At 47.1% G+C, this 115343-nt stretch carries 84 protein-coding genes and 1 other annotated feature (1 of these 85 running past the window's edge); of the genes, 16 read left to right on the top strand and 68 right to left on the bottom strand.

The window, feature by feature from the left end:
- From PAEAM_RS06450 to PAEAM_RS06430, 5 genes are all read right to left on the bottom strand, one after another.
- A protein-coding gene (locus PAEAM_RS06450; protein WP_100527029.1) for an AAA family ATPase crosses the window boundary here: on the bottom strand, positions 1–2688 show its 5' portion. The gene continues 732 nt to the left of window position 1, outside the view; only the first 2688 of its 3420 coding nucleotides appear in the window; it begins with the start codon at positions 2686–2688; its stop codon lies off the left edge, out of view.
- Positions 2685–3869, bottom strand: coding sequence for an exonuclease SbcCD subunit D (locus PAEAM_RS06445; RefSeq protein ID WP_100527028.1), 1185 nt, complete (start codon positions 3867–3869; stop codon positions 2685–2687). Before PAEAM_RS06445 ends, PAEAM_RS06450 begins: the two co-directional genes overlap by 4 nt.
- Positions 3870–3922: 53 nt before the next feature.
- The gene (addA, locus tag PAEAM_RS06440) at positions 3923–8350 is read right to left on the bottom strand and encodes a helicase-exonuclease AddAB subunit AddA (protein WP_100527027.1); all 4428 of its coding nucleotides are present in this window, start codon (positions 8348–8350) and stop codon (positions 3923–3925) included.
- Positions 8347–11850, bottom strand: coding sequence for a helicase-exonuclease AddAB subunit AddB (gene addB, locus PAEAM_RS06435; protein ID WP_100527026.1), 3504 nt, complete (start codon positions 11848–11850; stop codon positions 8347–8349). The genes addA and addB overlap by 4 nt, the downstream gene beginning before the upstream one ends.
- Positions 11851–12049: 199 nt before the next feature.
- Positions 12050–13426, bottom strand: coding sequence for a class I SAM-dependent rRNA methyltransferase (locus tag PAEAM_RS06430; protein ID WP_100527025.1), 1377 nt, complete (start codon positions 13424–13426; stop codon positions 12050–12052).
- Positions 13427–14125: 699 nt separating this feature from the next.
- Here PAEAM_RS06430 and PAEAM_RS06425 point away from each other — a divergent pair.
- The gene (locus PAEAM_RS06425; protein ID WP_076250688.1) at positions 14126–15127 is read left to right on the top strand and encodes a Na/Pi cotransporter family protein; all 1002 of its coding nucleotides are present in this window, start codon (positions 14126–14128) and stop codon (positions 15125–15127) included.
- A gap of 57 nt (positions 15128–15184) precedes the next feature.
- On the opposite strand, the gene PAEAM_RS06420 is transcribed toward PAEAM_RS06425, so the two are convergent.
- The 18 genes from PAEAM_RS06420 to gpr all read right to left on the bottom strand — a co-directional run bounded on the left by PAEAM_RS06420 (position 15185) and on the right by gpr (position 33227).
- Positions 15185–15619, bottom strand: coding sequence for an NUDIX hydrolase (locus PAEAM_RS06420; protein ID WP_036615070.1), 435 nt, complete (start codon positions 15617–15619; stop codon positions 15185–15187).
- Between the two features lie 113 nt (positions 15620–15732).
- Positions 15733–17079, bottom strand: a complete 1347-nt coding sequence (gene mtaB, locus PAEAM_RS06415) for a tRNA (N(6)-L-threonylcarbamoyladenosine(37)-C(2))-methylthiotransferase MtaB (RefSeq protein WP_047843791.1) — start codon at positions 17077–17079, stop codon at positions 15733–15735.
- A 2-nt stretch (positions 17080–17081) separates the two neighbouring features.
- Positions 17082–17846 (bottom strand): RsmE family RNA methyltransferase, encoded by a 765-nt coding sequence (locus PAEAM_RS06410; RefSeq protein ID WP_100527024.1) that lies wholly within the window; start codon positions 17844–17846, stop codon positions 17082–17084.
- Between the two features lie 137 nt (positions 17847–17983).
- Positions 17984–18664, bottom strand: a complete 681-nt coding sequence (locus PAEAM_RS06405; RefSeq protein ID WP_100527023.1) for a site-2 protease family protein — start codon at positions 18662–18664, stop codon at positions 17984–17986.
- Between the two features lie 3 nt (positions 18665–18667).
- Positions 18668–19633, bottom strand: a complete 966-nt coding sequence (gene prmA / locus PAEAM_RS06400) for a 50S ribosomal protein L11 methyltransferase (protein WP_076250681.1) — start codon at positions 19631–19633, stop codon at positions 18668–18670.
- A gap of 190 nt (positions 19634–19823) precedes the next feature.
- Complete coding sequence (locus PAEAM_RS06395) at positions 19824–20216, bottom strand: hypothetical protein (protein ID WP_076318852.1); 393 nt, start codon at positions 20214–20216, stop codon at positions 19824–19826.
- Positions 20209–20388: a YfhD family protein gene (locus PAEAM_RS06390; protein WP_017687220.1), complete on the bottom strand. Its 180-nt coding sequence runs from the start codon at positions 20386–20388 to the stop codon at positions 20209–20211. Before PAEAM_RS06390 ends, PAEAM_RS06395 begins: the two co-directional genes overlap by 8 nt.
- A 258-nt stretch (positions 20389–20646) precedes the next feature.
- Positions 20647–21015, bottom strand: a complete 369-nt coding sequence (locus tag PAEAM_RS06385) for a hypothetical protein (protein ID WP_017687219.1) — start codon at positions 21013–21015, stop codon at positions 20647–20649.
- Positions 21016–21257: 242 nt separating this feature from the next.
- Positions 21258–22382, bottom strand: coding sequence for a molecular chaperone DnaJ (gene dnaJ / locus PAEAM_RS06380; protein ID WP_036615086.1), 1125 nt, complete (start codon positions 22380–22382; stop codon positions 21258–21260).
- A gap of 129 nt (positions 22383–22511) precedes the next feature.
- On the bottom strand, positions 22512–24356 hold the full coding sequence (gene dnaK, locus PAEAM_RS06375; protein WP_047843796.1) for a molecular chaperone DnaK: 1845 nt from the start codon (positions 24354–24356) through the stop codon (positions 22512–22514).
- Between the two features lie 161 nt (positions 24357–24517).
- Positions 24518–25081, bottom strand: a complete 564-nt coding sequence (gene grpE / locus PAEAM_RS06370) for a nucleotide exchange factor GrpE (RefSeq protein ID WP_036668567.1) — start codon at positions 25079–25081, stop codon at positions 24518–24520.
- A 44-nt stretch (positions 25082–25125) separates the two neighbouring features.
- Entirely contained in the window at positions 25126–26157 is a 1032-nt protein-coding gene (hrcA, locus tag PAEAM_RS06365) for a heat-inducible transcriptional repressor HrcA (RefSeq protein WP_036615092.1), read from the bottom strand.
- A gap of 254 nt (positions 26158–26411) precedes the next feature.
- The gene (locus tag PAEAM_RS06360) at positions 26412–26882 is read right to left on the bottom strand and encodes an N-acetyltransferase (protein ID WP_017687214.1); all 471 of its coding nucleotides are present in this window, start codon (positions 26880–26882) and stop codon (positions 26412–26414) included.
- A gap of 118 nt (positions 26883–27000) precedes the next feature.
- On the bottom strand, positions 27001–28185 hold the full coding sequence (hemW, locus tag PAEAM_RS06355) for a radical SAM family heme chaperone HemW (protein WP_100527022.1): 1185 nt from the start codon (positions 28183–28185) through the stop codon (positions 27001–27003).
- A 222-nt stretch (positions 28186–28407) separates the two neighbouring features.
- Complete coding sequence (gene lepA, locus PAEAM_RS06350) at positions 28408–30222, bottom strand: translation elongation factor 4 (protein ID WP_036615097.1); 1815 nt, start codon at positions 30220–30222, stop codon at positions 28408–28410.
- 145 nt (positions 30223–30367) lie between these two features.
- Positions 30368–30727 (bottom strand): DUF3679 domain-containing protein, encoded by a 360-nt coding sequence (locus tag PAEAM_RS06345; protein WP_100527021.1) that lies wholly within the window; start codon positions 30725–30727, stop codon positions 30368–30370.
- Positions 30728–30782: 55 nt separating this feature from the next.
- The gene (locus tag PAEAM_RS06340) at positions 30783–32078 is read right to left on the bottom strand and encodes a stage II sporulation protein P (protein ID WP_100527020.1); all 1296 of its coding nucleotides are present in this window, start codon (positions 32076–32078) and stop codon (positions 30783–30785) included.
- A 147-nt stretch (positions 32079–32225) separates the two neighbouring features.
- Positions 32226–33227 carry a GPR endopeptidase gene (gene gpr / locus PAEAM_RS06335; protein WP_036615103.1) on the bottom strand — a complete coding sequence of 334 codons (1002 nt, stop codon included), beginning with the start codon at positions 33225–33227 and terminating at the stop codon, positions 32226–32228.
- Between the two features lie 175 nt (positions 33228–33402).
- Between gpr and rpsT the strand changes: the two genes are divergently transcribed.
- Entirely contained in the window at positions 33403–33675 is a 273-nt protein-coding gene (gene rpsT / locus PAEAM_RS06330) for a 30S ribosomal protein S20 (protein ID WP_024628504.1), read from the top strand.
- A 188-nt stretch (positions 33676–33863) separates the two neighbouring features.
- Here rpsT and holA read toward each other — a convergent pair whose 3' ends face one another.
- The 3 genes from holA to PAEAM_RS06315 form a co-directional block, all read right to left on the bottom strand.
- Positions 33864–34880 (bottom strand): DNA polymerase III subunit delta, encoded by a 1017-nt coding sequence (gene holA, locus PAEAM_RS06325; RefSeq protein ID WP_036668560.1) that lies wholly within the window; start codon positions 34878–34880, stop codon positions 33864–33866.
- A gap of 256 nt (positions 34881–35136) precedes the next feature.
- Positions 35137–36420 carry a zf-HC2 domain-containing protein gene (locus PAEAM_RS06320; RefSeq protein WP_100527019.1) on the bottom strand — a complete coding sequence of 428 codons (1284 nt, stop codon included), beginning with the start codon at positions 36418–36420 and terminating at the stop codon, positions 35137–35139.
- Positions 36417–36965 carry an RNA polymerase sigma factor gene (locus tag PAEAM_RS06315; protein ID WP_017687205.1) on the bottom strand — a complete coding sequence of 183 codons (549 nt, stop codon included), beginning with the start codon at positions 36963–36965 and terminating at the stop codon, positions 36417–36419. Before PAEAM_RS06315 ends, PAEAM_RS06320 begins: the two co-directional genes overlap by 4 nt.
- Before the next feature lie 351 nt (positions 36966–37316).
- Between PAEAM_RS06315 and PAEAM_RS06310 the strand changes: the two genes are divergently transcribed.
- Entirely contained in the window at positions 37317–37619 is a 303-nt protein-coding gene (locus PAEAM_RS06310) for a hypothetical protein (protein ID WP_076211684.1), read from the top strand.
- 136 nt (positions 37620–37755) lie between these two features.
- On the opposite strand, the gene PAEAM_RS06305 is transcribed toward PAEAM_RS06310, so the two are convergent.
- The gene (locus PAEAM_RS06305; RefSeq protein WP_100527018.1) at positions 37756–39768 is read right to left on the bottom strand and encodes a copper amine oxidase N-terminal domain-containing protein; all 2013 of its coding nucleotides are present in this window, start codon (positions 39766–39768) and stop codon (positions 37756–37758) included.
- 724 nt (positions 39769–40492) lie between these two features.
- Between PAEAM_RS06305 and PAEAM_RS06295 the strand changes: the two genes are divergently transcribed.
- Positions 40493–40945, top strand: a complete 453-nt coding sequence (locus PAEAM_RS06295) for a hypothetical protein (RefSeq protein WP_100527016.1) — start codon at positions 40493–40495, stop codon at positions 40943–40945.
- A 15-nt stretch (positions 40946–40960) separates the two neighbouring features.
- Here PAEAM_RS06295 and PAEAM_RS06290 read toward each other — a convergent pair whose 3' ends face one another.
- The 3 genes from PAEAM_RS06290 to PAEAM_RS06280 form a co-directional block, all read right to left on the bottom strand.
- A complete protein-coding gene (locus PAEAM_RS06290; protein ID WP_100527015.1) occupies positions 40961–43831 on the bottom strand; it encodes a ComEC/Rec2 family competence protein in 2871 nt (956 codons plus the stop codon).
- Positions 43832–43933: 102 nt separating this feature from the next.
- Positions 43934–44452, bottom strand: coding sequence for a deoxycytidylate deaminase (locus tag PAEAM_RS06285; protein ID WP_017687196.1), 519 nt, complete (start codon positions 44450–44452; stop codon positions 43934–43936).
- A 39-nt stretch (positions 44453–44491) separates the two neighbouring features.
- Entirely contained in the window at positions 44492–45127 is a 636-nt protein-coding gene (locus PAEAM_RS06280) for a ComEA family DNA-binding protein (protein ID WP_165789847.1), read from the bottom strand.
- Between the two features lie 185 nt (positions 45128–45312).
- Here PAEAM_RS06280 and comER point away from each other — a divergent pair, with 185 nt between their 5' ends.
- Positions 45313–46158 carry a late competence protein ComER gene (gene comER, locus PAEAM_RS06275; protein WP_036615122.1) on the top strand — a complete coding sequence of 282 codons (846 nt, stop codon included), beginning with the start codon at positions 45313–45315 and terminating at the stop codon, positions 46156–46158.
- Here comER and leuS read toward each other — a convergent pair.
- The 17 genes from leuS to spoVAC all read right to left on the bottom strand — a co-directional run bounded on the left by leuS (position 46139) and on the right by spoVAC (position 63654).
- Positions 46139–48583, bottom strand: a complete 2445-nt coding sequence (gene leuS / locus PAEAM_RS06270) for a leucine--tRNA ligase (protein WP_036668549.1) — start codon at positions 48581–48583, stop codon at positions 46139–46141. The genes comER and leuS overlap by 20 nt on opposite strands.
- A gap of 78 nt (positions 48584–48661) precedes the next feature.
- Positions 48662–48931: a binding site (T-box leader), on the bottom strand.
- Positions 48932–49043: 112 nt separating this feature from the next.
- A complete protein-coding gene (locus PAEAM_RS06265; RefSeq protein ID WP_100527013.1) occupies positions 49044–50000 on the bottom strand; it encodes a phosphotransferase family protein in 957 nt (318 codons plus the stop codon).
- A 222-nt stretch (positions 50001–50222) separates the two neighbouring features.
- Positions 50223–50993: a class I SAM-dependent DNA methyltransferase gene (locus PAEAM_RS06260; protein ID WP_076254435.1), complete on the bottom strand. Its 771-nt coding sequence runs from the start codon at positions 50991–50993 to the stop codon at positions 50223–50225.
- A 319-nt stretch (positions 50994–51312) separates the two neighbouring features.
- A complete protein-coding gene (locus PAEAM_RS06255; RefSeq protein WP_100527012.1) occupies positions 51313–52218 on the bottom strand; it encodes a CvfB family protein in 906 nt (301 codons plus the stop codon).
- Entirely contained in the window at positions 52215–52562 is a 348-nt protein-coding gene (gene rsfS / locus PAEAM_RS06250; RefSeq protein WP_036615136.1) for a ribosome silencing factor, read from the bottom strand. Before rsfS ends, PAEAM_RS06255 begins: the two co-directional genes overlap by 4 nt.
- A 200-nt stretch (positions 52563–52762) precedes the next feature.
- Positions 52763–53329 (bottom strand): bis(5'-nucleosyl)-tetraphosphatase (symmetrical) YqeK, encoded by a 567-nt coding sequence (yqeK, locus tag PAEAM_RS06245; RefSeq protein WP_100527011.1) that lies wholly within the window; start codon positions 53327–53329, stop codon positions 52763–52765.
- Entirely contained in the window at positions 53313–53903 is a 591-nt protein-coding gene (locus tag PAEAM_RS06240; RefSeq protein ID WP_074095918.1) for a nicotinate-nucleotide adenylyltransferase, read from the bottom strand. The genes yqeK and PAEAM_RS06240 overlap by 17 nt, the downstream gene beginning before the upstream one ends.
- A 15-nt stretch (positions 53904–53918) precedes the next feature.
- Positions 53919–54212 carry a ribosome assembly RNA-binding protein YhbY gene (yhbY, locus tag PAEAM_RS06235; protein WP_017687186.1) on the bottom strand — a complete coding sequence of 98 codons (294 nt, stop codon included), beginning with the start codon at positions 54210–54212 and terminating at the stop codon, positions 53919–53921.
- Positions 54213–54481: 269 nt separating this feature from the next.
- On the bottom strand, positions 54482–55351 hold the full coding sequence (aroE, locus tag PAEAM_RS06230) for a shikimate dehydrogenase (protein WP_100527010.1): 870 nt from the start codon (positions 55349–55351) through the stop codon (positions 54482–54484).
- Between the two features lie 42 nt (positions 55352–55393).
- Positions 55394–56521, bottom strand: coding sequence for a ribosome biogenesis GTPase YqeH (gene yqeH / locus PAEAM_RS06225; protein WP_017687184.1), 1128 nt, complete (start codon positions 56519–56521; stop codon positions 55394–55396).
- Positions 56518–57045 carry a YqeG family HAD IIIA-type phosphatase gene (locus PAEAM_RS06220; protein ID WP_100527009.1) on the bottom strand — a complete coding sequence of 176 codons (528 nt, stop codon included), beginning with the start codon at positions 57043–57045 and terminating at the stop codon, positions 56518–56520. The genes yqeH and PAEAM_RS06220 overlap by 4 nt, the downstream gene beginning before the upstream one ends.
- A gap of 110 nt (positions 57046–57155) precedes the next feature.
- Complete coding sequence (locus PAEAM_RS06215) at positions 57156–59369, bottom strand: DUF4129 domain-containing transglutaminase family protein (RefSeq protein ID WP_100527008.1); 2214 nt, start codon at positions 59367–59369, stop codon at positions 57156–57158.
- Positions 59366–60550 carry a DUF58 domain-containing protein gene (locus PAEAM_RS06210; protein WP_243391315.1) on the bottom strand — a complete coding sequence of 395 codons (1185 nt, stop codon included), beginning with the start codon at positions 60548–60550 and terminating at the stop codon, positions 59366–59368. Before PAEAM_RS06210 ends, PAEAM_RS06215 begins: the two co-directional genes overlap by 4 nt.
- A 66-nt stretch (positions 60551–60616) precedes the next feature.
- Entirely contained in the window at positions 60617–61573 is a 957-nt protein-coding gene (locus tag PAEAM_RS06205; RefSeq protein ID WP_036615157.1) for an AAA family ATPase, read from the bottom strand.
- A 208-nt stretch (positions 61574–61781) separates the two neighbouring features.
- On the bottom strand, positions 61782–62132 hold the full coding sequence (spoVAE, locus tag PAEAM_RS06200; protein WP_036615159.1) for a stage V sporulation protein AE: 351 nt from the start codon (positions 62130–62132) through the stop codon (positions 61782–61784).
- 5 nt (positions 62133–62137) lie between these two features.
- The gene (gene spoVAD, locus PAEAM_RS06195; RefSeq protein ID WP_100527007.1) at positions 62138–63154 is read right to left on the bottom strand and encodes a stage V sporulation protein AD; all 1017 of its coding nucleotides are present in this window, start codon (positions 63152–63154) and stop codon (positions 62138–62140) included.
- Positions 63151–63654, bottom strand: a complete 504-nt coding sequence (spoVAC, locus tag PAEAM_RS06190) for a stage V sporulation protein AC (protein ID WP_370739100.1) — start codon at positions 63652–63654, stop codon at positions 63151–63153. Before spoVAC ends, spoVAD begins: the two co-directional genes overlap by 4 nt.
- 648 nt (positions 63655–64302) lie before the next feature.
- Here spoVAC and PAEAM_RS06185 point away from each other — a divergent pair.
- Together PAEAM_RS06185 and PAEAM_RS06180 are read left to right on the top strand one after the other, a co-directional pair.
- Entirely contained in the window at positions 64303–65376 is a 1074-nt protein-coding gene (locus PAEAM_RS06185) for a M42 family metallopeptidase (protein ID WP_100527006.1), read from the top strand.
- Positions 65377–65555: 179 nt separating this feature from the next.
- On the top strand, positions 65556–65879 hold the full coding sequence (locus PAEAM_RS06180) for a hypothetical protein (RefSeq protein ID WP_074095924.1): 324 nt from the start codon (positions 65556–65558) through the stop codon (positions 65877–65879).
- A gap of 226 nt (positions 65880–66105) precedes the next feature.
- Here PAEAM_RS06180 and PAEAM_RS06175 read toward each other — a convergent pair whose 3' ends face one another.
- Complete coding sequence (locus PAEAM_RS06175; protein WP_100527005.1) at positions 66106–66813, bottom strand: metal-dependent hydrolase; 708 nt, start codon at positions 66811–66813, stop codon at positions 66106–66108.
- Between the two features lie 275 nt (positions 66814–67088).
- On the opposite strand from PAEAM_RS06175, the gene nirB reads away from it, so the two are divergent.
- The 4 genes from nirB to PAEAM_RS06155 all read left to right on the top strand — a co-directional run bounded on the left by nirB (position 67089) and on the right by PAEAM_RS06155 (position 71647).
- Positions 67089–69518 carry a nitrite reductase large subunit NirB gene (gene nirB, locus PAEAM_RS06170; RefSeq protein WP_100527004.1) on the top strand — a complete coding sequence of 810 codons (2430 nt, stop codon included), beginning with the start codon at positions 67089–67091 and terminating at the stop codon, positions 69516–69518.
- 55 nt (positions 69519–69573) lie between these two features.
- A complete protein-coding gene (nirD, locus tag PAEAM_RS06165) occupies positions 69574–69900 on the top strand; it encodes a nitrite reductase small subunit NirD (RefSeq protein ID WP_100527003.1) in 327 nt (108 codons plus the stop codon).
- Between the two features lie 49 nt (positions 69901–69949).
- A complete protein-coding gene (locus tag PAEAM_RS06160; protein WP_100527002.1) occupies positions 69950–70732 on the top strand; it encodes a formate/nitrite transporter family protein in 783 nt (260 codons plus the stop codon).
- A gap of 285 nt (positions 70733–71017) precedes the next feature.
- Positions 71018–71647, top strand: coding sequence for a YfbR-like 5'-deoxynucleotidase (locus tag PAEAM_RS06155; RefSeq protein ID WP_091028327.1), 630 nt, complete (start codon positions 71018–71020; stop codon positions 71645–71647).
- Here PAEAM_RS06155 and PAEAM_RS06150 read toward each other — a convergent pair whose 3' ends face one another.
- Complete coding sequence (locus PAEAM_RS06150) at positions 71648–72457, bottom strand: response regulator transcription factor (RefSeq protein WP_036668535.1); 810 nt, start codon at positions 72455–72457, stop codon at positions 71648–71650.
- On the bottom strand, positions 72441–74348 hold the full coding sequence (locus PAEAM_RS06145) for a cache domain-containing sensor histidine kinase (RefSeq protein WP_243391281.1): 1908 nt from the start codon (positions 74346–74348) through the stop codon (positions 72441–72443). Before PAEAM_RS06145 ends, PAEAM_RS06150 begins: the two co-directional genes overlap by 17 nt.
- A gap of 168 nt (positions 74349–74516) precedes the next feature.
- Here PAEAM_RS06145 and PAEAM_RS06140 point away from each other — a divergent pair, with 168 nt between their 5' ends.
- From PAEAM_RS06140 to PAEAM_RS06130, 3 genes are all read left to right on the top strand, one after another.
- Positions 74517–75821, top strand: a complete 1305-nt coding sequence (locus tag PAEAM_RS06140; protein ID WP_243391280.1) for an ABC transporter substrate-binding protein — start codon at positions 74517–74519, stop codon at positions 75819–75821.
- A 100-nt stretch (positions 75822–75921) separates the two neighbouring features.
- Positions 75922–76794, top strand: a complete 873-nt coding sequence (locus PAEAM_RS06135) for a carbohydrate ABC transporter permease (protein ID WP_017687164.1) — start codon at positions 75922–75924, stop codon at positions 76792–76794.
- A 1-nt stretch (position 76795) separates the two neighbouring features.
- Positions 76796–77620: a carbohydrate ABC transporter permease gene (locus PAEAM_RS06130; RefSeq protein WP_100527000.1), complete on the top strand. Its 825-nt coding sequence runs from the start codon at positions 76796–76798 to the stop codon at positions 77618–77620.
- A 162-nt stretch (positions 77621–77782) separates the two neighbouring features.
- Here PAEAM_RS06130 and PAEAM_RS06125 read toward each other — a convergent pair whose 3' ends face one another.
- From PAEAM_RS06125 to PAEAM_RS06050, 16 genes are all read right to left on the bottom strand, one after another.
- Positions 77783–79111, bottom strand: coding sequence for an MFS transporter (locus tag PAEAM_RS06125; protein ID WP_074095940.1), 1329 nt, complete (start codon positions 79109–79111; stop codon positions 77783–77785).
- Between the two features lie 20 nt (positions 79112–79131).
- Positions 79132–79767 (bottom strand): TetR/AcrR family transcriptional regulator, encoded by a 636-nt coding sequence (locus tag PAEAM_RS06120; protein ID WP_036615194.1) that lies wholly within the window; start codon positions 79765–79767, stop codon positions 79132–79134.
- A gap of 60 nt (positions 79768–79827) precedes the next feature.
- Positions 79828–80595: an ABC transporter ATP-binding protein gene (locus tag PAEAM_RS06115; RefSeq protein ID WP_047843824.1), complete on the bottom strand. Its 768-nt coding sequence runs from the start codon at positions 80593–80595 to the stop codon at positions 79828–79830.
- 12 nt (positions 80596–80607) lie between these two features.
- Positions 80608–82941: an ABC transporter permease gene (locus tag PAEAM_RS06110; RefSeq protein ID WP_076214241.1), complete on the bottom strand. Its 2334-nt coding sequence runs from the start codon at positions 82939–82941 to the stop codon at positions 80608–80610.
- A 35-nt stretch (positions 82942–82976) separates the two neighbouring features.
- Positions 82977–83717 carry a thioesterase II family protein gene (locus tag PAEAM_RS06105; RefSeq protein WP_036615200.1) on the bottom strand — a complete coding sequence of 247 codons (741 nt, stop codon included), beginning with the start codon at positions 83715–83717 and terminating at the stop codon, positions 82977–82979.
- A 25-nt stretch (positions 83718–83742) separates the two neighbouring features.
- Entirely contained in the window at positions 83743–84627 is an 885-nt protein-coding gene (locus PAEAM_RS32110; protein ID WP_017687157.1) for a hypothetical protein, read from the bottom strand.
- Positions 84624–84887, bottom strand: coding sequence for an acyl carrier protein (locus tag PAEAM_RS06095; RefSeq protein WP_017687156.1), 264 nt, complete (start codon positions 84885–84887; stop codon positions 84624–84626). Before PAEAM_RS06095 ends, PAEAM_RS32110 begins: the two co-directional genes overlap by 4 nt.
- Before the next feature lie 15 nt (positions 84888–84902).
- Positions 84903–85952 carry an HAD-IIIC family phosphatase gene (locus PAEAM_RS06090; RefSeq protein WP_100527632.1) on the bottom strand — a complete coding sequence of 350 codons (1050 nt, stop codon included), beginning with the start codon at positions 85950–85952 and terminating at the stop codon, positions 84903–84905.
- A gap of 19 nt (positions 85953–85971) precedes the next feature.
- Positions 85972–86823: a 3-hydroxyacyl-CoA dehydrogenase family protein gene (locus tag PAEAM_RS06085; protein WP_100526999.1), complete on the bottom strand. Its 852-nt coding sequence runs from the start codon at positions 86821–86823 to the stop codon at positions 85972–85974.
- A 28-nt stretch (positions 86824–86851) separates the two neighbouring features.
- Positions 86852–88171, bottom strand: a complete 1320-nt coding sequence (locus PAEAM_RS06080; RefSeq protein ID WP_100526998.1) for an aspartate aminotransferase family protein — start codon at positions 88169–88171, stop codon at positions 86852–86854.
- The gene (locus tag PAEAM_RS06075; protein ID WP_100526997.1) at positions 88168–89148 is read right to left on the bottom strand and encodes an ACP S-malonyltransferase; all 981 of its coding nucleotides are present in this window, start codon (positions 89146–89148) and stop codon (positions 88168–88170) included. Before PAEAM_RS06075 ends, PAEAM_RS06080 begins: the two co-directional genes overlap by 4 nt.
- Positions 89145–90296, bottom strand: a complete 1152-nt coding sequence (locus PAEAM_RS06070) for an acyl-CoA dehydrogenase family protein (protein WP_100526996.1) — start codon at positions 90294–90296, stop codon at positions 89145–89147. Before PAEAM_RS06070 ends, PAEAM_RS06075 begins: the two co-directional genes overlap by 4 nt.
- Complete coding sequence (locus PAEAM_RS06065) at positions 90293–90550, bottom strand: acyl carrier protein (RefSeq protein WP_036668520.1); 258 nt, start codon at positions 90548–90550, stop codon at positions 90293–90295. Before PAEAM_RS06065 ends, PAEAM_RS06070 begins: the two co-directional genes overlap by 4 nt.
- Positions 90547–94746, bottom strand: a complete 4200-nt coding sequence (locus tag PAEAM_RS06060; RefSeq protein ID WP_165789846.1) for a beta-ketoacyl synthase N-terminal-like domain-containing protein — start codon at positions 94744–94746, stop codon at positions 90547–90549. Before PAEAM_RS06060 ends, PAEAM_RS06065 begins: the two co-directional genes overlap by 4 nt.
- A complete protein-coding gene (locus PAEAM_RS06055; protein WP_100526994.1) occupies positions 94736–111526 on the bottom strand; it encodes a hybrid non-ribosomal peptide synthetase/type I polyketide synthase in 16791 nt (5596 codons plus the stop codon). The genes PAEAM_RS06060 and PAEAM_RS06055 overlap by 11 nt, the downstream gene beginning before the upstream one ends.
- A 63-nt stretch (positions 111527–111589) precedes the next feature.
- Complete coding sequence (locus tag PAEAM_RS06050; protein ID WP_026080959.1) at positions 111590–112066, bottom strand: DUF6790 family protein; 477 nt, start codon at positions 112064–112066, stop codon at positions 111590–111592.
- A gap of 423 nt (positions 112067–112489) precedes the next feature.
- Between PAEAM_RS06050 and PAEAM_RS06045 the strand changes: the two genes are divergently transcribed.
- Positions 112490–112915: an Rrf2 family transcriptional regulator gene (locus PAEAM_RS06045; RefSeq protein WP_036668516.1), complete on the top strand. Its 426-nt coding sequence runs from the start codon at positions 112490–112492 to the stop codon at positions 112913–112915.
- 110 nt (positions 112916–113025) lie between these two features.
- The gene (locus tag PAEAM_RS06040; RefSeq protein ID WP_100526993.1) at positions 113026–113883 is read left to right on the top strand and encodes an SDR family oxidoreductase; all 858 of its coding nucleotides are present in this window, start codon (positions 113026–113028) and stop codon (positions 113881–113883) included.
- Between the two features lie 83 nt (positions 113884–113966).
- Here PAEAM_RS06040 and PAEAM_RS06035 read toward each other — a convergent pair whose 3' ends face one another.
- Both PAEAM_RS06035 and imm48 read right to left on the bottom strand, forming a co-directional pair.
- Positions 113967–114521 carry an RNA 2'-phosphotransferase gene (locus PAEAM_RS06035; protein WP_207765554.1) on the bottom strand — a complete coding sequence of 185 codons (555 nt, stop codon included), beginning with the start codon at positions 114519–114521 and terminating at the stop codon, positions 113967–113969.
- A gap of 13 nt (positions 114522–114534) precedes the next feature.
- The gene (gene imm48 / locus PAEAM_RS06030; RefSeq protein WP_053061631.1) at positions 114535–114975 is read right to left on the bottom strand and encodes an Imm48 family immunity protein; all 441 of its coding nucleotides are present in this window, start codon (positions 114973–114975) and stop codon (positions 114535–114537) included.
- Positions 114976–115343: the final 368 nt, after the last annotated feature.

Raw genomic sequence — 115343 nt, 5'->3', positions numbered from 1 at the left:
ACGCTCACGTTCACGGTGCTGCTGGATCTCCCCTGCCAGTCGCTCTGCTTCCTGTGAAGGAATTGCCGCGGATACAACAGCATCATCCGAGTCAAACGGAGATTGTTCCAGCAATTGCTTCCACCGTTCCTGTGCCTGTTGCAGGTGTTCTGTGGCCGAGGCGGCTGCCTGTTGAGCCATAACGTCTTTTTTAGCTGATTCCTGCTTCAGCGTGTCCGCTTCTTTGAAGCGTTGTACCGAGTCCGAAGCTGTTTTCCGCAGTCCATCCAGACGAGCCTGAGCCGCAGTAATCAGATCTTCTACCCGTTGCTCCCCAACCCACTGGCGCAAGCGTTCTTCCTTCTCGGCCAGCTGTTTGCTATTGCCCTGCCACTCCGTTTGCCACTGAATCAGTTGTTTGTCCAATTCCACCAGCTTCTGCTGGAGAGATTGAATGATTTGGTCTTTTTCCTCAAGGAACGTCACGCTTTTGTTCAGACGTTCCTTGATGTCTTCGGCGCGCGCATCGCGCTCCTGCATCGCCTGATAGAGGGCCTTGGCCTCCTCCTGAGCGATGCCCGGCAGTTCCGCGGCCCAGCGGCTCTGCAAGGCATCCGCTGCGGCCTCGCTCTCGGCCAGCTTGCGCTCCGCCTGGGCGAGCCCGGCACGGCCGGCCTCTTGCGCAGCTGCCGCTTCCATGCGGCGCTGCTGCGCGCCTACAGCCGCCTGCTGCAAAGCGGCGGCTTCGGCCTGGAGCGGCGCTGCTGCGGCAGCCAGCGCCTGCGCGGCTTCGCGCAGCGCAGCGGCACGCGATGCCCAGCCTGCCGGGGAGCGCCCGTGCTGGGGCGACCCGGCGGGCTCGGGCTCCGCTGCCGCAGGCGCGGCCTCGGCTGCGGCAGGAGCTTCGCCGGCCGCAGCGCCAAGCTGCGTCAGCAGGCTGCGACGTTCGTGCAGCTGCTGGCGCAGCCCAAAGCGCAGCTCCTGCAGCTCCGCGTGCAGGCTGCGCAGCAGTTCCAGGTCCGCGTCGCCTGCGTGCGGACCTTCTCCCGGCGGCGCAGCCGGGAGCGGGTGATGCGGCGAGCCGCACACCGGGCATGGCTCGCCGTCACGAAGCTCGGCGCGCAAAGCGGAGGACAGCCGGTGCAGCTCCTGCTCACGCATCGTGCCACGCAGCTGTTCCTCCGCAAGGGCCAGCAGGCTTTGTTCGCGGCTAATATCCTGCTCACAGGCAAGCAAGGCCTCAAGACCTGCTGACGCCTGTTCTACCAGATGCTGACGCTGATCACTCAGGCGTTTTTCTTCCTCAGCCGCCGCCTTCAGCTTGTCGGCTCCCTGTTCTGCCGATTGCTTATAGGCTTGCATGTCAGCTTTATTTTGCTGCAACTGCTCCGCGGCAGTATCCACACGATGTTTCAGTTCTAGCGCAGCTTGAAGTTGCCTGCGTTCCTCTGACTTCACTTCATTTGGCTTGAGGCTCTCCTGTAGTTCCTCTCGCCGTTTGCGTCCGCGCTGTTGCAGTTCCTTTTCTTTCTCAAGCTGCTGTCCCAGCGCAGTCTGTTCGCTCTGCCCCTGTTCCAGCAACTGCGCGAGGCGCGAGCAATCGGCTTGAAGTCCGTCCCGTTCACGTTGCAGCTCTTTCGCTTGTTCGAGTTGCTCCAGGCGCAGCAAAAGTTTCGGTTCTTCCTCAGTCATTTGCTTACGTGCCGTCTCAGCCTTCTCCGCTTCCTGAACAGCCAGACGCTCATGTTCCAGTGCTTGCTGATGAACTGTCTCGGCGGCATCCTGCCGCTGCTTCTGTGTAGCTGTGGCATCTCGAACCGTCTGCAACGCAGGAAGTATTGCATCTGCCACAACGGATTGTTTCAGCCGTTGTTCGCCTGCCTCTATCTGTGGTTCCAGTTCTTTCAGCTTCTGCTGTTCATCCGCCCGTGCCTGCCGTTCGTTACTTAACTCACGAATTTTGCCCAGTTGTTCAGCTTTCTTCACAGCTTCATCCAGCGCTTTGCGGGACAATTCAGACTGCTGAACAGCGGTTTGAAGAAGCCGTTTCGTTTCTTCCAACGTCTCCTTACTGGCATTGCCCAGTCCCTGTTGCTCCGCAGCAAGAGATTGGTGAACCATATCATTATCCTTGATCCGCCGACTTAATTTGATGGCCAACTGGTCCCCATACTTCTCCAGATGGAATAATCGTTGCAGCATCTGGCGACGTTCACTGCCTTTGAGTGACAAAAACTCGGCAAACTTTCCTTGCGGAAGCACCACTGCCCGTGTAAAATCATCCATCTTTAAACCGATCACATCTTCGACACAGCGATTCACATCTGCTAATTTGTCGGCAAGTACCTGTTCTTCGCCATTAACCGTCTCTATGAATTTGCTGATCGTGTTACTCACCGAAACTTCATTATTTCGTTTGAAACGTCGCTCTACCCGGAACCTCCGAGTGCCTTCCGCCGACATCAGTTCAAATGTAAAAGCAACCGACAACGAATCCTCTGCATGATTCATAATGCCCTGCGTACCGTTCACCGCGCGTTCAACTTTTCCGTACATGGCGAGTGTGATGGCATCAAGCAAAGAAGATTTACCACTGCCCGTTGGACCGAAAATACCGAATAGCCCCGTTTCCGTCAGCACGGTAAAATCAATCTCCTGCATCTCCCGATAACTTTGCAGTCCGGCAACTTTTAATAGAATTGGCTTCATCTTTCCTCGACCTCCTCACGCACACCCGGCTCGTCTTCATCCACAAGTTCCAGGAAAAGCTGTACTAGGCTGTCTTCCGGCTGTGCACCACCGGTCTGACGCTGATAGAATTTACGGAACAGTTCATGTACAGGTAGCTCGGATCGTTGCTCCAAAAGTCCTGCTGCAGCCATCTCGGGATACACGGGGCGTATGTGAATGATACCTTCATGTGATTTTCGCAGCTGCTGAATCTCCTTCAGGGACATTGCCTCGTCCAGCCACACTTCCATGTCGATAAAAGCCTGCGGATCACGTCCCTCGTCCAGCCAGCGATATACTTCTGCCAGACCACCCCGCGCCTGCCAACGCACAAGTGGACGCCCGGACGTTAACAAAACTTCTTCTACCTTTGCAGCTCCACCCGGTGCCAGATCAACCATCGTGACAGACTTGCTTTGCCCCGCTTCCGAGAAGCTGTAGGCCAGAGGAGAACCGCTATATCGAATCACACCGTCTCCTTTGACAGCCTGTGCACGATGAAGATGCCCGAGCGCTGTGTATTGCGCACCAGTCGATAAAGATGAAGGGTCCACCGTGTAGGCCCCACCGATCTGAATCGGACGTTCCGAATCACTCTCAAGTCCGCCAAGCACATAGATATGGCTCATGGCCAAGTTCACGGTATCCGGGCGAAAAGAAGCAGCCAGACGCTGCATTAACATACCCACCCGTTGACTGTATGCCTGACGAAGCACATTTTCGTCCCCATCCGTGGTCAGCAATTCATTCAATCTCGCTTCAGAAGGATAAGGTAATGCGGCAATCTGTGCAATTTCTCCGGTTCGCTTTGCATGGATGGTCACCGCTTCTGAAGTAGGCATCCCTACGAGTGTAATGCCCTGCCTGTTCACAAGTGGAGTTACAGAAGCTACGCGTTCTGGCTGATCATGATTCCCTGCAATCACCACAAGAGGTCTTCCATGCTCCGTCAGACGCGCTGCCGCTTCATAAAAAAGTTGTTCCGCCGCTGCGGGAGGATTCACCGAATCATACACATCTCCGGCCATCAATATGGCATCCGCCTGTTGCTCATCAGCGACCCTGACGAGTTCATCAACGAAATCTTCCTGTTCACGCAGTCGGCTTCGTCCTTCCAGCGTTTTTCCCAAATGCCAGTCCCCTGTATGCAAAATACGCATCGTCCGTTCCACCCCTCTGCCATGTGATATCCATGGTTTTAAATTCCGATCTTTTACAATTTCACTGCATGTCCACCATCAAAAAAGTACAGCCATTTCCGGTCAACTTTCCGACCCAATATATCTTCAATGGCCCGTCCATACAGATCTAGCTGGAAGCGATAATTTTTGGTGAGTTCATCCAAACCACCACGATGCTCCAATACCCGATCCGTCTTGTAATCAAGCAAGACAAGCTCGCCGTCCACCTCATACAGACAATCGATAATCCCCTGTACAAGCACGGTTTCATTTTCAATCGTTGCCTGCATTTTGCTATCTTCATTTATTATCTGCATATCTGAGTTCGCCGCCCGTTCATGTAGCCATTCCACAGGGGACTGATGTGCCGGAAGTCCATACACAAACGGAATCTCCCGTTTCACCCACGCTGCACGCAATAATTCTTTCCCTGGTTCTGTATTGAAAAATCCGGCCAGTTCTTCAGGTTCGATAGCCGCAGCATGATGGGGCAGCAAAATCTGAAGCTTAATCAATCGCTCAATTGTCTGTTCAATAAGTTGTGAATCAACAGATGATCCATCTATAGGAAGATGCTGCATCAACGTATGATACACGTTCCCCCGTTCTGCCCCTGTCAACTGCGTTGCCTCCATGAATTTGGGACGACGCAGGTGCAGTTTGAAAGACGTACCTGCAGATCCCGCATCCGAAACGTTCACCGTACCGTTTAAATCTGTCCATGATCCAGTCTCACGCTCGTTAGATCCATCGGATACGCCACGTAGTACATGGCCTGCTTCATCTTTGGTGTAATTGATTCCTGGGTTGTTGTGAGCCAATAATTTCTCGGACTGTTCTCCCAGTTCCTCCATCACCTCTACGGACTGGATATCCTGCATCGCAAGTAACGTTTTCAACTCCGTGACAGATGTACTGGCTGCTACTTGAGTTGCTGCTTCATAGGGGTACGTCCATGAGAGCCGTTGATCAACCTCGTTGATCAGCCGTGTCTCCTCTTGTTGAAAAGCTACTGTATCTGCACCTTCATCTTCAATGTTTTGGTTAGCCGTATCTTGTACAATCTTCGTCAGCTCTTCTAAAGTTGAGGATGTAACCAACTTCACAGGCTGAACGGCTTTTAGCGCAGCAATTCTTTCTTTCCGCACCTCAGTCATCCCGTCTTCTTCTCCGAGTGTCTGATCCACTACATGGTCACGGGATACCTGATCGGCGGAAATAATAGAGACCGCCCATCGTGATTGATCATCTGCAAGACAGGCTGAGAACGAATCATTGCTTCCAGCAAGTTCACGCAGCACACCCGCATCTGGATGTCTCATTAGGGATGGCCCAATCCAGTCCAGGTAACTCCGTCCTGCAGCCAGCAGATAGTCTGGCAATGCCAGTTCAGGACTATCCTTGACCTGAGACCACGCCAGTGCTTTTTTCGATGCATCTTTTACGGTACCTAGCAGAATCATTTTCTCTTTGGGACGAGTCAACGCAACATACAGTACACGCATCTCTTCAGCAAGCAGTTCAAATTGCGCCCGACGACGAATCGCCAGATTGGCTAATGTAGGATAAGCTACTCGGTTCTCACGATCCACAAACCTCGGGCCAAATCCCAGTTCCTTATGCATTAGAAACGGTGCGTTCAAGTCTTGCTGATTAAACATCTTGGATATGCCACCGACAAAGACAATTGGAAACTCCAAACCCTTACTCCGGTGAATCGTCATGATACGTACGGCGTTGTCCTGCTCACCAGAACTACTTGCTACAGTCCCGAGGTCTCCCCCGTTTTCCCGCAGTCTGGAAACATAGGTCAGGAAACGGAACAAGCCGCGATTCGCAGTTGATTCCTCATATTGTCGTGCGCGGTCGTACAATGCCTTAAGATTACTTTGACGTTGCAGCCCTCCTGGAAGACCACCAACCCAGTCCAAATAACCGGTTTCCCGATACATACGCCAGATCAGTTCACTTAGACTACCTTGTCTTGCCTCAAGTCTCCACTGCTCCAATTGACGCATAAAACGAATTAACTTTTGCTGTAATTCCGAGCCTGAGATCTCCGTTATGCCCAAATCCTCACTTGCATGTCCCGCAACACCAGCATCTTGCATTCCATCTGTATGCAATGTATGCACATCGGATTCATAGACATCATCCAGGATCTCTGCCTCGACTGAAGCTGCTGTCTCCCGCTGTCCCTGTTCCATCTCTGCCCAGGCTTCCGGCCATTGCAACTGGACCATTTTGGAATCAGGATGATTATCCTGCCGGGATTGTTGTACGGCATTAGTGGAGGAATCGCTCCAATTTCCCGCAGCCGATATAACCGCATCATAGAATGATTGTCTTTTGTCACCAAGCCGAATCTGTGCCAATTCCTCTTCATCCAGTCCAACAATCGGGGAACGAAGCACGGAAGCGAGCGGAATATCCTGTCTTGGATTATCAACAAGCTGAAGCAGAGACATCATGATTTCCACTTCTGTAGCCTGAAAATAACCCTTGCTCTGTTCTCCTCCAGCAGGAATTCCCTGCTGTCTGAATTCCTCAATCATGAGCGGAGCCCACATCAAGGTTGAACGCAGCAAGATGACCATATCACCGTAACGTGCCGGGCGCATCGTTTGCAGAGCTTTGTCATATACATGAAGGGCAGGTTTGTCCGTGTCTCCAACCATCTCCCGAATACGCCTTGCGATTGCCCTCGCTTCCAACTGGGCTGTTTCAAGTTCGGCACTCTCCAGTTCTGCAGAGACCGATGCATCCCCATTCTCATCCGTACTCTCTGTCAGATCAGGACCACCACCCTGACGATCGATCAGCATGAGTTCAGGTGTATACGCCTCATCGCCAAGCGTCTCTGACGGGAAGGTAGCCCCATATGCCAGTTGAGCTCGTTCATCGTAAGCAATCTCTGCCACACCTTCGTTCATGAGTTGCCGGAATATCATATTGACCGAATGCACGACTTCTGCTCGACTACGAAAATTCCGCGCAAGATCAATACGTTGACCTGTACGATGCAGACGTTCTTCCACCATTCCATCCTCATTTGTGCTCGCTCCATACTGGCGATACTTGTTCATAAATAGACCTGGCTCAGCCAACCTGAAACGGTAGATACTCTGTTTGACATCACCGACCATGAATCGGTTACCCGGGTTTTCTCTGGAGATCAGTTTCACGATATCTTCCTGAACCGTATTGGTATCCTGATATTCATCAAGCAACACTTCATCGAATCGCGAACGGTACTCCATGGCCGCATCGGAAGGCATCGACAGTTCAGGCGTTGAATCCTCATGTCGCAAAATGTGAAGACAGTAATGCTCCAGATCACTGAAGTCAACTTGCCCACGTTCCTGTTTAGCCTGTCGATAACGTTCTCCAAATGTACTAACCAACCTCGACAACTCCTGCATGAGTGGTGCCGCTTGCTCCAACTCCTGCCAGAACGCAAACGCACTTCTTCCGAACAATGAACCTTTCAGGTCGGTAACTGCCTTTTTCGCGGCCTCACGGAGTTCCTTCACCTGATCCTGTAAAGCCGGGTCCGTTTGATCCTTTTTGCAGGGTTTCAATTTGCCAAATGTAGCGGGTTGAAACACTTCAGGCAACCTTTCCCATGGCATAACCTGGGCCGCAGACAACAGTTCTTCTACCATCACCAGGTCTTCTTTTAACGTATCTGCATAAGGTGCCGGACCTTCAGGCTGCATGGAAATATGAATGCCTTGACGGAGCAATCCTGCTGCACCACTCAAAGCAAGAGCCGCATCACGCAAAATACTCTGAACCCATGCTGAATGTCCAAGTGCCTCTACACTTTCCACCTGAAAAGCAGACGCCATCTCTGAGAGCCAATGATCCGGCCAGGAATGACTGCGGGAGAAATCATACAAACGTTGCACCAGTCGATGCATCGCATCATCGTTTCGTTCTCCACTGAACCAGTCTACTAATTCGCGGAATGTACTCCCTTCATCTTCTTCGCCATACTTTTCCTCAAATAGTTCTTCAAGCAGTTCCTGCCGCATGATTTCCGCTTCATTTTCATTCAGGATACGGAAAGCCGGGTTCAACGGAATTTGCTGATAATAACGGCGAATGACTTCCATACAGAATGAATGCAGCGTTGTAATAGATGCCCGTCCAAGCAGCGACAGCTGCTTACGCAGATGCTCTTCTCCAGGCTGTTCTTCCAGCGCACGTTCCAACGCTTCCCGAATCCGTTGTTTCATCTCGGCGGCGGCCGCTTTGGTAAACGTAGCTACAAGCAAACGATCCACACTGAATCCTTGGGAGGGATCTGCGATCTTGCGAATAATTCGTTCAACCAGTACGGCTGTCTTGCCTGATCCCGCCGCTGCGGCAACCAGAATGTCTTCTCCACTTTCCGAGATGGCACTCCACTGGTCATCACTCCAGAAGCTTCCTTCCGGTTTTGGCATATTCGTCATGATGTTTCCCCTCCCTTGGTGTGAGATAACATATCCCAGATTTGCTGTTTGCCCGGTTTGGACAACAGGTTATACTCATTTCCTTCTATATTCTCATCAAACTGACAAACAGGCTTATACGGACAGAACGTGCACGCCACTTCCTGCTGAATACGATAAGGCTCAATGGCCACATCCCCATCCGTAATTCGGGTACCAATCTCACGGATATTACTGCGAACCGAAGCAAGCAGCGTATCCCATTGCTCTGGCGTAGCTACAGCGGCGCTGCTATAAAAGCTTCCGTCCGCCTTAAGGGCAACTGGAATAATTGCTGAATACCCCTTATCCAGGGTGTTGTCCATTTGAGCGATTGCGTCCCGATCCGCCAGCAGCAAACCTTTCATTTTGAACCGTTTCAGCAGTTCTTGTCCTGCCTGCTCTGATGTCATGCCGTTTGCGGATTGCAACAGCGGGTTATGCACATGGAAATACAACGTTCCTCCCGGCATCGCCGTTTCCCCAAGCCATTCTTCGGCAGCACTAAGCAGCACCTCCAGATAGGTGAGCATCTGTAATGACAGACCATAGTAAACTTCATGTAACTTGAGGTCCGTTTGGCTTGATTTATAGTCAATGACACGTAAGAGCAGACCATTCTCTCCTTCTGCCACATCCACACGGTCAATCCGACCCACGATCTCCATCACACAGCCGTTTTCCAGTTCAAAACGTAATGGCGGCAGTGTTTTATCCGGTCCAAAATCAAGCTCCAGCCCAATCGGTTCAAAACTTCCACGTCTGGACTGTTCACCAAGAATAACCGATGCCCGGCTAACAATGTCCTTCAATTTGCGGAAAATATAACCGTATCGCTTGGTGCTTAGCAAAATCTCCCCTTGCAGCTGTGGTGCAATCTGCTCCACCGTTTGCTCGGCTTCCTGACGGCATTGGTCTGGAGTCAAACTGCCCCAACTACGATTTTCTTCACGCAACCGCATAGCCAGCTGGCTTAGTGCAGCATGAAACAGCTGTCCGATATCAGGAGCCTGAAGGCGATACAATTGCCGTTCTTTGAGGCGCAGCCCATGCGAAGCAAAATGGGAGAACGGACAAGCTACGAAACGCTCCATTCGCGAGACACTCGTCCTCACCTCTGTACCATACAGTCTGCGACTGGTAGCTGTACGTAGTGGTAATGCCCGATTACGATAAAAGATCGATCCCATCAACCGCTCCAGCTGAGGTCTGCTTGTCTCCCGAGATACATGCCAATTGTAGACCGCCCACCACATTTCAGGGATGTCTTCTCCGCGGCGCCATCTGCGCAATTGTCCAATGAGCGTAGACAGACTCTGTCCTGGATGGGTGACATAGGACCAATGTGCTTCTTCCGAGTTCGCAACCGGCGGTTGAGCGAGCAATGGCTGTTCTTGTAGACCAAACATTTTCCGTACATGGCGGACAATCTCGGAAGGAAGCAGTGTTTTCCCCTCATCATCAGCAACAGGGTAACTCAGCCATAACTGGCTGCTTGCCGCTGTAAGTGCCGTATAGATCAGAAAACGTTCATCCAGCATCTGCCTTGTTGCACCTGGTCCAAGCGCCACGCCTCTTTCCGTCAGTAACGCTCTCTCCAGTTCGGTTAATACGCCATCATCCTGAGGTACAGCGGGTAATTCACCATCAACGGCGCCAAGGATAAATACGTATTTGATGTCCTGAAGGCGTGTACGGTCCATAGAACCCATCAATACCTGATCAAGTGCTGGTGGTACCAGACCCAGCTTCAGTTCCGTCAATCCGGTCTCAATCATCCCGGCAAACAGCGTGATATCCAGCCGTTCATTCCCCATCATATCGACCATCTGATCCAATAAATCCAGCACAGCTCCCCACATCTGCCGATGTTCTCTCGACCGTTCGGGGTCACCTTGTGCCTTAGCTTCAGCAGACATATTCTCCAGCTTCCATGCGATCTCAGCATCTTCCAGCAGTCTGTATAGTGCCTCACACTGGGCTTTGGCTGTCTTTGCCTTTTTCATTCGTTTCTCAAAAGCACCCAAGGAATCTGTAATGACCGTTCGGCAGCTCTCCATTAAAGAAAGCATCTGGTCCCGTCCTCGACTACGGCCATCCTGACCGTTGTCTTCCAGCGACAGGCTTGGTACATACTTCCATGGTTTGCCGTCAGTCCAGCGGTACCCGTGAATACCACAAGCCAGTACATAATTCTCAAGCTGGTCCATATCTTCACGAGTGATGGAACCATCACGCGGAAGCAGCAAATCCGTTTTGACACAGCGAAATACATCCTCGTAGCGCCAGTGGCGCCGAACAATATCCAGTGCGGAACGGATAAACTCAGATAATGGATGATGAAGTTCATTTCTTCTGCGGTCCAGAAAGACGGGTACGTCATAATCCCTGAATAACGGTTCAGCTATATCAGCGTAGGTATCCAACTGCCGGACAAGTACCGCCATGTCCCGATAACGCGCACCTTCGTTTTGTGCCAAGCGCCGCATCTCACGCAGTGCTCCCTCCATCTCAGCTCGTCGGTTCTCCGCTGCAACCAGTCGGATTCCGGAATCAAGGCCTTCACTTTTCCAACGAATTCGCCGGTCGAAACCAGCCTCCAGATGAGCAAGTCCCGGACGATCCTTGTATCTCGGTGGAATCTCCGAATCTAGCACGGTTATATCGCTCGTTACACCCAGTTCGTCAGCCATTCCTTTCAGGCGCGCATAGGCACTTGCCGTAGGATAAAACAGTTCCAGTTCTCCAGGCAGTGCGCCATGATCATAAGGACGATCCAATGTCAGTGCAATCGTCACGGAAGAGGACTGCAACATCAGCCGACCAATCACACTCATCTCCTGTGGCGTGAATCCCTGAAAACCATCAATCCAGATCTGGGCATCCTGCAGCAATGCACTTTCCGACAAACGATCTGTCAGCTCGGTCAACGTGTCTTCATCATCAATATATAAATTGGTCAGTTCCTGTTCATAGTCACGATATATCAGATTCAAGTCATGCAACTTGTCCTCCAGAATCGGCGAAGTGGATGAGCTATTCCCTCCAGACAGCCCATCTTCCAGCATTGATGGATCAACTTCATAACGTTTAAATTCACTATATAAGTCATTTAATTCGCCTATAAAACCCAGCTGGCTGCCGGATGCACCAAACAGCTTCAATTCTTCCTTACGGCGCTGGATGACCTTGTAGAGCAGCATCTTTTTGCCTTCGGCTCCGATCGGAATACGAGCAGAACCACCTGCTTCTTGCATTACACGATAGGCTAAACGGCGAAAGCCGAGCACTTCTGCACGCATGGTACCTTTAATTGCTCCAGAAGACACCAATGCCTGCTCTGTTCGAAAAGAGCTCTGTTCGGGAACGAGCAAAATTAAAGGTGTACCTTGCGGTTCTTGTTGAAGCAGGGATGTAATTTCCCGGGTAATCAGCGAGCTTTTGCCGCTGCCTGCCCGGCCAATAACAAAACGAACGGACATGTCTAATCCTCCAAACCACACGTACAAGATTTTAATTCCCAGTATAACATATCTGACTTGGTTCGGAACATACGTTTGCCACTATCCGGTAAAACCGGAGATCATCTCCGTTAACACAGCAAAACAGCAAAAAGCCCGCAGCTATCACACTGTGGACTTTTGACTTGATCTATATTTGATTGGAACGAAAATCATACGATTAATTCTTTTTACTGCGCACTTCGAAAATAGCAAATTTCAGGTAATGTCCTTCATCCACGCCCAAAATTTGTGGGTGATCCTTACCGGCTGCTTTCCAGTCGATCAAACGAAGCACTTTGCCTGCATCTTCCGCTGCATCGGCAATCGTATCCAGGAAGAGGTCTGGACGCATGTGATACGAACAGCTGGCTGTTACCAAATATCCACCCTCATTGACCAGTTTCATTCCTTGCAGATTGATATCTTTATAACCGCGACATGCACCTTTAACTGCTGATTTCGTTTTGGCAAATGCAGGAGGATCAAGGATGACCACATCAAATGTTTTACCGCCAGCTGCAAGCGCTTTGGATGTATCCACTTTCTGTTCGCCTGCACGCGCACGTGCAGTACGTTCATCCAGCCCCTTCACTTGTTCACGCAAGTACTGGAATGCATCAGCAACTACGAATTCGACCCGGTCGGTGAAAGCGTTCAGCTCCACATTTGTTCGTGCACTCTCAATGGCGTGCTCCGAAATATCAAGACATGTCACTTTTTTGGCTCCATACTTACAGGCATTCAACGTAAAGCTGCCCGTGTGTGAGAAGCACTCCAGTACGGTAGCACCATCCCAATAAGGGAATGTAACTACCTTACCGCTTTTATTCACAGGCAAGAGCTGCTCCGTGCCATCCTGCTCGGTCGTTTGAAGTGTGATTCCTCTCTTGTAGCCCCAACCCTTCATGAGCGGTTCGATGGCTGCACGATTCTCACGTTGGTCGAAGAAGTAACCTGTCTTCTGCCCTTCCACGATATCCACTTTAATGAGTAGTCCATTCTCTGTAACTGTGACATGCCGTGGGCACTCTCCATACAGCGGACCTTTGGTCTGCTCCAAACCTTCCAGTTCACGAATCGAGACATCACTGCGCTCATATATGCCTTCCGGCTGCATTACTTCAATGAGTGCCTGTACGATGGCTTCACGGCAACGATCCATGCCAAGTGTAAGCAACTGTACAACGAGGATGCTACCGAAACGGTCAACGATCAATCCTGGTAGAAAATCAGCTTCTCCGTAAACGAGCCGGTATGCCTCGCCATCCTGTATAAAACGTTCCCGATGACGCAAACAATCGCGGAAACGAGCTGCAAAAAACGCGGTGTCCATCTGTTCGGACTCCAGAGGTTGATACGCTACAACTCTTACAGTGATTTGAGATGCGGGATTGTAATATCCTGTCGCCAGATAGCGACCTTGATGATTCAATACATTGACCAGATCTCCCGGTTCCGGGTTTCCGTCAACAGAGGCAATTTCATTGTTAAATATCCATGGATGTGCATGTTCAAGCCGCTTTTTGCGACTGCGTTCGAGTGTAACTGATGGCAAGGTAGATCCACTTCCTTTAATTTAATAGTTCAAAAGATAGGTTTGGTGCGGCGCGCAGGTGGCGTTCCGGGTTCGAATCGATCTTCCGATCGCTGTTGTCTCCAGATTTTTTTGATTCCCTTTTTTAAAGGGAAAATCCGGAGACAAAGGCGCACGCTTCGCTTCTTCAGATTCGATTTCGTCCCCTCCACTACGCTTGCACGAATCACCGTATCTTTCGAATTGGGGTGCGGCAATTAGGTGACGTTCCGGTTACGAATCGATCTTCTGATCGCTGTTGTCTCCAGATTTTTTTGATTCCCTTTTTTAAAAGGAAAATCCGGAGACAAAGGCGCACGCTTCGCTTCTTCAGATTCGATTTCGTCCCCTCCACTACGCTTGCACGAATCACCGTATCTTTCGAATTGGGGTGCGGCAATTAGGTGACGTTCCGGGTTCGAATCGATCTTCCGATCGCTGTTGTCTCCAGATTTTTTTGATTCCCTTTTTAAAGGGAAAATCCGGAGACAAAGGCGCACGCTTCGCTTCTTCAGATTCGATTTCGTCTTCTTCGCTACATTTGCACGAATCTCTGTATCTTTTGAATTGAGGGGCGGGTAATTTAGGTCGCTTCCCTCTGAATTCCTTTAGGCTTGTCATGGTTGTCTTTTCTTACTCATAGGATGAGTTAAGGAACCGGACGGAAGGAATGATATTTCTATGTTTAGAGATGTTATATTGCCCTTACTCTATGGGCTTATTATCTTTTTTGGTGGCATGAAGCTGATGGAAACGGCCTTGCAACGCATGGCAGGGCCCATGTTGGCAGATTGGCTCAATCGTGCCACCTCTGCTCCATGGAAAGGCATGGCCTTCAGTGCAGGTGCAACGGCCCTGTTACAGAGCAGTACTGCGGTCACCGTACTCACCATTGGACTGGCTAATGCCAGATTAATTACCTATGGACGAACACTTGGCATCATCCTCGGCACCAACATCGGGACATGCCTGACGACGGAGCTGGTGGGACTGCAGATCGGACGTGCTTCCCTACCACTACTCGTCCTGTCGCTAACGGGCTGGGCCATGTTTGTTGTTCTTGGTGAACGCAATCTGGCCGCTCCTGAACGCACGCGTCAGACTCTGTTTAACATCCAGTACAGTTTCCTCGCAGCTGCCGGATTTGCACTTGTTATGACAGGCATTCAGGTGATGCAATCCATTGCCTTACCCTTGCGGAGCATGGGCGTATTTCAATGGTTTCTCGACCGCTCGGCCGATAGCTTGTGGTGGGGCTTCCTGGCAGGTGCCTGTCTGACAGCGCTCATTCACAGCAGCGCAGCTGTCATTAGCATGGCGATTACGCTGGCAGCCACAGGGGTATTGCCTGTGGAGATCGGCATCGCCATTGTGATCGGGTCCAATGTGGGGACCTGCATCACCGCTGTGATTGCTGCCGCGGGTGGAGCATCCGCAGGCAAATTTGTCGCAGCCTCCCATGTTGTATTAAACATTGCGGGAGCGCTGCTGTTTATGCCGCTGATCGGCCAGCTGCATGCAGCTTCGGCCTGGCTGTCAGCGGACAACGGGGCACAGATTGCACATGCCCAGACCCTTTTTAACATCACCAGTTCACTGCTTGCTTTGCCATTTTGTTACTTGCCAATCTGGCACAAAAAACCACCGGTCCACGCCCCCGCGGCGAAGTCACCCGTGGCTTGATGATCTGCCTATCCAGACCCACAGAGCTCGCGGCTAACTGACTCGAACAATAGTGCGTTATACGTTAATGCCTAACTTGTTCAGGGCTACACGCAAGATATCATCGTTATTATCATATCCGCTCTGCTGCTGTAAGGACCATGCTTCTTCCGGAGCATACCAATCCACACCCTTGATTTCTTCAATCTGAGGCTGTAGATCACCACTCTCGGCTTCAACGAGATAATAATGAACTTCCTTGTCCACCGGGCCAAAGTCTGCATGTTGGTACGTGTAAGCAATGATATCAACCGGCTCTACAATGCGGCCCACCATACCTGTCTCTTCCAAAATCTCGCGCAGTGCCGTCTGTTCAATTGTTTCTCCATCTTCCATTTTGCCCTTGGCGAGAGTTGTTTTACCATAACGATCTACGATAAGCTGAATTTGAAGACGTCCGTCTTCCCCTGTTCTATAAACAACTCCGCCTGCTGAAATTTCTTTTTTGTTCATCGTGCTCTCCCCCATCAACTTCGATATCTTTATCTTATTTTTTGCAAAAGAAGGACCTCATCTCCCCGGGTAAGCTCCCCAAGGAAATGAAATCCTTGTTTCTGACGCCTCGATTACATCGCGGCGGACTTAAGATTCTCTTCCAACACACGTACCAGCGTAGCCTGACTCTCGTTGACGCCGGCTTCAACCACTTTGACTCGGCACACTTTACCGACCATATCCATCGTTCCGTCAAAGACCAGTTGAATGTAGTTGTCGCTATAACCATGCAGCTTGCCACTTCCCTCGCGGCCTTTGGCTTCACCTTCGGGAATAACATCCAGTACCTGTCCGACAAACTGCTCAGCGTACTCCAGCTGCATCTGTTCAGACAAGTCAATCAGTTCATGCACACGTGCATTTTTGACTTCTTCGTCCACCTGATCTTCCATTCGTGCTGCTGGTGTACCCGTACGCTTGGAATAAGGGAATACATGCATTTCGGAAAAACCGATCTTCCGCATCAACTCATAGCCATTACGGTACATCTCATCCGTCTCACCTGGAAATCCAACAATGATGTCTGTTGTAATCGCTACATCCGGCATTGCTTCCCGAATGCGAAGCATCTTGTTGTAAAACTCTTCCGTCGTATATTTACGACGCATGCGTTTTAACACCGTATCATCACCCGCTTGCAGCGGAATATGGAAGTGACGAACAAGTTTGTCCGAACGTTTGATCACGTCGAGCATACGGTCGTCGATCTGGCTGGCTTCAATCGAGCTGATTCGAATACGCTCCAAACCCTCTACCTTATCCAAATCCCACAGCAGATCGGTCAGATCATAGTTCTCCATGTCATCGCCATACCCACCTGTATGAATACCAGTCAGAACAATCTCCTTGTATCCGGCGTGTACGAGTTGATGCGCCTGTTGAATAATGCTGTTCGCCTCACGACTGCGTGAGAGACCACGAGACCACGGAATAATGCAGAACGTGCAAAAGTTATTGCATCCATCCTGAATCTTCAGGAATGCGCGGGTACGGTCAGCAAAATCCGGTACGTCCATTTCTTCAAACACACGGGTTTTCATAATATTACGCACCGCATTAACCGGCTGACGGGACTCCTGAATTTCATTAACATATGGCAAAATCTTGTCACGGTCCTGTGTGCCGATAACCAGATCCACCCCTGGGATGTCCAGAATCTCTGCCGGAGAAGTCTGCGCGTAGCAGCCTGTAACGGCCACAATCGCCTCCGGGTTGCGCCGAATGGCACGACGAATAATTTGACGGCTCTTTTTGTCGCCGGTATTGGTTACTGTACAAGTATTAATCAAGTATACATCCGCTGTCTGTTCATCAAAGTCCACTTGATCGTAACCTTCGTTTTTGAACAATTGCCAAATCGCCTCTGTATCATAGAAATTAACTTTGCAGCCTAAGGTGTAAAACGCCACGGATGGCATAATTACATTCCTCCCATTTCTCCGGATTCATATAGCACGCAAGTTAGTGCTGCCATTCCAGCTGTCTCAGCACGCAAAATGCGTTTGCCCAGTCCAACAGATATAGCACCTGCCTGATCAGCCTCTGCCGTCTCCTTCTCAGAAAATCCACCTTCCGGTCCAACCACGATTAAAACTTCTGCACTTGCATCAGGTGCAAGCTGCTCTATAAACGGCTTCAATGCATCTCTCAGCTGTTTACCATTTTCTTTCTCATAACAATAACATACCAGGCTATAGCCCTCAAAAGAAGATAACAGCCCTTTCCAGGAAAGCGGCTGCTCAACGGATGGAATGCGATTCCGGTGACTCTGTTCGGCAGCTTCCTTGGCAATTTTCCGCCACCGCTCCAACCGTTTGCCTTCTTTCTTGGCATCATATTGCACAATCGTACGTTCTGATAGGAAGGGTACAAATGATACCGCCCCAATCTCAGTACATCTCTGGATGACTGTTTCCATCTTGTCACCCTTGGGCAAACTCTGTGCCACGGTTACACGAATCCGTGCTTCATGGTCCATCTCGAGAGGTTCCACAATATTGGCTGTCACTTGGCCAACTTCAATGCTCTCAATTTCCACGAGTGCTTCTCTGGAGTTTCCGTCACTGACAATCAGTTTATCTCCAGGTTTACCACGCATGACCTTGCCAATATGGCGTGCATCATCACCTGTGATAATCACAGCGTGTTCATTAAACTGTTCTACAGATACAAAATATCGCTGCATTAGTCAATCCACCCATTCTGTCCTGTTATGACTGGAATTCACCCCGCCTGATGACAGGCGTGAATCCAATCGCCACAGATGATCATACAACTTTTACGTGTTTCTGACCAGTATTCCGGTCCATAAACAATGCGCTTTTAGCGATATAATTCGATAATCACCTTTGCTAGATCCACATACATCGTTTGCGCAAACTCATACAAAGGTTGAATCGTCACATTTTGCAACGGAGGTATAACAAGAATCAATAGGAAGATAAAAACAGACCATTGCTCCACCCCTTGCAGCTTGCGGCTGATTGAAGGTGGCAGTAGATCCTCTAGAATCCGATAACCATCCAGTGGTGGCAACGGAATCAAGTTAAACAGGAACAGGAAAAAGTTGGTTAAGTTAAAGATAGCGAAAAACGTCGTGATTGCTGTGAGCAGACGCTCATTATCAATGCCGCCGAGAGCTCCCGAACCAACCAGTGAAGCATAGATGATTGTACCGATGATCGCGAGCAAAAGATTGCTCAGAGGCCCTGCTGCAGATACGATGATGCCCATCAATCTAGGTTTGTCGAAGTTAGCCCGATTAACGGGAACTGGACGTGCCCAACCAAAGCCGGCAATAATGAGCAGCAACACACCTAACAAGTCAAAGTGTACAACCGGATTCAGCGTGACCCGACCCAACAGCTTCGCTGTTGGATCACCAAATTTGTTAGCAAAATACGCATGCGAGAATTCATGCACCGTAAATGCGATCAGAATGGTCAGCAGGAAAAACGGAAGCTGATCGATCGGATAACGAAAGAACGAATTCCAAAAGTCCATACTTTACCCCTTTCTGGCTACAAACGCCAGCCAATCCTCATCACGGTGGATCGCACTCACTTCAAACCCCGAGGCTACAAGTGCATCATGCACAACCTGCTCTTTGTTCTTCCAAATGCCGGATACAATATAGGTGCCACCAGACTCAAGCGCATTATAGACATCGTCTACGAACAACAAAATGATCTCAGCCAGAATGTTCGCCACGACAACCTTAACCGGCAGTTGTACACCAAGTGCAGGGTCCTGACTCCCAAGGACGGACAACAGATCACTCTCTTTAACCGTAATTTGTTGCTCCAGCCCATTCAGTTCCACATTCTCCCTGGCACTAATTACGGCAACTGGATCAAGATCGAGCGCCAGTACATGTTTTGCCCCAAGTTTTATCGCTCCAATAGCCAAAATACCAGAGCCTGTACCTACGTCAATAACTTCCTCGCCGCCCTGAATAACCGTTTCCAGTGTGCGCAAGCAGAGGGAGGTCGTTGGGTGGGTTCCTGTACCAAAAGCCATGCCTGGATCAAGCTCAATAATTTTCTCATCTGGACTTTCAGGCGTATACTCTTCCCACGTTGGCTTGATCGTCAAACGTTCCGATACACGTACCGGCTTGAAATATTGTTTCCAGGCTGTTGCCCAGTCATCTTCATCCACTGTACGCGTCTCATAACGAACCTCACCTGTATCAATTCCGAATTCGGAGAGTTCCTCAACTCTCGGATTAACTTCAGACTGTAGTGCAACCATGTCCGTACCTTCGGAGAAGTACCCTTTGATGACTGCAAAGCCTTCCGGAATATCATTCAAAGGAACGTCGTATAACTCACCATATGTCGTGTCCCGTTTTTTATTTAAAGTACCGGACTCTTCAATCGAAACCCCTCCAGCACCCGCTTCATGTAAAAAATTAGAAATCATCTCCACAGCTTCTTCTGTGGTATGTATTGTTAGTTCATGCCATAACATACTTGGTTTTTCCTCCTCATTATTCAAACATCCCAACTATTGTACTACACAAGCTAGCCGGAGCACAAAGCCGCACCAGTAAAAGAAAAACAAAACAGGATATCCGCAGCCTGACTGCTCGAATATCCTGTCATCTATTCATACATATCTGTTTCATTTACTTCAGCATTTTGCATAATTCGAATCTCAGTTAGCAAAAACGCCCACCATTCTGCGTGATCATCTCTGCGGCTTGCGGGAGCGAATCGTTGGATACGGACACGGTCAGCAAAATTTCTTGTTTTAGCCTGTTGGCCGAGTCCTCTTTGGGTGTATCATACACCTGACCATTGGACAACATTTCCGTTTCATCACTAATCAAGGCAAGTACATTCAGTTCGCCACTAAATCCTCCGACGACGGCCGTAGGAGAATTATCGGAGCCCGTAACATCGTTTGAGCCCAATGTGGATGCTTCATTGCCAAGGCTCTCGATGCTTAATTGGTTCGGGTGCAGCAATTCCAGGGCTCTCCGTGCAGACTCGGCCTCAGTCCAGCTTGTAAAAACAGCTTCGAGGGTCACTGCCGAGCGATCTTCAGTCATGAAGCTCCCGTCCCTGTCTTCGATCAGCCGCTTCACTGCGGCGTAGTGCTTCGATATCTTCATGATCCGCAGCTTCAGCGCTGAATTCCACGTCCTCATTTTTTGCGGATTGCATACGTTTCATCTTTTCCGTTTTCGTTAAGATCTTGCCTGGACGTTCATGTTCTGCCATTGTAATGCTCCTCCTTCAAATTAAAATGAACTAATATTTGTTACACTGTAAGACTCCGATTGTAGCCCCATCCTCCGATCGCTGTTATCCCCAGATTCCTTCAACTCCCTCCTTAAAGGGAGAAATCCGGGGATAGCGTATGCTTCCGAAGTAGCTTTCTTGCGAAAGCTTTTAGGCGAACGCTTCGCTTCTTCAGATTGGTTCTACACTCTCCGTTAAAGTGTAATTATCTGTCCATCTTATATACATTTCCTGAAACTAGATCATTCCACCGGCTTGTTCGATTATGGACATGGCGCGGTGATGTACCGATTCATCTACGATGACCGTTAGTAATACATCTCTTCCTGTAGGTCCACCCTGTCCACCATCACTCATGCCGCTTGCAGAAGGGTCCGCCGCAGCCATGATTCCAGCACTGGCATTTGTTTGCATCGAATCGGGCACCCATGATGAAAAACTGCCGGAAACGCCCGGCTTGTAGGAAGCCCCGCTTGGTCCTACACCCGCATATCGGCTGAATCGATTAATCGACAGGTCCTCCACTCGCAATGCCTCCAGTTTTTTGGCTGCCCCTTGAGCCTGCTCCGGGCTGTGAAAGTACGCCAAAATATTTTTCTCGGTCATCCGCTTCACCTGCTTCCCTAATTTCTCGCATATCAGCTATGCATATCATTCTCGCCATGCTATCTTTCCGCAAGTTCGCTCAGAATATACCGAAATGCTCCCACAAATTGCTGTCGTGCTTCGTAGCATAAATCCATGGATTTTTCGAAAACCACTCAATCAGTAAAAAAAGGCGTACAAAAAAAGGACACCCTGCGGTAAAAACCGTTGTGGTGTCCTTTTGAACTTACTTTATTTTATTCTCAGTCGCCGCGGAAGGCGCGTTTCACTCTATCAAAGAAAGATTGTTCATGCTCATGTGTTTGCTCTCCATCCAGCGAAGCAATTTGGCGAAGCAGATCCTTCTGCTCGTCATTCAGCTTACTAGGTGTGACCACAACCACTTTCACATGTTGATCCCCTTGCCCCATACCGCGCAGGCGTGGTACACCTTTGCCTTTGAGTCGGAAATACGTTCCCGTTTGTGTACCAGCTGGTACTTTCAACTTCACTTTCTCGGTCAACGTTGGGATCTCAACTTCATCTCCCAGAGCTGCCTGAGCAAAGGTAAGTGGGATTTCGCAATAAATATCGTCGCCTTCACGCTCGAAGAAATCATGTGATTTCACGCGAATGACAATATACAGATCTCCCGCTGGTCCGCCACGCAGGCCTCCCTCGCCTTCACCTGTCATACGCAGTTGCGCGCCATCATCTACACCCGCTGGAATGCGGACATGGATTTTGCGTTGCTTGCGAACTTTACCGCTACCACTGCACGTTGTACATTTTTCTTTGATAATTTGGCCCGAACCGCTACAGTTCGAACATGCACGACGATTAACCATACGACCAAACGGTGTATTTTGCACGACTTCCTGCTGACCGCTACCTTGGCAGACCGAGCAGGTTTCCGGTTTCGTTCCAGGTTTGGCACCTGAGCCATGACAGGTATCACAGCCTTCGGTACGCGGAATCGTAATATCGGTTTCTTTACCGAATACAGCTTCCTTGAACTCAATTGTCATCGTGTACTGCAGATCATTCCCCCGTTGCGGAGCATTTGGATCACGTCGTCCACCGCCACCGCCGCCAAAGAACATGTCGAAGATGTCGCCAAATCCGCCGCCGCCAAAATCACCGCCACCACCGAATCCACCTTGATTCGGATCGACATGACCATATTGATCATATTGTGCACGCTTCTGACCGTCACTCACTACGTCGTAAGCTTCTTTAACTTCTTTAAATTTAGCTTCCGCATCAGCAGCCTTGTTTACGTCAGGGTGATACTGACGGGCAAGCTTACGGTAAGCCTTTTTAATCTCATCGTCGTTAGCCGTTTTACTAACGCCAAGCACCTCATAATAATCACGCTTTTCAGCCACTCTTCCACCCCCATATCATTCACCATATCGCACATCGTGACAAAAGGAAAGCCAAAGCGCGGGAGCCCCGGCTATGACTTTCCCTCTAATTCGAACGTCACCGATGTTTAATTCGCGTAGAACTACGAATTAGTTTTGTTTTTTATCTTCATCCACAACTTCGTAATCAGCGTCTACGACGTTGTCACGTTTAGCAGAACCTTGTTGTTCTTCAGCACCTTGTGCTTCTTGCTCTTGCGCCTGAGCTTGCTCATACAGTTTCACGGACAGTTGTTGAACGATCTCTGTCAGTTCTTCTGTAGCAGCTTTGATATCTTCCAGGTTGTCGGAAGCCAGAACGCCTTGCAGTTTTTCTTTGGCAGCATTTGCTTTTTCAACTTCGCCAGCATCTGCTTTTTCGCCAAGATCTTTGATCGTTTTGTCAACAGAGTAGATCAATTGATCTGCACTGTTTTTCGCTTCAACGAGTTCTCTGCGTTTTTTATCTTCTTCAGCGTGCAACTCAGCATCTTTCATCATTTGCTCAACTTCAGCATCGCTCAAACCGCTGGAAGAAGTGATTGTGATTTTTTGAGTTTTGTTCGTACCTTTATCTGTTGCAGATACGTTAACGATACCGTTGGCATCAATATCGAAGCTGACTTCGATCTGTGGAACGCCACGTGGAGCTGGTGGAATATCACCCAACATGAAACGTCCAAGCGATTTGTTACCCGCTGCCATCTCACGCTCACCTTGCAGAACATGAATCTCAACGCTTGGTTGATTGTCTGCATACGTGGAGAACACTTGAGATTTGCTTGTAGGGATCGTAGTGTTACGCTCGATCATTTTAGTGAATACGCCACCCGCTGTTTCGATACCCAGGGACAATGGCGTTACGTCGAGCAATACAACGTCTTTCACGTCACCTGTCAGTACGCCCGCTTGTACAGCAGCACCCAAAGCTACAACTTCATCCGGGTTAACGCCTTTGTGTGGCTCTTTACCCGTCAGTTTTTTGATTGCTTCTTGTACTGCTGGAATACGTGTCGAACCACCAACCAATACGATCTTGTCGATATCGTTAGGCGTCATACCCGCATCACTCAATGCACGACGAGTTGGTTCAAGCGTACGCTCAACCAGACCTTCAGAGATTTCTTCAAATTTCGCACGGCTCAGGTTCAACTCCAAATGCTGAGGAACGCCATCAGCAACTGTGATGAACGGCAAGGAGATCGTTGTAGTCAATACGCCGGAAAGTTCTTTTTTCGCTTTTTCCGCTGCATCTTTCAAACGTTGAACCGCTGCTTTATCTTTACTCAAGTCAATGCCTTGATCTTTTTTGAATTCACTTACGAGGTAATCAATGATCACTTGGTCAAAGTCATCCCCGCCTAGTTTGTTGTCCCCGCTAGTTGCTTTAACTTCGAAGAAGCCATCACCCAGTTCAAGAATGGATACGTCGAACGTACCGCCACCCAGGTCATATACGAGGATCGTTTGGTCTTCGGATTTCTCCATACCGTATGCCAAAGCTGCTGCTGTTGGCTCGTTGACGATACGCAGAACTTCCAAACCTGCAATTTTACCCGCATCTTTAGTCGCTTGGCGCTGACTGTCATTGAAGTAAGCTGGTACAGTGATAACTGCTTGAGTTACCGTTTGACCCAGATAAGCTTCAGCATCGGATTTCAATTTTTGCAGAATGATTGCAGAGATCTCTTGTGCGGAGTAGTCTTTGCTATCGATTGTTTCCTTGTGGGAAGTACCCATGTGACGTTTGATCGACATGATGGTACGATCCGGATTGGTGATGGCTTGACGTTTTGCTGTTTCACCAACAACGCGCTCTCCATCCTTTTTGAAACCAACTACGGATGGAGTTGTACGTGCGCCCTCCGGATTTGGAATTACGACAGCCTCGCCGCCTTCCATTACTGCTACGCATGAGTTTGTTGTTCCTAAGTCAATACCAATTACTTTGCTCATCCGAAAATTTCCTCCCTCAACAATTTAAAATGAATGGGTCTGATCTGACCCTTATTTAGATGTTCATGTTGCTAATCGTGCTCTATGTGTACAAACCTTTATATTAAACTTCGCCCACATTGTTCAACCATGGAGCCGACTCATTCCTTCCTATAAGGAATTTATGAGCTGACTTTAACCATAGCTGGACGAAGCACTTTATCTTTCAGCATGTAGCCTTTTTGGACTTCCTCAACAACGATACCTTCTTCGTACTCGTCGCTCTCCACTTGCATAATGGCTTGGTGGAATTCAGGATTGAACGGTTGTCCTACCGATTCCATAGCCGTCAGACCTTCATTATTCATCACGGTTTCCAATTGACGGAAAATCATTTGGATACCCTTGGAGAAAGATTCGACCTCTGCTCCTTCCGGTACAGTAGCCATGGCGCGCTCGAAGTTATCAATAACCGGTACCAGTTCGGTGACCAGCTTCATCGAAGCGTATTTAGCCAATTCTTCTTTTTCCTTCTGCGTACGACGACGGAAGTTATCAAAATCAGCCTGTGCACGGACATAACGCTGTTGTTGCTCCTCAGCTTCTGCCTTCAGACGTGCAAGCTCATCCTGCTCCTGACCAGCCATCTCTTCAGCTTGTGCTTCTGCAGCGCCAGCTTCATTAATAGGCTCCTGCTCAGTTGCTGTTACCTCTTGTTCTTCTGTAAATGATTGCTCCTCTTTCAAGATGTTCACCTCCTTATACGAATGAAATGGTTCATTCCCGAATCTTATTTGAAACGATGTGTTAGCATCGCCGTCAAGTCACGGGATAGTGTATTTAAAATATGAATGACACGTGCATAATCCATCCGCGTGGGTCCTAGAATACCGATCGACCCCAAAGCCTCACCGTCCAATGAATAGGAGGCTGTGATCAGGCTGCAGTTGGCAAAGGCTTCATGATCATTCTCAGTGCCGATTCGCACTTGAATACCAGATCCACCCGGCACGGGCATCATCAATTTCATGAGTGTTGGTGTCTCTTCCAGCAGGTCAAGAATATCTTTTACCTTTTCGATATCTTTAAACTCCGGTTGAGTCAACATATTGGTGGCACCACTGAGGAACAGACGATTATCATGTTCATTGTCAAAGGCACTGTTGAGCACCTGCATAACTTCCTCATAACGTGTAATATGCCGTTCCATCTCTTGCCCAAGTTCGGTATAAAGACGGGATTTCAATTTGTAGATTGGTACGCCAACAAGTTTGGTATTTAACAAGCGAACCACATTTTCCATCTCAGCTACCGAGATTTCTGGTGGAATCTGAACCGTCTTGTTCTCCACTTGACCTGTATTGGTCACGATAATTGCCACAGCTTCACTCTCGTTCAACGGAAGCAATTGGAAGTGACGTAAGGACGTATGGAATACTTCCGGTCCAAGCAGGATCGAAGTATAATTCGTCATATGTGACAAAATATTGGATGCATGCTGAATAACTTGTTCCATGACGTTCAATTTTTCAGCGAAGAACGACTTGAGATCATCCAATTCCTGAGGCTCCACCTGATTCCAAGGGACCAAATGATCGACATAATATCGATAGCCTTTATGGGATGGAATTCGTCCTGCCGATGTATGCGGCTGTTCCAGGAAACCCATATCTTCAAGGTCCGCCATTTCATTACGGATCGTCGCCGGACTGTATCCAACATCTCCCCTTTTGGAAATGCTCCGGGACCCTACGGGCTCAGCTGAACGGATATAGTCATCCACTATAGCGTTCAGAATCATTCGTTGACGCTCTGTTAACATGGTGAGTATCCCTCCTTCTGACTGTACTGTCCCATGTCGTTAGCACTCCGGTTAGATGAGTGCTAAGCGGTAATACAAAAATACCAAACTGACGTGAACATTGTCAAGTGAGTTTGATGAGTGGGCTCATCTATTTATAGTATAGACCAATGTCGACGAGTCCTAACAACTTTATTGAACATACTTTGAAGTAAAAAAGGACTGCATGTAGGGCAGAGGCTGACTCGGCTCGATTCATGCAGTCCATTCAGTTGTTATGCTGAAACGTTAAGCTCTTTTAATACCGCGATCTCATCGCAACAATCCTGCTTGCTGCAATGAACACAGTCGGTCCATACTTTCTCAGGGAAAATCTCTTTTTCCACTACGGCAAAGCCGTTTTTGAGGAAGAAGGATACTTCATATGTCAACGCCATAACCTTAGGAATCTGTTGTTTCTCCGCTTCTTCTACCAGTCGGTCCAGCAATCGGGAGCCAATACCGAGCCCTTTGTGTCCTTCCGAGATACCGAGTGATCTGACTTCCACCAAATCATTCCCCAGACGACAAAGCGATCCGCAACCCACCACTTCACCATCAACTTCGGCTACAACAAAGTGCTCCAGCTGTCGGTGCAGTATTTCCCGTGATCGCGGAAGCATGATCCCACGCTCTGCATAGCCCTTAATCATTTCATACAGTGGTTCAACATCTTCCGGCACGGCTTTTCTGCATATTACCGACATCCTGCTCTCCTCCTATTACCAAGCTTTCCAGAGGAAAGCTGACTTCGTAGTTGTTAAATTAACACGCTCTGTAAAATCAATATGAATAAATATACAACAAAGCGTATACAATTTCAAGCTACGAATTCAGCGATATGGACCCGATAAACTCCGCAAAAACGTCATTTCCGAACAGGATACCCTGCTCGCTCAGTCGGAAGCCGTCTGCCGTCCGCTCAAGCAACTTTGCATTCAACATTTTGCCCAAAGGCTTCGCAAACACTTCTTCCATAGACTCTCCGAACTGTTCGCTAAACCGAGAGGCCGAAGCTCCCTCCAACATTCTCAGTCCAACCATCAGATAATCTTCCATGGCCTCCGGGCGAGCAATCTCAAAATGATCCAGACGAGGCAGCCCTGCTCGTGAAGCTTCAACATAAGGATTTATACCTTTAATATTCATATGCCGTTCGCGGCCCACATATCCATGTGCACCTGCACCCAGACCGTAGTAGTCCTCATTACGCCAGTAGGTAATATTGTGACGACTCTCAAAGCCCGGCTTGGCAAAGTTGCTGATCTCGTATTGTCCATAGCCTGCTTCTTTCATACGTCTCATTAATAGAAGGTACATCTCCAGCTCATCATCTTCATGAGGAAGTGGCAACTGGTTCTTCTGATACAGGGTATGGAAAAGTGTATTCTCTTCCACTTTCAGGCTGTAGATGGAGTAATGCGGCAGATCCAGTTCCAGCGCCTTGTCGATACTCTCATTCAACATTTCAACAGTCTGGTTTGGCAAACCAAACATCAGGTCAATGGACAGGTTATTCAAGCCCGCTTTACGAGCATTCTCCAAACTGCGGTATACATCATCCGTATTATGAATACGGCCAATGCCTGTCAGCAGATCATTCTGAAAAGCCTGCACGCCAAAGCTGACACGGTTGACGCCGCCTTCTTTCATCGCAGCGAGTTTCTCCGCATCCGTTGTTCCCGGGTTGGCTTCCATCGAAAATTCAATATCGTCCGCCCAATTTGGGAAATACGTCTTCACGGAACGAAGAAATACGGCCATCTCATCCGGTTTCAGAGCTGTTGGCGTACCCCCACCTACAAATATGGTCTTGATCTCACCCGGTGGATTGGCCTTAACTGTATGTTCCATCTCCCGTTCCAGCGCTTCGAGATATTGCATCACGGGCTGATCTTTCAGAACGTAAGAGTTAAAGTCGCAATAAAAACATTTATTCGTGCAAAAGGGAATGTGAAGATACACCGCTTGGGGCGCACCTGTCTTCCGGCTGTGTGCTGCCAATGTCATGGCAAGTCCCCCTCTATTTGAAAAAAGGAAAGCCATCCGGCTTCCCTTTCAGCTTAGTTATTTAATATTCTGTGTTGTAACCATGTTTGCAAGCAAACGTCCTACAATTCAATTTCGATACACACACTCTGTGATGTACCCGAGACAAAATATCGTTTATCCTTTCATACACAAATTATTGATGTACCAAAAGGATTCACGTGACGTTTGCAAGCAAACGTCCTAGTCATCAATTTTCAGTACCGCCATGAATGCCTCTTGTGGCACCTCAACGTTACCAACCTGCTTCATCCGCTTCTTACCTTCCTTCTGCTTCTCAAGCAGTTTCCGTTTCCGCGAGATGTCACCACCATAACACTTGGCAAGTACGTTTTTACGCATTGCTTTTACCGTCTCACGAGCAACGACCTTGGTACCTACAGATGCCTGAATTGGCACCTCGAACATTTGCCGTGGAATCAGCTCGCGCAGTTTCTCACAGACAATGCGTCCGCGATTATAGGCACGATCACGGTGAACGATGAAGGACAGAGCATCCACCTGTTCGCCATTGAGTACAATATCCATTTTTGCCAGATTGGACTGACGGTAACCGGACAGCTCATAATCCAGAGATGCATATCCTTTGGTACCGGATTTCAACTGGTCGAAGAAGTCATATACAATCTCGGACAACGGAATCTCATAGGTAATGGTAACCCGGGTTGTGTCCAGATATTCCATATTTACATATTCACCGCGTTTAGTCTGACACAGCTCCATAATGGTACCTACATAATCATTCGGTACGATAATATCTGCCTTGACGTATGGTTCCTCGACGTAATCAATCCGTCCCACCTCAGGATAGTTGGATGGGTTGTCGATTTTCATCACTTCACCATTCGTTAAGGTAACGTGATAGATTACACTTGGTGCCGTTGTGATCAACGGAATGTTAAACTCCCGCTCGATCCGCTCCTGGATAACGTCCATGTGAAGCAGTCCAAGGAATCCGCAACGGAATCCAAAACCGAGAGCACTGGATGTTTCCGGTTCAAAGCTCAGAGACGCATCGTTCAACTGCAATTTCTCCAACGCTTCACGCAGATCAACATAGTCCGATGTTTCGATCGGATAGAGACCACAATACACCATTGGGTTAATTTTACGATAACCCGGCAAAGGTTCCGGTGTTGGATTTTTGGCATCCGTTACCGTATCCCCGACTTGTGTATCGCCAACATGCCGGATACCTGCAACGATAAATCCAACATCCCCGACGTTCAGCTCGTCCACGATGGTCATCCGAGGTTTGAACGCTCCAACTTCAATGACTTCAAATGATTTTCCTGTTGCCATCATTTTGATTTTGGAACCGGATTTGATTTTGCCGTCAACAACACGCACATATACGATTACACCTTTGTACGGGTCATAGTGCGAGTCAAAAATCAGCGCTTTCAAAGGCTGGTCAGGATCACCAGTTGGTGCTGGAACACTTTTCACCACTTGTTCCAAAATTTCTTTGATTCCGATTCCTGATTTGGCCGAAGCCAAAACCGCATTACTTGTGTCCAAACCAATAACATCTTCCACTTCCTGCTTCACCCGTTCAGGATCAGCGCTCGGAAGGTCAATTTTGTTGATAACCGGTAAAATTTCAAGATTGTTATCCAATGCCAGATACACGTTGGCAAGTGTTTGGGCTTCAATTCCCTGAGCCGCATCCACAACCAGCAGAGCACCTTCACATGCAGCAAGACTGCGTGATACTTCATACGTGAAGTCTACGTGTCCCGGTGTGTCAATCAGATTCAATAAATACTCTTCACCATCATCCGCTTTGTAAGTCAAGGCTACTGCTTGTAGCTTGATCGTTATTCCACGTTCACGTTCAAGGTCCATTTTATCCAGAACTTGTTCCTGCATTTCACGTGAAGTGAGCGCACCTGTGTGCTCCAAGATCCGGTCCGCAAGTGTTGATTTGCCGTGATCTATATGTGCAATAATAGAAAAGTTACGAATTTTACGTTGTCTTGCCCGAATGTCAGTCATTCCTTACCCCCAGAAACAGCCTAGTGTCAATCACTTCATTATAACAGTTGAAGCACAGTGCATCAATCCCGTGATGTCTCAACTTTATAATAAAGTGTCATCATGCACTCCCAGAGGTTATATTGTACCTTAAAATTATAGTATTTTATTCAGCAACGCCGCTAAAAAGAGAGACCACCCATTTGATTCCACTGTGTGAGAGATTTTGCAGTAGTCCAGCCGTTTTGTCTGCCAACACATCAACCGGAGCCTTATTTTGATCTGCCCCAAGCACTTGGCTTGGTGACTGAACAGGTACAAATGGTGGTTCTTTGATTTCCTTTTGGACAGGTGCAGTCGGAACAGATTCGGTCACCGATGAAGTTGGCTCTGTTGTCACAGCGGTTGACGTGCCGTCTGATGAATTACCCATATGAAAGTTGCTGCCAGCCAACTGCATTCCAAACAGCACACCCAGCAACATTAATACAGCGATGGATAACAGTCTTTTACCGAATCTGGACATATGCTTTGCCTCCTGTCACTCTCTACTATTTTGTGCTTCATACCATATATAGTCCCTATCCACCCTGTGATGACGTTTCTGCACTGGCTTTGTCCACCTTCTGATCTTCCCAATACACTTGGGCAATCATGTCTGCTAGAATCTTCGATGTCCGTTGGAGCTCAGCTCCTGTGTTGTCGATGCCGCCAATCTCGATCAAAATGCTGTTGGGTGAAAGGGTTTGGTTATACTCTCCATTGTTGGCTCCTCCCCCATCTTTGCCCCACACACCACGGGATACCCCAGGATACTTGGCTTCCAGTTTCTTATGAATTTTAGCTGCAAAGGCTTCATTTTGCCGCCAATTCGGATTTTCATGTCCAATAATGAAATACACTTTGGCGTAGCCCAAGTCATTAATAGTGGTTGTTGTTTTGCCATGACGCTGTGAATCGCGATGAATGTCTATGAGATACGTCAGATCATCATTTTGGGAGAGTGCCGCTTTTACCGTTTGACGGGAGTATTTATAAGAATAGTTCCAGTTGTAGTCCTTAACTTTAGTGGGGTAATCATCCTTGGCGTGTTCTACGCCGATTCCCAGCTTCTCCAGACTGTCTGAGAGGTAGGTTCCCACTTGAAATACATTGCCTGTTGATTTGCCTGATGATGGATTATCACTTTTCGTACCTAGCAGTGGGTTGTAGCCTTCCCGTGGATGGGAATGATAGATAAGAATTGACTTTTTGCCTGTTGTCGGTGAGCCTGAATTGTCTTTCTCACCATTCTTCGCTGGGGGATCCTCTTTACCTTCTCCATCTCCAGGCTCACTCGACTCAGGTGGATCCGTATTGTCCTGACCTGGTGGAACATGCAGCTCACTACCGGGTTTCCCTCCACCTGCGGAAGCCGTATCCGTAAGACCGGGACCGGGCTGATAATCTTCGGGAGCCTCGGCTTTTTCGTTACCAGATCCAGGACGGAGCAGAACAGGTTGGTTGGAACCCATGCCCGGCATTTCTCTCGCAATCAGGCTCTTTGGATCTTGAGGATTTACATTCGTTAGTAATTGGAAAACAAATGAGGTGAGATTTTCACCGGATATAGCAGAAGTCTGTTCCTTCTGGGTGAGATGGGGCATCTCCATACCGAGCATATCGACGAAAAAGCGGCTTGATACGGCACTCGCAAATCCTTTCATGGAAGAAACGGGTGAATTATTCAAGCGTTTCTCTGCCATCCCCCCCAGACCCAGTACGACAAAAAACAAGGCAGATATGATCATAAGCAACAACAACGTACGGCCCATGGCCAGCACGTGCAGACATCTTTTTTTCCACTTCCCAATATTCCAGGCCAATATCTTGTTCATTCTGCTGTCTCCTTCCCTGCTGGACAACTCTTATACTTCAACTCTATGAGCCCGCCCAATTTGATAGAACAGGAAAATGAAAGATTCCAAAAACAAAAAAAAAGAAAGTCCGATAGATTCGGACCTTCTTCTCAGCAGTTTTAAGTTTTAATGTGTATAGGCCGCTACGTTATCTGGATTCACAGCATCATGGAGTGCCGCGTTAAGTCCTGTAGCAATAACATTGGCAATTCCCTCAATAAACTCATCGATTTCCTTTGGGGTAACAATGAGGTCATGACCTAGTGGCTCCAGTACCTCTTTCACCAGACTCAAGCGATCTTGCTCACCAATGTCGTCCAGCATACCCATGATCTGTTTGGTCTGATCCGTTTCCTGGCGGAAGTGTGAGCGCATCATCTCAATCACATTGTTCACAATGGTGGACGCATAACATACGGTTGGTACTCCGATGGCGATGCAAGGCACACCTAATATTTCACGGGTCAGGCCACGCCGTTTGTTCCCAATACCGGACCCCGGATGAATACCAATGTCCGCTACCTGAATCGTTGTATTTACACGTTCCAAGGAACGAGAGGCCAGGGCATCAATCGCAATAATGGCATCCGGCTTGGTCCGGTCTACAATCCCCTGTACGATGTCACTGGATTCAATGCCCGTTGTACCTAACACGCCGGGAGCAATCGCGCTGACTTCCCGATACCCTGGCGCAACCTGATCAGGCACCAATTCGAAATACTGACGCGTCACCATCAGATTTTCCACAACAAGTGGACCAAGTGAATCCGGGGTGACATTTAAGTTGCCCAAGCCAACAATCAAGACTTTGGATGTTTTGTTAATTCCGGCCTTAACCATAAAATCTTCCATTTCACGTGTGAACTCGGCTGCAACTCGCTCCTGTAACTCGGTATCACCATTCCGTAGTGAAGGTACTTCCAAGGTGACATAGTGACCTTTCACCCGACCAATAGCCGTGGCTGCTTCTTCAGTCAGGACATCAATACGTGTAATCGTAATTCCCTCTTTTTTCTCTACATCTTCCTGTAGTCCGGGAATCGTCTGTTTCTGTCCACCTTGCGCCATTTCCTTGGAGTCGATCGCCAAATCGGTACGAACTGTATAGTTTTGCAAATCCAGTGTCATTCTGTCCCTGCCTCCCTTACCGCATTTGAGCATATTGTGTGGGAAAAAGGGTTTCTTTATACAGCATGTCGAACATCGTAGGAATATCTGTTGCATTTTACATGCTAGCGTGATAGAATATTTTAAGTTGTGAAACGTTTGTATTCATGCAAATGCCTTACAGGAGGTGAATGTAATGCCAAACATCAAATCCGCTGTTAAACGCGTAAAAACGAGCGACAAGCGCCGCGCACTCAACGCTTCCCAGAAGTCTGCACTCCGTACAGCTGTTAAAGCTGCTGATGCTGCTCTGGTAAGTAACGAAGTTGATACTGCAAAAGCTGCGATTCAAGCTGCTTCCAAAAAGCTGGACAAGGCTGTAACTAAAGGTCTGGTTCATAAAAATGCTGCAGCACGCAAAAAGTCTCGCTTGGCGAAAAAACTGAACGCTCTTTCCGCACAAGCGTAAGAAGCGTTACTTATACGATCCAATGGAAAAATCCTGAACAGCATAGGCTTTCAGGATTTTTTAGTATCTGATTCGATAAGTATAAGACAAAGATAAAGCGACCTTTATTCCGATGATTTAACGATCATGGAGCAAAGGTCGCTTTGTTTGTTATTCACACTAGTAATCTATTACGTTTACTTATCCATTCATGCACCAAGTCTCAATAAGAACAGCTCCAGACCAAGCACTTTATCCACCGCTCCTGTTTTCATCTGGTAATCCAGTTCGCTGAGGTGACTCAAAATCATTCTCAGACGTTCCGGCTGAAATTTACGGGCTTGCTCACCTGCAATCTTAACAGCATACGGATGCAGACCTAGCTGACTGGCAATCTGCTGCTGGGAGTAACTTTGTTGTCCCAACTCTTTCACCTGAATCATGATCCGAAATTGACGTGCGATTAAAGCCGCAATTTTAATCGGTTCTTCCCGCTGCTTCAGCAACTCATAGAAAAGAGCCAACGCTTTCTCCAGTCGCAAATTAGCGAGTTCCTCCACTAGCGAGAATACATTCTGCTCTGTACTACGGGCAACCAGTGACTCGATATCAGCACGTTTGATTGTCCCCCCATTACCCGCAAACAAACATAACTTGTCTACTTCAGCAGACAGGGTCTGAAGACCTGTTCCGGCATAGCTGATCAACGTTTCCGCCGCTCCCGTCTCCAAGGAAACATCCCGCTGCTTCGCAAGTTTCACTATCCAATTCAATAACTCTTCTCCACTGAGTGGAGCAAAAGCAAGAACTACTGCCTGTTTCTTGACAGCTTTCACCAGTTTCTTACGCTCATCCAGCTTATCCCCTTGGGCCAGGAAAACAATCGTACTGTAATCTGCCGGATTTTCCATATATGTAAGCAGACGATCAACCTGATGTTCAATCTTGGATTCTTTACCTGCGGTAAACAGGCTCGCATCCCTTACAATAATTAATTTGCGTGGAACCAGAAAAGGTACGGTCTCTGCTTCTTCAATAACAACCTCCACAGCCGTTTCAGACAAATCATATGGAATAATCGCAAAATCACGATGTTCTTCTTCAATAACCTGTTCTTTTAACATATCCGTAAATTGCTGTATCTGGTACTTCTCCGTTCCGTACAGCACATAGATCGGTGCCGTTTCTCCATTACGTATTGCCTTTGTTGCACTTTTTACATCCATTCACGGCGCCTCCTTATCCCTCTTATCCTACCAGAAAAAACGCAAGACAACAAAGGGACCTTACATCCAGTTATGGATGAAGGTCCCCTGTCCTACATCTATATAAACGCTGACACCAGCAGTTCTAGAAAAAGCCGGGGCGCGGTCATACGACGTCAGTTGTTTGAACTGAGATAGGACGTTTTGTTACTTACACTATATGCTTGTCATACTGAAAATGTTCTTTCGTTTAGAGGAGCGCACTCCCCATTTTTAATTATTTCGCAGGAGCTCCACCTGAAACAGCAGGTACATTAAACGAGTTCTTTGCCGTTGTTCCGTCCTTGTCCGTTTCGTAATTAAATAGGGTACCATCCTTCGACCAACTCGCTGACTTCAGTGTCCCCTCTATACTGCGTTGTTCAACCAAATTTAGAACATCCGGTTCGCTCACAGGTTTGGAGTATATGCTGATTTGATCACCAATAAGCATAACTATATAAGAGCCGTCAGGTGATTTCCATTCTTTTGGTGCTGCTGTTGTAGCCATTCCCTGATCCGGTCCTGCTGCGAATCCTTTGTTTCCTCCAGAAGCGTCTGCACCTGCACTGGAATCAGGTACAGTGTTACCTTCAACCGGAGCATCTTCAGTCATATTAGGTGTTGTATCCTGAGAAGTGAAGGATTGCGCATCTCCATTTTCTGTTTCTGTTACTCCATTCTCTTCCCCATCTGCAGAAGATTTAGGAGAATCTCCTGATCCCTGAATTCTCTGCTCAGAATCTTGGTTCTGAGCCGGATTCTTCTGATTATCGGTCGAAGGAGTTCTGGACGAATTATCCTGCGGTCCTTTATTCGGAGCAGGCGTTGATTCAGTAGCCGGTTGTTGAGGTGTAGGATCTGACTGAACTTCAGGCTCCTGTACCTCATCTCCACCGTTCTCTTCAGGCATTGTTTCTACGTCTTGGTTATCTGGTTTAGTTGGTGAATCATTCGATTGACCCACAAACACATCGTTGCTGCTTGGTTGGGACGAAGTGGCAGGATCATAATTTTCAATATTCTTGCTTAATGGATTCTCGTCCACATTGCCGCTCTCTTGAGAAGCTCCAGAGCTCATCAGCATGGAATCGGCATTCTCAATCTGTTCAGGCGGATTTCCCCAGATGGCGAATCCCAATATAACTGCCGCAGCCGCTGCACCCATGGACATACGTCCTGCCATCGAGTTAAGCCATTTTTGCTTCGTTTTCCGCTCACTTGAACGTTGTAAATTCTCAAATGTAGCGGGGACAGGATTCATTTCCTGTATGGTGCTACTCTGTTCCTTCCGCGCTTCGTCAATGGCATCAAGCTGTGGCATAATCGCATCAACCAGACTAAATTTCGGGCTTACTTGCGGCAATTCTTCCAGTTCTCTGGAAAGAGCTCTGAGTAAACTAAAATTCTCGGCGCACTCCGGACACTTTGCCACATGCTGTAGCATCTGCGCGGTTTCCGCCTCGCCCAGATCATGATCCAGATAGCGGTGCATCCATTCCACCACCTCTTCGCATTTCATCCTGTCACACCACCTTTCTGATATTCCTGTAGTAGATTCTGTAATTGCTGCCTGGCTCTAAATAAATAAGATTTCACCGTATTCAACGGAAGATCGAGACAATCCGCAATTTCATTGTAGGATAAGTCCTGCAAATATCTTAGAACAATAACGGTACGATGATGCTCGGGAAGCTTGTTGATCGCATCCTGAATGTCCTGGGCCACATATGTAGACATGACCTCGTACTCCACATCCTGATTATCCTGAAAAACCATGTCATGTTCATCAATGGAGACAGACGGTTTGGTTCTTCTGAATTTATCAATACAGATGTTCGTGACGATGCGTTGTACCCATGTTTTGAATTGGGCCTTTTCTTCGTATGAATTGATTTTGGTGTAAATTCGGATCAACGCTTCCTGAGCAGCATCCAAAGCGTCCTGTTCATTATTTAGAATGTAATATGCGGTCCGATAGACATGTTGTTCAATCTCCCGCAATAGGGTAATTAGAGCGTCGCGATCGCCCGATTGAGCGGCTCTGATGAGTTCCGGCTCTACCACAAAGGATCCCCCTCTCCCTGCAACCTTACAGACGTGATCATCAATAAAATTGTTGCAAAGTTAAGTATTTTTTTAATTTGCCATAACAAAATAACGGCGTATGTATTAGGGCCGCTGAAATCTTCTCTTAGAATAACAGAAATTGCATAACGAGTCACCAAACGTATCCAAAAGGGATTCCATTACTTACACGACTCAATTCAAATGCAATGGCATACATTATAGATAAGCACTTTTTTGGTTCCTAAAATAAAAAAAGTCGAAATTTGTCCAAATTTAAGCTGATTTTAATGCAATTTTCATGAAAATAGTGTATTGTAAATTTACATTCATAAACACGAGGTGATGAGCATGCCAGCTCTTGCGAAAATTCAAGCTTTAAAAGAACAAATGCCCAAAGAATACCAAAGTATTTCCCACTTTGTGGAACATGCATTGGACTCCATTGATACTCTGGTAGAGGAACATCGGAAGTACGTAGCTGCACAGGCATTGTACGGCGATAAAATCGTTGGATCGGAAGAACGCTTGTACAGAGAAACCGTACTTGATGTCAGAGCACAGCTGTTGATGACTCTTGAGAAAACGGTAGAAGATCTGTTGCACAAGGGTGACAAACATTGGAACAAACACTTTAAGGATGGCGTGGAGTAGTTCTTATATTTCTTCTACACTTTGAAAAAATGGCCCGTTTTCCGATATTCTCCCTCCTGGAGTGTAACGGAAAGCGGGCTTTTTTTGTGCTGTGCTGTAACTTGCAATCAATTGAAGTGATTAATTGGTATATTTATCAGTAAATCGCCATCAGTTTGCCATTGAGAAACCCTAAAGCTCTTATGCCTGCGGAGCTGGCATACACCCAAACCTCGATTTTGCCTTTTGAACTCGTTTCATACGTAATGCTCGATGGATCTCCCCAAGCAAGGCGCACCTGAGTTATGTTCATTCCTAAAGCTACTTCTCCAGCAATGATTTTATTCCAAGTGGACTTGGACCAATTGTATTTCTTATACGGATCAGAAGAGAAGAATTGGTTGGAATCCGCAAGCATCTCCGTCACACTGGAAGGTGCACCTCCTGCGTAGGCAGAAACGGTTTTTCCTTTTGCATTACGGAAGATAATAGAGTAACTTCGATCACCGTATTTAATCTTTTCAATTTTGATATCTGATATGGTCACTTTACTGAAACGTTGCCCTAAACTCGTATCACTGTTGATCCAGTAGGACTTGCCAATGAAGCGAGCAAGATTTCCCAACTCTTTTTTCTTGATCAGTGCAAGTGTATCCTTCGATTCCACCAGAATAGAAGAATTTCCAACCAGCACCTTGGCCTGCTTTAGCTCAGCATCCCATCGAACCTGAATACCCGCAGCCTGTCTTAACAAGTCCGCAGGAAATACAGTTTGCCCTCCAATGGTTTGTACTTTCCCTTTCAACTTCAGCTCTTTGTTGTTTAATCGCGCAACAGCACTTCCTTTTTGCAAAGTAATACTGTCAACTCCAAATTGAATTTCAAAAGATGAGCCTTTCACATCAATTTTGGCTCCCAATGTTTTGAACACCGACTGTACTGGCAAGTATACATTTCCATCCAACAATGTGGCGCCTGTTAACTTTTGCTGTGAATCAACGTTCAGTTGAAGACTTGAGGCCAAATCACCTATCTTCAAAGTCACTTTGGTTGTTCCCATGCCCGTAACCTTCAGTTTGCCTCCTGCCTGAATCTGTGCAACTTGGGGCTGCTCCACTATAATTTCTTCAGGCAATGGCGCACGCTTGTTTTTGAAACCATTACTATAATTCTCCTGAACAGCAAGCGTGATCGTATCCCCAATATTAGCTTCCTTGGAAGATGCCGTAAGTGTCACTTGATTTAACGCGGGAGCTGATAGAGAAGTTAACTTTCCATTATCATATGTAACCCACGATCCATCCTGTAACTGTGCATATAGTTCATCCAGATTAGGCGCATACACCATCCGCGATACGTTACTTAAACCCGGCAGTTGCTCGCCCTTATATTTGGCAGTTCGATCGTAGCTCCAGACGCTTCCATCCTGTTTCACCGTGAGCAGCTTATGCGTACTCCCCCACCAAATCAAAGATTGCACATTATTCGCAACCGTGATGTAGTCATCCTCATACAGCATACTTACGATCACTACCGAGCCATCATCTTTTAACACTGCTGCGTAAACACCATTCGTTGCAATTGCTTTACCATCAGGTACATTTCCAGCTTTACGTATTTTGTTGTATTTGTCATAATATATATCTCCTGATGAAGATAATGCGCTATAAGAAGAATCGCTTCCAAAACTATAAGAATCCGCATCGATAATCGATTCCAAAACCTTAGCCTGATCATCAAAATTATAAAGATTCCCATCCTGAAGCTGAACCCATCCATGGCCATATACCTTAATCACACCATTGAATTGTTTCGTTACTGGTATATGCGCATTGTCCTTATTCCACCGAATCACTTGGCCATCAGCAGTCCAACCAAAGATGAAATAATCGTCTGATTTTGAAATACCAATCAGCTTCCGATTTTGTGTCCATACTCCACTTGTGATCCCTTTAGACCAAAGTGTACCATCGTCCAGCAAATAATTATTTCGGTCAAGAACTGAAGTGATGGAGTTTCCCGATCCAGATGATGCAAAAGCGGAGGACTGTCCTGCAATGAAGCTGATAACCAAAACTCCAATCCACAACGCTATTATCTTCCCGACCCTTTTCACTTTAGACTTCTTAGTTGCATTGGTGTTACTTTGTGTCATTTCTACAAGTTCCATTTTCTTGATCCCCTCATTATTATGTATAGTGCTACGATCCCTAAGTATCTCTATCCCTCCTCTAAGGTGGGCCTAACTATTATTCGGTAAAAATAACCATAATCCTGCAACAAAAATCATATAACATTAATCAAATCCATAACTAAAAATATATTTTTACATATATACAACAAACCAAATACAAATGATTGCATTTAATAATCTAAAATAGAAAACATATTAAAACGAAATAGAGCGTGCAACCGTAACAAACTTCTAAATGGATATGCGGGAGACTAAAATGAATCTAAAAATATTTTTCATATACTTCCTGGGATTCTTTCTACTCAGTAGTGTGTTATTCATTGCATTTAATATGATAATTTGGCATAAAAGTTGGGATCAAATTGATCATATACTAAACTTCTTCAGCGCAACTATAATTAGCTTGCCGATTAGTATCTCAAAAGCAAGAGAGTGAGAGTCGTTCCTCCCTAGTCAACTATACTAACTGACAACCAAACTATCCTCATAACGCATAACGATTGAAATGTGTTATTATCATGAAATTCAAAAAGAAGTCGTTCGCAGCGGAACGACTTTTTTCTGTTATTGGTTAACCAAATACTACTTTTTCAATGTCCCTCACTCATACTTTCTCAGCCTGTGTGTGCTAAAATATAGTAACTTCCTAAGTCTATCAGTTGTTGAATATAGTTATTCAAGATGGAGGTTAATGCTCATAATGACAAAATCCCATAGAATCAATAGGCCGCGCGGAAAAATAGTTGCAGCTGTATTAACTGCAGTGTTCATTTCACTTGCAATGGGGATATATCACTATGTCCCTATAGATGAAAGATTAGAGAATACTTACTATTATTCATTCGGGTATAAATTTGCAGTTGGATTATTGATTAACCTCGCTATTTTACTTTTCTTACTTACGCCCCTTTCTATATTGGTGGATGGATTACTTTTATACAGAAAAAAAGATAATACGTATATGAGATTGCTCGTTGCTATTGCCGCATATGGTCTATTAGGCTCCATAGGTGGGATCATCTACTCGATATTTACACGTAACTTCAATACTTTTTCTGCTCAAACTATCCACATTGTTGTATGTTCTCTTGTCTTTTTAACCTTCCAGTTGGTATTAAATCGGAGTTTTCTTCACTCATCTTCACACCGATAAATAGATTGCGTGCCGTCACTCAACCCCGACCAACTTGTACCGAATATCAATCTCCCCATCTTTGACCCTCATCTGGACCTCACCCATCTGATCTGTCCGATAAATATCCGACCCGGTAGCCTCCAGACGTTCCATCACTCCCGGATTGGGATGCCCATATGTATTGTTAACTCCTGCAGATATCACAGCGGTTTTGGCGTTCCAGTATTGGAGCCAGGCTTCGGTGGATGACGTTTTACTCCCATGATGAGCGACCTTTAGAACATCAATGGAGACAGATGCTGAAGCATCTTTTGAATCAACCTGCAACGGTCGTGTAAGTACCCTTTGTACAAAGCCCTCTGTAACTCCAATATCTGCACCTTTCTGTTCAAACTGGGCAGCCAACGAGCCATCCTGAATCATATAGAGCAGGTCCTGCTCGGCTGCTGCATCCATATCTCCGGTGAACAACATGGAAGCCCCGGCCATTTCCAGCAAAAAGACAACGGAATCATGATTCTGATGTTCAGATACAGGCAAACTGCCCGATACATTCACATCCATATGTGCCAGATCCGGAGCTATAAAATGTAAACTTGTCTGCTTATCAGCCTTGTAGGACATGCCCTGCTGAATGGCGTACAAAGGAATTTTCCGTTCCATGGCCGTGTCCAGCAACTTATCAAAGTTATCCTTACCGCTGGTCGTTCCATTAAACATGAAACGTTTAACCGGAATCTGTTCCAGCACAGCCTGTAGTCCTCCGGCATGATCCTGGTCAGCATGTGTGACAATGACAGCATCCAGTTGATGGATGCCTCTTTTTTTCAATAAAGGAACAACCACCTTGGCACCTACCTCATACGGATCACGTCTTGTTTTCCACGATTGTTCGGTGTTCCCAAAACTAACCGTTCCCCCGCCATCCACCAGGATGTGTTTGCCTTCCGGGGTTGTAATCAATGTGCTGTCTCCCTGACCAATATCCAAAAACTGCACGATGCCGGTTCCAGCAGGCTTGGGAGTCTGATATGCCCACCACAATCCAGCAATAAAGCTGATAGCGAGCAACCCGCACAACCATTGCTGAGCTTTACTCATTCGTTCACTTGAATAATAACCTGCACCTCGTGCGGTAAATGCACTTGTATATTCCGGCCAGGCAATACTGGCTCCTAATGTCGTTAATGAAGTTTCTTTTCCATCTACGCGGCGGTTCTTACCTTGATCCTGTAACACGGTAGACATCGAAGAGCGAATGCCCATATTCGCCATTGAAACTGAAGGTTGTCGCCTCACAAGAGGTGCCGTCTCTTCCTCAATAAACGTTGTTTCTCGCTGCTCACCATTGCCACGATGCAACAGGTAGAGTAAGGCATACAACACAGCATAATAGGCGGCAATCCATAACAAGGGGGGTGTTGCCCAGATCAACACAAAACCTGGCAGGCTGTTCATCCACTCCACGCTTACAAACGTCAGTTGATTCAGTTGCATCGCAATCCATGCGAGAGGTTTCGCCAAGGGAACCCATATGAATGACAATAACATGGCGACCGTCCCCAGAGGTAATACAATCGCACTAATCAAAGAAACCAGCAGAAAGTTAGCTACAAATGAGAGTAGTGAGAACTGGTTGAAATACAAAATGGTTACTGGGAACGAAATCAGCTGAGCGGTCACGGTAACGGATGCTGTTGCAGCCAGAGATTTCGGCCAGCCGCTGAACAGCCGGTTAATCAATGGCATGTAGATCATCAAACCTGCGGTCACGAGAAAGGATAACTGGAAGCTCACGCTTAGCAAAAAGTACGGGTCCCACCACATCATCAGCAACGCTGCTGCACTGATCATCTGAAGACCGTCTCTGGCGAGACCACGACGTGCCATATACAACCCAATCATGGACATAATTCCTGCCCGAATCACTGAAGGTGAACCTCCGGATAACAGTACATAAGCTGGTACCAGGATCAGAACAATCGTGAGTGCCGTCTCTCTGGTAAGCCTTAGCCAAGATAGAATGAGAAGCAACGAAGCAACATATACAGCGACATGGGTTCCGGAGATTGCCAGGATATGCGTTAGACCGAGTTGTGAAAACTGACCATAGGTACCTGGATCGATATCAGTAGCCATCCCGATAATAAGCCCCTTCATATATCCTGCATGAGGCTCAGGAAATAACTGCTCAACCGCCGAGCCCAACTTATGCCTCGTCCAATCCGTCCAACGTAGTACGTTATATTGTCCAAGTCCCTCAGGAGCAACTGCTGCTACCGAACTGGCTCCCTTCACTTTGAACAACCAGTGGATATGCAGGGTGCGCAAGTAACTGCGATAATCAAATCCGCCAAAGTTCCTGGCTTCACCAGGAAGGACAAAAGAACCATTAAGCGTAATCAAATCGCCCCTCTTCCAGCCCGCTGCTACCTGTTGTTCTTCTTCCTCCAACAGTCTGACTTGTACCATCAATTGTTCATCTATTTTGAATGCAGATGATGCTGTCAGATCTGCATCTGCTGACGAATCCGATGTTGCCAATATTGAAGACATCTGAATCTTAAAGTCAGCCCGATCTCCATCAATACGTACATCTGACACAAGCTCACCCTGAATTTCAGCTGACCATCCGTCCAACTCATGAGCAGCGATATGCATGGTCTCCGACAGACTACTATGATTGCGTGCTTCATTCCACTCCCAATGTGCAGCGCCTCCAATAAAGGCAGCGAGTAAAAATAAAACAGACCATCCACGCACATCCATAAAACGAAGTAATAGAGGCAAACATGCCAGAGCTCCAATTAACCCCCAGATTAACGTCCAGCCTGTTAACGCGCAAGCTATCCCGCTCCCGCACAACCAACAAATCGTAAAACTTAATAATGGTCTGCCTTTCATTTCTACCCCTCCTTCATTTCACCCGTTGAACGCAGAAAAACCCCCGGAAAGCCAATTCAGGCTTGCCGGAGGTTCTCCCTCAAGTATTCGATCATATTTACATTAATTGCTCACGGTCATCATCGTTTCCCGCGGGGGCTGGTAATTCTCCAGCCTGCGGAACGTTATGCCCTTCTGTTCCATCATATTTGTAACCTTGCCGGTATCTTTAGGATAAGAACGATGAAACACGATTTCTGTAATCCCGCTATTCGCCAGCATATTGGCACATGTCCAGCACGGTTCGTCGGTCACATACACGGACGAGCCTTCGCGGTCGATTCGATCTGTGAATAAAAGCAAATTTTGCTCCGCATGAATTGTGCGAATGCATCGTTGCTTTTTCACCATTTCTTCTTGCCCATCGGTCACGACCAACTCATACTCTTCCGATATCATGCAACCTGCTTCAGAACAATCCGGGACGCCGGTGGGCGCACCATTATAGGCTGTTCCCAGCAGTTTCTTTCCCTGAACAAGAACGGCACCCACATGACGGCGCGAACAGCGGGAACGGGTGGAAACCATATACGCGATGTCCATAAAATACGTATCCCAGTCCTTGCGTACCTCTGTACTCATGCTGCTTTCCTCCCGCTTAATACAATTTATATTTTAATTTTACCGGATCTGCACATACGGCGCCATCTTCTCCAGCATCTTCATCCCGATTCCTTTGACCTTTGTCAGATCACTGACTTTTGCAAAAGGACCATGTGCATTCCGATAGTCCACAATAGCTTGAGCTTTCTTCTCCCCAATTCCGGGAAGCTCGATAAGCTTGGAGACAGGAGCGGTATTCACATCAATCTTGCCATTGTCGCTAGCTTCCTCACGAACTACAGGTGGATTACTGCTTGATGCCGTCTCGGAGGTAACCGAAGGATCAGAATTCGTCCCCTGTGTAACTGGTTCAATCGAATTTGAGGTGTCCGGTGGATTATTATTCGTCTGACTTGTAGTTTGAACAACTGAATCACCTTCAACCCTAACGCTCACAAGCTCTTTAGACTCTTCTGCCTTAGCCTCATTCCCAGTCTGCATCCCACTTGCATCCGCTCCCGAAGATACTCCTGTATTGCCCTGAACCGAAGTAGCCGACTGTACAGCAGGGAGTTCCTGCTCTATCGTCGGCTTCTCGGTGCCGAGCTGCAAGGGTTCCCAGCCACTAGGTGGTTGTTCACTTTTGCCCGACCATAATATAAGTATACTTCCAACCACCGCAGCAGCAATGGTCATCCCTTTGTTCCATCTCATTCTTCCACACCTCTCCCTGAATTCAAAATCATTCATTTCGAACACGGGCGGTGCTTCCGAACCGTTGAACTTTCCTGATGAAACAAGTTGTGCATTTTTCATGTCATGTGAAACAGGTCCTCACGCATAGAATAGAGGGAATGAACTGCGCCAGTACCGTAAAGCATGAAAGGAGGCCTGAAACAATGAAGGTTGGATTTATCGGAACCGGCAGCATGGGCAGCCTGCTAATCTATGCCCTGATCCAATCGGGTGCACTTGAGCCCCGGCAGATCGCGGCCAGCAATCGAACCCCGTCCAAAGTACGTCAGTTATCCCTCCGTTACCCCGGTCTGCATGAATCCCAGAGCAATCGGGAAACGGTGATCCGAAGTAATATCATCTTCCTGTGCGTGAAGCCGCTTGAATTCAAACATGTTATTGACGACATCCTGCCTGTCGTGAATCCCAATCATATAATTGTCTCGATCACCAGTCCCGTGCAGCTGCGACATCTGGAATCTTCACTTCCTTGCAAAGTCTCCAAGGTAATTCCCAGCGTCACACACCAAGTCGGCAGTGGAGCATCCCTCTGCATACATGGCGAACGAATGACCAGTGAAGACCGCGCTGTGTTGGAAAGTCTGCTCAGTCATATAGGCAGGCCGTACCAAGTGGATGAAGCCTGTACACGAATTACATCCGACTTCTCCAGCTGCGGACCTGCATTCATATCGTTCTTTTTGGAACAGTGGATCGAAAGTGCAGTGAAGCTGACTGGCATCAAAAGGGCAGATGCCTGCGCTCTGGCTGGCGAAATGCTCCTGGGAACAGGCAAGTTGCTCACCGAAGGAGGATACACCCCGCAAGAGCTTCAGGCTCGTGTCGCTGTACCTGGCGGTATTACCGCTCAGGCACTTGCACTGCTGAAGGTTAGTCTTGACGGCGTTTTCGACAGCCTAATCCACACGACACATGACAAATATGATGAAGATTTGTTAAAGCTGGATGAACTATTCCGAGCCGGTGAGATTAACCGGCAACAATATTAACGAGTTTGCCTGGAACGGCAATGACCTTGCGAATGGTCTTGCCTTCCAGCGCCTGCTTAACAGGTGCCAGCTCCATCGTAAAGTCCTGCATACCCTGTGCATCCAGATCCTTCGCGATTGTAGCACGAGTTACAATTTTACCATTTACCTGAACAACGATTTCTACTTCCGCATCCACTGTCATGGACTCATCATATTCAGGCCAAGCCACGTAAGAGATTCCACCTTCATGACCCAAACGGCTCCACAGTTCCTCTGCCATATGTGGTGCCAGTGGTGACAACAGCTGCACAAATTTCTCCATCGCTTCACGAGGCAGTGTGTCCGCTTTGTATGCATCGTTGATGAAAATCATCAGCTGGCTGATGGATGTGTTGAAGCGCAGATGTTCCAGATCTTCCGTAACCTTTTTAATCGTTTTGTGGGCAGTCCGTTTGAACTCATCCGTTCCACCGTCCACCGTAATCTTGTCATTGATGGCTCCTGTGTCTTCGTTAATGAAGAGACGCCATACACGTGACAGGAAGCGGTGCATGCCTTCAACCCCGTTTGCATTCCACGGTTTTGTCGCTTCCAATGGTCCCATGAACATCTCGTACAGACGCAATGTATCTGCACCGAATTCATTCACGATTTCATCCGGGTTAATGACATTACCACGAGATTTACTCATTTTCTCATTATTGGTACCCAGGATCATACCTTGGTTGACCAGTTTGTGGAAAGGCTCTTTGGTCTCCACAACACCCAGATCATACAGCACTTTGTGCCAGAAACGAGCGTACAGCAAGTGAAGTACGGCGTGCTCTGCTCCGCCAATGTACAGATCAACTGGCAGCCACTGCTGCTGTTTCTCCTTGGAGATCAGTTCCTTGTCATTGCGCGGATCGATAAAGCGCAGGTAATACCAGCAGCTACCCGCCCATTGTGGCATGGTATTGGTCTCGCGACGTGCCTTCATTCCCGTTTCCGGATCTACCGTATTCACCCACTCCGTAACATTCGCCAGTGGTGATTCTCCTGTACCCGAAGGTTTGATCTGGTCGATATCAGGCAGCAGCAGTGGAAGTTGATCCTCAGGTACTGTCTTCATCGTTCCGTCTTCCAGATGCAGAATCGGGATTGGCTCACCCCAGTAACGCTGACGGCTGAACAGCCAATCGCGCAGACGATAGGTCACTTTCCCTTGTCCTTTACCGTTCTCTTCCAACCAAGCAATCATCTTGGCAACCGCTTCTTCATTATTCAGTCCGTTCAAGAAATCGGAATTCACATGTGCGCCATCACCCGAATATGCCTCTTGTGTAACGTCTCCACCTTGAATAACCTCGATGATATCCAGACCGAACTGCTTCGCAAATTCCCAGTCACGCGCATCATGACCCGGAACTGCCATAACCGCACCTGTGCCGTAACCTGCAAGAACGTAATCAGCAATCCAGATCGGCAGTTTTGCACCATTAACAGGGTTGATTGCATAAGCGCCAGTGAATACACCTGTTTTGTCTTTGGCCAAATCTGTACGTTCCAGATCACTCTTACGAGAAGCCTGCTCCTGATAAGCCTGAATAGCTTCACGTTGGTCATCGGTTGTAATTGCTTCTACCAATTCATGTTCTGGAGCAAGTACTGCAAAGCTCGCACCGAACAATGTGTCCGCACGGGTAGTGAACACCTTGATAACTTCCTCGCGACCCTCAATGGCAAATACAACTTCCGCACCTGTTGATTTACCGATCCAGTTGCGCTGCATATCCTTGATGCTTTCAGACCAATCCAGCTCTTCCAGGTCTTCCAACAGACGCTCTGCATACTCGGTAATTCTCAGAACCCATTGACGCATCGGTTTGCGTACAACCGGATGTCCACCACGTTCACTCTTGCCATCAATAACCTCTTCATTAGCAAGTACCGTTCCAAGGGCTTCACACCAGTTAACTGCAACTTCATCCACATAAGCCAAGCCTTTATTGTACAGCTGAATAAAGATCCATTGTGTCCATTTATAGTATTCAGGATCCGTTGTGCTGATCTCACGATCCCAGTCATAGGAGAAACCAAGCGATTTGATCTGGCGACGGAAATTGTCAATATTACGGAATGTAATATCTCGTGGATGTTCACCTGTATCCAGTGCATGCTGCTCAGCAGGCAGACCGAAAGCATCCCAACCCATTGGGTGCAATACGTTGTAACCGCGCATACGTTTGTAACGGGAAACGATATCCGTTGCCGTATATCCTTCCGGGTGACCTACGTGCAGACCTGAACCGGATGGATAAGGGAACATATCCAGTGCATAAAATTTCGGTTTAGCAGGGTCCTCACCCGTTTTAAACGTTTTATTTGCATCCCAATATTGCTGCCAACTTTTTTCCATGACTTGTGGCTGATAGCCGTGTTTCGGCTGGTTATTCTCACTCATCTATTGTTCCTCCTTCAGGTTATTCACTTTAGCTTTAATTGCAACAAAAAAACCTCAGCATCCCGTAGCGTTTGCAGCGCTAGGGACGAGAGGTTGAATTCCCGTGGTACCACCCTAGTTAGTGGACGAACGTGCTTCGTCATCCACTCCCTTTGGACCTGTAACGGCGGTTAACCGATGCGGATTTCCATTCCTGAACCCAAGCTTTATACAAGCGGGTTAAACAGAATGGTGTAATCACCGCATTTCTCCAAGGCGAGTTCGCAAATCACTGTCAACCGGCTTGCACCAACCGCCGGCTCTCTGTTATGTACAGGAATTACTACTGATCCTTATCATCGAAATATGTATACAATATCGGGACCATTATATAAAAAAGCAAGCCCAAAGTCAATATTACACGTTATAATGACCCTTTTAAGTCACACGGTTCGTACCGTTCAATAATACTCGTTGCTGTTCAGGATAACCGAAAACGCTCAATGCCTTCCTCCAGATTATGAATGGTCCAATTCACATGTTCCTGATTATCATATTGACGATAAGCGCACTCAATGCGCAGCACGAGATCAAAGTACAAGTCATAGAGACTTCTTCTTTTCAGCTCACTTTCAGTCGTAATCTCATGCCCATACCCTTTCACAAAACCAGGCGTATAGTTAAAATGACTGAAATAATGCTCCATCAGAGGATCTGCCCACAGTGAACGTTCAAAATCAATAATCGCTGTGATTCGACCCGCGTCCACTAGTACATTGCCATCCCACAGATCCCAACTGATAAGCACAGGTTCTTTGACATCGTCCAGCACATCCGATTTTTCTTCAATCAGGCGTCTCAATTCAGGGTAATCGATCGAAAATGTAATCCCGGCTTCTTCCCCGTCGGTAAGAATGTCATCCATCAGATTCATAAATGCATCTTTCCATGTGGAATATCGCTGTTTTTGCTCCGAGAAATATCCAAACTGCTCGCCCTTGATTTCATTAATTCGACGATTGTACCGACCGAGCTGGTGTTCAATGGCCTCCTGCTCTTCCGCAGAATATTGATCCTTGACCTGATTATAGGGCGCTCCAGACATGTACTCCATGATAAAATAACGTGCTGAAGCCATAGTTAACGAATCATCATAAGCCAACACTTGGGGTAGGGGAACATCCTGTAGCTCCGTAATGAGGCGTAGTACCTCAACTTCGGCAATCATGAGATCCTGTTCACAGCGCATCAGATTTGTCGAAGCTGACGGTGCAATTTTGAGTACCACTCGCTGTGCGTCACTCAGTGTAATGAGATATGCATGATTGGCCCAGCCATCCACCATTTCCTTGTAGTCCTGTATACTTGCAGAGAAATGCTGCTCTATTATGGCATTCAACTGTTCTGACGTAAGTCTTGTTTTATATGTACTTTCCATTTCTACACCTCACATTGACAATTGATTTATTTTCTCAGAAAACGCTTTCTATCCGACTATTATCACCTTCTTTACTTTAACTGGCAATACTTTTTGTCACGTCGTTATGTCTTTTCTTGCATTCCTCTACCCTATTTAAGACTATTGCTATTCATTCTCCATAAAAAAATCAAACAAAAAACTGCCCTCATGCACCATAAGGACAGTTCTCATTATTCGCTCTTACTTCACAGCCACGTAGAACAAGCGCTGTGCGCTGTCTCCAGCTTCTTTCCATTCAAAATCCGCATATACCTTCACGTCTCTAAAACCTGCCTTGGACAACTCAAGCTTCATCCAGTCCGGGTTATATGCACGCTGGACATGAACTTCTTCAAACCGCTGATACATATCCTTGCTACCATCATCCACACGCGAAAAAATACTGAGATGATGTTCGATCTCACAGCGATCCTGATCCAGATCACATGTCCAAATATACGACACGGAGCGCTCATCCAGTACAAAAGGCTGCTCTTCATCATAACGAATAAGGGTATTGGGATGATGCACATCAAACAGGAACGTTCCATCAGGCTTCAGCATCTCGTATGTCCGCTGGAATGTTCGAACGACATCTTCTTGTTCAAGCAAATAATTGACGCAATCACAGAAAGATATCACCGAATCCACAGGTTCCGGAACTCGCCATTCCCGCATATCCTGCTGCACCCAACGGACACTGCCCTCACGATACAAGCGATGACCCTGAGGCGTAGCCTCCATCTTGCTGCGTGCAACCGACAGCATATCTGATGAGAGGTCAATGCCTGTAACTTCGAAACCGGAGTTCACGAGCGGGATCGTAATGGAGCCCGTTCCACAGCCAAGTTCAGCGACACTTTTGGGCATTCCATGCTTTTCCCATGCTGTTCTTGCAAACCTTATCCAGTCCGGATAAGGCATATCTTCCATTAATTCATCATACACATAGGCAAATTTCCGGTAAGACATGTCAGGCACCGCACTTTCAATTTCATTTTCGAATTGATCTATATAAGTTGAACCAAAGAATATTTACACTGGACACTCCAATGACAGAACAACCTTCCGATCGCTGTTATCCCCAGATTTTTTTTATTCCTTTTATAAAGGTTTAAATCCGGGGATAAAGGCGAACGCTCCGCTTCTTCAGGTTCTTTCTGTCCTCTCCGTTTCGTGTAAATGTTTAGTTCAATTTATATAACAAAAGAAAAAGCAGGGGCATCCGGTGTTTACCCAGCCTATCCCTGCCTTATCCGAGTTCCATATTACATCTATTTAATCAGGAAGATTACTTGTTTTCACTTTGATCCGCAGGAGCTGATTCGGACAGATACGTCCAGCTTTCCTTTTGGACCACCAATCCGTCTTTCATCAATTTGCCCAAGGCACGCTTGAAGGCAGACTTACTGATGCCAAAGCGTTGCTTGATGATATCCGGCGGAGTTGCATCCGAGTATGGCATGCCACCCATAGGGCGTTCTTTCATGAAAGCGAGCAGCTTGTCTGCATCTTCGTTACGTCCAACTTGTTTGAGTTGAGTCATGGCCAGATTCACACGTCCGTCTTCACGTACCAGTGTCACCCGACATTTAACTTTCTCACCAAGACGCAGCATATGACTACGTTCGGATGAATGAATCATACCAATCGCGCCAAAGCCCAGTACGCCGCCCTCTACAAGTACAAAAGTACCCATCTGCAGTGGCTTGTATACCGTCGCTTCAACCCACTCGTTTAACCATGAAGTTGGCGCATGGAAAGACAATGGTGAAAGCTCACGTTCCCCGGCCAATTTGGCACGCAGACGTCCTTGCTTGTCATGTTCCATGATTACAAAGACTTCATCCCCCACTTGAGGACGCAGTTCTTCCAGTTCAGGCAATTCACGAATAGGAAGCAGCAATTGCCGTCCAAGGCCCATTTCCAGGAAACAGCCCAGTCGTGGGTGAACATCAGCCACAACCAGTCGTGCCATTTCTCCAAGCATGAGATAAGGCTTTTTCATCGTTACGGCCAGACGATCTTCTGTATCAAAGAATACAAATACCTCTAGCATCTCACCAATTTTAATATCCCGTGTTAACTCGGTGTAGTGAAGCAGTACATCTTCCGATCCTGTCGTCAAAAAGAAGCCAAACGGAGACACTTCACGTGAAACCGGCAAAGAGACGACTGTTCCAGCAATCAAACTCATACAGTTTCCACCACTTTGGCATCAGACCATAGTCGTTCAATGTTGTAGTATTCACGCTCGTCGCGGTGGAAGATATGAACAACAACATCGCCCATGTCCATCAATACCCAACGTGCGGAATCCATACCTTCGATACCTTTGATCGTCGCTCCGGCTGCATGAGCCTGTTTGCGAATTTCAGTGGCAATGGCTTGTACCTGTGTATCGGAATTCCCGTGACAAATAACAAAATAATCTGCCACCAGAGAAACATTAATTAGATCCAACGCTACAATATTGGATGCCTTTTTGTCGTCAGCGGCAGCAACCGCCATATTCATAAGTTCTTTCGATGATACTGTCATGAACCAACCTCCATAATCTATAATTGTGTGTTCAAAAAGATCAGTTTTCAGTACCGAGAAGATGGAATAAAGCTAGAAATGGAGTAGCGGAGCGTAGGCAAACTACGTGAGCAACGGACATTTCAGCTGAATTTCATCTTCGATGCTGATGATGCCGCTAGGCATCCTTCGTAATCAAAAGTGGACTTTTTGAACAACCTCTATAATTGTGCAATTAAGTCATTCCGCGACAGCATAGTCAAAGGATAAATGACACGTCGCTGCGAGATCAGCAAGCTGATCGTCGAATCGAATCCGGCAATTAAACCTTCCTCCAGACTACGTTCAGCCTGTTCGCGAATGTGATCCACTCCCGGGAAATCTCGTCCCGGTTCAATGTAATCGGCAAGACATACCACTTTGTCCAGCAGGCTCATGCCCACTCGACCCGAGGTATGCCACCGGATGGCATTAATAACTTCGGAATCTTCCACACCGTAATCACGCTTGGCTACAAAAGCACCGACTTCGGAATGCCAGAGCTGCTTGTCATGCTGCAGAAGTTCCTGGTTTAATCCGTTATCACGGATGACCGCTTCCATCTCCGCTACGGGCCAGTACTTCGCCACATCATGCAATATCGCTGCCAGATCTGCCTTCACAGAATCAGCACCGTATTTTTCAGCCAACATCACTGCCGATTCCATTACACCCCGTGTATGCTTCCAGCGTTTTTCCGGCATTTGTCCGGATACTGCTTGAATCAGTTCATCACGGCTTAGTGCCATATAAACCGCTCCTTACAATGTATTGGTGCACTTCATCAGGAATCATGAAGCGTACCGAATGTCCTTTTGCCAGACGTCTGCGTACGGCTGTCGATGAAATATCGACCAAGGGCATCTCGGCCAGCAGGACCCGATCCTGTAACTCGTCTGGTAAATCATCCAGATGTAACTGGAAGCCCGGCCGACCAACTCCGATAAAGGTTAAGCGTTCTGCAAGCTCTTCAATCTGCTCCCATTTGGGAAGATAGTTCACCATATCCGCCCCGATAATGAAATAAAATTCATGTTCAGGATGGCGACGCCACAGTTCCTTCATCGTATCGATGGTATAAGACACTCCGCCAAGTTCCATCTCGATACCCAGCACCTCATATTGCTGCACGCCCTTCACAGCCGCTTCCGTCATATCGAGACGTTGCTGTCCCGAAGCTCCGGCTCCGCGTTTGTGAGGTGGAACATGGGAAGGCATGAACCAGATCTCATCCAGTGCATGTGAATCCCTTGCCGCTTCAGCTGCCAGGAGGTGTCCCATGTGGATCGGATCAAACGTACCACCCATGATACCGATCTTCACCCGCGTCACGCTCCCTTATCTAGGTAGTTCGATTTGTTTGTTATCGCGAGATTCTTTGTACAGGATGATTGTGTTACCGATGAGTTGTACAAGCTCACTTCCCGTTTCACGGGCAACTTCTTCTGCCATCTCTTTTCTGTCCTCGTCATTGTTGTTCAACACTTGCACTTTCATCAATTCGCGCTTCTCAATCGCATCTTCGATGTGACGGAACAGGTGCTCGTTAGTTCCACCTTTACCAATCTGAAATACAGGGGTCAGGTGATGTGCCTGTGACCGTAAAAAGCGCTTTTGTTTACCGTTTAACATGAATACTCCATACTCCTTATGTTGAGCAGGCCCTGATCGACAGCGCAAAAACTGTCCGGACCTGACCATTCAATTATTATTTTTCAATGGTGAAAATGATCACTGAGTACACAAGGTGACTCCGATTGCAGTACCATCTTCCGATCGCTGTTATCCCCAGATTTTTCTGATCCCTTTTCACAAAGGGAAAATCCGGTGATAAATGCGACCACTTCGTTTCTTCAGATTGGTTCTGCACTCGTTGTCTGCCTGTACTCTTAATATCATTTTCACACTTCAAAACTGTTTAGTACAGCACGTCTCATCGTTTCCACAGGAGCGGGAATGCCGAGCCAATGTTCAAAGGCCACTGCGCCCTGGTATACAAACATACCCAGACCACCGTGCACCGTGCATCCTCGCATCCGCGACTCTCGAAGCAGACGGGTCTCCAGCGGATTGTAGATCAGATCACTCACCGCTGCTCCTTCACGGATCAGTGCAGGATCAACTGGTACGTCATCAACATGAGGATGCATTCCGGCAGCCGTTGTGTTAATCACGATATCAGCCGTAGCCAGTACCGTTGCAGCGTCTTCCATGCCACTACCCAAGATTTCTCCCAAGCCATGACCCCGCAAATCCGAAGCAAGTGCAATAGCCCTGTCCGCTGTACGGTTCAGAATGTGGATCCGTTCAGGCTTCTCCAGTGCAAGTGCATATATGACACCTCTCGCTGCTCCACCTGCTCCTAGTACAGCAATACGTTTACCCGCAAGCTCAGGCACAGCCTCTTCCTTCAGCGATCGGACATAACCAATACCATCGGTATTGTACCCTGTCAGTGTTCCACCTTCATTAACGATGGTATTCACCGCACCAATCAGGCGAGCACTTTCATCGATCACATCCAGATACTGCATCACCTGCTCTTTGTGCGGGATGGTGACATTAACACCACGATAGCCCAGTGCCACAATTCCGCGAACTGCCGCTTCCAGTTGTTCCGGATGAACATGCAGTGGCATATACATTCCATTCACTCCTGCAGCCTGCAGAGCCGCATTGTGCATTGCCGGAGACTTGGAGTGAGCAATAGGATCACCCATAACACCAAGCAACACGGGAAGTGAAGAGTTGAATTTGTTCTGCTCAGACATAGGTCCGCCTCCGATCCATCTGATGTACAGCTTCTGAGTTTACTAGATCAAGGATGGGCGGATCTGTACACGAATGCCTTTTGGAGCATGAACAGCAACAAGCGCTCCAATATCGCCATTAACCTTAATCCAGCCCAAGCCAGAGATGAATACATCGGATTGACTGCCACGTTTGATGCGGAATTCATGTCTGGTCCATTCAGCCATCTCTGCTGCATCCTCACGGGTTGGCGGAGACAACAATTCTCCCAGATGGTCGCGGTACAGATCATCTGCACGCTCCAGCTTCGTCCGGTGAATGTCAAGCGCAGTGCTGATAAAACAAGTGAACGACTGGCGATCACCTTCCACAAAGTCAAATCGAGCCATGCCGCCAAAGAACAGCGTCTGACCGGAATTCAACTGATACACAGCCGGTTTAAGCGGTTTTTCCGGCATGATGGCAGCGAGATCCTTACGTGAAACAATCTCGCTGAAACGCCATGGATACACGATTCCAGGCGTATCAATGATATATTTTCCATCATCCAACGGAATGTTCACCATATCCAGCGTTGTTCCCGGATAACGGGATGTGGTCAGTTCCTGCTCTAGATCGCTGTAATCACGGATCAGACGGTTAATCAGTGTGGATTTACCCACATTGGTACCGCCAACCACGTACACGTCACGATCTTCGCGATACGTTCCCACAAGCTCAAGCAGTCGGTCGAAGCCCTGATTTTGCTTTGCACTGCACAAGACTACATCCACGGTACGCAAACCCTGTTCTTTGGCTTGCTTCTGAACCCAGTTGCGAACCTTGTTCCAGTTGGTAACTTTCGGAAGCAAGTCCGTTTTGTTCACAGCAAGCAATACCGGATTGTTGCCTACAAAACGTTGCAGACCGGAGATAATACTTCCATCAAAGTCAAACAAATCAACGATATGGATGACAAGTGCATCCTTATCCCCGATTTTGCTAAGCAGCGCCAGGAATTCGTCCTGATCCACCGTAACGGATGATGACTCATTGTAGTTTTTGATGCGGAAACAGCGCTGGCATATAACCGGTTCACGATCCAATGCCTTCTCGGGGATAAACCCTGGTAATTCCGAATTTTCTGTTTGCAGATGCACGCCGCATCCGCTGCACCTTACGGCAAGATTGCCGTTATGCGGTTCTGTCATTTCTTCTTTTCCTCCTCAAGCCATAAGCCTTTCTTGCGTAAACTCGTTAGAGCAATCCGTTCCACGCGTCGATTGAAGCGGGTCATAAATCCTTCGTCCCCAATGGAGATTGGCAGTACCAGAACGGTATATAACCCCATTCGGTTCCCTCCATAAACGTCCGTAAGCATCTGATCGCCTACTACAATCGTGTTTTCAGGAGATAACTCCATCATTTTCATTGCTCTACGAAACGGTACATTCGATGGTTTGCGTGCACTATGCACAAACTGGATATCCAGCGGGGTCGCAAACAGGGATACACGATTCAAATTGTTATTGGACACAATCATCAGCTTGAAACCTGCCTCTTTCACACGTGCAAACCATTCAATCAGTTCGGGCGTAGCGTCAGGGGCTTTGGCTCCAACGAGTGTGTTATCCAGATCAGTTATAATTCCACGGTAGCCTTGAGCGTACAGCTCTTCCAGATTAATGTCAAAAACCGTGTCTACACGCAGCTTGGGCATTAACATTTTAAACAAAGAAGTCACCTCAGTTTCATACGACACACTATATCACAAATCCGTCTTTCCTGAAAATGCATACAGCGCCTGATGGCATAGGAAAAAAGGAAAAACGGGACGGGCAACAACTATGCCCGTTCCGCTTTCAGTTCCTTCCGCAGCTTCAAGGCGGTCTGATAGACGCCCTTCCAGTCGTCGGCAGTTACGGACGCCGGACTGTAACGAGTCTGTTCAAACTTCGTGAGAAGCTCATGCAATGTTGCTTCTGCAGCAGGTTTTGCCTGGCTCCAGCGGGCTACCGATTCACGAAGTGTCTCGTCTCCGCTCCGGGTCAACCCTTTGCGTTTCACATACTGAATCCAACGCTCGGTCTCTGCCACTACCTTCTGTTCAGGGGTGAGCGGTCCACCTGTCCGTAGACGAAGCAGGAAGAATCGCATGGAGAAACGATTACGCCAGAACATATAGGCTACCCACAATACAATAATGGCTCCTGCAGCCCAGATAACAAAAGTCGGGATGGCAGACGATGTCTGCTCAGGTGCAGGGGTCTGCTCTTCCTCTTGTACCGGCTCCTCTTCTGGCTCTTCTTCTGGCTCATCTACAGGCTGTACATCAGGCTGTTCCGTCAGCAGCGGCATATCAAAGCCCGGCGTTGCTTCAACAGGAATCCATCCATACTCACCAAAATAAACCTCTGCCCAAGAGTGTGCATCTGCATTCGTAACGGTGTAGGTCGTCTCAATCTCCGCGCCAGGTTGACGTGGAGCCTGCATGTCCGAATTCAGGGACAGTTGTCCAGGCGCATAACCTTTAACCCACCTTGCAGGAATGCCCTCCGAGCGCGCCATCATCACCAGCGCAGTCGAGAAGTAATCACAGTAGCCTTCCATAATATCGAACAGGAAACCTTCCACAAAGTCGCCGCTTACTTTTCGAGATAAATCCGGATTGTTCGTGTATTCAAAATTAGTTTGTAAATAGTTTTGCAGTAATGCCACTTTTTCATACGGAGTATTCGCAGATGCCGTTATCTCGGCTGCCAGATTCGACACCCGGTCAGGGAAACGGGATGGTAACTGCAAGTACATATCATCTGCCGGATTACTGTTATACAGATCTTCAAATGACTTTGTACGAAGCTCATCTTCCACAATCACAGGGGCTTCCGATACGATAGTATATGTCTTGGGATACTGTGGTTGCTGACGGTCTGTCACCACATGCAGTTCAGCCTGTTCGGCATTCCACAACATCCGATCCGTTCTGTCTTCACCATTAATCGAGCTAACTTCCGAGATTGAATAAGCACCAAAGAGAATCGGATAGACATTATCATTCAGCATCGTTACGTTCTGAGTCACTTGTTTGGTATTCACATTACCGGATTCTTGGTTCTCGAGAGGCTGTCCGGCTTCAACATTCTCTGTCGCACCCCGTCCACGGTCATCCCAGCCTGTACCTGTATACTCTGCACGTGTCTCACCACGCCAGTAACTGCGCTCATTGGTGGTGACAGACATAACAGGGGTATAGTCGAAGTTGAATCCTCCACCAAGCTGATTGTCTTCCCTGCTGTATCCCGATTCGGTAGCCGCGGGAATATCAAGGTTTCCGTTACCAGCCTGACTTGTGGAAGTTCCGGTATAGTTACGCCACGCCGTATATGGGTCCGTCAAGGTAGGTGGAATCTCCGGCATATTGACGCTGGCTACAATAATCAAAGAAAAGATAATGGCAATATTGGCCAGGACTTTATAAGGATAACGGATGATTCGTTTCCAACCTTGTGGATACTGTAGCTGATAGTTACGGAAATGCTGGCATACGAGCCATCCCATCCCCGCAAACATCACCCAGGCGATTTCAATCCAGAGTGGAATCTGGGTGAAAGAATCGAGAATCCCCATCGAAATGATGTTGACTCCCAGAAAAACAAGAATGCGACGTGTTGTGGTCACGAGTCGAAGCGCAGCTTCAAGCATCACCCATGCACACAGGGAGAACCAGATGTACGGCGTCATGTGTAATATGAATTGCTCCGCTCGGTCCGTTAAAGAGCCATAAGGGATGTATACCGTATAATCAATCAGCGTTTTATGCAAAATGTAACCAACAACGACCGCCTTGATGATCGCCCGATAGATCGTTTTGAAGGGCAGAATGACCTCCAGCACACTGACCGCTGCAAGTGTCCATAACACCAGAGAAGTTGTCTCCGTGTACCACGATTCCTGCGTAAATGAAATCCACTGCATTCCAATCAGGAAAATCCAGAGCAATGACGCTGCATGATACCAGGATCGTTTGCCTGTAATACTTTCATTTCCTTTTGAACTCATACAGTACCTCCCCCCATCACCGTTGGAAGCTCCTGCAAATGAGAAACAGTGAATGACCTCGTGCCTCTACCACGCAACATGGCATTCCACTCGGCACTCCGGCGAGATTCACTGGTATCGATCAGAATATGACATGGAGTCATGCCCCGCGTATCGGCCCAGCGCAACAGTTCCATTATTTTTTCATCCTTCTGGGGAGAAATCACAACAAAGTAAGCTCCCTGAGGCAGTTGACGTGCGATTCTTTCCACGCCGGGCAACAGATGGGTATCCTGACCGTTATATTGAATATCCACCAGATGATGCATCATCTTCTGTCGTTCCATCAGACTTTCACTGGGGGCCATGAAGGATGTCTGGTCTGACAATGTCAACAACCCCATCCCCATTCGTTCCCTGACACCATACTCCAGCAGAGAGGCAGCCGTGGAAACGGCAATTTCGAATGCATCCCCATGTTCATAACTTGATGCCAGCGCATCCAAAACCAGAACGGTTTTGGGCACAGACTCATGTTCAAACTCCTTGGACTTCCAGTTCCCTGTCTTTGCCGTTGCATTCCAGTGAATGCGGGAAAGTCGATCTCCGTATACGTAGTCACGTACACCATTGATCTGAGTGGTCTCTCTCCGTGAACGGGTTAACGCCGTCTGAGGACCGGATAAACGTGATTTGCGGTCGTAAAGCTGCCAATATGGAATAAATACCGTTCTTGGCAGTACGCGAAACTCACCTTTGGCCTTAAACTTTCCTCGATGTTCAATCAGTCCAAATATGTCCTCGCTGGCACATTCCGTTTCTGAAAAAACATACTTCCCCCGCTCAAGTGGCGGCGTCTGAAATGACAGCTCCCCATTACCTCGCATATTGGGAATCAAACTTTCCTTGAACGACCACGATTCTCCGTTATGCCGATGCAGCATTTCACGCACAACAACATAGGGAAGCGGGAGGAATCCCGGAATCGTCAGACTCAGCTGTACTTGAACCTGGTCACCCGCATGCAGCAATTCTTCGTGGTCTGGACCAGAAGATAACCTACGAACTCCCTGAGCACGTCTTACCCCGCTAAATCCAGCAATGGCAAGGTACACACAGAGCAGGGTCACCATCGACAGCAGCATAAGGGATGTCTTCCCGCCCTGAAACAAAACATAAGCCAGACAGCACATCCACACCATTGCGATGCTCCATATGCGTGGGTGGCGTAACCCTCTATTGACTGTTCTCAAAAGCGGCTTCATGAACTATTGCCCCATGGAGACGGGCACGCGTACTTGCTGGAGTACGGCATTCAAAACGGCCTCGGAACTCATACTGTCCAGTCTCGATTCAGGACGAAGCACAATACGATGAGAGATCACATAAGGGGCCATCGTTTTCACATCATCCGGAAGCACATAATCACGTTCCTGCAAGAAAGCAAAGGCTTTTACGGCCATCATGAACGATATGGCTGCCCGTGGGCTGGCACCCAGCAATACAGATGGGTGGGAGCGGGTTTGACGAACAACATCCAGCAAATAGTCCATAACCGGATCACCGATAAAGACCTCTTTAATCTCCTGCTGAATTGCCGAGATCTGGTCCATATGAGTCACGGATTCAAGGCGATCTACAGGCTGACCGAGTTGATGCTGTTTCAATAGGATTTTCTCAATTTCCTTATCGGGATAACCCAGACTTATTTTCAACATAAACCGGTCGAGTTGTGCTTCCGGCAAAGTATACGTACCTTCAAAATCAATCGGATTCTGAGTTGCACAGAGCATGAATGGATGTGGCAGATCATACGTATCGCCATCAACGGTTACGCTGCGCTCCTCCATCACTTCGAGCAGAGCCGATTGGGTTTTTGTTGTGGCCCGGTTAATCTCATCAGCTAGCAAAATGTTGGTCATAACAGGACCTGGCCGGAAATAAAAACGCTCATCCTTCGGATGGAACACAGATACGCCCGTAATATCACTAGGTAAAATATCAGGATTACATTGAATACGCCGGTACTCACCACGCATGGATTTCGATAATGCCTTGATTAACTGCGTTTTGCCAGTTCCCGGTACGTCTTCAATCAGAACGTGCCCGCCTGCAAGCAAAGCTGTAAGTAAAAGTTGAATTTCAAAGGATTTCCCCATAATGCAGGATTCCAGATTAGAACGAACTGCGGATATGATTTGGATCGACTCTTTGCGCACAGGCATGTGGTCTAACCTCCTAAAAAAGCATACAGATTTCCTTTTATTGTACATGATCCAGAGTCACGAGTACACTCGAAGGAACTCACAATTTGTTTCCAGCCCGTCAGATTCACCGCAGTTCACGCATGAATACGACAAAAAAGCCCCGGATAAAAGTTATCCGGAGCCTCTGCTGAATCGCAATATGTTCAAGTAGATTTCTCATTCTATGTTAGCCTTTTGGTCTAACGACCAATGCCGCGAGAAAAGAAAAGATGATCGCTGACGATATTCCCGCAGCAGTCAGATCGAAAATCCCTGTAATCACACCCAGCCATCCCTCTTTTTCCAACTCCGTCAATGCCCCGTGCACCAAGGAATTACCGAAACTTGTGATGGGGATGGTAGCACCCGCACCTGCAAATTTAACCAAGGGGTCATACACGCCAAATGCATCCGCAAGCGCACCTGTCACAACAAGTGTACTCATGGTATGAGCTGGGGTCAGTTTAACCCCATCCATTAGAAGCTGTCCGATAACACAGATTAAACCGCCAACAATAAATGCCCACAAGAACTGCATTACCTTTATCCCTCCTTTTCTATGGCTACGGCATGTGCAATACAAGGAATACTTTCACCCTGCTGGTACGAAATCGGAGATAACAGCGCCCCGGTAGCAACAACGAGCACCCGTTTAAGATCACCCTTCTGCATCCGGTTCAAAATATGACCATAGGTGACGGTGGCAGAACATCCGCAGCCACTTCCCCCGGCAACCACATAAGGCTGTTTCTCCCGATCATAGATCATCAGGCCGCAGTCATTAAAAACTGTCTGTTCCATGGGAATGCCTTCTTTTTGCAAAAGCTCTTTCGTAATTGGCAGACCGACGGAAGCCAGATCCCCGGTCACAATGAGATCATAATAGCCGGGTTCCAATCCCGTATCCCTGAAATGAGAGATTATAGTGTCGGCTGCTGCTGGCGCCATGGCTGAACCCATATTAAAGGGATCTTTGATACCCAAATCCATAATGCGTCCAATGGTGGCTTTGGTAACAACGGGACCATCACCCGTACGGGAGACCACACCACACCCTGCTCCTGTGACGGTATATTGCGCATAAGGCGGCTTTTGGGAGCCATACTCCGTCGGATACCGAAATTGTTTCTCCACCGTACAGTTGTGGCTCACCGTTCCTGCAAGGACATAATCGCCAGCTCCGGAGTCAACAATCATGGACGCTAACGCTAACGTTTCCATGGAAGTAGAACAGGCCCCGAAGACACCCAGGTAAGGCACACCCAGTTTTCGCGCTGAAAAGGAACTGCTGATAATCTGGTTCATCAGATCTCCACCAACAAAAAAGTGAAGCTCTTCCTTGGTGATATTTGCATTTATCAAAGCCAGTTGGGAGGCCTGTTCGAGCAGTTTGCGTTCTCCCTTTTCCCACGTTTTCTCGCCGATCTCGAGGTTGTCGTAGACATAATCGAAATCAGATGACAATGGACCCTCGCCTTCTTCTGGTCCTACAACTGCGGATTTACCGATGATCCGCGGACGATTCTCAAACTGCCATGTCTGGCGACCCAATCGTTTCACAGGTGCCCACCTCCAAATCCCAAAAAGGCGTAAACAATCCCTACGACAAATGCTGCCACGACACCAAACACGATAACGGAACCAGCAAGTTTAAACATGTTGGCCCCTACACCGAGCACCAGTCCTTCAGCCCGATGTTCCAATGCAGCAGAACACATGGAATTGGCAAATCCGGTAACCGGCACAGCCGTTCCCGCTCCTGCCCATTGAGCCATTTTATCGTAAACGCCGAGACACGTTAGAATAACCGATATGAGAATCATGACCGCCACCGTAGGACTGGAAGCTTCCTTCGATGTCATGTCGAAACCGGCCATAAAAGCCTCTTGAATGGCCTGTCCAATCAAACAGACGGTACCCCCAACCAGAAATGCTTTGAGGCAATTTTTCAGGATTGGACGAGGCGGCTCATGTTTTTTTGCGACTTTTTTGTACTCCTTTTCATCCATGGACAGGGACGATGATTTTTTTTCGCTTCCGGATGTAGATTGAGCTGGCAAGTTACAAGACCTCCTCTATGTGAAAATGGTTCAAAGCTACGGCTGAATGCCAATGTGTGTAATCCTATATTCATTGTTTGTTAATAATCGGAAGGTTATGTATCCGGCGACAGACAGCATATGTTTCCAACAAGATTATGTTGTGAAAGCAAGATGGGAATACGCCGGATCTGAGGACTTTTAGATACGTCTATAAATAAAGAAGAACAATCACGAGCAAGATAAAAAGAACGATAAACAGTACTTTTTCCGTGCCTTCTTCTGGAGGCTTCATTGGATATTTAGCTCCTTCCTGTAAACAGACAAACAAATATTGAAATAAAGAACTTCACAAAATGATGACATCTCCTCCATATATTCATATTCATTGAAGTGGCATCAGGACTGCGACTACAGCGGATAGAGTCATGAAACTTGGACACGGTAAGCGCCCAAAATATGCCTTAAATACGTGACATAAACATGGACAATCACTTGCGCAAGGTTCATACTGTAATGTGACCAGTGGTTAAATAACAAGTCCTCAGCATATTAAAGTGCATGTTCAAAAAGATAAAAGACTTTTTGAACTACATCTTAAAAGGACAACAGGCGGGTAGCCGTTCTACTGTGACCTGAAATACATACCAACAGAGGAGTTGTTGACACATGAATGAAAAAACGATGGATATGTTCCGTACGTTGACGGAATTTCCTTCCGCATCCGGTTTTGAACGTGAGCTTCGCGGCTGGATGAAAGATAAGCTTTCCGCTTATACCGATGAGTTCGTCCAGGATCGCCTGGGGAGTCTATTTGGTGTATTACGCGGGGAGGAATCCGGTCCTAAAGTTATGGTAGCCGGACACTTTGACGAAGTAGGTTTCATGACTACTGGCATTACCGAAACAGGTATGATCAAGTTCCGTCCACTGGGTGGATGGTGGAGTCAGGCTGTACTGTCTCAACGATTGGAAATCATCACACCTGATCGTCGGATTACCGGAGTTGTAGGTTCTACACCTGCACACTTGCTGGACGAGTCCCAGCGGAACAAACCTGTGGATCTGAATTCCATGTATCTCGATATTGGAGCAGACAACCGTGCGGAAGCAGAATCCTGGGGCATTCATCCAGGGATGCAGATCGTGCCGATCTGTGAATTTACGCCTATGGCGAACCCGAAAAAAATTATGGCCAAAGCGTGGGATAATCGTTACGGCGTAGGACTTGCACTTGAACTGGTTGAAGCGCTGCACAAGGAAAAACTGCCTAACACGCTTTATGCTGGTGCAACGGTTCAGGAAGAGCTGGGGCTTCGCGGTGCACGTACGGCGGCCAATCTGATTCAGCCTGATATCTTCTTTGCACTGGACTGTAGCGCGGCGAATGATATGACAGGTGACAAACAGTCATTTGGACATATCGGAGAAGGCGCATTGCTTCGTATTTTTGACCCGGGTATGTTCACCCATCGCGGAATGGTGGAATATGTTCAAGATACGGCTTCATCCAATCAGGTTAAAATGCAGTATTTCATCTCACCAGGTGGTACCGATGCAGGTCAAGTTCACCTGAGTGGCATTGGTGTACCATCAATAGTTGTTGGTATCTGCGCACGTTATATCCATACCTCTTCTTCCATCATTCATACGGATGACTACGATGCGGCCAAAGAACTGATCGTGAAACTGGTCAAAGGTCTTGATCGGACAACGATGAATACCATAATTAATAACGCGTAGTAAAGGTTAAACGGAAAGTCCTTAAATAGGATGTACCTGAAAGAGATGTCCCGTCAGACCGGGATGTCTCTTTTTTTGTAATCAACTAGATTAATAGGTCGAACATTATGGAGAATGCCACATAAGATATACGATAATGGAAGATCAATAACCAAACACCAACCAGTGGGGGACCTGTTATGGCAGTGGGAAGGAACGGAAAATCAAATAAAGGTTCTAACAAAAAACCAAACGCTGCTAACACCCTCCTTAATGGAAGCCTCAAAGGGAAAAATCTCGAACTGATTGTAGCGGCGCTATTGGTGAGCGGAAAGTTGAGAGTGGATGCCGTCACGTTGTTTCGTGAGGCTACATTGGTTGTAGAATTGGTTGGTCAATATAAAACACTTCAAAAGGTCACACCCTCCAATTCAGACAAACTGGTACAATTCCTGGATGAAACTGGCGGCGATATGACGCTTAATGATGTTATACAGGCATTTCAGCAGAGGATCAATTCTTAATGGCCAAGAAATGAGGTGGACATCATGTCCGAGTTTGATGGAACCGGGTTTGCCGAACTGTTAATTGTGCTTATTCTTGTTGTTTTATTTGTATTTGGCTCCTCCGATATTGAAAGTTTATCCAGCACTCCAACAGCGACTTGATCTCATAACCCTCTTCTCATGGCTTACAGGTAAAATAAGATAAGAGAAATACCAGTCCTTATGTAGGACTGGTATTTGGTCATTACAGAAATAATGGCGAGAACGCGAACCACGCCAAAATGAGTGTGAGCACAATGCAGACATTCTCTACAACGGCCCCACGCTTGGTCCCTGTACTCATCAGATTCACCCGTATGCGCCACTTGAGCGGTGGTAACGGACGAATACCCCGATTGGTGAGTGAATCGGCCAACAGATGCATCGCATATGCCGTGCCTCCCGCTACCCAGATCTCCGGGCCCTGCTGCTGGGTCGTGCTGTAGAGTAAACCAGCCCATACCGCAGTTCCATATAAGGTATGCGTTAATCCCCTATGAGTTAGCGTGGTGCACAGCATAAGCAGGCTGCCTGCAATCAGATTCCACGGTGCAAATGCGTGACCATAGAAAACCAGTCCGAGTCCAATCGCAAACATCAACACTTTGCGAAGCGAACGCGAAGGCAGGAATGACACAAGCGCAATGAGGATCGCAAGCAACAGGTTCCATGGTTTGGCATGAACATAGAAGTACACAAATACAGCTGTGGGCAACAGAATCGTCTGTAACAACCTGATCAGACTGTTAGGTAAGGCTCTGGATACCAGCAGCGAATTTGGCTCATCAATGTCAGGCAATAACGAACCAATCAGTGCAACCGTAACTGCCGGGGCTGTCACTGGCATACCGGCCAACTGCAGAACAGAAAGCGACACGCCTGTCCCGATAATAAGGTGGGATCTTCCCATCATGATGCAAAAACGTCCTTTCGAAGAAATCGGGAACAATACGGCCCAGTTCCGATTTTACAACGAAAACAAAATAAGAACAATAGTTCGCATTTCTTATTTGTATGAAAATAAATATAACTTTCTGTGATGGGGCTCACACTATTATATTTATGACTCTTCTATCCTTATTAGTGAATTAAATCACATAAACTGTCGTCAACTACTTGTATAATTTCAAATATAAACCACTAAAATTGTTGGTAATGTACAGCGTCTATCCAAGGAGGCATACACACATGAACGGAAAAAAAGAGAAACTCGTTATCATAGGTAACGGAATGGCAGGAATTAGTACCGTTGAGCAAATTTTAAAATTAACTACGCGATTTGATATTACCGTTTTTGGCACAGAGCCCTATCCTAACTACAACCGCATTATGTTGTCTTATGTACTGGAAGGAAGCAAAACACTGGACGATATCGTGCTGAACGACCTTCACTGGTATGAAGATTACGGCATTACGCTGCACACAGGCACAACGGTTACACGAATCGATGCCGAGACACACGAAGTTGTGACTGAAGATGGAACTCGCGTTCCTTATGACAAAATCATCATTGCAACAGGCTCCAACTCCTTCATTCTCCCCGTACCGGGACATGACAAAGAGGGTGTTGTTGGTTTTCGCGATATCGCCGATTGTAATGTCATGTTGGATGCTGCTAAGCAGTATAAACGAGCGGCCGTTATCGGGGGCGGACTGCTAGGCCTTGAAGCTGCCAAAGGATTGGTACAACTTGGCATGGAAGTTACTGTAGTGCATCTGATGGAAGATCTGATGGAGCGTCAGCTTGATCCACAAGCTTCAGCCATGTTGAAGGCAGAACTCGAACGTCAGGGTATCCGGTTCAAGATGGGTGCGCAGACTTCCGAACTGCTGGGCGGCGAACGCGTTGAAGGGATACGTTTTGCAGATGATACGGTTCTGAATGTTGATTTTGTGGTCATGGCTGTAGGCATTAAACCCAATACGGCTGTAGCCCGCGAAAGCGGTATGGAAGTGAACCGGGGTATTGTCGTGAATGACTATATGCAGACTTCCCTAGAGAATGTGTATTCGGTCGGGGAATGTACAGAGCACCGCGGGGTATGTTACGGCCTCGTTGCCCCATTGTTCGAGCAAGGTATGATTCTGGCGAAACATATCTGCGGTGTGGAGACCGCTCCTTATGAAGGTTCAGTTGTATCCACGAAATTGAAAATTTCGGGTGTGGACGTGTTTTCAACCGGTGAATTCATCGACAGTCCAGAGCACACCGTCATTTCGCACAAAGATGACTGGAAACGGACCTACAAAAAAATTCTGCTTCGTGATAATAAAATGGTCGGCGCTGTTCTCTTCGGTGACATTACGGATTCTGCCGAGTTGCAGAAACTGATTAAAAATCAAACCGAAATGACCGAGGAATTGTACGGTTCACTCATGGGTACAGGCTGCGGCGGTCATAAAAAAGCAACCTCTGTTGAAACGATGCCCGAGGACGAAATCGTCTGTGGATGTAACGGGGTAACCAAAGGAGCCATTGTTGATGTAATAACAAACCAAGGCCTTACCACTGTTGATGAAATCAAAGCCTGTACCGGTGCAACACGCTCTTGCGGTGGGTGTAAACCGGTTGTGGAACAGATTCTGCAATATGTACTTGGAGACAGTTTCAGTACTGGAGCCAAACAGGGCATCTGCGGATGTACTTCCATGGGTCGAGATGAAATCGTAGCCGAGATTCGTGCAAAAGGATTACAAACGACCAAAGAGGTCATGAATGTACTGGGTTGGAGTCAGCCAGAAGGTTGTTCCAAATGTCGTCCGGCGATCAACTATTACCTTGGCATGATTGCACCAGACACACACGAAGATGAGAAAGAATCCCGTTTTGTTAACGAACGGATGAACGCGAATATTCAAAAAGATGGAACGTATACGGTTGTACCTCGGATGTATGGCGGGGTAACTACACCGGCAGACCTTAAACGCATCGCTGACGTTTCGGTCAAATATGATGTGAAAGCAGTCAAAGTGACTGGCGGTCAGCGTCTCGACTTGATTGGTGTCAAAAAAGAAGATCTGACTAAAGTCTGGGCAGAACTGGATATGCCTTCAGGTTATGCATACGCCAAATCGCTGCGTACAGTCAAAACATGTGTCGGCTCCCAATTCTGCCGATTCGGTACACAGGATTCCATGGCCATGGGTGCTCGCATCGAACGTAAATTCGAACGTCTGGATCTGCCAGCCAAGTTTAAATATGCCGTCAACGGTTGTCCGCGGAACTGTGCAGAGGCATGTACCAAAGATATCGGTATCGTAGGTAACGACGGCGGCTGGGAAATCTTCATCGGTGGTAACGGTGGTATTAAAGCTAGACTGGCTGATTCCTTATGCAAAGTGAAAACGGATGAAGAGTTGATCGAACTGTGCGGCGCCATCATGCAATATTACCGCGAGACAGGTAACTATCTGGAACGGACGTCCGAGTGGGTGGAACGCATGGGTCTGGAGCGTATTCGTTCGGTTGTTGTGGATAACCTTGAGGAACGTAAAGCGTTGATGCAGCGGATTGAATTTGCACTTGAGCATGTTGAAGAACCTTGGCAAAAAGCGATTCGCAATGAAGAAGGCCAAAGCAAAATGTTCCATGGAATCGAAGTATCGGCTCGTCCATAAGCAAGCTTGCAGGATTAATACTGGAGAATGTTAAATAGATAAGGAGTGGTTTAAGATGACGACAAAACAATCAGGCACCTACTTCCCTGCCGGAGTAGTTGAAGAATTCCTGCCACGAATCGGAAGAGTAGTTGAGATTAAGGGCCATCAGCTTGCTGTCTTTCGTGCATCGGATGGTACCATCTTCGCTGCGGATAATCACACCCCCCACCCTAAGGGTGGGCCGCTGGCAGAAGGCATCGTGTCCGGGCATTATCTGTACGATCCGCTGTATGATTGGAAAATCGACCTGACTACCGGTCTTGTGCAAGCACCGGACAATGGGCAGGTGCAGATGTATCCGGTGAAGGTAGAGCATGGCCAGGTCTGGATTGAAATATAGCTCCATTGAAACGTTCAAAGATTGATGCAAAATAATGGGGGAAACCGTGATGTATACACCAAGTGTTGAAGCAATTATTGAAGCTGCGGTTAAAAAACGGGATCAAATGAACGCAAGCCTGTCACGATATATGGTTGCTGCCTTGATGGCTGGTGCCTATGTAGGGCTTGGCATCGTTCTGATCTTCAGTATTGGTGCTCCGCTCCTAGCGGCACAGTCACCATTGCAAACCATGTTGATGGGCATGTCCTTCGGACTCGCGCTCACGCTGGTCATCTTTGCCGGATCGGAACTGTTTACAGGTAACAATATGTTCTTTACCATGAGTACACTGGCAGGCCGAACCACAGTGAATGAAACGCTGAAGAACTGGGGGCTCGTCTTTGTTGGTAACCTGCTCGGCGCAATTCTATTAAGTCTACTCATTGTTGGTAGCGGTCTGTTCAAAACGGCCACACCGGAACATCTGTTATTCGTTGTCTCTGCCAAAAAGATGGCGGCGCCCGTGTCTGAGTTGTTCTTCCGCGGCATTCTCTGTAACTGGCTCGTCTGTCTGGCGATCTGGATGGCAGCTCGCTCCAAAGAAGATATCGCCAAACTTGTTCTGATCTGGTGGTGTCTGTACGCATTTATCGCAAGTGGTTATGAGCACAGTGTTGCCAATATGACTTTGCTGTCTTTATCCTGGCTACTGCCAAACCACCCGGATACAATCACGATGGCAGGCTGGTTCCATAACATGATTCCGGTAACGCTTGGTAATATTATCGGCGGTGCCCTCTTTGTTGGAATGGCGTATTGGTATACTTCTCCGGTACGTAAAAAATCATAATTCTTGATTCACCTGCACTTATGTAGCCTAGAGCACAACATCTACACACTGAAGCCACGATGGATGCCGAACTCACGTTCAGTCACACATCGTGGCTTTTTATTGTTTGTCGATAACCTGCGTACTCTCTCGTACGTTTCCCTTTCATCCTCTTGTCCTTCTATAGAGAATTAAAACTTCATTTTACCTTCGTCGCTATCCGCGTTAATCCACAGTTGACATAACTGGCGTATAGTCGATGGATACTCACACTTATAACTCAACCAGCAAAGGATGAACGCTTATATGGGAATTCACACGTACTTCAGGTCACTGAATGATCTTGAACGTATTATTCGTACACCTGGCAAATTCAAATTCGAAGAACATAGCGTATCCGCTCATTCCTGGAAAGTGGTACAGTACGCCAAAACGCTCGCAGATATTGAGGAGCAACATGGAACCACCATCGATTGGAAGAAGTTATATGAAATTACGAGCAGTCATGATTATGGCGAAATCTTCATCGGTGATATCAAAACACCCGTCAAACATTATTCACTGGAGCTGCGTTCGATGCTGCAAAAGGTGGAAGAAGGCATGGTTGAACATTTTATTAATGAAAATATTCCTGAAGAGTTCCAGCCTATTTTCCGCAGACAGCTGCGTGAGGGCAAAGACCAATCGGTTGAAGGACTGATTCTCGAAGTCGCAGACAAGATGGATCAGGTATATGAAGCCTTTGCTGAGCTCCAACGTGGCAATACGGAGAAGGAATTTATTGTTATGTACCGTTATGCCTTGGTCAAAATCAAAAATATCGACCTCCACTGTGTGCAGTATTTCCTGGAACAGATTCTCCCTGACATGATCGATGAAGGTATTCGCTCCCCGTTTGATATTCGCAAAATAACCGAAGAAGCTCTGGCCCAGTAATCAGCTCAAGTCAACATGGTGCTCATCATCCATGGACAGGGCTTTTTTTCGTTCCTGCAATTGCAGTCGGTACTCGCTAGGGTACATGCCCGTTTTGTTTTTGAAGATCCGGCTGAAATAGTGGGAATCACTATACCCTACCGCTCCACCAATGGTCTTGATATCCATATTCTCGTGCGTGACGAGCATGCGCTTCGCTTCATTAATCCGCAGACCTGTCATATATTTTAGCGGAGTCTCACCCGTTACTTTCTTAAAACACTTTCCCAGATAGTCCACACTAAAATGCATCTGTCCCGCCATGTCCTGGAGTGTAATCTCATGCATGTAATTCTGCTTCAAATACAACTTAACGGCCTCTGCGATATCCTCCGGCTTCACCTGCTCATCCAGCACGGCACTGACATGCGCAAGCGAATCCACAGCGCTCCCAAGCTTCAATTCCATCGCATCCAGCAGTGTACGAAGCTGTTCTTCCGATAATGGTTTGAGCAGATAATCCTCCACCTTGTAACTGATCGCCTGCCGTGCATATTCGAATTCATGATAACCACTCAGAATGACAATTTTCACATGCGGATAGGCAAAGTACAGATGTTTGGCGAGTTCCAATCCATTCATTACCGGCATCTGTATATCAGTTACAACCAGATCAGGTACGGAATGTTCAATGAGCTGTAACGCTTCCTGACCGTTCCGCGCTTCACCGATCACCTCGAACCGGGTGTCCAGCTCTCTGAATTTGCGCGAGACATTCCGGCGAATCAGGGCTTCATCTTCCACAATAATCGTTCTATATTTGATTGTCACGGGTTCGGTCATGCTCCTTTCGAATGGAACCACCTATTGTAATCTGGACACCGCCGGAAGGCTTGTTCGTAATCTGCATGTGGGCTGCCGTGCCATACCATAATTTCAATCGGACCCATATATTCTTGAGTCCCATGCCGTTGATTTCGAGATCAGGCATACGCTCCCACTCCTGTGACTGTTCGATGTAATGCATGATCTTGGCAAGTGCTTCGGGTTCCATGCCAGGCCCGTTGTCTTCCACATGGATCTGCCAGGTCTGCTGTACCGCATCCATAGCTCCAGTAATATTCAGTTTCCATGGCGGGGTATCACCCAGTCCATATTTCATGGCATTTTCGAGGAGTGGTTGTACCATCAGCATCGGAACCTGGATATACTTCATCTCTTCCGGAATATGAAACTCGTAGTGCAGATCATCCTCAAACCTAATCTTCATACACTCCAGATATCGCTCACAATAATTCAATTCTTGAGACAGGGGAACCCCGTTCTTACCCGGAGTAGAAATATAACGCAGCATAGACGCAATATTGGCGCAGAACGCGACAATCTGCTCATTCATGCCCTCTTCCGCCATGATGCTAATATTAGTGATGTTGTTATAGAGAAAATGCGGGTTCATCTGGGATTGCAGCGCCAGTAATCTTGCTTCTGTCTCCTGAGATTTCATCGCCAGCCTGTCCTGAAACGATTGCACAAGCTGTTGATTCAGCCGGATAAACGTATCATTCAGCTCATCCATCTCCCGGATAGAACCGGGATGCTCCAGTTTGAACAACTGACCGGATTCCTGTCCCGATAACAGATCATTCTCACCCGTTTTCTGAATAATGCGCTGCAAACGATGCAGCGGCAAAGTGACCCGTTTGGAAATCAGATACGAGAGAACCAGAATCAGCATGAGAGTAGCTAACGTCGCACCGATAAACATCACAGCCATCCGGTTGAGACTCGCGAAAAGGGACTGTTTGGACTGCATGACAATAACGGTCCATCCCGTCTCTTGTGAAGTCATGTACGTCATCATTTGTTTGGACTGATTCAAAGGATCGGTGATCTCCTGCATCGTATCAGGCGGAAATGAAAGATTTTGAATCAAGTCCACATCATCGAAATGGCCTGCTTGAGAAGCCTCGGCATCCGAAGAAAGTGGAAACAACCTTGTATTTTGTTCATCCACTACATAGATCCGAAGATCGTCGTTATTTGTCTGCAATTCATTCAAATGCTGAAACAGGGTTCCGGCATCCTGCAAAATCTCAACGACACCCTGGCTGACATAGTTGCCATCTTTGTATACCCGTGTAAGCGAAATGTAAGGTTGATCCGATTTCCCCTCGCCGGTCGGCATGGGCAAAGCTCCGCCCTCTAACAGTTGAATTACCCGCCATCCACTCCGCTCCCAGGTTTCCTTGTACCACGGTCGCTGAGTCAGGTCTACCGACAGTTGACCGTTGAATGCACCCGCTCCCAACATCTTGCCATTCACATCATAGATATTGGCCTGCTTGGCTGTATTGGAGCTGCTGATGATCGCAAGAATGACATCAATTAGTGTGGTTGTATCCTTATACAATGCTGGATCACTCGTCATTGTCTGCTCACTGCCTTCTGCTGGTGCCAAGTAGTGACTGAAGTGTTCTTTGACCAGATTGGAGTACACGATATTCATGGAAAAGTTGTTCATTTTCACCACTTCCTGATCCAGGTTACTGGCGATTGATACCCCCAGTTGTCTCTGCTGTTCTTCACTTCGCTGACGAATGTCACTTGCGAGAAAAACATACAGAAGCCCCGCCACAATCAGCGAAAAGATAATAAATACCGCAGAGTAATAGACAAACAGACTTTGCTGAAGCGTTCCAAATCGATACCGCAATTCCCACACACCTCGTCCTATGATGATATCTGTCACACCATTCGAAAATGTCCACCCAACAGAACGCTTTTGTCTATTGAGCACATCCCTTGTTCGCAGTAAAGTTATCCACATAAGAATACGCTTACATTAAGCGTTTCGGCAAGTGACAATTTTCTTTATATTCCGGGAGGTTCAATGATGAGAAAACGATTTCTATTTTCGCTTGCAAGTGTACTCCTGCTCTCCACTCTGCTGCTTGCCGGGTGCAACTCAGGTAAAAGTACGGAAGGTTCGGGTAAGGTGACTCTCACGTTTGGAACAAGTCAATCCGGTATTCCGCGTACAGGCATCATGCAGACGATGGCCAAGGAATATGAGCAGGAGACGGGTGTCAAAATTGACTTCCAGGTCGTCCCTGACGCACAGTGGCGGGACCTGATCAAGGTGAAACTGGCCTCTGGCGAAGCACCTGACATTTTCAATGTCGATGTGGACCCACTGAGCATGCCGGCTAACGTAAGACCGGAGGAAAATGCCATTGATCTGACCAATGAGGAATTCACAGGTCGGATGTCTGAAGAGATTTTGCCAACCGTCAGTCACAATGACAAGGTGTACGGGGTTTCTTTTGCGCCAACGAAAATCTGGTATGTGTACTATAACAAACGTATCTTCCAAGAGCTCGGCATAGAGCCTCCTACATCCTATGCCGAATTCAAGGCGATCAGCCAGAAAATTAAGGATAAAGACATCATTCCGTTCTATCAAGCACCTGCCAGCGGGTGGTATCAGGTTCTGCCTTTGTTCGAAACAGGGCCTAACTATGAGCAAACAACAGCGGGAACCTACGAGAAATTAAACAACAATGAGATGAAAGTCGCAGATATAACGCAACTCAAGACGGTCATTGAACAATTGAAGGAATTTGCGGATCTCGGTTATTTCGGCAAAGACTTCTTGTCTAATACGGTAGAAGCGGGAATTGAAGCGTTTGGTCAGGAGAAAGCGGCTATGCTGCTGCGGGTGCCAGGTACGGAAAAGGAAGTGTCCGAAGCGTATCCGGAAATGGAAGACAATATGGGATTCTTCGTCATGCCATGGGGTGACAATCAGACGATTGGAGTGAACCCGGGCGGATCGGCTGCGATGTTTGGTAACAAAAACAGTAAACATCCCGAAGAAGTGCTGAAATTCTTCCGCTGGATTACCGAGCATGATCATCTGCAGCGTGTGTTCGATGAAGGTGAAGGTAACCTGACAATCTGCTGGCCGGAAATCGAACCAAAGCTGACACAGGACTATATTGATTATGAGAAAAATCATGAAAAAGGTACGGTCATGCAGGCCGCTGTGAAATATATTGATCCACAATGGATGGATATTGGCAAGGACTTATCAGGTATGTTCGCCGGTGCAATGACACCGGATCAGATTCTGCAAAATATTGATAAACGTCGCGCTGAACAAGCCAAAGTGCTGAAAGATGAGAAGTGGCAGTAACAGCGCAAATCACAGATAAACATAAACGCTGAACAGCGTTACATGCAGCGGGCATTTGCCCGCTTGTGTATTTTGGCAGGAAGGAAAGGTGTTACGGATTATGAATGCAAACAAAATCTATCCCTGGTATTTCTCATCTGGAGCGATTGTATTATATCTACTGTTCATTGTCGCTCCCGCCCTGCTGGGCATCTATTACTCCTTCACCGACTGGAACAGTTATAGTTCGGAGAAGAACTTTATCGGTCTGGAGCATTTCCGCACCATTCTGGCGGGTGATCCGACCTATCTGCTTTTTATCAAAAACACAGTCCTCTTCACCCTGGTTACATCCATCGCCAAGACCGTTCTGGGCTTATTTCTGGCTCTACTCTTGGTTAGCGGTGTAAAGGCCGCCAATCTGCATCGGATGATTATCTTCTCACCACAGGTGCTGTCGTTCCTGATTGTTGGGCTTGTGTTCAAAAGTCTGCTTGACCCCAACAACGGGTTCGTTAACGTAACCCTACGTTCCATGGGACTGGACGTTCTCGCCCAGAACTGGCTGGGCTCCCTGACCTGGGCCATGCCATCCATTATGGCAGTGGATACGTGGAAAGGTATGGGATACATCATGGTGCTGTTCATCGCCGGACTGCTCGCCATTCCCCGTGATTATTACGAAGCAGCATCCATTGATGGCGCCGGGTTCGGGCAGAAGCTTTTCCGAATTACGATTCCGATGCTGATGCCTACCATTACCATCGCCACGGTGCTTAATATTACATATGGGCTGAGAGTTTTCGATGCCGTATACGTGTTAACCAATGGTGGCCCCGGTAACGCGACAGATGTGATTAACACGGCGGTCTATTCCTCTTTTGCCAAAGGGTATTGGGGACTGGGGAGTGCGCTATCTACCATTCTGTTTGTCATCATGGCAATCATCTCCTTTTTCATCATTCGTTTGATGAACCGAAAGGTGGAATACTGACATGCGATTGAGAAAAAGATTGGCTTCGATCGGGTTAAATGCACTCGCCTGGCTGCTTAGCCTGGTGGTCTTGATTCCTTTTGTGGTCATTGTACTGAATTCATTCAAGTCGGACGCCGAGGCCAAAGTGCTGAAGCTGACGTTGCCCGAGAAGTTTATTTTCGAAAATTACAAAATCGTCTATGAACAGGGACATTTGGGCGGTTCTTTTTTCAACAGTCTGCTGCACTCCGGGGTCTCTTCCCTGCTATTGGTGTTTGTTGTGGCATTCTCGGCCTTCACGTTATCCCGCAACCATTCGAAGCTCAGCAAGTTTCTGTACTTTTTCCTGATTCTTGGTATCACCCTACCGCTTAACTACATTCCGCTGATGGAAGTCATGAAGTCCATGGGTATGATCAATTCACATGTCGGCATGATTCTGCTCTATACGGCTATGGGTATTCCAATCTCGCTGTTCATTACATATGCGTTTGTGTCTAACATCCCGAAGGAACTGGATGAAGCCGCGATCATGGACGGATGTAATGGGATCAAGCTGTTCCTGAGAATCATTGTACCTTTGTTAACCTCGGTGCTGGTAACGGTATTTGTTCTTAATTTCCTGAGTGTCTGGAATGAGTTTACTGCCCCACTCTATATGCTGAATACAGTGGAAATGTGGCCGATGACGCTGGCTGTATATAACTTCTTTGGACAATTCAGTGCCCAGTGGAATCTGGTCAGTGCCGATATCGTGTTAACGTCATTGCCTGTGTTGATTGTGTTCCTCATTGGGCAAAAGTATATTGTAGGAGGACTGACTTCAGGGGCGGTTAAAGGGTAAGCTCCACCGACAATCCAAATACACAAACACATCTTGTCTAAGTACATCTGCTGACTCCTCAGCACAAAAAAGCCCTTGTCTGCTCATCGTGTGAATAACTTCTTCGTACAGAAGAAGTATTGCACGCTGCTGCGGACAAGGGCTTACGCTGTTGGATTCGAATTAATCGTGCGCCAACCCGCCAACATCGGATGGAGCCGCTATATCTGGGCTCTGTTCCAGAGATTTGATCATTTTCAAACGGGATGTGATTATTGCGATCAGAATAACAAACAGACCCGCGATGATAAACAGAAAGGCAATACCTCTGCCTGGCCCAGTTCCAATAATTTGACCAACGGACGAAGCCAGTGCTCCCCCCTCCATCAGCAACGGATTAAACACATGGTCGGCCAGAAATCCAGCCAAACTGTACGCGATAATAAACCCGAGTTGTGACAGAATACCAATGATTCCCCATACCCTGCCCTGCTTATCGTTGGCGATATTGTTTCGCACCAGCACATCTGCGCTCATATTGACAAACGGCAGTGATGACAGGAACAGAAAACCTGCGAAGATAATAAAATAAATGTTGGTGGATATCCCCAGAAGCGAGAAAGACAAGCCGCACAAAATTAGACCCATCACAAGCACACTTGCATATCTCTTTGTTATTGTAAATATGCCGATGCACAAGCTGCTAATCAGCATGCCGATGGCGCTAACAGACTGAAACGTTCCAAGTGTCTTTGCATCCGTGAATGACAGAAGCATCGGACCAATGAGTGTCTCCAGGAATCCCAGATAAAAGGTGACAAGTGAAATAATCACCACCAGCAACAGTACTCCCTTGTTGGTTACAACTTCTCTCCAGCCCTCTTGAATATCGGTGATCCAGTTTTTTCCTTCTCGATCCTCTCGCTCCACCTTCATGCTCTTCCGAATAACCAGCACAGCCAGAATGGCAACCAGGAATGTCAGAATATTAATGACCAGAATGACTTCAATAGTTGTTATACTAAGCAGAATGCCAGCAATGATCGGTGAAAACAGAAACTTCGAGGATTCAGCCAGTTGTACAAGACCGCTTCCTTTTGAGAATTGTTCCTTATCCAGCAGGTCCGTAGCAGAGGCCTTATATGCCGGGCTCTGCAACGCGGAAAACACGGAACTAAAGGCCACTCCCACATAGATATGCCATAATTGGATATCACCTGTGAGCATAATGGACAGAATGAAAATCAAACCGGCTGCCGACCCCAGGTCGCCGATAATCATCATCGTTCGACGGTCGAATCGGTCTGCCAGTACCCCTCCAATAGGTCGAAGCAGGATATTCGGCAGAAACGTGAATAAGGTAATCAATGCAACACTTGTTGCCGTATTCGTTTTTTCGAAGGCATACACCCCCAGGGAGAAGGCTGTAAGTCCAATCCCAATCATGGAGATGAGCTGACCAAACCATACGACCAGAAACTTTTTAAATGATTTTTGAACGGTATGTTCCATGGATAATACTCCTTTCTCGGCTAACCTTGATTCGGAAAATAAAGACGAGTGACGTAGGCGAAGCTTCCTTGTTCTGCTCCCAGCACACGTTCCATAATATGTGTGAATGCTTCAACCTTTTTTTGGAGTTCTTCCTCCTCCCATTGAAAGATGCCTCGATCCAGCAAAAATTGTGACGATACGAGCAGGAATTCGATGGATTCCTTTGGGTTAGGTGTATGAAATACCCCCTCCTGAATGCCCTGCTCTACCACCTCGGCCAAGATGGGACTTAATCGAATTACCGTCTCTACAAGACTCTTTTGGTGCATCTCCACATTATGAACACTGTGCAATTGCTCGATGAGATCATGTTTTCTGCCGTCAGGCTGATTCTGCGCCATCATGATGCGAAAAATTTTGTCATGGGCGTTCAGTTTGGGGTCGGACACCACGTGCCTGGCCGATGCCTCCCCACTCAGAATAAAACGCATCACGATGGCGTTCATAACCTCTTCCTTGGACTGAAAATAATAATAAAATGTACCCTTGGCAATGTTGCACGCCTGAAGGATATCCATGACCGTAGCTTTGGTGTACCCCTTTGTTATGAACAGAATCTCGGCGGCATCCAAAATCTCATTCCTGCGTTCTTCCGGGTTTTTTATCAGTCTCATATCCTGGCCTCCGATACGTTCGACCGACTGTCGGTCTATTGTAGTCATGGAGTTCTTTTTTTAGAACCCCATTTCAGTCAACCATTGCGCCAAATGGCTTTCCCTTGTTTTCAGATCCTGACGCTCTCTTGCATATTTTCCAATATTTCTGTCTGCAACCAGCTTACCGTCCATCATAAACAGTACACGTTCCGATCTGGCAGCGACTTTCACATCATGGGTCACCAGCAGAATGGTTGTACCGGTTGCATTAATATCGCCCAGAATATCCATGATTTCATACGTTGATTTGGAATTCAGCGCCCCCGTTGGTTCATCGCCGAATAAAATATCTGGATTATTGATCAGCGCACGGCAGATGGCAATCCGTTGAAGCTGTCCGCCTGAGGCTTGGGTGATGTTATGCCCAGCAAGCTCATCAATCCCCATTTTTTTCATTAATGACATTGCCCGTGTATTAATCGTTTCTCTGCTGCTATTCTTGGCCAGATACGCGGAAAGTACAATATTGTCTAACAGATTCAGATTCTTGAGCAGATGAATATTTTGAAAGATGAATCCCATCTTGGTCAAACGTAGACTTGCCAGATCCCTCTCCTCAAATGCCGATATTTTTTTGCCATTAAAATAGACACTTCCAGCACTAATCTGATCCATACCACTTATGTTGTACAGTAAGGTAGACTTGCCTGAGCCAGATGGCCCCATGATGGAAACAAATTCTCCCTTTTTTAATTGAAGGTTGATATCTTTTAAGATGTTATGTTCTTCATTCTCGCCGATCGCTACGGATTTATTCACGTCTTTAGCCTCAAGTATAGTTGTCATCGTTGATCCTCCCTATTCGACAATCATTTTGGATATGCTCGTTTCCTTGATCGATTGGATACTAATCCATGCTGTCAGTACAATCGTGCCTGCAAGTAACAATGGACACAAAATATATGCCTGTAACGGGTTAACAACAAAGACAATATTGGAAGCACCAAACGTCGACATAATGGCACTAACTAGCAACGGACCCAACGTATTGGACAATATCGTTCCAGTAACAACCCCTAAGATTAATATGACAAGTGACATCACGACATACTTGAACTTGATTTTAGACAAGGCAAACCCAAGGCTTCTTAGTACAGCAATGTCATTGTTGTCCTTGGCTACTAACATCTGAAGGAACAGTGCTGTAATTAAAATAGATATGAAGACACCGATGACCAAGGCCAGCATCGTCACCATTTTCAATTGTTGGATGGTTCCGCCTAACGTCTGATCCAGATAACCTTGAAGATCGGTTACTTTGGCTGGCGAGAAAGCCGCCTCATATTCAGCAATTTTGGTAGCCATGTCCCCGCGATTATTCAGATCCAAACTGACCACGTACCACAACACACTATCCTTGTTGTAAGGTAATAAGGCCTTCGCCGTTTTGCCACCATTCGTAACGTCCTGGTATATTCCGCTGACCGTCATCATCTGGTCCTTGCCATTAACCAGCAAGGTAAGTTGCTCACCAGTCTTCAGGCGCAGCTCGCTACTGTTGGCATCAGATAACGCAATTTCATTCTCGGTTGTTGGCGCATTACCGCTAACATAAGACAATGGGAAAATACTGAAATCCCCAGTTTCTACACTCAGATTGTCGTAACTTCCTTCCGCATTTTTAATCTTGAACTGGCTTGTTACCAATGGGGAATAGGTTTTGATGTCTTTATCATTTTGGATCTGGGCAACCAGATTGTCATAACGCTGCTCCACATCATCTGTGTGCCTCAAGTCAATGCGAATATCACTTTGTCCAACACCCATATAAGAAATAAAACTTGGCGCCTGCAAAGTGTTCAGGAAGTTGACCGGCACAATCATGATAAATGAACTGACTACAAAGACAAACAACAATAATCGGAACATCTTGATTCGCTGTATCACTTCCTTCAGACCAAGAAAGACAGGTACGGAAGACCAGCGATTGCGGGACAAACTAAGCCGGTTTCGAATGATCTGTGTATCGCCCAGGCTCCCGGTACGGAGAGCATCCACCGCGGAGATGGAACGAAAACGTCGCAGTACCGTTCGACAGAACAGAACAACCATGGCAAATATTATTCCAGCGGCTAATAACGGAATCGCGAAATGCAACAGGGTTGCGGGTGCTTTTCCCATATACAACATGATGTTGGAAACAAATAGTCTGTTAACGCCAAGTGATGCAATGTAACCAAGCACGGATGCAAATCCGGCCATAAATACATACTTCATCAGATACAGTCTCTTAATATCCTTCTCTGCGATTCCAATCGCTTTCATGACACTAATCTCACGATAATCCTCTTCGATGGTCGCAAGCATCGTGAATCGGATGCAAAGCATCGCAATCAGAATCAGCACAAGACTGACCAGAATAATAACGGCTGCAATAACTCCGTCGGTCATGGCATTCAGTACCTGGAACAGCCCATAGGTTACGACTGGACCCGCATTAGGAAGTCCGGCATTTTGGTAAGCCTGGGTAAATTCACTCGTCAGTCCGGGATCCGTCAACCGGAATTCGATGAGATACTCCATCTCTCCGATGCTCTGCTTCAGTTCCTGCAAATTCCCTGCACTCACGATAAACCGTTTGGAGTGCACAACCGATGGATTCATCTGAGCATCACGGACAAAATCAACGATGGTGTAAGAACGCTCAAATTGACCATTATCGATCCGAACCTGGTCGCCCACGCTCAATTTTTTTTGCTGCATGTAATATACCGGAACCGCGATCTCGCCATCGTTGACCTGAATAATCTCACTGTCCAGATTCAACAAATAGTCGAAACCCTGATTCTGTGTAACAAAGTCAATGTCCATAACACTGTTCTTTTCGGACTCTGCTCCGAGAAACAGATTAGAGCCGTCAATGTTGACCATTTCCACAATCTGATGCTGCTGGACCATGGCATTTTCTTCAGCCCATGTGTTCACTTTGGCTTGATCGATCTCTCCGGCATGCATTTGCACAAAGTGTGGTGTTTTGGATTCAGAAAATAGATATTGAATGGAACTCGTCAGTTCCATAATCATTCGTGACCCCGAAGATACCAGCAAGGCGGCCAACAGTACAAAAATAAACAACGCAGCCGTAATCCCTTTTTTTCTCGTTATATCGTTTCTCAGCATTCGTAGCAGCATAAACGAACATGGCTCCTCTCATCTACAAGTTGTTCCTATTTATCTGGAGTCATAAAGCTTGTCAGACAATGCGCCACCGTTGAAGGTTGATGCATCATGAACATATGAGCACCCTCTTTGATGGTTTGAAGCTTCATGGATGTGCCAAAATATCGGCCCCATCTCAACGCTGATTGAAGGGTAACAGTACGATCCCGTTCTCCCCACAGATACAATACCGGCAATGAGAGCGGCTCATATTCAAGCGTTGCTGCAGATTCCAGCATCCTGAAATCCGCCCGGATGACGGGCAGAAAATAATTCAATAATTCTTTTTCATGTATCAGTTCTTGCGGGAGAGCTTCATAGGAAAACAGATGATCAATCAGATTTTCGTCTGACATCCGATCATAATTCTGCATCCCGCATTCGTCAGGCGTGTTGCAGGCAGATAACACAAGCCGTAGCGTTTTAGCTACATCTGGACGTTCCTGACATAAGCGCTGCGCAACGAAGTAGGCTGTAATTCCTCCCAGACTATGTCCAAATAACAGACTGCCGGGCTGTATAACATCCAGCAGCTTGCTGGTATACAGTTCTACGAGTTGCTGCATATGCTCCAGGGGAGTTTCGGTGTTCAGACCATGACCCGGGGGCGTAAACGCCCAAATTTCCGTGTCAGGAAGGTACGGCACTAGGGGCTGAAAACTGTTGGAGTTGCCACCGAGATAAGGAAAACAGACCATTTGTCTGTTTCCCTCCCCCTTTTGTAACTGCTCCAAATAGATCGGTTCCATCACTTATCCACCACCATAACCAGGCTTACTTTCTTTCCAGAACATATGCAGGGAATGTCTGAAGTGAAGTATCCACATTTTTACGCTTGAAGATGACATGTATGACAATAGCCGATATTGCAAAAAAGAAGAATTGCATAATTTGAACTTGCGGATTAAAGTAGTACAAATCAATTTGACTTCCTGTGGCTACAAGCCAGAATGCAAGCAGATAAAACAGAAGTGTACCTTTGGTTGCATTGAAGATATAACTTTGGAACACGATAAATGCCATAAGCTGAACAACGTAGTATATGTAAGTGGTTGAGGTGCCAAAAGAGGAAATCAAGTATCCCGGAAGCACCCATAATCCGAACAACAGGCCGGTAATCAGACCACTTGTTATATTATTTTTTAACTTCCCTTGCAAGAATGGAAGCAAAAATCCGATCCAGCCAAACAGCCCACCAATCAGCCCCGTCTCCTTGATCAGATTCACAATTCCCAACCAGATCATTTCAGGTACACTATATGTCAGCTCAGGGACCGGTATGCCGAATAACAAGGAACCAAAGTGCATTGTTGATGCAAAGATGATGGAAATTCCAATAATGAGCGGTATCCAGAACAGGTCCTGTCTGCGCGGAACCAGCTTCATAAACATTCCTTTTAATGCTTCCTTTCCGCCCATCACATAACATGTAATTAATCCGGCAATGGAAGGTGAATACAGAGCAACGATCGCAAGTGGATGCATCAAGGTTAACTCACCTGTTATGGGTACAATAAAATCCGCAAAGAACATGAACAAACTTGCGATTCCATAACATGTGCCAAAGGAAATTCCCAAAAACAAATACATATATTTGTTGGACGGGCTGGTTGCCGGACTTGTGACTGGACGAATGGATGCCTGATTAGCTGTAATCATAGTGCCGCCTCCTTCTCAGTCAACTTTCTCTCAATAAGATCATGCAAACGGTTAATCGTGCAGAAATTAGCCAAATCCAGATCTTCATTTGCTATCTCAATCTGGAATCTACGCTCTACAAAGTCCACCAAACGCATCGCAAAGAGCGAATTGACGAACCGCTGCTCAAAATAATTGTCATTATCATTAATTTGAGTGTCCTCATGATCCATGGTGAGGTTGTTCCCGATAAACTCCCGAATTTCCTGACGATAATCCACTGCCCTTCCCCCTTGTTATTGATGTTGCCCCTCGGGCACTAAAACTTCAATGTAGTCTGGAAACTCTACAGCCTGCTGTAAATCATGATAAAACAGTACTCTTCCTTCCTGATCTGCAGATTGCTGCTTGAAACCGGCAAAGCGATAGCTGATATTCATCATCCGGTTCCTTCCGGTATCCCTAAAGTCCGCAAGCATCTGTTTGCCCTGCTTCTGAGCTTCACGCATGATATACGTTAGCAGTACACTCCCTGCTCCCCTGGACATCACTCTGCAAGACATTAGAAGCATGTTTAGCCGCCATACTTTCTGCTGCATGTGAATAAGTGCAAGCCCAATTTTGCCATACGTCCCGTATTTGTCTTCGAGTTCACACACCAATAACATATGGTCCTGCGAGGTCATCAGTTGGTGCAGCTCCTCGTAACTGTAGGTAATTCCCGTTGCATTTAGTTGATTGGTGCGAACGGTAAGTTCCTCTGCACGTTGAAGATCATCCTCAGTAGCCTCGTAAATGGAAAATTTCATGCCAAGCGTAGCCAGAAATTGTTCTGAAGGTCCCTCATACTGTTCCTCAGCCTGTTTACGGAGCGTATCCGCCTGGTACATCTGCCTTCTGCACGCAGAGTCGGCTGTAATGAATCGAGGCATCAGCCTTGGGTCATCAAGCATGGTTTCATATTGATCCGCATGAAGTACCTGGATGTCAGCATGTACACTTTGCACTTCTTCCAGTTCAAAAGGTTGATCATCCACAAACAGAATGGCATCCATGCCGATATTAATGTTCTGCTGAATCCGCTGAACAGAGACGGACTTCGCATCCCAATGGATTTCGGGATACAGAAAATATTCGGCGATGCCCAGTTCGTTTAGTTTCGCCCAAGCTAGCTCTGCATCATTTTTACTGGCAACAGAGTGCAAAATACCTCGCTGGTCCAGTTTTTCAATCACCTCCTTTAAGCCCGGCTTCAGTTGCACATCTGCAGATTCAAGCAAAACCCCATCCCATATGGTGTGGTCCAGATCCCAAACAATACACTTGATATCCTTGAGCTTTTCCATGGTCATGCCACCCTTCATCTTAGTAGGCATAGAATCCTTGACCCGTCTTCCGCCCCCACTGTCCTGCATCAACCATTTTCTGCAACATCGGACAGCATCGGAATTTGGGGTCCTGATAGCTGTCGTACAATACTTTCAATGAATGCACGACCGTATCCAGACCAATCAGATCCGCCGTCTCCAGAGGCCCCATCTGATAATTGAAGCCCTTCTTCATAATGGCGTCCACCTGCTCGGGTGTAGCGATTCCATCCTGTACAATGTACGCCGCTTCATTCATTAACAAGTGCGAGAGGCGATTAGAGACAAACCCGGGCAGATCCTCTATGACAACTGGACTTTTATCAAGAGTTTCCAAAAAAGCTACCATCTCATGTTCCGTACCCTGCGTTGTATGATGTCCTTTGATCACCTCCACCATGGATTTAACGGGAACTGGATTCATCAGATGCACCCCAATGACTCGACCTGGGTCAGGCAAAAATGAAGCGAGCTTTGTCACGGAAATACAGCTTGTATTTAGCGCAAATAAAGCATCCGGACGAACCTTGTGGGATAGTCGTGCGTAAACTTCCTTTTTCAACTCCAGGTTTTCGGTTACATTTTCAATAATGATACTTGCCTCTTCCACCCCTTCATCTTGTGTCTGGAACGAGATCCGTTCCATGATCTGATCCAGGGGCACCTGACCGTACCCTTGCTTCAGAAAGCAAGCTGAACGATATTCACGACGTATAACATCAGGGGCGTGTTCGATGACCGACGCCGAAATATCCTGCAAAATTACACGATAACCAGCCCTCGCGACATCCAGTGCTGTGGCGCATCCCATCACCCCTGCGCCAATGATTGCAATGAGTCGATTATGCATACCTAATCACCTCCTTATTGAGCTACCATTAGATCAGCTCGTCGTAGATCTCTTTCATTTCTGCAAGTGCTGCAGGGACACGCTCACCGAACCAGGCAACATCTTGCATATCAAGCAGGATATTCGGATACATCCGCGAGAGCGTAGATACCAGAACACCGTGCTCAGCAAGCTTGCTATTTAACAAAATATCAAAAGACATTAATTCAAACGTATAATCAGCCGTATCCGTAAGCGGCTCCGTGCAGCAGTGATAAGAAGCACAGCCAGACGGCCCCTGAACAATTAAAGGCAGACCTACCTTCACTGCTTCCTGGCAGAGTATGTCATGCATTATCTCAGCGTGGCGGTTCATGCTGTGCATCGCCTGTCCTCCATTGCGTCCCAACATTTCCAACGTAGCTTTTACAGCAGCTGTACCTAATGGATAGCCATTAAACGTACCCGCATGAATTACTTTTTTGTCTACAAGCAACTTCATGATATCCGCTCGGCCAACCAGGGCTGACACCGGAACTCCGCCACCCGCGATTGCCTTCCCAAGTGTAGTCAGATCAGGCGTTACACCGAATAACTGTTGGGCACCACCGAGACCCATACGGAATCCTGTTATAATCTCATCAAAAATGAGCACGACCTGGTACTGATCACATAACTGTCTGACTTTTTGCAGATAACCCGGAGCAGGCATGACTCCGCCTCCATTTACACAAACCGGCTCCATGATTACTGCTGCAATGTCGTCTCCATGTTGGCGAAATAGTTCCTCCAGACGGGGTGCGTCATTCCATGGCAAGAGGTAGGATTGAGATTCCATGGCATCCCTTGCCCTCCCCTTTGTTCCTTTCATGTCACCAGGATAGTCTGAAGGTACAGGCAGACCTGTACGTGCAGTCTTGCCACCCATAATATTGTCCGCATTGCCATGATAATGGCCTTCAAAACGTACAAAGCGATTTTTACCTGTCCACGCCCGGGCAAGACGAAGTGCATTCTGGACAATCTCCGTGCCTGATAACCCAAAACGAATCATCTCTGCTGAGGGTACATATTGATGGATCAGTTCCAGAGCCTCTGCATCCAGATCGCAATGACTTACGGAAAGAACACGGTCAATGGTATCCTTCAGACACTCGTTATACTCCTCGTTGCCGTGGCCAACGATGAGGGCACCAAAGCGGGCATATAGATCCAAATACTCGTTGCCGTTCATGTCCGTCACTCTGCTTCGGGAAGCATGCTTGAAATGGAGCGGTGTCTCTTCCCAAGGAAGGTGGAAATTATAGTGCACACCGCCAGGCAGCCATTGTTTCACCCGCTGATTGTACTGCATCATCTCCGTGATCATCCCTTATCGCCTCCCCCACTTGTCTGGTTTACTGCTTCATATCGCTCCAGTAACCTGGACCGATCTTGCGGATCATCCAGCGAATAGGCTGCAGGCAAGGTGTTATTCTCAGCCAGCATATTTCTTACGCTCTGGCCTGGACCGATATCGATCCATACCGTCGCTCCCAGATTTTGAACACGTGCCAATGCCTGATTCCAGCGAATGGGTTGCAAAAGCTGTCTGCTCAGCAGCTTAGGAATGTCCTCGGCTCCGCGAATGAACTCACCATGTACTGTTGAGCAGATGGGAAACACCGGTGCAGAGAAGGAAATCCCTGCAAGCATCTCTTCAAGCTCAGGCTGAATGAACTGCATCAACTCGCTATGATAAGGTGCATCTGCCTTCATTGGCATCATGCGAAAAGGAATGAATTCCCCACCGTAGCCATCCACCTGATCATCCAGCAGTTGAAGCCCCTTCGCAGTACCTGCGACGACAAACTGTCCCGGTGAATTATAACCGGAGATCGTCACATACTCGTTTTGACGAATATTCCCGACTAATTCTTCAAGCGCTTCTTGGGTTACATCAACGACAATACCCGCTCTTCCTTTTTGCTCCTGAATGGAGCGATGCATCAATGCACCACGCTGAGCTGTAAAACGGATTCCATCAGCAAATCGCAATGCTCCCGCCGCTACTAAAGCCGAAATCTCACCCAAACTGTGACCTACTGCATAATCTGGAGTCATTCCAGTCCGGCGAACAAATGAGTCAAATAAAACGTAGCTTGCCGTCAGTACAGCAGGCTGAGCATATTCAGAGAACGTCAATTGATCCAGGGTCCCTTCCATAACCAGTGCCTTCAAATCAAATCCGATCACCTCGCTCGCTTCCGCAAAGATCTGATTCGCCTCCGGCTCACTGTCCAACAACTCGCTACACATTCCGATATACTGGCTGCCCTGGCCGGGAAATAGCGCACAGAACGTCATACGCTACCGCCACGCTTGTAATAGGCTTTTAATCCGTAATGCGAGATCATCTCCTGCTGCATCTGAGAAGAACCTTCAATAATCTCCAGAATTTTGGCTTCCTTATACAGCCTGGCAACAGGATATTGGTTACTAATTCCATTCGCGCCATGAACCTGTAGCGCATCACTTGCAACTTCAACAGCAACTTTGGACGTAAAATATTTGGCGATCGTTGTCTCCATGGCGGCCTGCGGGTCCTTGGCTTCTCTCAGCTCGGCTGCACGTAAACATAATGCTCGTGCTGCATGGACTTTTGTCACCGCATCTCCAATCATGCCGCGAATCAGCTGAAAATGACTCAGCTTCTGGTCAAATTGCTTCCGCTTCCTTGAGTAAGTCACCATGGCATCCAGCGCTTCCTGCGCAATCGCCAGCCCTGCCCAGGCAATGCTATATCTGCCCTGGTCCAGCGCCCCGGTAACGATGTACTCAAAACCTTCATTCAGACGTCCAATAATGTGATTCTTTGGTACACGCACCTCATGGAGATCAATCTCAGCTATACCTGTCTCTCCCGCAACCATGACACCTTCGATAGGTTGGGTCTGTACACCCTCAAACTGGCGTTCGACCCAAAAAGCAGTGCTTCGTCCCTGATTCGAGGCAATAATGATAAATACATCTGCCAGATGTCCAAACGTGATCCACTTCTTTTTTCCATTCAAAACATAACAGTCCGATTCTTCTCTCCACTCGGTCTTTACACTTTTGGCATCCGAACCAACTTCCGGTTCAGTCAGGCCAAAGGCAGCAATCCATTCTCCCTTCACCAACTTGGGCAGCCAGGACGATTTTTGCTCAGGCGTTCCGAAACGTACCAAAGTTTCACTTACAAGTGAAGTATGTACCGTTAACAAGCTGCGAACGGCTGGAAGAGCCTTGCCAAATACTTCAGTCAACAGCCCGTACGCCTTAGGGCCGAGACCCATGCCGCCATATTCAGCCGGGATCGAGGCAGCCAAGTAACCTTTTTCAGCCATGGCACGGATCAATGTTCTGGGAATGGCTTGCTGTTCTTGAATCTGTTGAGCATAAGGACGAATTTCACGGGCAGCAAACAATTCAGCTTCATGAATGATCTCTTGCTCTACATCCACTTCAATCATTCGGCAACCCCCTCTTGAAGAAGAGATTCATTCAGATAGGCGGCGAACTCGGCAATTGTTTTGTATTCAAACAACGCAACCGGACTGATGTCAACTTGAAGATGCTTACGCGCACGGTTAATGATCTTGAGCGCCTGCACAGAGGAGACACCAATTTTCAGAAAATTCATCTCTTCATCGATGTCCTCTGGCTCCTGATTCAACGCTGCAGCAATCTCGCTTTTGAGAAAAAGCTCAATTTCTTCTTTTGTCATATCATGACCTCCGTTCCCTGATTCACATCTATCCAATGTACATACGGCTCGAATGGATGTGCTGGCAGATGTACAATCTGGCCAGAGCCATTCGGATGTAACTGTTCCCAATCCAGCGCAGCACCACGTACATAAAGCTGTCCCAGCAATAAAGCAAGCTGATCCTCCATGGTAAGTGTCGGCTCGGCAGACAGGCGGATGAAGCTCTCCTTGCCACTGTATTCGAGCTGCTGCACTGTCTGATCTGCAGCAATTATAATTACAATGTCGGCGTTTGCCATCTTGCCAGGTGTGTCTTGCAGACTGTCTAACGTCACTCTGTTGTTCACTGGAATGGATTGGCTTGCATGAGCGCTGTGATGTTCCTCGCCATCCAGATGTAAACTGGATACAAGTTCCTCTCCTGGAGCTATTCCTCGAATCTCTTGAATGGAAGGGACCAGACGTACAAGTGTCTCAAGCAAAGTCACCCAGTAGTTCAAGGTTGATACGGTATCTTCATTAGAATCGTCTGGCCTGATTACCTTACGAGCTTGAGCTTCATCATCTCCGCGAATCTCATGCCCCCCAACCACAATATTGACACGAGCAGCTCGGTTTCTAGGCTTGAAGCCAAATTCCATCTCTTCGATGTTCCACTCTCCGGTTGAGCTGACAGCTACTGCCGCACGATACCGATAATGTTTTCTATATCTGTTCCGGGTAAAACAAAGATCCTCTAGTGCCAGGTCCGCATGTTTCTTCACATACTGCTCCGTGTTATCAATCAGCTTTTTTAAAGCCTGCTCTGATTTCGCAGAGAACGTTAACAACTGGCCACGTGCCGGGGCAGCTGCACGGACAGGGGCTTTCCATTCCTCCAGCACAATGTGGGCATTCGTACCTCCCAGGCCAAATGAACTGATGCCTGCCTTCCGCGTTTTCCCTTCAGGTACATCCCACGATCTATGCTCGCTAACGATATGGAACGGCGATTGGTCCAGTCGGAGGGCCGGATTCGGATTATCCATATGCAGACTTGGTGCCAGTTCCCCATGCTGCATACTGAGCAGAACCTTGGCAAGACTGGCTCCACTGGAGGCTGCAAATAAATGTCCAATATTGGTTTTGACTGAACCTAATCCAATCGAATTGTCGCTTGTATATCCCTTTTCCCGGAAAAGTCGGAGCAAGGCATTCACCTCAATTGGATCTCCAATTCTTGTCCCCGATCCATGTGCTTCAATATAAGAGACCTCGCTCGGGTTTAGGTTGGCATCGCGATAAGCGGCACGAAGTACCTCATATTGCCCCTGAGGGTTGGGTGCCATAATGCCCAGGGAATATCCGTCGTTATTCACCGCTGTCCCGCGAATCACACCATAAACATGCTTATTGTTGCGAACTGCCTCTGTTAGCGGCTCCATATATACAACAACAGCACCTTCTCCCAAGACTGAACCATCTGCTTCCCGGTCAAATACCTTCGTATGTTGAGTGGAAGAACAGATTCCAGCATTGCGTGATAGTTGATGAACATGCGGTGTAGCCAAAATGTTCGCTCCACCTACAACTGCCCCAGAGATACGCTTGTCCTGAATGGCCGCCACAGCTTGTGTCAGTGCGACCAGAAAAGAAGAACATGCCGTATCTATGGACAGTGCCGGCCCTGTAAAATTGTACATGTGTGAAATGGAGGCCGCTGCAATATTGGACATATTGCCTACCATAGCGTGAGAATGAACAGCCTTTCCAAGACTCCGGTTCATATAATCAACAACCAGATCGAAGTATGTGCTTGGGTTAATCCCTACATACACACCCACATCACGCTTATCCTCATGATCCACGAGCATACCTGCATCCTCCAGCGCCTCATGAGCAACTTCCAGCAGCTTCCGATGCTGCGGATCCATAAATGCAGCTTGTTCAGACGGGATTTCAAAGAACTCATGATCAAACGTATCCGGTTGCTTCAGTTCCCCAATCCAGTCATCCCAACCGGGTTGCTTGGAACGTGTTGCACGCTCTAAACTAACCCGGTCAACACTATCTAACCCGTTAACCAGATTGCTCCAGAACTGCTCTTGGGTGTCGGCATCAGGCAGACGCAGAGACAGTCCGGTAATAGCAATAGCACGATGTACATTCAGTTGATTATCTGTTGTTTCAGCTTGTTCAAAGTCCTTCGTTTCTGCTGGAAGTTCCTGCAGATATTCCACCATCTCACGTACTGTACTGCAAAAAACAAGTAGTTCTTGTCCTAATTCACGTCCCATATGTGCAGACAGCTTGTCAAGTAATTGATAAGAGAGAATGGAATTGCCTCCAAGTGCGAGAAAAGATGTATCCTTCTCAATCTTTTCTACGGGCAATTGAAGAATTTCGGCCCAGGCTTTACGTACGGTATACTCCAAAGACGATGCGGAAACCGTCTCGTATCCTTGCTGTTGTGTGTTTTCGCGAATCAGCTCTTCAATGGCCTCGATGTCCTTGGTAAATATTCCACGCTCATATTCGTTTCTCAGCATGAAGCGCTGGACCTTACCACTCGTCGTTTTGGGGATGACCTTGATTGGGAGAACATGGGTGATCTCAATACCCAATCCAGCCCTCATACGTTGGATCAGATCCTGTCGTACATCCAGAAACTGTGGAGTGCCCGATTTGTATTTAACAAATACAAGCAGCTCCTCAACTTGTTTGAGGCTGTTAAAGTGCCCGACTACCGTCAGATTCCCTCTCGGAATGCTGCTATTCTGGTACAAAATTTCTTCAAGATCATGCGCATAATGGTTCTGTCCCCGAATAAACACAATGTCCTTGATTCGTCCGCTTACAACTAGGGAGCCGTCAGCCATATAACCCAAGTCTCCAGTGCGAAGCCACCCATCCACATACATTTCACGATTGATCTCAGGGAGACTGTAATATCCGGAGGTTACCGATTCCCCACGAATCTGGATTTCGCCAACAACCCGCTCATCCAGCACTTCCCCCTGTTCATCCGCAATCCGGATCTGAATCCCTGTCATGGGATATCCTTCATGAACAAATTCGATCACATCCGAAGTATGGCTATCACTGCTAGGTAGCTGGACTGGCACAGCCAGTCCTTCCTGCACCAGCCGTGTACGCGAAATACGTTCAATTCGCGGCTCTTCCCCCAGTCTGGAGGTACATACACCTACTGTCGCTTCGGCCATGCCATATGCAGGAAACATCATATTGGGACGATAGCCACAAGAGCTGAATTTTTTGACAAATCGCTCGATAACAGACGTTGATATAGGCTCTGCACCATTCAAGGTCATACGCAGTGAAGACAGATCAAGCGTTGAGAGCTTGGAATCCGGGATCTTCTGAACCATCCATTCGAAACCGAAATTGGTACAGCAAAACCATTTTCCCTGATGCTCCGTAATCTTGCGCAAGAACAGATAAGGCGACCGTACGAAGGTATAAGGTGACATCACCATGATGTTGGCTCCACTCAGGACGGGTGTCAGATGCTGTCCAAATATCCCCATATCATGCGTATGCGGCAACCAGGTAAACACATTATCTCCTTCTTCAGCTCCAAGAAAAGTCTTGCATGCAATACTGTTGGCGATAATATTGTGATTTGTTAACTGCACACCTTTGGGAATTCCAGTGCTTCCTGATGAGAATTGCAGAAACACAATGTCATCAGGAGAGGTTGGGCATAGATCAGCCATCTGCTGGTCTGCTTGAAGCTGGTTCACACTAATCAACATAAGACCTTTGAATACCGGACTTTCCGCAAGCTGCTCATACTTGGGCAAGTAGGCTTCCTCGACGATAACGACCGGACGCCCGAGTACCTCCCACACTTTCGTGAATTTCTCCAGACCGGCTGAGCCTGGTTCCCAGGCAGCCGGCGGACTAACTGGGGCGACAATAATGCCCCCCAGCATACAAGCCCAAAATGTACGGTAAAATTCCTGTGACTGGTCAATTTCCAAAATAACGACCTGTCCTTGTTGAATGCCTTGCTCCTGAAGAGACTGCAGGTACTTGCGTGCCTGCATCAGTAATTCAGGATAAGATTCAAACTGTTCGTCACCTGAAGAGCTGATATAGGTCATTCCCTTTTCTGGATGAGTATCTGCAATGTAGATTAGCATCTCAGCCACTGTTGAATAATGCTCTGGCACAATCAGCTCGGGTCCTCGCTGTATGGATTTACTGGACATGTTGCACCTCCATTGCCTCATTGTGAACTACCACTTTCACATCGCTACCAAGCTTGTCATCAATCAGCTGTTTCATACGTTTGATATCCAGACCAGCCTGACAGGCCAGATGTACGTACAGACACTCTTCGTCGTAGCGAATAACCCATTCGAATTGGGCGAGTCCCGAATTCGAATCTTGGTCATCCGACGACTGAGACGACATTGGGATCGCTTCGCTACTGGAGATGAAGCCTTGATAATTAAACAGAATTATCTGACGCGGCTCCTGTTCTGTTTGCCTGTAGGCAGTTCCCAATTGTTCCTGTATGCCATCATATTGTGCCGAGAGGGAAGAATCATGTGTAAGTGCCATAAAGTTAATGCTGTGTCGCTTCGTAAATTCCAGACGTTTCAACAGATCTTCCTGTGTGAATTCACTGTCTACCAGCACTGGAATCAGATCAAGGAATTCTCCCACATAATCGTAGTAGGATTCTTCGCCATACTCCCTTCCGTAATGGACCAGGGCTATTGGCAATTGGCTTATGTTCAGATAAGCCGCAATGATGTTGGAAAAAGTTTCAAAGCATGTCCACCAAACCTCTGCAGGCTCCTTCCCTGCAAGGGACAACTCGACAGTCATCGCTGAAGGCGACAATGTTTCTGTTTCCTTCAACTTGTTCATGACGATGGCGTTACATCTATTCCATGCCTGAAGCGAAAATTGTTTCTCCATTTCATCTTCTGATACCCCTATGGGGCCTTGAGACAGAAAACTTACATAATCCTCATAATTTCGTACTTGGTACAGAAGATCACTCTCGATCTCTATACCTTGCGGTCTATATAATGCCTTCGACTCAAGTTGCTGCTTGATGATCTGGGCACTCATACCATCAAACGCAAGGTGATCAAAACTCCAAATCAGCTTATGCTCCGTGGCTCCTGTACGCAAAATACACAGACGCCAAGGTAGTTCCTTCAACGTATACGTTTTGTGTAACAGAGACTGAACCAGTTTGTACTCCAACTGCTCAATCGCAGCCGAAGCATAATGACGAATATCAAGATACGGGATAAGCTGTTGCAGCATGTCCGCCGCTAACGACATATCACATGGATGCCAATACAATTGTTCTTCCTCATATATCATGCTGTGCAGCAACTGGTGCCGGGATATAACCCCAAGAATCAGGTGTTTTACAGCTTGTTCATTCAATTCGCCTTCCAGCGTTGTTGTAAATCCGCTTGCTCGTGAAGTCGTAGAAGCATGTGCTTGTTGAATTGGAGATAGTGGGAATTGCCCCATAGGGGTCATGCCCGCCATAAAAGATGAAACCTGATTGCAGCTGTTTAAGACATGCAGGACCAGGCTGCCCAGTTGTTTCTCATGAAGTATTATGTCCTGTGGTATGACTATCGGGGACTGAATATGCAGGCTATCTTCGGACCAAACTGACGCCGGAGGATTAATGTCTACCAATTTGGCAAGTCCTCTAACTGTCGGATATTGGAATAATTCGTTCACATTGATGGCAATTCCTTCTTTTGCCAAAATTTGAGTGAATGCAATCGCTTTGAGCGAATGCCCCCCATTTTGAAAGAAGTGATCTTCCACACCAATGCCTGGATCACCCAGGATCTGTCGCATGGCGGCAAGAATGACACGCTCTGTTTTTGTCCGAGGTGAACTCATCTCCAGAGACCTCTGCTGCTCTTCAACCAAATGCTCGGACAATGCTCTTCGGTCCACTTTGCCATTGGCATTAATCGGAAGATGATCCATTCGAATAATGCGTGCAGGTACCATGTACTCTGGCAGCTGCTGGTGAAGTTCTCTTCGAATATACTCAGTATCTGCTCCAGTATCGGTTGTATAAAAAGCGGCAATGTATAGACTTCCTGATGATTCTGTAACTGTCATGACAAAGGCATCACGAACTCCCGAAACACGCTCCATACAATTGCCTATCTCCGATAACTCAATGCGGAAACCTCTAATCTTGACCTGGAAATCCGAACGTTCAATAAAAATCAGACTGCCGTCAGCCAGACGTTTGACGATGTCACCTGTCCGATACATTCGTTCTCCCTTGCGGAAGGGATCATCAAGAAAGTGTTTTCGGGTAAGATCCTCACGGTTAAGATATCCAATACCTACCGCATCCCCACTGATATACAGTTCACCTGGAACGTTCGGTGGCACAGGCTTCAGCTCATCATCTAGAACATACAAGGCTGTGTTAGACAGGGGGTAACCTATAGGCAGTGAGCCAGTATAAGGCTCTGTTTGCTGTAATAAGTGGTAGGAGGCAAAAAAGGTTGCTTCCGTTGGCCCATATCCATTTAACAGTCTGCCCGGCCCCACGCATGCAAGCGCTTTGTTGGCATGACTCACCGATGCAGCTTCACCACCAAACATCACTCTACGCACATTCTTCAAGCAATCAGCATCCCAATCTACCAGCATATTAAACAAGGATGTCGGAATATAAAATACTGAAATCCGTTGCTGTTGGATGACATCGGCCAAACGAGCCATATCTAAAATGGTCTCTTTTGAGATTAATACAAGAGTAGCGCCATTTATTAATGAAGCAAAAATATCGAAAATGGAACCGTCAAACGCATAGTTAGAAATTTGCAGGATACGATCCTCTGGCACGACGGTAACAAAATTACTATTTTTCATGACTTTGGTTACATTGCGATGACTCATCACAGTCCCTTTTGGGGTTCCTGTTGACCCTGATGTATAAATGATATAAGCCGGGTCAAGAGCGGTCTTGTTCATATTTTCAACGGGCTCCTGAATGTCTCCTGAATCAAATGCTGCCAGTTCATCTGCCGGCACGATACAAGGAACTACAGATTGCCATGTGGAGGCATAAGCCGTTTCAGTCAATAACACAGCCGCATCGCAATCTTGCAAAATAAATTCAATTCTCGATGGCGGCGAAGCCGGGTCGATCGGGACATAACTGCAACCCACTTGGAGTGTAGCAAGAATACTGATCATCTGGTTCGGTCCACGGTCCAGAATGAGAGCAATACTGGAGCCTGATTTCACCCCTTGTCCAAGCAATCTGAACGCCAGCCACTGAACACGTTCATACAGATCCGCATAGCTCCATTCACCGTCTTCCCAGACCAATGCTGTCTTCTGTGCATGCACATGAACTTGTTCCTCGAATAATTGGGAAATGGTCGCATCTCGCGGATACTGGGCGGCATTATCGTTGACTCCGTACAGCAGCCATTCCTCTTCCTCCGGTGTAGTGATCTTAATCTGACCAATTCGTTCAGTATCCCCTGTTGTGATCTGAGACAGGATATACCGGAATTTATCCAGCATCAGTTCCATGGACTCGGCTTTAAACAAATCTGAGCGATAGTCAAGTTCAACCGTGTAACATTGTTTATGTTCGACCAGTGTCCAAGTCAGATCAAATTTGGCATCCACCTTACCTTCGACCCATGGTTCAAGCATCAGTTCCCCGGCTTCAGGATCATCGGTTCCCATATTAATGTAATTTAGCACCACATCAAATAGGGGGTTGCGGCTTAAATCACCGAATAGACCAAGTTGTTCCACCAGTGCTTCATAAGGATATTGTTGATGCTCATAACAGGATAACAGCTTGCCTCGCATCTCATTCAAATACGCCTCTGTGGAGCATTCTCTGTCCATGCTGGTGCGAATGGCAAGCATGTTCACGAACATACCCATAACGTTATTGAGTTCTGGCTTCTCACGCCCCGCAACCGCTGTACCAACGACCAAGTCGTCTTGACCCGTATACTTCCAGATTAATAGATTCAAAGTTGCCATAAACAACATATAGGGTGTAAGCCCTTGTTGAGTACAGAAGTCATTGACCTGTGTGCTTAACGACTCACCAAGTTCAATGGAACGTCTGTCTCCGCTGTAGGATGACGCGCCATGTCTTGGGAAGTCTGTAAGCAATTCAACCGGTGCAGGCATGTCCTCGAATTCCCGTATCCAAAACTCGGCGTCTTTAACAGATTGTCCATGTGACGCAGATTCATCACGCCATTCCGCATAATCCTTATACTGAATATCAAGAGATTGCAATGTTTCTCCTCTGTACATGCGAGCAAAATCCTGCATCAGGATAGCAATGGAACTCTGATCCGAAATGATATGATGCATGTCGATGAATAAGATGTGTTCCTCTTGAGAAAGGCGAATGAGCTTAACACGAACCAATGGTGCGCTGGTCAGATCAAAAGGCTTGATCCATTCCATGACCTGTTCTAACCCTGCCGTTTCTAATTCCAGCAACTCCACCACGCTTGGAACCTGATCCTCCACAATTTGGAAAAGCTCACCATCAATCATTTCAAATCTGGTACGGAATGCTTCATGTCTCTCTACCAGTGCATCCATTATTACTCTGAATTGCGTAGGGTCAAGTTTTCCCCTTACCCTATAGGAACTGGCGAGATTGTACGCTGTACTCTCACCTTTCATCCACTCATGCACCACATACATTCTTCTCTGTGCAGAAGTGGTCTTGTATTTCTCTTTCTTAGTAACAGGCAAGATTGGGTTCACTGTATCAGAGTCACTTGTAGCCTGATGTTCAGCAATCCATTGAACCATGTGTTCAAATACAGAATGATCAAAAACCTCTTCCAGCCCCAAATTTAATCCAAACATTTCTTTAATCCTCGACGCCAAGGAAATCGCTTTTAATGAATGACCCCCAAGCTCAAAGAAATCATCTTCAAGGCCGACTGCTCCATTACCAAGCAACTCCTGCCACAATTGCGACAATACATGCCTTATCTCATCTTCAGTCCGTTGAACCCTGACTTTCCCAGATGGAGATTGGTCTAATGCTGCGATAGAACCCGCTGCAACCTGCGACATACCTGCAAGCTGATACAACGCAACATCATGTTGATGAACAATGGGATCAAAGGAATACGTCGGCAGGGAGATTTTTTGCCTACGCCCCGTTCCGTTTAGCTGTTCCCAATCCAGCTCCATGCCAGAGCACCAGCAAAAAGCAAGTACTTTCATTAAATACACGTCTGCCTCAAGCAAGCTCTGACGATCTTCAGTAAGAGCAATGATGTTTGGCTCTGAAAATGAATCCGGGGCTATTTGTTCTGTATCCTGCAGCTGATTCGAAACGATCCACAGCGTATGCCCAGCAGATTCAGAAAGCGTCTTGCGATTTAGCAGCGTAAACAGGAAATTTGGAGATAACAGTGGTGCAATACTTGACGCAAGGTCTGTTACAGTTGCATCTGTCATCCTTCCTGTCAAAGCATCTGACAATGCTCCTTCTTCTAGTGACCAATGCTCCAGATTGTATAGAAGCCCCACGGCATGTACTGGATCAAGTGCATCACTAATAACCAACCCCACCAGTTCGCCAACGCCTTGTCCACAGACAGCATCCGGCTTGATACCAAGCTGCATCACGGTTTTATAAAGAGCATATTGCACAACAAAGCACTGCATGCGCTCAAGCCTTGAATCGGTTAACGATCGCCCTATGCCTTGGCGGATGGCATACTGTTCCTTGGACTCAAAGAGGTTCAGTATCTCTTCAAAGTACTGTTTGAATATCTCTGAGACCTGGCTGCGATACACAGAAGCATATAGTTCCCGAATCTTGCGCGCTTCCCAACTTGCATTTCCGCTGAGGTAAAACATGACCTTAGGCTTCCCATTCATCACACTTGCCTGTGTCTCAAACTCTACAGACTGCTCGCTTGGCGGAGTATAACCGTCTACAACGATTAGTGCTTTACGATGAATGAATCTGCTTCTTCCCTTCTGTAGCGTCCACGCAGCATTGGGCAACTGCTCCGGCAATGCATGAATCGCCTGTAGAACCGAATCGTACGTGCGTTCCAGCGCAGATTCACTTTTGGCCGAGAAGGGCAGCAGAAGCAATGATTCATAATTGGCTTGGCTCTCTTGGACGGGCGGTTGCTCCAGAATGACGTGAGCATTAGTACCCCCGATCCCAAACGAACTGACACCTGCTCGCAGGATACGCTTCGCGTCTTCTAATGGCTGTGGCTCCCTGTTGATATAGAAGGGACTATGCTCCAGCTCCAACATCGGATTCGTCCGATTCATGTGAATCTGTGGCGGAACCACCCGGTGATAAAGCGTCAGTACGGTTTTAATAAAACCGGCGACACCTGCTGCCGCATCAAGATGCCCAATATTGGCTTTCACAGAACCTAGAGCACAATAATTTCTACGATCTGTTCCCCATGACTGCCTGAGCGCTTCAATTTCAATCGGGTCCCCCAGTTTGGTTCCTGTTCCATGCGCCTCCAGATAGGAGATCTCTTTTGGAGACACTCCCGAACGATGCAGGGCTGATTGAATAACCTTGACCTGCCCGGCCACACTCGGTGCCGTATATCCAATCTTGTCCATGCCATCATTATTTATCGCTGAACCTTTAATGACTGCATAGATATGATCTCCATCTCTCTGCGCGTCGCGGAGTGACTTGAGCACAACCATTCCGCATCCATTACCAGACACCGTACCAGATGCCTGCTCATCAAACGGTCTGCAAAGACCATCCTTTGAATAAATCATGCCTTCATGCCAGTGATAACCTTCTTTGAGCGGATAGGAGATAGAGACACCTCCCGCAAGTGCCACATCACACTCCCCCCGAATCAGCGATTCAGCAGCTTGGTGGATAGCGACCAAAGAAGTCGAACATGCGGTCTGTACGGCCATACTCGGCCCTCTCAGATTTAATTTGTGAGATACTCGGGTTGTAATATAGTCCTTTTCATTCAAAGTCATGGCTTCAAAAGCCTGTAACAAATTACCGGAACGACCTAGAAATTGCACCATCCATGGCAAGCTCAGTCCACTTCCGGCAAACAATCCTATAGATCCCTCATAACTGTAAGGATCACACCCGGCATGCTCAAGCGCCTCCCATGAGCACTGATGCAGCAGCCGTATTTGCGGATCCATCATGTTGGATTCCTGATGCGGATATTCGAAAAATCCGGAGTCAAAATACTCAGTATCTTGCAGTACACCTTTGGCCCGTACATAATCAGGATGTTTGAAGTCTTCCGGTCGTACACCCGCAGCGGTTAGATCCTCCTCATTCAGACGAGTGATACCATCCTTACCTGCCATTAGGTTATCCCAGAACTCCTCAATATTTCTTGAGCCGGGAAAATGCCCTGCCATGCCAATGACTGCGATATCCGACGAAGAAGAAATTCTGGTACTCTGTTCTGAAGCAAACGGGATACTCTGTTCCGGTCTGTTCTGATCTGGTCTGCTCTGTTCCACTTTGCTGTGTTCAACTGTGCTCATCACATACTCTTTTGGAGCTGTTGTCGGCTCCGGGTTCGTAACAGGATATCCAGCCGAAGCAATATGCCCGCTCTCCTCTTGTACCTGTTGTGTAACTGTCGACAGCATCTGCTCAGCCACCAGATGATTAACCAGTGATGCAATGGAGGAATGCTCAAACAATTGCACCAGCGGAACGCTTTTATCCAGATAGGCATTCAGGCGATTATTGATCAGAATAAGCCCCAGCGAGTTGCCTCCGATGTCAAAAAAGTGATCATGGATATTAACCGTATCCAGATTCAATATTTCCTTCCACGTTGCAATGAGCATCTGCTCTAGGTCAACTTTTGCCCGCTCGATTCCTTGAATCGATGAGCCATAGACCAGAGCCGGGTTATCCCTCTCTACCGTTTCAAAATCAGCCAGACGAAGGGCATTGCGATTCAGTTTGCCATTAGGTAGCACAGGCAGATTTTCCAGACGAATCAAGCGAGAAGGCATCATGTACTGTGGAAGCCGTTGCTTTAACCAGGTCCGAAGCTGTACGTCTTCATCCCCCATAACGGAAGGCCCAATCCCAGGCTTCAGACTGTAGAAAAGGATTAATTGCAATGAATGTGACTCGGCCCCTTCTACCTTAACGACAGCTTCTCTTACACGTTCATAATTCATCGCTGCCTGCTCAATCTCATTCAGTTCAATCCGGTAGCCCCGAATCTTCACCTGCTGATCTAACCGTCCCATTAACTCAACATCCCCATCCGGCAGTATACGGGCCAGATCGCCAGTTCGGTACAAACGGCCTCCCAAAACATTGGAGTTTGCAATGAATCGGGCATCGGTCTCAGCTGCATTGTGCAGATAACCGCGGGATAATCCTTTTCCTGCAATGCACAGCTCTCCATAACTTCCAGGTGGCAGTATTTCACCTTCATCATTCAGAATATAAATCTCTGTATTGGTAATGGGCTTGCCAATGGTAATCGCGGCTGTGTCATTCAATTCTTTGGTCGTTGACCAGATCGTAGTTTCCGTTGGTCCATACATGTTAAAGACTCGAGCGGGCGTAAGCCGCTTCAGATCGGTGAGGAGTCCCACAGGGACGTTTTCCCCTCCAGTAAGAACACACCGCAGATTGCCCAGCGCCTGAGCGAATTCCGGATTTTCGACAAATGCCTTAATGCGTGAGACCGTGCTAAGAATGTGCGTAACACCATGTTCACGTATTCGACGTGAAGCAAGAGCCGGGTCAAGCTGCTCCTGCTCATTGGCCAGATACAGCGAATATCCGGTGCATAATGGTGTCCACACTTCAAATCCGAAAATATCAAAAGATATGGTCGTTACACTGATGATGCGATCTGTCTCATGTGCAAAAATATGTCGGTGCCTGATGTCCTCAACAAAATTGACCATCGCTTCATGAGTAATCATGACCCCTTTGGGACGACCGGTCGATCCTGAGGTGAAAATCACACAGGACAGGTCCGAAGACAGGAAGTTTACGTCCGGGTTAACGGATGAGCGCACATCCTGGGCAGTGGGATCATACACAAATCGCTCTCCGCTAAAAGTCACTGTGCCTTCTTCATCAGGCGTACACAGCAATACGTTCATTCGGCTATCTTCGATCATATTCACGATGCGCTGCGGCGGAAAAGCAGGGTCCAGAGGCACATAAGCCGCCCCAGCTTTCAGCACTGCCAATAGCATAATGATCAACGATTCATCTCGTCTGGATAATATGCCTATAGGTTCATCCCGGCGCACACCTTGATCAATCAGCTTCCAAGCCAGCGTATTAGCTTTTTCATTAAGCTCCCTGTAGGTAAAAGAAGCTCCAGATGATACAAGGAGAGCTTTCTTGTCTGGTGTGTGTTCTGCCTGCAGCTCGAACAGCCGATGCAGACCCACCGCAGGAGTGTAATCCAGACGTGGACCAGCAAGACGATGGACTGAGTGCTCATGAGAAATGTTTCTCTCAAACAGTTCGATCAGAGACAGACTAGGCTGTTGTACAACCTCTTGGCAAAGTCCGATAAACTCCTGCATCATACCTTCAACTGTGTCCCGGCGGAACAGATCCAGCGAGTATTCGATATATCCTTCAATCACCTGCTTCTCCCTGTTTTCTTGACAGGTCATTAACAGATCATAAGTAGACGTACCCGTCTCCACCGGAAAAGAACAGAATTGCAAACCATGAAGTTCAAGTCCATGCAAGTCCATGTTCTGATAATCAAAACAAACATCAAATACCGGATTTCGGTTCGACTCACGTGTCACGCCCAGTTGTGCCACAAGCTCATTAAACGGATACTCCTGATACGCAAAGGCATCCAGTGTATGTTGTTTAAGTTCGCGTAAAAAATCAGTATACGTACGATCAAACGTTGGAAAATTCCGCATCGCAATCATATTGACAAACATGCCTACCGTCTCTTTCCACTCCTCTTGCATCCTTCCTGCAACAGGCGTTCCTACCACAATGTCCTGCTGACCTGAGCGGTGTGCGAGAAGAAGATTCCACACACTTAGCATTACCATATACATGGATGCTTCCGATGAGGAAGCCAGCTCATGCAAGTGTTGTGTTAACGAACGATTCAACGTGAAATGAAGACGTCCCCCTTGCATGGATCGCTGTGATGGACGCTCATGGTCAAGTGGAAGCTCCAGCACAGGTAAAGAAGGGCCAAGATGGTCCAGCCAGTACGTTTGATGTGAAATGTATTCCTGTGAAGCGAGACGTTGCTGCTGCCATACCGCGTAATCTTTGTACTGCAATCGGACTGCATGCTCTTTGCCAAAATATAAATCATTGAAGTCACGAGTAATGATTTCGACAGATGTACCATCCGCGATAATATGGTGAATATCAAAGAATAACAGATGCTTGCGCTCGCCTATCTTAATCAGTTCAACCCGCATAAGCGGAGCACTCCCCAGATCAAAAGGACGAATCAATGTCTCGATCATCGCAGGCAACTCTTGGTCATCTGCCACATGCTGCTCTGCATAGCCCATACTTAAGCGAACCGAAGGTTGGGTGATCTGAACGATCTCAACGCCCCGTATCTCAAACGATGTTCTGAGCGCCTCATGATGCTGCATCAACTTCTGCAAAGCAGCCTCAACTCTTATACGGTCCAATTCACCTTCAATAATGGTTGCAGACGGTAGGTTGTATGCCGTATTGCCTGGATCAAGCATCGCTTGTGTGAACATACGCATCTGTGCAGAAGAGATTGGATAAGCATCCATAGTGGGTGCAGATTGAATTATCTGTTGGTCCACTTTTGGTTTCGCCATGACATAGAGATGCTCTGCCAGTTGAATAGGCGTTGAATGATTGAAAACATCTGCTACCTCAGGCTGAATTCCTAAATGAGATCGGATCCATGCAGACAAGCTGACTGCTTTGAGAGAATCTCCTCCAACCGCAAAGAAATTAACCTCTTCATCTAGATCATCGATGCCAAAAATCGTTCGATATGCGTCCAGGACAATCTGTTTCAGTTGGTCTGAACCACCAGTATAAACGGTCCCTTTTATTAGAGTAGAGCCACTTCCCTTACCCTGATCTGCATGCTGCCTATCATCCCCGGTACCCATTCCTTCCACTGCTGATGAGCCAGAAAGAGAAACACTGACAGGATAGGATTGTTTGTTGAAAACATAAGTAGGCAGAGAGCATTTGCGTCGTACCGTCTGCCCTTTGAGCACCTTCCAGTCCGGTTCAATGCCTTCGCACCATAACTCCGCAAGTCTGCGGTTCACATAGATACTGTCCTGCTCCGTCTCCCTTACGTGACGTAGCATATTCAGTACCGTCTGGGAATCTCTTGATAGACTGTGCTGTCTGGCAAAGGAGCTTAGCGTTCGTCCTGCACCTACTTCAATTAATACAGCCCGCTCATCCTTCAACACTTCAGCCAGGTTTGATTCAAACAACACCGGCTGTAAAATATGACGGGACCAATAGTCAGGTTGTGTGATTTCATCTCCAAGCGCCCATGTTCCACTGGTGTTGGACAGTAAAGGGATCTGTGGCGTATGAAGTGAATGCTCTGCTAGATAACGTCTAAATTCCTCAGCGGCCTGATTCATCATTGGCGTATGGAATGCATGGGAAGTCTTCACACGAATGCACTTCCAGCCCAGTCCTTCAGCCTTGGCTTCCATCCGTGAAATGGCTTCAGCTGTCCCACCAATTACACTGGAACCTGTAGTATTCACCAGGGCAAGCCACACGTCTTCATCCAGTTGTGACTTCACCTGCTGTGCATCCGCCATAATGGCAAGCATGACCCCGGATTGTTGTTGTTGCATCAGACGTCCGCGAAGCCGAACTAACTTGACAGCATCTCCGAGTTCGAACACACCCGCTACCGCTGCGGCAGCCAATTCACCAATGCTGTGTCCGATCATGCCATCTGGCTTGATGCCCAGATCCAGCAGCGACTTGGCCAGCGCATAACTTGTCATGAACAGTGCGAATTGGCTGTACTCTGTCTGGTTTATTCGCTCAGGGTGCTGATCCCCGTATACAACAGACAGCATATCTTCTCGTTCTTCCGCAGGCAGAAGGTCCAATATTTCCTGAATATAACTTCTGAAGATTGGAGCCAGGCCTGCTTGCTCTGTAGATCTGTATAGTTCTGCACCCATTCCCTGATACTGACTGCCCTGTCCGGGGAACATAAAGTATACGGGACGCGTGCCTTGAGCCGAATGGTATACGCGTGCTTTTCCCAGCTGCTGTATCAGCTTGTCCGGATTATCTTTCCATGTCTTATCCAGAATGAGTGCCTTACGATACGCAAAAACAGATCTACCTGACTGCAAGGTCCACGCTGCGTTCGATACTGATTGATTCGGCTGCTCAGTCAGATGTTCCATAATCCGTTCAGCGGTGCGGTTCAGCGAGTACTCTGTTTTGGCGGAAAAAAGCAATATATTTACGTCATCATCCGGACTGCACTTCTCCATCTCGGGAGCCTCCTCCAATACCATGTGAGCATTCGTGCCCCCCACACCAAATGAATTGATTCCTGCGCGCATGACTCCAACATTGCCCTGTTTCCAGTCCACCCCTTGTGCATTAACTTTAAAAGGCGTATTCAAAAAATCAATTTTAGGATTAGGCTGCTCATAATTAGCTGTTCCAGGGATATAACCTTGTCCAAGACTGAGCGCTACCTTGATTAAACCAACCACACCTGCGGCTGTATCCATATGTCCCACATTGCCTTTGACCGAACCCAGATAGCAAAATTGCTTTTGGTCGGAAGCAAAGGCCCGAGTTAACGAGTTTACTTCAATTGGATCACCAAGCAACGTTCCCGTACCATGTGCTTCGATATAACTCACCGTTTCCGGGTCTACTCCGGCTACCTTATAAGCATCCTGAATGACTTCAGCCTGTCCGCTTACGCTTGGAGCAAGAAAACTGAGTTTCTCTTGTCCGTCATTGTTAATTGCTGAGCCTTTGATGACCCCGTAGATATGATCTCCATCCCGCAGAGCATCGGTTACCCGCTTCAGCACCACAATTCCCATACCATTGGAGAAGACGGTTCCACTGGCTGCCGCATCAAATGGACGACAGTGTCCATCTGTGGAGAACATCATGCCATCCTCAAATATGTAACCCCCTTCATTGGGCAACTCCACGGTAATTCCACCAGCCACGGCCACATCACATTCTCCAACGATCAAAGATTGACATGCCAGATGAGGTGTAACCAATGAAGTAGAACATCCCGTCAGAGCGGTATAGGCTGGCCCTTTTAAGTTCAGCTTATAAGCCATTCGGGTAGCGAGAAAATGATTGGTGCTGAGGGTAAATGCTTCGTATTTACTGCTATAGTTAGCATCGTTAAAAAGCACTTGACGGTACCATTCGAAGTCATCGGACCCGCCAAGGAACACACCCACCTTACCCGCTTCATCTGGTCTGCAGCCTGCATCCTCCAGCGCTTCCCATATTCCCTGATACAAAAGTCTGAATTGGGGAGACATCATTTTGGCTTCACCGGGAGTATAGTCAAAGAACCCTGCATCAAACTCATCGATGCCGTTGGCACGTCCTTTTGCCTTGACATAACGAGGTGAACGCAGCAGTGCTTCCTCCACGCCAAGCTCCCTCAATTCATCATCACTATAAAAGTGAATGCTTTCCCGCCGTTCAACAAGGTTACTCCAGAACTCCCTTATATCCTCAGCGCCCGGCACATTCACCGCCATGCCCACAATTGCAATATCCTCACGCATAATGCCGTCTTTTCGTTGAAACAATTGTTCCCTTTCAGTCGGTATCCGAACTCCCTCATCTTTCGGACCCAGTGCGGCAAATTGACGCAATGTCGGGCATTCGAAAAAACGAGGCACAGGAAACTCCACATCGGTATAATGCTTAAGTTTATTGTGAGCCTGAATGACAGAAAATGAATTTCCGCCCAATTCAAAGAAATGGTCATCGCGCCCTACTCTCTCAACACCGAGCACTTCGGCCCACACTTCGGCTATAACCTTCTCAAGCTCAGAAGACGGGGCGGTATAGAACGTACTGGAAGCGTGAGCATGCGTGATATCTGCCATAAGTGCCTTCCGGTCAATCTTCCCACTGCTATTCAATGGAAATTCGGATTTATGTACAAAAACGGATGGTATCATATATGCCGGTAACAAACGAGACAGATGCTCTCTCAATTCGACAGAAGGCAGCTCCTGCTCTGAAAGATAGTAGGCATACAGCAAGCCGGACCTACCTTCAAATGATTTCATGACTACCACGGTCTGGATGACACCCGGATAGGATGACAGGGTATTCTCAATTTCGCCTGTCTCCAGTCTGGCTCCCTGAATTTTAACCTGGAAATCAATGCGTCCCAGATATTCGATCGTACCGCTTGGGAGTGAACGTACCAGATCCCCTGTGCGGTACATGTACCTGAAATGCTCTGCGTCCTGTCCTTCTTGAAAGAAAGGATTAGGGACAAACTTCTCTCGGGTCATCTGTTCCAGATTCAGATATCCACGTGCAAGCCCAACACCGCTAAGACAAAGCTCCCCTGGAATACCTAACGGCTGAAGCTCATCATGATTTCCGACGACATACCATCTGGACTCATTGAGCGGGTAGCCAATCGGTACATTGCCCAAGCCTTCGTAATGGCTTAACGGATAATGAGAAACCCATATGGTGCATTCGGTTGGACCATAAACATTTTCAAGACTTGCTCCAATGCCTAACCTGTTAAATTTCTCAATGATGTCTGGCGTGACTGCCTCTCCGCCAACAAACATCCATTTCAGCGTTTCCAATGCTGACAGATCGGAGCGAAGCTCCATCGTTTCCAGAAAAAGACGGAATAACGTTGGAACAAAGTTGATGTGTGTAACCTTATGTGATGCCACCGTAGACACAATACGAGCAGGGTCTTTTTCTGCTCCAGGCTCAAGAATACTTAGTGCGCCTTCACCCATGAACCAGCCGAAAAGTTCCGTGGCGGACACATCAAAGGTATATGCCGTTTTCAGCAAGTAAACATCCTGCGCCTGCATTGGAAAACGACGCTCCAGATCAAGCAGTGTATTGACTACGCTATGATTTTCAACCATGACTCCTTTTGGCTTGCCTGTTGATCCGGACGTGTACATGATATAGGCAAGGCTATGCGGATTCAGCGCCTCTTCGAGATTTGAGACATCCCCCGTATAGGCCTGATCGCCCTCAACGTAGATGTACTGGACATCCAGAGTCTCGTCATCTTTTTCGTGCTGCATAGCCAGCACTATGGATATGTCTGCATCCGATATAATATAGTCCTTTCTGGACAAAGGGTAGGAAGGGTCTACAGGTACAAAAGCACATCCGGCTTTTAATACAGCCAATAGGGCAATGACCATATCCGAGGAACGTGGCATCTGCACGCCAACTGCCGCGTTATCACTTTTTTTACTCGCAACGATCTGCCTAGCCAATTGGTTCGCTTTTGCGTTGACCTGCGCATAGGTCTGATGCTGCTTGCCTTCCATTAGAGCTACCCGCTCCGGGAAACGTGCTACTTTATCGTGAAATATATCCATAATATGTTGTGGAGTGTAGGGAAAATAAGAAGTTTGATTGAATCGGTACAGTAGGTTTTCTTTCTCATCCTGCATCAGGAGGCTGAACTCCCTGATTTTTTGCTCAGAATTGGTTACTAGTTGATTCAGCAAATATAGAAATCGTTGGCCCATTCGCTCCATTGAATCTTCACGGAACAAGCTCGGTTTATATTGCAGCTTCAACTGAGCACCTTGCGGTAAACGGCTCAACACCACCATCAGATCTCCTGGAAACGTAACCTTATCCTGATCCAGAATACGAGTTCCGAGCATATCTTCCTCATAGGAATCATAAACAAAGGAGATATCAAACAACGATGGTGATCCGGGTTGAGCCTGTAACATGCTGTCTCTGACAATGAGGTTATTGGGATATCCGATGTTCCTGTACGTATCCATCCAGGTTGTGGCTACTTGTTGCAGCAGAGGTTTTAGAGTTGATTCGAGGTCAATATGGAATCGCATAGGCAACATATGGACAAAACATCCAATCGTTTCTTCCAAGTCCATACCGGGACGATGAGAATATGGGGAGGCAAAGGTGATATCGTCTGTACCGACATATTTACTCATAAGAATGCCAAAGGCACCCATAAAGAACATAAAAACGGTTACTTCATTATCTTTGGACATCTGTGTAATATCAGCCATTAACGATTCCGAAATATCAAATCGCAGTTCATGACCAATCCCTTCTTGTACAGAACCTGCTGGAAAGTCGTGCTTTAGAGAAAGAGGTTCCACTCCCTTCATTTTGTTCAACCAGTATTCCCGCTCTTTGGAGTACTTGTTTTCGTGCAGTTTCTTGTTCTCTGCCTCAACATAAGAGATGAATCCTTCATCCAGCTTGACATCCACAGGCTGATCTTCAAGAAGACACGTATATGACTGGATAAGTTTGTTTTTCATCAGTTCAAGCGACAAGCCATCACATATTAAATGATGAATACATAAGGTCAGAATATATCGGCTCTTATCCATCTGAACAATCATTATACGGAACAGAGGACCTTTCTCCAGCTCAAAAGGTGTCCCGATGCATTCATCCACCAGTGCTACTAACTGTTGTTCCTTTGGATTCTCCTGATTCTCGCTACTTAGGTCCCACAAGGCAAGTGAATAATCCATATCTTCATGAACGGATAACACAGGTACATCATTTTGAATCTCAATCCGAGTACGCAGCACCACTTGCTCATACATAAGCAATTCGATGGATTGGCGAAATATCTCCATTTGAAGATGATCAAATTGCATTGAAGCTGAGATGTTATACGAAGTGGGATCATTCACCTGACAATCAAAATAGATTCCCTTTTGTGTTTCGGAAAGTTCAACGGTTTTTTGTACCATCACGACCACACCTCATCGTTTAATTGAGATTCAAGCTGTGTAAGGCAAAAAATCAGTTACAGCTTAGTGCATTACCCAGATTCCACCAGCCAATACGGAGAGAACCGTGATAAACGTTTGATACACCACATCCATAATGAGATTCCCGATACTGTCTCCATCTGCCTTGCGATTTTTAATCATGACATAAGTATGTGACCAAAGACCACTTAATCCGTATATGTACATCGTTACCAATACACCAACCCAAAAGTTCCCTTGGAACCAGATGGCCATAATCCCCATAACTCCAAGCCCTACCTGGGAAAAACCATATTTAACCTGAAATGGTCCACCAGGCCATCCTAACATTTTGGCTGTCTGATCCGCTCTGGCAATGTTGACAACATAACCAATCACTCCAACCAATCCAAACGTAACCACAAACTGATGAAGCAGCAACACCCTGCTAATCTCGCTCATTTCCCCGGGAAAACCTAACACATATAGGTGTACTCCCCCTGAAATTAGACCTAACAACCATAGAACCAAAAACCACATGCCTGTCCCACTCCCGCCGTTTGTTATTTGGAATCATTTGTAACTAAATGTACAATCTTGTAGTTAAACACATTATATAATCGCTTTTACATTTGTCAATTCATACATAATTTTCTAGTTTGTCGAAGCTTTTGTCATTTTTCTTCTTCTGTACGCAAACAAGAAAACCATATAGTTCCATTTAACTTGAAAATAATAGGAATTTAGCCCTATTATTACATTAAAAGGTTTGAAACCTACTTCTTTTTTAACGCTTCAAAAGAACCACAACTCATTTATTTGACATAGCTGATAGTTCAATTATCATCTGTTTGATCATCTACGATTACAGAACAACAGCAACTATCCATTAAAATATAATATAAAGGAATTGACATCCGATCTCTTTGTAACTATTATAGTTACAACGGTGGTGATTATCCCATGAGACAAATCAGCAGTCGCTTTTCCATTGCGGTTCATACCCTGTCCCTGATCGCTGTTATGCCCAATGAATGCACCGGAGATGTGATTGCGCAGAGTGTGAATACAAATCCCGTGATTATTCGACGGATTATGTCCAAGCTGAAACAGGCTGGACTGATTGACGTCAGACCCGGTGTGGGTGGTGCTTCCTTGTTGAAAGATCCAGCCGACATTACCCTTCTTGATGTATATCGAGCGCTTGAGGTGGTGGAGGATGGGGAATTGTTTAACTTTCACAAACATCCGAATCCGAAATGTCCGGTCGGCAACATGATTGAACACACCTTGCGTGCCGAACTCATTGAGGCTCAGACAGCCATGGAACAGCGCTTGAATCGTGTAACCATACAACAGATGATGGATCAGATTCATGTCTCTGAATAAAAAAGCTCATAATGAGCTTTTTTTAACCCTTTCGTTGTAATCACACCTGTTATAACATTTTCGATTACAACCATATGCAAACAAAACACATATCCTAGGAGGAAAAGAAAATGAAAATTTTGGTTACTGGCGCAACAGGTCAATTGGGTTCACTGGTTGTAGAGGCATTGTTAAAAAACAATTCTGCCAAGGATGTGGCAGTAAGTGTACGTAATCCAGAGAAAGCGGAAGCACTCCGCACTCAAGGGGTTGACGTGCGTCACGGTGATTTCGATCAACCGGAGACGTTAGAGAAAGCTTTTGCCGGTGTAGACCGTCTGTTGCTCATCTCGACTGATGGTGACAATGAAACGCGTATTCGCCAACATCAGGCTGCCATTGACGCTGCCAAGAACGCAGGCGTGGGTTTCATCGCTTATACAAGCGTTGTGAATGCAGAGAAAAATACCCTTTCCCTGGCGGAAGTTCACCGCGCTACAGAAAAAGCTATTCGTGAATCCGGCATTCCGTATTCCTTCCTGCGCAACAACTGGTACCTGGAAAATGAAGCAGGCAGTGTGCAAGCAGCTACCCAAGGTGCACCTTGGGTTCATGCCACCAACAACAGCCAAGTAGGCTGGGCTACCCGAAGTGACTACGCCCATGCTGCTGCAGCTGTTCTCGCAGGAGAAGGACATGAGAATACCGTATATGAATTGTCCGGCAAACTACGCACGCAAGCTGAACTGGCTGCCATTGTTGGTGAAGTGCTTGGGCAGGAAATCAACGTGCAAAACGTGGACGATGCCGCTTACGCTGACATCATGAAAGGTGCAGGTCTACCGGACTTTGTCGTATCGATGCTTGTTGATATGCAAAGTGCCATCCGTGAAGGCGCACTGGCTGTAGAAAGTGATACTTTAGAGAAATTGCTTGGCCGTCCGGCTCAGCCACTTAGCGAAGGTATTAAAGCAATTGTAGGCAAGTAAGTTTTGGATATGAGAAAGGGACACACCAACAAATGTTGGATGCGTCCCTTTTTTTGTGTAGCTAACGATCAATAGTTCATCGCTCATTGCTTAATATAACGTGCCGGAATAAGATCGGCCAGCCAGATATTTTCGTTTCCATGATAAAAGAGGATTCCGTCTGTGGCCGCTTGAGCAGCATTGATTCTCAAAATGACAGGCTGATCATCCCGTCTTTGTCCCACCTGATTGGCCGTATCGATATCTGCGGACAGATGTACATATTGCCTTTGCCGCGGCTGTAAGCCATGTTCCATAATAGAATGCACTGCGCGTGCCGGGGTCCCATGGTACAGGGTTTCCGGTGGCTCAGCAGATATTTTCGATATCTTATGAGGAGTCGAATGTCCATACAATGCCCGGATGCGGCCAGAACGGATTTCCTGTCTCTTTTTCTCCGAGGCTTCAATCATCTGCTCCAGATCGGCTTGCGTGACTTCCTTCCACTGCGGACTTTCATGTAGAGCCACCAGCAATTGCGAGATCTCCACCCAACCCTCTTCGTCCAGTTCCAGTTCATACTCCCATGGTGCATGTCGCAGAGCGTATGAGAGTTCCTTGCTTAATTTCATCAGATCCAATGCAATCATCTCCCACATCTAATAAAACCGTCTATTTTTGCGATTGAACCGCGGTTAAAATCTCCTGAATGTTACGTTCCAATCCTTCATCATCTTCCTGATTGAATTGGCGGTGACCATCAATCCCACGTTGGATAATCGTATTCATCACCGGATGAACCTCACGATCAGAAGCCACCCGAATCAGATCATCGGCAAAATCAACCGCCTGCTGTTCACTGTAATTAAACGGTTTAATCAGCATCCGAATGCTCAAGGCATGGGCCTGCGGCTCCGCCAGCTGATCCCGATGAGTGATGCCATACACCGCGCCAAAACCAAAAGCAGCCATGACCTGACGCTCCAGTTCTGTTGTCTGTTCCAAAGGCGTGCCAATCAGCTCACACATTTTGTCCACCATCTGCTCCAACTCGTTTGCTGCCGCAGCCAGAATTACGTCATTAATATCGTCAGCGTTGATAAATTCAGTCATATTGGTTTTCTCCATTTCTGCACCGTATTTGATCCATTCTCTCAGACTCTATGAGAACATTGTATCGGAGTTGGGGTGTTCGTTTCAAATTCATCTACGAATAAAGGCGAAGTGAATGCTCCCGAAGCAGTTTTCTTACAGAAAGCTTTTATATAGATTGAACTCATAAAATTAAGAACCGCCTAATCGGGTAAAAGATAGTAATAACTGAAAAGGGCGGGGATTCAAGTGACAAATGAAAAAGAGATTGAAGAGCTAACAACGGCCATGAAAGAAACGGATAGTACGCGCATGTATGAAAGATATTTAGCTGTCCGTTTGCATTTGGAAGGCCGGACTTTAACCGAAACTGCAGACATTTTGGGCAG

Origin of the sequence: Paenibacillus sp. GM1FR (genome assembly GCF_002803315.1) — a bacterium.
Lineage (GTDB): Bacteria > Bacillota > Bacilli > Paenibacillales > Paenibacillaceae > Paenibacillus > Paenibacillus amylolyticus.
Note: the sequence above shows the minus strand (reverse complement) of the source record. Positions and strands in the feature narration are given on the sequence as shown.

Bases quoted from the DNA above. Each gene is read 5' to 3' on its own strand.
- PAEAM_RS06445 (WP_100527028.1), bottom strand. From the start codon at position 3,869: ATGCGTATTTTGCATACAGGGGACTGGCATTTGGGAAAAACGCTGGAA.
- addA (WP_100527027.1), bottom strand. From the start codon at position 8,350: ATGACGAATATGCCAAAACCGGAAGGAAGCTTCTGGAGTGATGACCAG.
- addB (WP_100527026.1), bottom strand. From the start codon at position 11,850: ATGTCCGTTCGTTTTGTTATTGGCCGGGCAGGCAGCGGCAAAAGCTCG.
- PAEAM_RS06425 (WP_076250688.1), top strand. From the start codon at position 14,126: ATGTTTAGAGATGTTATATTGCCCTTACTCTATGGGCTTATTATCTTT.
- PAEAM_RS06420 (WP_036615070.1), bottom strand. From the start codon at position 15,619: ATGAACAAAAAAGAAATTTCAGCAGGCGGAGTTGTTTATAGAACAGGG.
- mtaB (WP_047843791.1), bottom strand. From the start codon at position 17,079: ATGCCATCCGTGGCGTTTTACACCTTAGGCTGCAAAGTTAATTTCTAT.
- PAEAM_RS06410 (WP_100527024.1), bottom strand. From the start codon at position 17,846: ATGCAGCGATATTTTGTATCTGTAGAACAGTTTAATGAACACGCTGTG.
- PAEAM_RS06405 (WP_100527023.1), bottom strand. From the start codon at position 18,664: ATGGACTTTTGGAATTCGTTCTTTCGTTATCCGATCGATCAGCTTCCG.
- prmA (WP_076250681.1), bottom strand. From the start codon at position 19,633: ATGTTATGGCATGAACTAACAATACATACCACAGAAGAAGCTGTGGAG.
- PAEAM_RS06395 (WP_076318852.1), bottom strand. From the start codon at position 20,216: ATGACTGAAGATCGCTCGGCAGTGACCCTCGAAGCTGTTTTTACAAGC.
- PAEAM_RS06390 (WP_017687220.1), bottom strand. From the start codon at position 20,388: ATGGCAGAACATGAACGTCCAGGCAAGATCTTAACGAAAACGGAAAAG.
- PAEAM_RS06385 (WP_017687219.1), bottom strand. From the start codon at position 21,015: ATGACCGAGAAAAATATTTTGGCGTACTTTCACAGCCCGGAGCAGGCT.
- dnaK (WP_047843796.1), bottom strand. From the start codon at position 24,356: ATGAGCAAAGTAATTGGTATTGACTTAGGAACAACAAACTCATGCGTA.
- hrcA (WP_036615092.1), bottom strand. From the start codon at position 26,157: ATGTTAACAGAGCGTCAACGAATGATTCTGAACGCTATAGTGGATGAC.
- PAEAM_RS06360 (WP_017687214.1), bottom strand. From the start codon at position 26,882: ATGTCGGTAATATGCAGAAAAGCCGTGCCGGAAGATGTTGAACCACTG.
- hemW (WP_100527022.1), bottom strand. From the start codon at position 28,185: ATGACATTGGCAGCACACAGCCGGAAGACAGGTGCGCCCCAAGCGGTG.
- lepA (WP_036615097.1), bottom strand. From the start codon at position 30,222: ATGACTGACATTCGGGCAAGACAACGTAAAATTCGTAACTTTTCTATT.
- PAEAM_RS06345 (WP_100527021.1), bottom strand. From the start codon at position 30,727: ATGTCCAGATTCGGTAAAAGACTGTTATCCATCGCTGTATTAATGTTG.
- PAEAM_RS06340 (WP_100527020.1), bottom strand. From the start codon at position 32,078: ATGAACAAGATATTGGCCTGGAATATTGGGAAGTGGAAAAAAAGATGT.
- gpr (WP_036615103.1), bottom strand. From the start codon at position 33,227: ATGACACTGGATTTGCAAAACTATACAGTTCGTACCGATTTGGCGATC.
- rpsT (WP_024628504.1), top strand. From the start codon at position 33,403: ATGCCAAACATCAAATCCGCTGTTAAACGCGTAAAAACGAGCGACAAG.
- holA (WP_036668560.1), bottom strand. From the start codon at position 34,880: ATGGATGTAAAAAGTGCAACAAAGGCAATACGTAATGGAGAAACGGCA.
- PAEAM_RS06320 (WP_100527019.1), bottom strand. From the start codon at position 36,420: ATGAAATGCGAAGAGGTGGTGGAATGGATGCACCGCTATCTGGATCAT.
- PAEAM_RS06310 (WP_076211684.1), top strand. From the start codon at position 37,317: ATGCCAGCTCTTGCGAAAATTCAAGCTTTAAAAGAACAAATGCCCAAA.
- PAEAM_RS06305 (WP_100527018.1), bottom strand. From the start codon at position 39,768: ATGGAACTTGTAGAAATGACACAAAGTAACACCAATGCAACTAAGAAG.
- PAEAM_RS06295 (WP_100527016.1), top strand. From the start codon at position 40,493: ATGACAAAATCCCATAGAATCAATAGGCCGCGCGGAAAAATAGTTGCA.
- PAEAM_RS06290 (WP_100527015.1), bottom strand. From the start codon at position 43,831: ATGAAAGGCAGACCATTATTAAGTTTTACGATTTGTTGGTTGTGCGGG.
- PAEAM_RS06285 (WP_017687196.1), bottom strand. From the start codon at position 44,452: ATGAGTACAGAGGTACGCAAGGACTGGGATACGTATTTTATGGACATC.
- PAEAM_RS06280 (WP_165789847.1), bottom strand. From the start codon at position 45,127: ATGAGATGGAACAAAGGGATGACCATTGCTGCTGCGGTGGTTGGAAGT.
- comER (WP_036615122.1), top strand. From the start codon at position 45,313: ATGAAGGTTGGATTTATCGGAACCGGCAGCATGGGCAGCCTGCTAATC.
- leuS (WP_036668549.1), bottom strand. From the start codon at position 48,583: ATGAGTGAGAATAACCAGCCGAAACACGGCTATCAGCCACAAGTCATG.
- PAEAM_RS06265 (WP_100527013.1), bottom strand. From the start codon at position 50,000: ATGGAAAGTACATATAAAACAAGACTTACGTCAGAACAGTTGAATGCC.
- PAEAM_RS06260 (WP_076254435.1), bottom strand. From the start codon at position 50,993: ATGTCTTACCGGAAATTTGCCTATGTGTATGATGAATTAATGGAAGAT.
- PAEAM_RS06255 (WP_100527012.1), bottom strand. From the start codon at position 52,218: ATGAGTTTGATTGCTGGAACAGTCGTCTCTTTGCCGGTTTCACGTGAA.
- rsfS (WP_036615136.1), bottom strand. From the start codon at position 52,562: ATGACAGTATCATCGAAAGAACTTATGAATATGGCGGTTGCTGCCGCT.
- yqeK (WP_100527011.1), bottom strand. From the start codon at position 53,329: ATGGCACTAAGCCGTGATGAACTGATTCAAGCAGTATCCGGACAAATG.
- yhbY (WP_017687186.1), bottom strand. From the start codon at position 54,212: ATGTTAAACGGTAAACAAAAGCGCTTTTTACGGTCACAGGCACATCAC.
- aroE (WP_100527010.1), bottom strand. From the start codon at position 55,351: ATGTCTGAGCAGAACAAATTCAACTCTTCACTTCCCGTGTTGCTTGGT.
- yqeH (WP_017687184.1), bottom strand. From the start codon at position 56,521: ATGACAGAACCGCATAACGGCAATCTTGCCGTAAGGTGCAGCGGATGC.
- PAEAM_RS06215 (WP_100527008.1), bottom strand. From the start codon at position 59,369: ATGAGTTCAAAAGGAAATGAAAGTATTACAGGCAAACGATCCTGGTAT.
- PAEAM_RS06210 (WP_243391315.1), bottom strand. From the start codon at position 60,550: ATGGTGTGGATGTGCTGTCTGGCTTATGTTTTGTTTCAGGGCGGGAAG.
- PAEAM_RS06205 (WP_036615157.1), bottom strand. From the start codon at position 61,573: ATGCCTGTGCGCAAAGAGTCGATCCAAATCATATCCGCAGTTCGTTCT.
- spoVAE (WP_036615159.1), bottom strand. From the start codon at position 62,132: ATGCAGTTCTTGTGGGCATTTATTGTTGGCGGTTTAATCTGTGTTATC.
- PAEAM_RS06185 (WP_100527006.1), top strand. From the start codon at position 64,303: ATGAATGAAAAAACGATGGATATGTTCCGTACGTTGACGGAATTTCCT.
- PAEAM_RS06180 (WP_074095924.1), top strand. From the start codon at position 65,556: ATGGCAGTGGGAAGGAACGGAAAATCAAATAAAGGTTCTAACAAAAAA.
- PAEAM_RS06175 (WP_100527005.1), bottom strand. From the start codon at position 66,813: ATGATGGGAAGATCCCACCTTATTATCGGGACAGGCGTGTCGCTTTCT.
- nirB (WP_100527004.1), top strand. From the start codon at position 67,089: ATGAACGGAAAAAAAGAGAAACTCGTTATCATAGGTAACGGAATGGCA.
- nirD (WP_100527003.1), top strand. From the start codon at position 69,574: ATGACGACAAAACAATCAGGCACCTACTTCCCTGCCGGAGTAGTTGAA.
- PAEAM_RS06160 (WP_100527002.1), top strand. From the start codon at position 69,950: ATGTATACACCAAGTGTTGAAGCAATTATTGAAGCTGCGGTTAAAAAA.
- PAEAM_RS06155 (WP_091028327.1), top strand. From the start codon at position 71,018: ATGGGAATTCACACGTACTTCAGGTCACTGAATGATCTTGAACGTATT.
- PAEAM_RS06140 (WP_243391280.1), top strand. From the start codon at position 74,517: ATGATGAGAAAACGATTTCTATTTTCGCTTGCAAGTGTACTCCTGCTC.
- PAEAM_RS06135 (WP_017687164.1), top strand. From the start codon at position 75,922: ATGAATGCAAACAAAATCTATCCCTGGTATTTCTCATCTGGAGCGATT.
- PAEAM_RS06130 (WP_100527000.1), top strand. From the start codon at position 76,796: ATGCGATTGAGAAAAAGATTGGCTTCGATCGGGTTAAATGCACTCGCC.
- PAEAM_RS06125 (WP_074095940.1), bottom strand. From the start codon at position 79,111: ATGGAACATACCGTTCAAAAATCATTTAAAAAGTTTCTGGTCGTATGG.
- PAEAM_RS06120 (WP_036615194.1), bottom strand. From the start codon at position 79,767: ATGAGACTGATAAAAAACCCGGAAGAACGCAGGAATGAGATTTTGGAT.
- PAEAM_RS06115 (WP_047843824.1), bottom strand. From the start codon at position 80,595: ATGACAACTATACTTGAGGCTAAAGACGTGAATAAATCCGTAGCGATC.
- PAEAM_RS06110 (WP_076214241.1), bottom strand. From the start codon at position 82,941: ATGCTGCTACGAATGCTGAGAAACGATATAACGAGAAAAAAAGGGATT.
- PAEAM_RS06105 (WP_036615200.1), bottom strand. From the start codon at position 83,717: ATGGAACCGATCTATTTGGAGCAGTTACAAAAGGGGGAGGGAAACAGA.
- PAEAM_RS32110 (WP_017687157.1), bottom strand. From the start codon at position 84,627: ATGATTACAGCTAATCAGGCATCCATTCGTCCAGTCACAAGTCCGGCA.
- PAEAM_RS06090 (WP_100527632.1), bottom strand. From the start codon at position 85,952: ATGGAAAAGCTCAAGGATATCAAGTGTATTGTTTGGGATCTGGACCAC.
- PAEAM_RS06085 (WP_100526999.1), bottom strand. From the start codon at position 86,823: ATGCATAATCGACTCATTGCAATCATTGGCGCAGGGGTGATGGGATGC.
- PAEAM_RS06080 (WP_100526998.1), bottom strand. From the start codon at position 88,171: ATGATCACGGAGATGATGCAGTACAATCAGCGGGTGAAACAATGGCTG.
- PAEAM_RS06075 (WP_100526997.1), bottom strand. From the start codon at position 89,148: ATGACGTTCTGTGCGCTATTTCCCGGCCAGGGCAGCCAGTATATCGGA.
- PAEAM_RS06070 (WP_100526996.1), bottom strand. From the start codon at position 90,296: ATGATTGAAGTGGATGTAGAGCAAGAGATCATTCATGAAGCTGAATTG.
- PAEAM_RS06065 (WP_036668520.1), bottom strand. From the start codon at position 90,550: ATGACAAAAGAAGAAATTGAGCTTTTTCTCAAAAGCGAGATTGCTGCA.
- PAEAM_RS06060 (WP_165789846.1), bottom strand. From the start codon at position 94,746: ATGTCCAGTAAATCCATACAGCGAGGACCCGAGCTGATTGTGCCAGAG.
- PAEAM_RS06055 (WP_100526994.1), bottom strand. From the start codon at position 111,526: ATGGTACAAAAAACCGTTGAACTTTCCGAAACACAAAAGGGAATCTAT.
- PAEAM_RS06050 (WP_026080959.1), bottom strand. From the start codon at position 112,066: ATGTGGTTTTTGGTTCTATGGTTGTTAGGTCTAATTTCAGGGGGAGTA.
- PAEAM_RS06045 (WP_036668516.1), top strand. From the start codon at position 112,490: ATGAGACAAATCAGCAGTCGCTTTTCCATTGCGGTTCATACCCTGTCC.
- PAEAM_RS06040 (WP_100526993.1), top strand. From the start codon at position 113,026: ATGAAAATTTTGGTTACTGGCGCAACAGGTCAATTGGGTTCACTGGTT.
- PAEAM_RS06035 (WP_207765554.1), bottom strand. From the start codon at position 114,521: ATGTGGGAGATGATTGCATTGGATCTGATGAAATTAAGCAAGGAACTC.
- imm48 (WP_053061631.1), bottom strand. From the start codon at position 114,975: ATGACTGAATTTATCAACGCTGACGATATTAATGACGTAATTCTGGCT.